At 48.1% G+C, this 115,343-nt stretch carries 100 protein-coding genes and 1 pseudogene (2 of these 101 cut by a window edge); 54 read left to right on the forward strand and 47 right to left on the reverse strand.

Going from position 1 to position 115,343, the window contains the following annotated elements; genetic code table 11:
- Positions 1 to 2,403, forward strand: the 3' portion of a protein-coding gene (locus ACO6V5_RS12250) for a hypothetical protein (protein ID WP_422408809.1). 753 nt of this gene lie to the left of the window's left edge; only the last 2,403 of its 3,156 coding nucleotides appear in the window; its start codon lies off the left edge, out of view; the stop codon is at positions 2,401 to 2,403.
- A gap of 49 nt (positions 2,404 to 2,452) precedes the next feature.
- Here ACO6V5_RS12250 and ACO6V5_RS12255 read toward each other — a convergent pair whose 3' ends face one another.
- Positions 2,453 to 3,175, reverse strand: a complete 723-nt coding sequence (locus ACO6V5_RS12255) for an SDR family oxidoreductase (protein ID WP_422132775.1) — start codon at positions 3,173 to 3,175, stop codon at positions 2,453 to 2,455.
- Between the two features lie 316 nt (positions 3,176 to 3,491).
- On the opposite strand from ACO6V5_RS12255, the gene ACO6V5_RS12260 reads away from it, so the two are divergent.
- Positions 3,492 to 4,121: a glutathione S-transferase gene (locus ACO6V5_RS12260; protein ID WP_422408807.1), complete on the forward strand. Its 630-nt coding sequence runs from the start codon at positions 3,492 to 3,494 to the stop codon at positions 4,119 to 4,121.
- A gap of 161 nt (positions 4,122 to 4,282) precedes the next feature.
- Here ACO6V5_RS12260 and dnaK read toward each other — a convergent pair whose 3' ends face one another.
- Positions 4,283 to 6,238, reverse strand: a complete 1,956-nt coding sequence (gene dnaK, locus ACO6V5_RS12265; RefSeq protein WP_422132773.1) for a molecular chaperone DnaK — start codon at positions 6,236 to 6,238, stop codon at positions 4,283 to 4,285.
- A 615-nt stretch (positions 6,239 to 6,853) separates the two neighbouring features.
- On the opposite strand from dnaK, the gene rsxA reads away from it, so the two are divergent.
- The 7 genes from rsxA to nth are packed head-to-tail and all read left to right on the forward strand — an operon-like array spanning position 6,854 to position 13,843.
- Entirely contained in the window at positions 6,854 to 7,438 is a 585-nt protein-coding gene (gene rsxA, locus ACO6V5_RS12270; RefSeq protein WP_034834307.1) for an electron transport complex subunit RsxA, read from the forward strand.
- A gap of 19 nt (positions 7,439 to 7,457) precedes the next feature.
- Positions 7,458 to 8,042 (forward strand): electron transport complex subunit RsxB, encoded by a 585-nt coding sequence (gene rsxB, locus ACO6V5_RS12275; protein ID WP_422408805.1) that lies wholly within the window; start codon positions 7,458 to 7,460, stop codon positions 8,040 to 8,042.
- Positions 8,039 to 10,549, forward strand: a complete 2,511-nt coding sequence (gene rsxC / locus ACO6V5_RS12280; RefSeq protein WP_422408803.1) for an electron transport complex subunit RsxC — start codon at positions 8,039 to 8,041, stop codon at positions 10,547 to 10,549. The genes rsxB and rsxC overlap by 4 nt, the downstream gene beginning before the upstream one ends.
- 30 nt (positions 10,550 to 10,579) lie before the next feature.
- The gene (gene rsxD / locus ACO6V5_RS12285) at positions 10,580 to 11,653 is read left to right on the forward strand and encodes an electron transport complex subunit RsxD (protein ID WP_422132770.1); all 1,074 of its coding nucleotides are present in this window, start codon (positions 10,580 to 10,582) and stop codon (positions 11,651 to 11,653) included.
- Between the two features lie 14 nt (positions 11,654 to 11,667).
- The gene (gene rsxG / locus ACO6V5_RS12290; protein WP_422137369.1) at positions 11,668 to 12,456 is read left to right on the forward strand and encodes an electron transport complex subunit RsxG; all 789 of its coding nucleotides are present in this window, start codon (positions 11,668 to 11,670) and stop codon (positions 12,454 to 12,456) included.
- A complete protein-coding gene (locus ACO6V5_RS12295; RefSeq protein ID WP_422132768.1) occupies positions 12,453 to 13,211 on the forward strand; it encodes an electron transport complex subunit E in 759 nt (252 codons plus the stop codon). The genes rsxG and ACO6V5_RS12295 overlap by 4 nt, the downstream gene beginning before the upstream one ends.
- Positions 13,211 to 13,843: an endonuclease III gene (nth, locus tag ACO6V5_RS12300; protein WP_422137368.1), complete on the forward strand. Its 633-nt coding sequence runs from the start codon at positions 13,211 to 13,213 to the stop codon at positions 13,841 to 13,843. The genes ACO6V5_RS12295 and nth overlap by 1 nt, the downstream gene beginning before the upstream one ends.
- 109 nt (positions 13,844 to 13,952) lie before the next feature.
- Here nth and ACO6V5_RS12305 read toward each other — a convergent pair whose 3' ends face one another.
- Together ACO6V5_RS12305 and ACO6V5_RS12310 are read right to left on the reverse strand one after the other, a co-directional pair.
- Positions 13,953 to 15,032 (reverse strand): substrate-binding domain-containing protein, encoded by a 1,080-nt coding sequence (locus ACO6V5_RS12305; protein WP_422137367.1) that lies wholly within the window; start codon positions 15,030 to 15,032, stop codon positions 13,953 to 13,955.
- A gap of 80 nt (positions 15,033 to 15,112) precedes the next feature.
- Positions 15,113 to 16,498 carry a hypothetical protein gene (locus ACO6V5_RS12310; protein ID WP_422408799.1) on the reverse strand — a complete coding sequence of 462 codons (1,386 nt, stop codon included), beginning with the start codon at positions 16,496 to 16,498 and terminating at the stop codon, positions 15,113 to 15,115.
- A gap of 341 nt (positions 16,499 to 16,839) precedes the next feature.
- Between ACO6V5_RS12310 and ACO6V5_RS12315 the strand changes: the two genes are divergently transcribed.
- The 4 genes from ACO6V5_RS12315 to plsB all read left to right on the forward strand — a co-directional run bounded on the left by ACO6V5_RS12315 (position 16,840) and on the right by plsB (position 22,707).
- Positions 16,840 to 18,297: a hypothetical protein gene (locus tag ACO6V5_RS12315; protein WP_422408798.1), complete on the forward strand. Its 1,458-nt coding sequence runs from the start codon at positions 16,840 to 16,842 to the stop codon at positions 18,295 to 18,297.
- Between the two features lie 160 nt (positions 18,298 to 18,457).
- On the forward strand, positions 18,458 to 19,588 hold the full coding sequence (gene dapE, locus ACO6V5_RS12320) for a succinyl-diaminopimelate desuccinylase (protein ID WP_422132763.1): 1,131 nt from the start codon (positions 18,458 to 18,460) through the stop codon (positions 19,586 to 19,588).
- A 32-nt stretch (positions 19,589 to 19,620) separates the two neighbouring features.
- Positions 19,621 to 20,007: a hypothetical protein gene (locus tag ACO6V5_RS12325; protein WP_422132762.1), complete on the forward strand. Its 387-nt coding sequence runs from the start codon at positions 19,621 to 19,623 to the stop codon at positions 20,005 to 20,007.
- A 219-nt stretch (positions 20,008 to 20,226) separates the two neighbouring features.
- A complete protein-coding gene (plsB, locus tag ACO6V5_RS12330) occupies positions 20,227 to 22,707 on the forward strand; it encodes a glycerol-3-phosphate 1-O-acyltransferase PlsB (RefSeq protein ID WP_422132761.1) in 2,481 nt (826 codons plus the stop codon).
- An 81-nt stretch (positions 22,708 to 22,788) separates the two neighbouring features.
- Here plsB and ACO6V5_RS12335 read toward each other — a convergent pair whose 3' ends face one another.
- The 5 genes from ACO6V5_RS12335 to adk form a co-directional block, all read right to left on the reverse strand.
- Positions 22,789 to 23,574: a class I SAM-dependent methyltransferase gene (locus tag ACO6V5_RS12335; RefSeq protein WP_422137363.1), complete on the reverse strand. Its 786-nt coding sequence runs from the start codon at positions 23,572 to 23,574 to the stop codon at positions 22,789 to 22,791.
- A 199-nt stretch (positions 23,575 to 23,773) separates the two neighbouring features.
- Positions 23,774 to 24,433, reverse strand: coding sequence for a peroxiredoxin (locus tag ACO6V5_RS12340; RefSeq protein WP_422132759.1), 660 nt, complete (start codon positions 24,431 to 24,433; stop codon positions 23,774 to 23,776).
- Positions 24,434 to 24,652: 219 nt separating this feature from the next.
- The gene (locus ACO6V5_RS12345) at positions 24,653 to 25,468 is read right to left on the reverse strand and encodes an undecaprenyl-diphosphate phosphatase (protein ID WP_422408793.1); all 816 of its coding nucleotides are present in this window, start codon (positions 25,466 to 25,468) and stop codon (positions 24,653 to 24,655) included.
- 113 nt (positions 25,469 to 25,581) lie between these two features.
- The gene (tsaB, locus tag ACO6V5_RS12350; RefSeq protein ID WP_422408791.1) at positions 25,582 to 26,253 is read right to left on the reverse strand and encodes a tRNA (adenosine(37)-N6)-threonylcarbamoyltransferase complex dimerization subunit type 1 TsaB; all 672 of its coding nucleotides are present in this window, start codon (positions 26,251 to 26,253) and stop codon (positions 25,582 to 25,584) included.
- Between the two features lie 151 nt (positions 26,254 to 26,404).
- Positions 26,405 to 27,055, reverse strand: coding sequence for an adenylate kinase (gene adk, locus ACO6V5_RS12355; protein WP_422132756.1), 651 nt, complete (start codon positions 27,053 to 27,055; stop codon positions 26,405 to 26,407).
- Between the two features lie 224 nt (positions 27,056 to 27,279).
- On the opposite strand from adk, the gene ACO6V5_RS12360 reads away from it, so the two are divergent.
- Positions 27,280 to 27,795 carry a hypothetical protein gene (locus tag ACO6V5_RS12360; RefSeq protein ID WP_422408789.1) on the forward strand — a complete coding sequence of 172 codons (516 nt, stop codon included), beginning with the start codon at positions 27,280 to 27,282 and terminating at the stop codon, positions 27,793 to 27,795.
- Positions 27,796 to 27,799: 4 nt separating this feature from the next.
- Here the strand turns inward: ACO6V5_RS12360 and ACO6V5_RS12365 are convergent, their stop codons facing one another.
- Positions 27,800 to 28,183 (reverse strand): gamma-butyrobetaine hydroxylase-like domain-containing protein, encoded by a 384-nt coding sequence (locus ACO6V5_RS12365; RefSeq protein ID WP_422408787.1) that lies wholly within the window; start codon positions 28,181 to 28,183, stop codon positions 27,800 to 27,802.
- Positions 28,184 to 28,392: 209 nt separating this feature from the next.
- Here ACO6V5_RS12365 and ACO6V5_RS12370 point away from each other — a divergent pair, with 209 nt between their 5' ends.
- From ACO6V5_RS12370 to ACO6V5_RS12385, 4 genes are all read left to right on the forward strand, one after another.
- Positions 28,393 to 29,772 (forward strand): TatD family hydrolase, encoded by a 1,380-nt coding sequence (locus ACO6V5_RS12370; protein ID WP_422408785.1) that lies wholly within the window; start codon positions 28,393 to 28,395, stop codon positions 29,770 to 29,772.
- Positions 29,773 to 30,118: 346 nt separating this feature from the next.
- The gene (locus ACO6V5_RS12375; RefSeq protein ID WP_422132752.1) at positions 30,119 to 30,664 is read left to right on the forward strand and encodes a hypothetical protein; all 546 of its coding nucleotides are present in this window, start codon (positions 30,119 to 30,121) and stop codon (positions 30,662 to 30,664) included.
- 452 nt (positions 30,665 to 31,116) lie between these two features.
- Positions 31,117 to 31,455 (forward strand): hypothetical protein, encoded by a 339-nt coding sequence (locus ACO6V5_RS12380; RefSeq protein ID WP_422408783.1) that lies wholly within the window; start codon positions 31,117 to 31,119, stop codon positions 31,453 to 31,455.
- 325 nt (positions 31,456 to 31,780) lie between these two features.
- Positions 31,781 to 32,935: an LPS O-antigen chain length determinant protein WzzB gene (locus ACO6V5_RS12385; RefSeq protein ID WP_422137355.1), complete on the forward strand. Its 1,155-nt coding sequence runs from the start codon at positions 31,781 to 31,783 to the stop codon at positions 32,933 to 32,935.
- Between the two features lie 4 nt (positions 32,936 to 32,939).
- On the opposite strand, the gene hslU is transcribed toward ACO6V5_RS12385, so the two are convergent.
- The 8 genes from hslU to ACO6V5_RS12425 all read right to left on the reverse strand — a co-directional run bounded on the left by hslU (position 32,940) and on the right by ACO6V5_RS12425 (position 41,454).
- A complete protein-coding gene (hslU, locus tag ACO6V5_RS12390) occupies positions 32,940 to 34,280 on the reverse strand; it encodes an HslU--HslV peptidase ATPase subunit (RefSeq protein WP_422132749.1) in 1,341 nt (446 codons plus the stop codon).
- A gap of 97 nt (positions 34,281 to 34,377) precedes the next feature.
- Complete coding sequence (hslV, locus tag ACO6V5_RS12395) at positions 34,378 to 34,926, reverse strand: ATP-dependent protease subunit HslV (protein WP_257255452.1); 549 nt, start codon at positions 34,924 to 34,926, stop codon at positions 34,378 to 34,380.
- Positions 34,927 to 35,337: 411 nt separating this feature from the next.
- Positions 35,338 to 37,440 carry a S9 family peptidase gene (locus ACO6V5_RS12400; protein WP_422414107.1) on the reverse strand — a complete coding sequence of 701 codons (2,103 nt, stop codon included), beginning with the start codon at positions 37,438 to 37,440 and terminating at the stop codon, positions 35,338 to 35,340.
- 71 nt (positions 37,441 to 37,511) lie between these two features.
- Positions 37,512 to 38,111 (reverse strand): SPOR domain-containing protein, encoded by a 600-nt coding sequence (locus tag ACO6V5_RS12405; RefSeq protein ID WP_422442254.1) that lies wholly within the window; start codon positions 38,109 to 38,111, stop codon positions 37,512 to 37,514.
- A gap of 163 nt (positions 38,112 to 38,274) precedes the next feature.
- Positions 38,275 to 38,532, reverse strand: a complete 258-nt coding sequence (locus tag ACO6V5_RS12410; protein ID WP_422412084.1) for a hypothetical protein — start codon at positions 38,530 to 38,532, stop codon at positions 38,275 to 38,277.
- A gap of 98 nt (positions 38,533 to 38,630) precedes the next feature.
- A complete protein-coding gene (locus tag ACO6V5_RS12415) occupies positions 38,631 to 39,761 on the reverse strand; it encodes a hypothetical protein (protein WP_422412086.1) in 1,131 nt (376 codons plus the stop codon).
- Between the two features lie 342 nt (positions 39,762 to 40,103).
- On the reverse strand, positions 40,104 to 41,168 hold the full coding sequence (locus ACO6V5_RS12420) for a hypothetical protein (protein WP_422137348.1): 1,065 nt from the start codon (positions 41,166 to 41,168) through the stop codon (positions 40,104 to 40,106).
- Between the two features lie 22 nt (positions 41,169 to 41,190).
- Positions 41,191 to 41,454, reverse strand: coding sequence for a hypothetical protein (locus ACO6V5_RS12425; protein WP_422132743.1), 264 nt, complete (start codon positions 41,452 to 41,454; stop codon positions 41,191 to 41,193).
- 225 nt (positions 41,455 to 41,679) lie between these two features.
- Between ACO6V5_RS12425 and ACO6V5_RS12430 the strand changes: the two are divergent.
- Positions 41,680 to 42,135, forward strand: a pseudogene (locus ACO6V5_RS12430) (trypsin-like serine protease); the annotation flags it as partial.
- A gap of 191 nt (positions 42,136 to 42,326) precedes the next feature.
- Here the strand turns inward: ACO6V5_RS12430 and ACO6V5_RS12435 are convergent.
- Positions 42,327 to 42,728 carry a hypothetical protein gene (locus ACO6V5_RS12435; RefSeq protein ID WP_422412108.1) on the reverse strand — a complete coding sequence of 134 codons (402 nt, stop codon included), beginning with the start codon at positions 42,726 to 42,728 and terminating at the stop codon, positions 42,327 to 42,329.
- Between ACO6V5_RS12435 and leuS the strand changes: the two genes are divergently transcribed.
- Complete coding sequence (gene leuS / locus ACO6V5_RS12440) at positions 42,717 to 45,314, forward strand: leucine--tRNA ligase (RefSeq protein ID WP_422137078.1); 2,598 nt, start codon at positions 42,717 to 42,719, stop codon at positions 45,312 to 45,314. The genes ACO6V5_RS12435 and leuS overlap by 12 nt on opposite strands.
- 66 nt (positions 45,315 to 45,380) lie before the next feature.
- Here leuS and ACO6V5_RS12445 read toward each other — a convergent pair whose 3' ends face one another.
- Entirely contained in the window at positions 45,381 to 45,797 is a 417-nt protein-coding gene (locus ACO6V5_RS12445; protein ID WP_422132742.1) for a response regulator, read from the reverse strand.
- A 148-nt stretch (positions 45,798 to 45,945) separates the two neighbouring features.
- On the opposite strand from ACO6V5_RS12445, the gene trxC reads away from it, so the two are divergent.
- Together trxC and ACO6V5_RS12455 are read left to right on the forward strand one after the other, a co-directional pair.
- Positions 45,946 to 46,386, forward strand: a complete 441-nt coding sequence (trxC, locus tag ACO6V5_RS12450; protein ID WP_422132741.1) for a thioredoxin TrxC — start codon at positions 45,946 to 45,948, stop codon at positions 46,384 to 46,386.
- 84 nt (positions 46,387 to 46,470) lie between these two features.
- On the forward strand, positions 46,471 to 48,309 hold the full coding sequence (locus ACO6V5_RS12455) for a hypothetical protein (RefSeq protein ID WP_422412089.1): 1,839 nt from the start codon (positions 46,471 to 46,473) through the stop codon (positions 48,307 to 48,309).
- Between the two features lie 109 nt (positions 48,310 to 48,418).
- On the opposite strand, the gene ACO6V5_RS12460 is transcribed toward ACO6V5_RS12455, so the two are convergent.
- Positions 48,419 to 49,030, reverse strand: a complete 612-nt coding sequence (locus ACO6V5_RS12460) for a YceI family protein (protein WP_422442251.1) — start codon at positions 49,028 to 49,030, stop codon at positions 48,419 to 48,421.
- Between the two features lie 543 nt (positions 49,031 to 49,573).
- On the opposite strand from ACO6V5_RS12460, the gene ACO6V5_RS12465 reads away from it, so the two are divergent.
- Complete coding sequence (locus tag ACO6V5_RS12465) at positions 49,574 to 49,795, forward strand: hypothetical protein (protein WP_422442249.1); 222 nt, start codon at positions 49,574 to 49,576, stop codon at positions 49,793 to 49,795.
- Between the two features lie 67 nt (positions 49,796 to 49,862).
- Here ACO6V5_RS12465 and ACO6V5_RS12470 read toward each other — a convergent pair whose 3' ends face one another.
- From ACO6V5_RS12470 to ACO6V5_RS12480, 3 genes are all read right to left on the reverse strand, one after another.
- On the reverse strand, positions 49,863 to 52,334 hold the full coding sequence (locus ACO6V5_RS12470; protein WP_422412095.1) for an F-box/WD repeat-containing protein: 2,472 nt from the start codon (positions 52,332 to 52,334) through the stop codon (positions 49,863 to 49,865).
- A gap of 355 nt (positions 52,335 to 52,689) precedes the next feature.
- Positions 52,690 to 54,048, reverse strand: coding sequence for an ankyrin repeat domain-containing protein (locus tag ACO6V5_RS12475; protein WP_422412097.1), 1,359 nt, complete (start codon positions 54,046 to 54,048; stop codon positions 52,690 to 52,692).
- The gene (locus ACO6V5_RS12480; protein WP_422412099.1) at positions 54,026 to 54,274 is read right to left on the reverse strand and encodes a hypothetical protein; all 249 of its coding nucleotides are present in this window, start codon (positions 54,272 to 54,274) and stop codon (positions 54,026 to 54,028) included. Before ACO6V5_RS12480 ends, ACO6V5_RS12475 begins: the two co-directional genes overlap by 23 nt.
- A 272-nt stretch (positions 54,275 to 54,546) precedes the next feature.
- On the opposite strand from ACO6V5_RS12480, the gene ACO6V5_RS12485 reads away from it, so the two are divergent.
- Positions 54,547 to 55,413, forward strand: coding sequence for a hypothetical protein (locus ACO6V5_RS12485; protein ID WP_422137343.1), 867 nt, complete (start codon positions 54,547 to 54,549; stop codon positions 55,411 to 55,413).
- 188 nt (positions 55,414 to 55,601) lie between these two features.
- On the opposite strand, the gene ACO6V5_RS12490 is transcribed toward ACO6V5_RS12485, so the two are convergent.
- Positions 55,602 to 56,312: a DNA-3-methyladenine glycosylase I gene (locus ACO6V5_RS12490; protein WP_422132734.1), complete on the reverse strand. Its 711-nt coding sequence runs from the start codon at positions 56,310 to 56,312 to the stop codon at positions 55,602 to 55,604.
- A gap of 151 nt (positions 56,313 to 56,463) precedes the next feature.
- Between ACO6V5_RS12490 and ACO6V5_RS12495 the strand changes: the two genes are divergently transcribed.
- The 5 genes from ACO6V5_RS12495 (at position 56,464) to ACO6V5_RS12515 (ending at position 61,874) form a co-directional block, all read left to right on the forward strand.
- Positions 56,464 to 57,633 (forward strand): pyridoxal-phosphate-dependent aminotransferase family protein, encoded by a 1,170-nt coding sequence (locus ACO6V5_RS12495; RefSeq protein ID WP_422132733.1) that lies wholly within the window; start codon positions 56,464 to 56,466, stop codon positions 57,631 to 57,633.
- A gap of 126 nt (positions 57,634 to 57,759) precedes the next feature.
- A complete protein-coding gene (locus ACO6V5_RS12500; RefSeq protein ID WP_422132732.1) occupies positions 57,760 to 57,969 on the forward strand; it encodes a hypothetical protein in 210 nt (69 codons plus the stop codon).
- A gap of 418 nt (positions 57,970 to 58,387) precedes the next feature.
- Positions 58,388 to 58,804, forward strand: a complete 417-nt coding sequence (locus ACO6V5_RS12505) for a hypothetical protein (RefSeq protein WP_422132731.1) — start codon at positions 58,388 to 58,390, stop codon at positions 58,802 to 58,804.
- A gap of 169 nt (positions 58,805 to 58,973) precedes the next feature.
- Entirely contained in the window at positions 58,974 to 60,299 is a 1,326-nt protein-coding gene (locus tag ACO6V5_RS12510; protein ID WP_422412103.1) for an ADP-ribosylglycohydrolase family protein, read from the forward strand.
- Positions 60,300 to 60,845: 546 nt separating this feature from the next.
- Entirely contained in the window at positions 60,846 to 61,874 is a 1,029-nt protein-coding gene (locus ACO6V5_RS12515; protein ID WP_422132729.1) for a hypothetical protein, read from the forward strand.
- 124 nt (positions 61,875 to 61,998) lie between these two features.
- Here ACO6V5_RS12515 and ACO6V5_RS12520 read toward each other — a convergent pair whose 3' ends face one another.
- Together ACO6V5_RS12520 and ACO6V5_RS12525 are read right to left on the reverse strand one after the other, a co-directional pair.
- Positions 61,999 to 62,772: a ferredoxin--NADP reductase gene (locus ACO6V5_RS12520; protein WP_317142846.1), complete on the reverse strand. Its 774-nt coding sequence runs from the start codon at positions 62,770 to 62,772 to the stop codon at positions 61,999 to 62,001.
- Between the two features lie 60 nt (positions 62,773 to 62,832).
- A complete protein-coding gene (locus ACO6V5_RS12525; protein ID WP_422132728.1) occupies positions 62,833 to 63,084 on the reverse strand; it encodes a hypothetical protein in 252 nt (83 codons plus the stop codon).
- A 396-nt stretch (positions 63,085 to 63,480) separates the two neighbouring features.
- Between ACO6V5_RS12525 and ACO6V5_RS12530 the strand changes: the two genes are divergently transcribed.
- From ACO6V5_RS12530 to ACO6V5_RS12540, 3 genes are read left to right on the forward strand one after another with little or no spacing between them, the layout of a single operon-like run.
- Positions 63,481 to 63,861: an IS607 family transposase gene (locus ACO6V5_RS12530; RefSeq protein WP_422442247.1), complete on the forward strand. Its 381-nt coding sequence runs from the start codon at positions 63,481 to 63,483 to the stop codon at positions 63,859 to 63,861.
- A 55-nt stretch (positions 63,862 to 63,916) separates the two neighbouring features.
- Positions 63,917 to 64,594, forward strand: a complete 678-nt coding sequence (locus tag ACO6V5_RS12535) for a hypothetical protein (protein ID WP_422492115.1) — start codon at positions 63,917 to 63,919, stop codon at positions 64,592 to 64,594.
- Positions 64,572 to 65,054, forward strand: a complete 483-nt coding sequence (locus ACO6V5_RS12540; RefSeq protein WP_422442244.1) for a zinc ribbon domain-containing protein — start codon at positions 64,572 to 64,574, stop codon at positions 65,052 to 65,054. The genes ACO6V5_RS12535 and ACO6V5_RS12540 overlap by 23 nt, the downstream gene beginning before the upstream one ends.
- A 55-nt stretch (positions 65,055 to 65,109) precedes the next feature.
- On the opposite strand, the gene ACO6V5_RS12545 is transcribed toward ACO6V5_RS12540, so the two are convergent.
- Positions 65,110 to 66,405 carry an ankyrin repeat domain-containing protein gene (locus tag ACO6V5_RS12545; protein WP_422412331.1) on the reverse strand — a complete coding sequence of 432 codons (1,296 nt, stop codon included), beginning with the start codon at positions 66,403 to 66,405 and terminating at the stop codon, positions 65,110 to 65,112.
- A 290-nt stretch (positions 66,406 to 66,695) separates the two neighbouring features.
- On the opposite strand from ACO6V5_RS12545, the gene ACO6V5_RS12550 reads away from it, so the two are divergent.
- From ACO6V5_RS12550 to ACO6V5_RS12575, 6 genes are all read left to right on the forward strand, one after another.
- Complete coding sequence (locus ACO6V5_RS12550) at positions 66,696 to 67,586, forward strand: LysR family transcriptional regulator (RefSeq protein ID WP_422412333.1); 891 nt, start codon at positions 66,696 to 66,698, stop codon at positions 67,584 to 67,586.
- A gap of 95 nt (positions 67,587 to 67,681) precedes the next feature.
- Positions 67,682 to 68,554 carry an aspartoacylase gene (locus ACO6V5_RS12555; protein WP_422412335.1) on the forward strand — a complete coding sequence of 291 codons (873 nt, stop codon included), beginning with the start codon at positions 67,682 to 67,684 and terminating at the stop codon, positions 68,552 to 68,554.
- Between the two features lie 184 nt (positions 68,555 to 68,738).
- Positions 68,739 to 69,302, forward strand: a complete 564-nt coding sequence (locus ACO6V5_RS12560) for a hypothetical protein (RefSeq protein ID WP_422132722.1) — start codon at positions 68,739 to 68,741, stop codon at positions 69,300 to 69,302.
- Positions 69,299 to 70,345, forward strand: a complete 1,047-nt coding sequence (gene holA, locus ACO6V5_RS12565) for a DNA polymerase III subunit delta (protein WP_422132721.1) — start codon at positions 69,299 to 69,301, stop codon at positions 70,343 to 70,345. The genes ACO6V5_RS12560 and holA overlap by 4 nt, the downstream gene beginning before the upstream one ends.
- A gap of 253 nt (positions 70,346 to 70,598) precedes the next feature.
- The gene (locus ACO6V5_RS12570) at positions 70,599 to 71,480 is read left to right on the forward strand and encodes a hypothetical protein (protein WP_422132720.1); all 882 of its coding nucleotides are present in this window, start codon (positions 70,599 to 70,601) and stop codon (positions 71,478 to 71,480) included.
- Between the two features lie 171 nt (positions 71,481 to 71,651).
- Positions 71,652 to 73,031: a sodium-dependent transporter gene (locus tag ACO6V5_RS12575; RefSeq protein WP_422132719.1), complete on the forward strand. Its 1,380-nt coding sequence runs from the start codon at positions 71,652 to 71,654 to the stop codon at positions 73,029 to 73,031.
- Between the two features lie 82 nt (positions 73,032 to 73,113).
- On the opposite strand, the gene ACO6V5_RS12580 is transcribed toward ACO6V5_RS12575, so the two are convergent.
- Entirely contained in the window at positions 73,114 to 74,931 is a 1,818-nt protein-coding gene (locus ACO6V5_RS12580; RefSeq protein ID WP_422137334.1) for a hypothetical protein, read from the reverse strand.
- Positions 74,932 to 75,285: 354 nt separating this feature from the next.
- On the opposite strand from ACO6V5_RS12580, the gene ACO6V5_RS12585 reads away from it, so the two are divergent.
- Positions 75,286 to 75,519 carry an AbrB/MazE/SpoVT family DNA-binding domain-containing protein gene (locus ACO6V5_RS12585; protein WP_422412338.1) on the forward strand — a complete coding sequence of 78 codons (234 nt, stop codon included), beginning with the start codon at positions 75,286 to 75,288 and terminating at the stop codon, positions 75,517 to 75,519.
- On the forward strand, positions 75,467 to 75,673 hold the full coding sequence (locus ACO6V5_RS12590) for a type II toxin-antitoxin system PemK/MazF family toxin (protein WP_422412340.1): 207 nt from the start codon (positions 75,467 to 75,469) through the stop codon (positions 75,671 to 75,673). The genes ACO6V5_RS12585 and ACO6V5_RS12590 overlap by 53 nt, the downstream gene beginning before the upstream one ends.
- Positions 75,674 to 75,789: 116 nt before the next feature.
- Here the strand turns inward: ACO6V5_RS12590 and ilvD are convergent, their stop codons facing one another.
- The 7 genes from ilvD to eat form a co-directional block, all read right to left on the reverse strand.
- Positions 75,790 to 77,631, reverse strand: a complete 1,842-nt coding sequence (ilvD, locus tag ACO6V5_RS12595; protein ID WP_422412342.1) for a dihydroxy-acid dehydratase — start codon at positions 77,629 to 77,631, stop codon at positions 75,790 to 75,792.
- Positions 77,632 to 77,785: 154 nt separating this feature from the next.
- Positions 77,786 to 78,496 carry a DUF3581 family protein gene (locus ACO6V5_RS12600; RefSeq protein ID WP_422132714.1) on the reverse strand — a complete coding sequence of 237 codons (711 nt, stop codon included), beginning with the start codon at positions 78,494 to 78,496 and terminating at the stop codon, positions 77,786 to 77,788.
- A gap of 287 nt (positions 78,497 to 78,783) precedes the next feature.
- The gene (locus tag ACO6V5_RS12605) at positions 78,784 to 79,482 is read right to left on the reverse strand and encodes a glutamine amidotransferase-related protein (protein WP_422132713.1); all 699 of its coding nucleotides are present in this window, start codon (positions 79,480 to 79,482) and stop codon (positions 78,784 to 78,786) included.
- A complete protein-coding gene (locus ACO6V5_RS12610; protein WP_422412345.1) occupies positions 79,479 to 80,648 on the reverse strand; it encodes an iron-containing alcohol dehydrogenase in 1,170 nt (389 codons plus the stop codon). The genes ACO6V5_RS12605 and ACO6V5_RS12610 overlap by 4 nt, the downstream gene beginning before the upstream one ends.
- Positions 80,649 to 80,670: 22 nt before the next feature.
- Positions 80,671 to 82,059 (reverse strand): aldehyde dehydrogenase family protein, encoded by a 1,389-nt coding sequence (locus ACO6V5_RS12615; RefSeq protein ID WP_422412347.1) that lies wholly within the window; start codon positions 82,057 to 82,059, stop codon positions 80,671 to 80,673.
- Positions 82,060 to 82,082: 23 nt separating this feature from the next.
- A complete protein-coding gene (locus ACO6V5_RS12620; RefSeq protein WP_422137327.1) occupies positions 82,083 to 83,456 on the reverse strand; it encodes a glutamine synthetase family protein in 1,374 nt (457 codons plus the stop codon).
- Positions 83,457 to 83,522: 66 nt separating this feature from the next.
- A complete protein-coding gene (gene eat / locus ACO6V5_RS12625; RefSeq protein WP_422132709.1) occupies positions 83,523 to 84,968 on the reverse strand; it encodes an ethanolamine permease in 1,446 nt (481 codons plus the stop codon).
- A 276-nt stretch (positions 84,969 to 85,244) separates the two neighbouring features.
- On the opposite strand from eat, the gene phrB reads away from it, so the two are divergent.
- The 4 genes from phrB (at position 85,245) to ACO6V5_RS12645 (ending at position 91,458) form a co-directional block, all read left to right on the forward strand.
- Positions 85,245 to 86,663, forward strand: a complete 1,419-nt coding sequence (phrB, locus tag ACO6V5_RS12630; protein ID WP_422412349.1) for a deoxyribodipyrimidine photo-lyase — start codon at positions 85,245 to 85,247, stop codon at positions 86,661 to 86,663.
- A gap of 661 nt (positions 86,664 to 87,324) precedes the next feature.
- The gene (locus ACO6V5_RS12635; RefSeq protein WP_422413428.1) at positions 87,325 to 88,299 is read left to right on the forward strand and encodes a YbgA family protein; all 975 of its coding nucleotides are present in this window, start codon (positions 87,325 to 87,327) and stop codon (positions 88,297 to 88,299) included.
- Between the two features lie 105 nt (positions 88,300 to 88,404).
- Positions 88,405 to 88,602, forward strand: coding sequence for a hypothetical protein (locus ACO6V5_RS12640; RefSeq protein WP_422442240.1), 198 nt, complete (start codon positions 88,405 to 88,407; stop codon positions 88,600 to 88,602).
- A gap of 258 nt (positions 88,603 to 88,860) precedes the next feature.
- Positions 88,861 to 91,458 carry an ATP-binding cassette domain-containing protein gene (locus ACO6V5_RS12645; protein WP_422413430.1) on the forward strand — a complete coding sequence of 866 codons (2,598 nt, stop codon included), beginning with the start codon at positions 88,861 to 88,863 and terminating at the stop codon, positions 91,456 to 91,458.
- 6 nt (positions 91,459 to 91,464) lie between these two features.
- On the opposite strand, the gene ACO6V5_RS12650 is transcribed toward ACO6V5_RS12645, so the two are convergent.
- The 3 genes from ACO6V5_RS12650 to ACO6V5_RS12660 form a co-directional block, all read right to left on the reverse strand.
- On the reverse strand, positions 91,465 to 92,445 hold the full coding sequence (locus ACO6V5_RS12650) for a class I SAM-dependent methyltransferase (RefSeq protein ID WP_422413432.1): 981 nt from the start codon (positions 92,443 to 92,445) through the stop codon (positions 91,465 to 91,467).
- A gap of 87 nt (positions 92,446 to 92,532) precedes the next feature.
- Complete coding sequence (locus ACO6V5_RS12655; RefSeq protein WP_422132703.1) at positions 92,533 to 92,658, reverse strand: hypothetical protein; 126 nt, start codon at positions 92,656 to 92,658, stop codon at positions 92,533 to 92,535.
- A gap of 171 nt (positions 92,659 to 92,829) precedes the next feature.
- Positions 92,830 to 93,060: a hypothetical protein gene (locus tag ACO6V5_RS12660; protein ID WP_422132702.1), complete on the reverse strand. Its 231-nt coding sequence runs from the start codon at positions 93,058 to 93,060 to the stop codon at positions 92,830 to 92,832.
- Between the two features lie 26 nt (positions 93,061 to 93,086).
- Between ACO6V5_RS12660 and argS the strand changes: the two genes are divergently transcribed.
- The gene (gene argS / locus ACO6V5_RS12665; protein WP_422413435.1) at positions 93,087 to 94,829 is read left to right on the forward strand and encodes an arginine--tRNA ligase; all 1,743 of its coding nucleotides are present in this window, start codon (positions 93,087 to 93,089) and stop codon (positions 94,827 to 94,829) included.
- A gap of 48 nt (positions 94,830 to 94,877) precedes the next feature.
- Here the strand turns inward: argS and ACO6V5_RS12670 are convergent, their stop codons facing one another.
- Positions 94,878 to 96,470 carry an FMN-binding glutamate synthase family protein gene (locus ACO6V5_RS12670; RefSeq protein ID WP_422132700.1) on the reverse strand — a complete coding sequence of 531 codons (1,593 nt, stop codon included), beginning with the start codon at positions 96,468 to 96,470 and terminating at the stop codon, positions 94,878 to 94,880.
- Positions 96,471 to 96,656: 186 nt separating this feature from the next.
- Between ACO6V5_RS12670 and ACO6V5_RS12675 the strand changes: the two genes are divergently transcribed.
- On the forward strand, positions 96,657 to 97,145 hold the full coding sequence (locus tag ACO6V5_RS12675; RefSeq protein WP_422132699.1) for a DUF29 domain-containing protein: 489 nt from the start codon (positions 96,657 to 96,659) through the stop codon (positions 97,143 to 97,145).
- Between the two features lie 31 nt (positions 97,146 to 97,176).
- Here the strand turns inward: ACO6V5_RS12675 and dtd are convergent, their stop codons facing one another.
- Both dtd and pip read right to left on the reverse strand, forming a co-directional pair.
- Positions 97,177 to 97,614 (reverse strand): D-aminoacyl-tRNA deacylase, encoded by a 438-nt coding sequence (gene dtd, locus ACO6V5_RS12680; protein WP_422132698.1) that lies wholly within the window; start codon positions 97,612 to 97,614, stop codon positions 97,177 to 97,179.
- A 249-nt stretch (positions 97,615 to 97,863) separates the two neighbouring features.
- Entirely contained in the window at positions 97,864 to 98,817 is a 954-nt protein-coding gene (pip, locus tag ACO6V5_RS12685; RefSeq protein WP_422413674.1) for a prolyl aminopeptidase, read from the reverse strand.
- Between the two features lie 267 nt (positions 98,818 to 99,084).
- Here pip and ACO6V5_RS12690 point away from each other — a divergent pair, with 267 nt between their 5' ends.
- The gene (locus tag ACO6V5_RS12690) at positions 99,085 to 100,785 is read left to right on the forward strand and encodes a CAP domain-containing protein (RefSeq protein ID WP_422413672.1); all 1,701 of its coding nucleotides are present in this window, start codon (positions 99,085 to 99,087) and stop codon (positions 100,783 to 100,785) included.
- A gap of 35 nt (positions 100,786 to 100,820) precedes the next feature.
- Here ACO6V5_RS12690 and typA read toward each other — a convergent pair whose 3' ends face one another.
- Complete coding sequence (typA, locus tag ACO6V5_RS12695) at positions 100,821 to 102,635, reverse strand: translational GTPase TypA (protein ID WP_422132695.1); 1,815 nt, start codon at positions 102,633 to 102,635, stop codon at positions 100,821 to 100,823.
- A gap of 22 nt (positions 102,636 to 102,657) precedes the next feature.
- On the reverse strand, positions 102,658 to 103,308 hold the full coding sequence (locus tag ACO6V5_RS12700) for a hypothetical protein (protein ID WP_422413670.1): 651 nt from the start codon (positions 103,306 to 103,308) through the stop codon (positions 102,658 to 102,660).
- A gap of 229 nt (positions 103,309 to 103,537) precedes the next feature.
- Here ACO6V5_RS12700 and msbA point away from each other — a divergent pair, with 229 nt between their 5' ends.
- The 3 genes from msbA (at position 103,538) to ACO6V5_RS12715 (ending at position 108,495) form a co-directional block, all read left to right on the forward strand.
- A complete protein-coding gene (gene msbA / locus ACO6V5_RS12705; RefSeq protein ID WP_422413668.1) occupies positions 103,538 to 105,379 on the forward strand; it encodes a lipid A export permease/ATP-binding protein MsbA in 1,842 nt (613 codons plus the stop codon).
- 123 nt (positions 105,380 to 105,502) lie between these two features.
- Positions 105,503 to 106,945: a bifunctional D-glycero-beta-D-manno-heptose-7-phosphate kinase/D-glycero-beta-D-manno-heptose 1-phosphate adenylyltransferase HldE gene (hldE, locus tag ACO6V5_RS12710; protein WP_422132692.1), complete on the forward strand. Its 1,443-nt coding sequence runs from the start codon at positions 105,503 to 105,505 to the stop codon at positions 106,943 to 106,945.
- A 158-nt stretch (positions 106,946 to 107,103) separates the two neighbouring features.
- On the forward strand, positions 107,104 to 108,495 hold the full coding sequence (locus ACO6V5_RS12715) for a hypothetical protein (RefSeq protein ID WP_422413356.1): 1,392 nt from the start codon (positions 107,104 to 107,106) through the stop codon (positions 108,493 to 108,495).
- A 33-nt stretch (positions 108,496 to 108,528) separates the two neighbouring features.
- On the opposite strand, the gene ACO6V5_RS12720 is transcribed toward ACO6V5_RS12715, so the two are convergent.
- Together ACO6V5_RS12720 and ACO6V5_RS12725 are read right to left on the reverse strand one after the other, a co-directional pair.
- Positions 108,529 to 109,338, reverse strand: a complete 810-nt coding sequence (locus ACO6V5_RS12720; RefSeq protein WP_422413358.1) for an aldo/keto reductase — start codon at positions 109,336 to 109,338, stop codon at positions 108,529 to 108,531.
- Positions 109,331 to 110,545, reverse strand: a complete 1,215-nt coding sequence (locus tag ACO6V5_RS12725) for an FAD-dependent oxidoreductase (protein WP_422413360.1) — start codon at positions 110,543 to 110,545, stop codon at positions 109,331 to 109,333. Before ACO6V5_RS12725 ends, ACO6V5_RS12720 begins: the two co-directional genes overlap by 8 nt.
- A 199-nt stretch (positions 110,546 to 110,744) precedes the next feature.
- Here ACO6V5_RS12725 and pxpB point away from each other — a divergent pair, with 199 nt between their 5' ends.
- The 4 genes from pxpB to ACO6V5_RS12745 are packed head-to-tail and all read left to right on the forward strand — an operon-like array spanning position 110,745 to position 113,890.
- The gene (pxpB, locus tag ACO6V5_RS12730; RefSeq protein ID WP_422132688.1) at positions 110,745 to 111,446 is read left to right on the forward strand and encodes a 5-oxoprolinase subunit PxpB; all 702 of its coding nucleotides are present in this window, start codon (positions 110,745 to 110,747) and stop codon (positions 111,444 to 111,446) included.
- Entirely contained in the window at positions 111,443 to 112,429 is a 987-nt protein-coding gene (locus ACO6V5_RS12735) for a biotin-dependent carboxyltransferase family protein (RefSeq protein WP_422413362.1), read from the forward strand. The genes pxpB and ACO6V5_RS12735 overlap by 4 nt, the downstream gene beginning before the upstream one ends.
- Complete coding sequence (locus ACO6V5_RS12740) at positions 112,419 to 113,198, forward strand: LamB/YcsF family protein (RefSeq protein ID WP_422132686.1); 780 nt, start codon at positions 112,419 to 112,421, stop codon at positions 113,196 to 113,198. Before ACO6V5_RS12735 ends, ACO6V5_RS12740 begins: the two co-directional genes overlap by 11 nt.
- On the forward strand, positions 113,198 to 113,890 hold the full coding sequence (locus ACO6V5_RS12745) for a hypothetical protein (protein ID WP_422137309.1): 693 nt from the start codon (positions 113,198 to 113,200) through the stop codon (positions 113,888 to 113,890). Before ACO6V5_RS12740 ends, ACO6V5_RS12745 begins: the two co-directional genes overlap by 1 nt.
- A gap of 42 nt (positions 113,891 to 113,932) precedes the next feature.
- Here the strand turns inward: ACO6V5_RS12745 and ACO6V5_RS12750 are convergent, their stop codons facing one another.
- Positions 113,933 to 115,343, reverse strand: partial view of a hypothetical protein gene (locus tag ACO6V5_RS12750; RefSeq protein ID WP_422413365.1) — the 3' end only. Its footprint extends 2,021 nt past the window's final position; the window shows 1,411 of its 3,432 coding nt (coding positions 2,022–3,432); the start codon falls outside the window, past its right edge — the gene reads right to left on this strand; it ends in the stop codon at positions 113,933 to 113,935.

Raw genomic sequence — 115,343 nt, forward strand, 5'->3', positions numbered from 1 at the left:
AACCCTCAAACGTCGCAGGATTTCTGCCAGACAATCACCACTGCAATGGCTTCAGAGGCTTTTATTTTCCAGCTTTGTTTGCTGGAAGTTAATGCCCAAAGGCATGAAAAACTGATCCTGGAAGCACTGGAAAAGCTGGACGAGAGGGGGCGGGAGCGCATGCTGGCATGTGCTTTTATATTAGGCCAGTGGGAACTGTTTAAGCGCTTGCTGTCGGGCTCATCAGCCGCAATTCTAAGCCAGACGTTTGCTAACGGCAGTAACATTCTACACCTTATGGCGACAGCCATTCCGAGCTTAAAATCTGGCCTCAGCATACGCAGCTATCGCTGTCTGAATACTTATACTCCCCGCTATGACAAGTTGTTTCAATATCTGCCCGCGGAGACTCTGGCCAACCAACGGGACAACAAGGGCGCAACTCCGCTGTTGCTTTTGTACCGTCATCAATGCCCGCAATTAGCGTCGGCGGCCATGTCCGGAGCGGAAGACCGTCAGCTGGCCAGAGCCCGCCGCAGCGCTCTGATCAAGCTAACCCATTCAGGTCATCTCATTGATTGTATGCAGGATCATTTAGACGGAAAATTCCCTTTGAATGTCAACTGGTTTTTTGAGTTCCTTCTGCTTCACAGATACCTGCCAGCATCCACCAATAGAGCAATCAGCTTACGCTCTACTGAGTATTCATTGTACGAACAGCTAATAGACAAACCCCGGCCCCATGCAAGAGAGTTACTTCAGTCAGTTATCAACTATTTTGAACTTCACCCTGACACTTTAAGGGATGAGCAGCAAACACTGGAACTGATAAAGTTAATACACCGGATCGGATTGCCGGTTGAATATTCTGCGCAGGTGCTCCGGTTTACCACTGGGGACATGCAAAAAAAACTCCTTGGGCACCTGTCGGCAACAGCTGATGATCGCAACTCACTGTTTATTGAACGACGCTACGATGTATCTTATGACGGGAAACCTTATTACTATCCATGGCATCTGATTGGCCTTGGTGTGGGTGGTGGGTGTGCACTTGATCCAGACATGTTTTACAGCGAACGTTTCTGCCATGAGGTCGCTGAATTTGGCAGAAAACATCCAAAGGAGTCTGTTCCGGAAATTTCCGGGCTTTGGGAAGCAGAGTTATTAATCAACAGCGGGTATATTGAAACTTACGGTCGCAGTCTGGCTTTTCCTTCTGCAGAGGTACCTCAGGGGTATCGCCGTTTCAAGTTCCTGAAACAACAACCTGGCTCCACAGAAGGCTGGCATGATTTTGTCCGCGAGCAGCCGCAACTGGATTTTTTTCGAACCCATAAGGATAAGCTTGGCCTCGAAAGCGCACTGCTGAAACCAAGAGGCATTTATCGTCTGTCCAATGCCCTGAATAAGTTCAAAGCCTGTGGATTACGTGAAGAAACCCTGGCAATCATTGCCCTGGAGCCCGATGGTTCGGCACTGCTACAGGTCTTTGATGATGAAAAAGATACCCACCTGTATCACCACTATCCTTATGAAGCTGGAAGAGTGGACGGCCTCTCAGTGCAGGCATCCTTTGATGGTCTCAGGCTGTTTGCCAGGGACGCGGGTCGTCTCTGGCAACACAATTTTCAGGCACCGGATACATTAAGCTCATTTCATAATGCTGCTGATGAAAGATGCTGGACCCCCACACCCTTTTTTGGAAACCAGTGTGTTCCCGGCACTCTGGGAGAGTGGAATGCCCAGGATTACCCAAACATAGCACCTGCCCCGGTGGGGATGAGGGACTGGGCTGATATCCGCTCATTTGCAGAGCAAACCTTCTCCAGCTTTGGTATGAAAAAAATCTATTGTGTAACTGATTGTGAGAGACAGGGCGAATTGCGGATTACTGAGCTTGGAAAAGCGTTTTATGGGCTGGTGATCAACTGGCTAAGAGCGCGCCATGACACCGACAATCTGGATTACAAAAACAGCGTGCAGATGAAGCAATTGCAGGGAGAACTGGTGACGATTGCCGCTGATCTGTTTGGTAGTGCATACAAAATGAGCACCGGAGCCATGAAAGCAAGGATATCTCAGGAATTCCCGGCAGAATCGCTGCGCCGGGCTGCACTTGAGTGTGGTTACTGGTGTGACCCGAAGCTCCGCTATGTAAAAGATATCAAATCAGGCCGTTTTCCCGTTGAGCTTTACCCAGATCATCCGAATCAAAGCTTTGACCGTGAACGATTGAACCCCGACAATGAAAACTTTACCGATCGGGGATTTATTCGCTCATCCGGGGCCAAAGGACCCAATTTAGGTATTGACACCGGCACCCTGCCATTGCCCCATCTGGACAGTTTGTTCTGGTTTGCTTTATATACAGGGTGGCGCCTGCAGGAACCATCCCGAGGGAGTGCTTCAAGACAATCACCCTGATAATGGCATTTTGTTGCGAGAGCAGATCAATAAACCGATCCTCTGAGTCTTAAGGCTGCTGACGTGTAGCAGAAACCACAATTTCACGCACACAGACATTTTGAGGCTGGCTGTAAACAAAGTTCACGCAGCTGGCGATGTCTTCTGGATGAATAACGCCACCCATGCTGTCTTTCCAGCTTTCATAACCTTCCCTGATATCACTGGACGTGGTGTGACTCAGCAGCTCGGTCTCTACTGCACCGGGAGCAAGGGTAATCACCCTTACATTGTCGTCTGCAACTTCTTCACGCAGGGTTTCTGACAAGCCATGAACCGCAAATTTGGTGCCACAGTAGGCCATATGATTAGGAAAGCCTTTGATACCAGCAATGGAACTCAGGTTAATAATGGTGCCACCCCTGCGCTTTTTCATTTTGCCAATAACAGCTCCAATACCATTAAGAACACCGTTCACGTTAACGCGGATCATTTGATCCCACTCGGCTGGATCTTGTTCATTCGCATTACCCAGCAACATCACACCTGCATTATTGACCAGACAATCAGTCTCACCGTAAACAGATTCCGCTTCATCCACTGCGGCATAAAAAGCTTCGCGATCAGTCACATCGACTTTTCTGCACAGCGTGTTGGGCAGGCCCAGAGCTTCCAGCTTTTCAATTCTTCTTGCCAGCAGTAACAGTGCATGGCCCTGGGCACTGAATTGACGGGCAATGGCTTCACCAATACCGGAACTGGCACCTGTAATTACTACCAATGGTTTTGTCATGGGAGGAATTCCTGTTAATACCAATCGAACTTAAATCGTACCTGGCATGAGTTCGTAACCAATCAGAATTGAGCGATACTCTACCTTCAGACTCACCTCTTGCAGAAATACCTTTTGGTTTGGACATCAATGAGTTTTTATTATCTACAGGGCTACCTGGATGCCCTGCAGCGAATATCAATGCCTGAAAAATGTTATGTGAGATCAAAACTTGTAAAAGAGTTTCAATTCCTGGCAAGAACTCCTGTATTATTTTTGTGCCTTGTCCGCCGCCTGAAGAATAGTTTCAGATGACTTAACCTGCCCGGGAACCTCCGTGAACCATAGCAATACACCCATTCTTTATTCTTTTCGTCGATGCCCTTACGCCATGCGTGCCAGACTGGCTCTGACTTACGCAGGTATTACCCTTGAGCACAGAGAGATATTACTGAAAAACAAACCTCAGGCGATGCTTAGTGTCTCACCAAAAGGCACTGTTCCTGTTTTGGTACTTCCTGAAGGCAGAGTCATTGATGAAAGTCTGGATATCATGCTCTGGGCACTGGCTGTCAATGATCCTGAAAACTGGTTACCTGAGAATCCTGATGACAGAGCTGAAATCGTGGCACTGATCCGCAAAAGTGATGTCGAGTTTAAGCCACGACTGGATCGCTATAAGTATGCCGATCGACACCCTGAGCATCCCATAGAATTTTACCGTACTCAGGGTGAAGAGTTTATAGCGCTTCTGGACAACAAACTCAGCAGTCAGAACGGATTAATGTCCGATAAAGTCACCCTGGCGGATATGGCAATTGCTCCTTTTATACGACAGTTTGCCCATGTAGACAGAAACTGGTTCTTTTCGACGCCTTACCGGGGAGTGCAACAATGGCTGAAGCGCTTTCTTGAATCCGGGCTGTTTTTGCAAATCATGGGCAAACACCCTTTATGGGAAAATTAACACTCAGAAATCTCCCTTCGAAATCAGAGACCATGGCAAAACTCCAACAACTCGTTCCCACGCCAGGACCCAAAGGGCCTGAAAGCATGGGAACCAGAGTTTTGCAACAGCCTCAATTGGCGGTGATTTACGCCGGATTTGCTAATTATCTGGTTAGTGACTTACAACTCGTCTTTATCCTCGGATGTATCAGTGGCCCGGGCAGCTATAGACTGAAAGGCGTCGCTGAGTTCCTGATATTTTTCCTCTAACTGTTCTGCAGTGGCTTCCGCATTGTCATCAAGCCAGGCAATGGCATCCTGAACGTTATTATCAAGAAGGCTCTTGTCTTCATCAGAGAGTTTACTTACCCAGCCGTTACTGTCATCCGTCAATTGGGCGCGTTGCGAATAAACAATTGATTCCAACTTGTTACGGGCCTCAACTCTTTTTTGTGTCTGCTGATCCTGCTCCGCGAATTTCTCGGCATCCTGAACCATTTTTTCAATTTCCTCTTCGCTCAGTCGGCCAGTATCTTTGTTAATAACGATATTGTTACTGCCACTGGATTTTTCCTCGGCCTTAACCGTCAATATGCTGTTCTCGTCCACAGAGAAAGTCACATCTATTTGAGGAGTGCCCCTGGGAGCAGGTGGAATACCGGTAAGATCAAACTTACCCAACAGGTGATTGTCCTTCGTCATAGGACGCTCCCCCTCGTAGACCTGGATAGTCACTGTGGTCTGGCTATCGCTGGCAGTGCTGAATATCTGGTGTTTCTTGGTGGGGATTACCGTATTGCGGGTCAGTATTTTTGCGAAAACCCCGCCTACTGTCTCAATCCCCAGGGAAAGTGGGATGACATCAAGCAGAAGTATGTCGCTGGTTGACTTATCCCCACTGAGCACCGCTCCCTGAACAGCAGCACCATAGGCGACGGCCTCATCCGGATTGATACTATGATTTAAAACTTTACCTTCAAAGAAATTGCTTAGCAGCTCCCGAACTTTAGGGATTCGGGTGGAGCCACCAACCAGAATAATCTCGTGGATATCCCCGCGCTCAAGTCCGGCATCTTCCAAAGCCTTCTTCACGGAAGTCAGTGTTTTTCGGAACAGGTCAATATTGATCTCTTCAAATTTCGCTCTGGACAGTGGCTCGCTGAAGTCCTTTTCATCTGCCAGTGACTCAACTTCAATCCGGGCCTGATGGGACGCTGACAAAGTGCGCTTGGCCTTCTCCACCTCACGGCGTAATTTTTGCTGAGCGCGTTTGTTATGGGTCAGATCAAGACCGTATTTACGTTTGGCAATTTTACTGAAGTGATTAACCAGTCGCTGGTCAAAGTCCTCCCCCCCAAGGTGAGTGTCGCCAGCAGTAGCCAGTACCTCAAACACACCGCCATCAATCGTCAGTATTGATACATCAAAAGTGCCACCACCAAGGTCAAATACCAGTATGTTTTCTTCACCCTTGAGCCTTGCATCCAAACCATAAGCCAGTGCCGCTGCCGTCGGTTCATTGATGATTCGCTCCACAGTCAACCCTGCTATTGTGCCAGCATCCTTGGTAGCCTGGCGCTGGGCGTCATTGAAATACGCAGGCACTGTGACAACCGCATGGGTGACCTTCTGCCCAAGATATTCTTCCGCAGTTGTTTTCATTTTGCTCAGGACCATCGCACTTAGCTCTTCCGGAGTAAATGAAAAATGTTCCTGCTGGGTCGTCATTTCCACCTTGGGCTGACCATTGACATTGACGACACTGAAAGGGAAGTGCTTAATATCTGCCTGCAATTGCGGGTCATCATAACTTCGACCAATAATGCGCTTGACATCAAACACCGTAAGCTCCGGATTTCTGGAAGCCTGGTTCTTCGCAGCGTCTCCAACAAGACGCTCATTTTCCGGCGTCCATGCGATAAACGATGGCGTTATTCTATTTCCCTGATCATTGGCGATGATTTCCGTTCGCCCATTGCGACGAATACCCACACAGGAGTAGGTGGTCCCCAGATCAATACCGATAATAACTCCTTTCTCTTCGCTAGCCTCTGATTGGGCAGAGGCAAAGATTATCAGAGCGCGAAATAGCATAGCCTTAATAAATGACTTTTGAATTAAACCCCACTCCAGCATGATCAGCACCTTTATTAACGGATTTGAAGTTAACAGTTACCCCAGGCAATCAATGGCAGAGCGCTTGCTAATACAAACGCACATCCTAAAAACGCTAATCTGAACTCTATGCCTTCGTCAGAAGAGGAAGGATTGGCAAGCGCAGGCCCCCTTAGACCTCTCATAGTTTCCAAGAGTCGAACGGGAATTACGCTTGAGCATAAAATTCAGTTGCGCAAGTCAAACTTTACACTCAACGTTTTTCAGTCAACTTGCGCTAAAAAGTGAACTGTTTTATCGAATTGACCGGAAAGCTAGGCCATTATTTCTGGATTTTCAACCAATCCACTTACTTTCCAAACAGTCTCTCGAACTGGGTGACTTGGGAAATTTCCACGATGCATCAATGTTCCAATCCCGCTATAATCCCGCAGTTTTCAACATGAAATGTGGTCAGGCGGTGGTGTGAACCGTTTTATATTTATTTCTTTTAGATCTTAAAGTGCATTTAACTGCATTTTTTGGACATATATAATGAGCGGCCGCATTCGGGTATTGACGATGCTGACACCTGGATAAGTCACTCCATGGTCAGCCTGCCCCCAGAACACTCTCGGTAGAGTCAAAATGGAACAGATGAGCGAACTGGTACTGATTATGATCAGTGCCATCCTGGTCAACAACTTTGTACTGGTTCAGTTTCTGGGCCTCTGTCCGTTTATGGGTGTCTCCAACAAGCTGGAGTCAGCCATGGGTATGTCTCTGGCCACCACGTTTGTTCTCACTCTGGCCTCTATCTGCAGCTATCTCACTTATCAGTACCTATTGATTCCCCTGGGTCTGGAATTTCTTAAAACCATTGCTTTCATCCTTGTCATCGCAGTAGTGGTTCAGTTTACCGAGATGGTGGTCAGAAAAGTCAGCCCTCTGCTGCATCGTGTCCTTGGCGTATTCCTGCCTCTGATCACCAGTAACTGTGCTGTTTTGGGTGTGGCTCTGCTGAACAGCAATCGATTAAACAGCTCACTGGTTGATTCTGCGACCTACGGCTTCGGCGCTGCTGCCGGTTTCTCGCTGGTGCTGGTTTTGTTCTCTGCCATGCGTGAACGAATTGCTGCTGCCGATGTCCCAACTCCTTTCAGGGGAGCGGCCATCGGAATGATCAGTGCTGGCCTGATGTCACTGGCCTTTATGGGTTTCACCGGCCTGATCAAACTGTAAGGGAGAGCTGTCAAGGTTTATGGAAATCGTCATTTTCGCCATTATCGCCCTTCTTGCCCTGGCGCTCGTTTTTGGCGCCATACTGGGTTTTGCCAGCGTTCGCTTCAAGGTGGAAGGCAACCCTATTATCGACCAGGTGAATGAACTACTGCCCCAGACCCAGTGCGGTCAATGTGGTTTTCCGGGCTGTCGTCCCTATGCAGAAGCAATTGTCAGCGGTGAATCCATTAATCGTTGCCCTCCCGGTGGTCAGTCCACTATCAATGCACTGGCTGATCTTCTGGATGTAGAGCCAGAGCCACTGGACGAAGAGCACGGCGCCGAAAAACCACCCATGGTCGCTTATATCCGGGAAGATGAGTGTATCGGTTGCACCAAATGTCTACAGGCTTGCCCGGTTGATGCCATTCTCGGCGCTGCCAAGCAGATGCATACGGTCATGAAAGATGAATGCACCGGCTGTGATCTCTGTGTTGAGCCCTGTCCTGTTGATTGCATAGACATGGTAACCATCGAAACAACCACTCGTACCTGGAGCTGGAACCTGCCCTCCAGAGCAGAACCCGGCCTGATAGCCACTGACATGAGAGGGCAAGCCCTATGAATCTGCCTCTCAGGGACATTACTGAATCCGGGCACTTGTCCAGAGGCAAAGTTTGGCCTCTGACGGGTGGTGTTCATCCTGAAGAAAACAAGCACCAGTCCAACCGCACGCCAATCAGGCCGACTCCCATGCCGGAGAAGTTGATTCTGCCATTGTCACAGCACGCGGGATCTCCTGCCCAACCCATTGTTTCTGTTGGCGACACCGTATTGAAGGGACAGATGATTGCCAAAGCGACCGGCTTTGTCAGTGTGCCCGTTCACGCACCTACCTCAGGCACTGTAACTGCAATAAGTTCGCAAGCTATTCCCCATCCCTCCGGGATGCACGACGAGTGCATTACATTGGTTCCGGATGGAAAAGATCAATGGTGTGAGCTAAAGCCCGTCAACGATTATACTACTGTTGAGCCAGCCACCCTGGTTGAACTTATCCGCCAGTCAGGTATTGCGGGTATGGGCGGAGCAGGCTTCCCAACCGCAGTCAAGCTATCGCCAAGGAGCCCGGTACACACCCTGATCCTGAATGGCTCGGAATGTGAGCCGTATATCACGGCTGATGACATGCTGATGAGAGAACGTGCCGACAGCATTATTGCCGGCGCAGAGATTTTGCAACACCTTCTCAATGCCGAATGCTGCCTGATCGGCATTGAAGACAACAAGCCAGAAGCGATTGAAGCTGTTAAAAAAGCCGTTGCTCTGTGCGACAACGGTCACAGGATGAAAGTGGTCGTCTTCCCAACCAAATACCCTTCCGGTGGTGAAAAGCAGCTGATTCAAATACTGACAGGTCTTGAGATACCCTCCGGGAAACTGCCTTCTGATTTGGGTATTGCTGTTCAGAATATCGGCACGACGGTGGCTGTCTACGAGGCTGTCCAGCATGGAAAGCCCCTGATTTCCAGAATCACCACCATGACCGGCAAAGCCCTCTCAAGCCCGGGTAATCTCGAAGTTCTTCTGGGCACACCCGCCAGACACCTTCTCTCCTGTGCAGGTATCAATGATCAGGAGCTGGAAACATTGATTATGGGTGGCCCTATGATGGGTTTCACGCTCAATGAGCAGGATGTCCCTGTCACCAAAACCAGCAACTGCCTGATTGCCGGAACCCGGGAAGAATTCCCTCCGGCTATGCCCGCTCAGGCCTGTATTCGCTGTGGTATGTGCGCAGAAGCCTGTCCTTCCTCTTTGCTGCCTCAACAGCTTTACTGGCATGCGAAATCAGAAAATCATGAGCAGCTGAAGCATCATAACCTGTTTGACTGTATCGAATGCGGTGCCTGCTCCTATGTTTGCCCGAGCAGTATTCCACTGGTTCAATATTACCGCGCCTCAAAAGGTGAAATTCGGGCTCAGGAAGCCAGACATGCCAAAGCAGAGCGCTCTAAAGTTCGCTACGAAAATCGCCAGGCCCGTCTGGAAAAAGAGCAGGCTGAAAAAGAAGCCAGGCGTAAGGCTAATGCTGAACGCGCTGCCAGGTTAAAAGCTGAGAAGGCGGCTTCAGGCAATAAAGTTTCATCAGCAGCCCCGGACCCTGTCCAGGCCGCCATTGAAAGGGCCAAAGCCAAAAAAGCAGCCACTGGCACAGCTACCAGCAAGTCGGCAAAAGCGACACTGTCAGGAGATCAGAAAGAGCTCAGGATCCAATTGTCTCTGGCCAACGCCCAGCTGAAGAAAACCCGCAGAGCTCTGATTCAGGCTCAAGAGAAAGCAGAAGGCGACGTTGACAAGCTAAGTGCTGACGTCAGTATGCTGGAGAACCAGGTGGCAAAACTGCAGAAAGATTTTGATGCTGCAGCCGTTTCAGAGCCTTCAGCTATAAAACAGCCTTCAGCTATAAGACAGTCTTCAGCTATAAAACAGCCGCCGAAAACTGAAAAAGCCCTTGATGAAGAAGCCGCCAAAAAGCTGAAAATAGAATCCGCTATGGCTAAAGCGGCCTTGAAAAAAGCAGAAAGAGCTTTGGCCACAGCACTCGAAGAAGGTAGCTCTGAAACAGAAGCCCTCGAGGACACTGTAGAAGAGTGCCGCCAGAAAGCAGAGCGTCTGGCCAAAGAATGTGCTAACGCCGATCTAGAAAAGCCTGCAAAACCCGCAGCGGATGACAAAAAACTGAAAGTTGAGCGTGCAATGGCCAAAGCAGCTTTGAAGAAGGCTGAGCGCGAAATGGCTAAAGCCCGGGAATCGGGCTCCATTGACACAGTACCCCTTCAGGAAAAAATAGACGAATGTCGGCAAAAGCTTGAACAGCTGGAATCTGGAAAAGCATCCGTTGCTGATAGCGAACCGGAGACGACCAGACCATCATCCCCGGCAAAAGTAGAAGCCAGCGACGACCTTAAGAAATTGAAAATTGAGAACGCCATGGCCAGAGCCGCTCTCAAGAAAGCCCAAAGGGCACTGGATAACGCCGAAGGCGATACTCATGCCCTGGAAGCTGCGCTGATGGAAGCACAAGCCAAAGCAGCTGAAGCTGAAAATGCTCTGACCGCAGCAGGTTAAATCTCATTTAATAAACAGTCGGAATTTACGATGACCCTGGTAAGGCAGACATCCCCCCATGCTCGCAGCCCGAACAGCACGCAGCAGGTAATGAAATGGGTCCTACTGGCAGCAATGCCGGGTCTGGCCATGCAGACAGTCTTTTTTGGCTGGGGAACGCTGATCAATCTCGTCTGGTGCGTATTCATTGCACTGGGCTCGGAAGCCTTGGTGCTGAAAATACGACAACGCCCTATCGGCTTTTATCTCTCTGATGGTTCTGCGATTGTCACTGCCGTGCTGCTGGCCCTGGCACTGCCACCTCTGTCTCCATGGTGGCTAACCCTGATAGGGACCTCCTTCGCTATTATCATTGGCAAGCAGCTCTATGGGGGGTTGGGCAACAATCCATTTAACCCGGCCATGTTAGGCTATGTGCTGCTACTGATCTCTTTCCCTCAGGAAATGACACAGTGGTTACCTCCACTGGGTTCAGCAACAGGCGCAGAGGGTCAGGCTGCAGTGAAAAGTTTCAGCGATGCGCTTTTCACCATTTTTCCATTGTTCGGCCAACCCGTTAATGTTGATGCCATCAGTATGGCAACGCCGCTGGATATCGTTCGGGAGAATACATCTCTGACCATGAAAGAACTCTGGTCAGAGAATACAGCCTTGCAATATTTTGCTGGCAGAGGCTGGCTCTGGATCAACCTTGCTTATCTGTTGGGTGGCCTTTTCCTGCTCTACAAAAAAGTTTTCACCTGGCACGCACCAGTGGGAATGCTGGCAGCCCTGCTGGTGATGTCTACCCTGTTCTGGGGTGGCACCGGATCTGGCAGCCACGGCTCACCACTGTTCCATTTATTCAGTGGTGCCACTATGCTCGGCGCCTTTTTCATCATTACCGATCCCGTCAGCAGTGCTACCAGTAACAAGGGCAGGCTGATCTTTGGCGCTGGCATAGGAATTCTTGTTTACGTTATCCGAGTCTGGGGCGGGTATCCTGACGGTGTCGCCTTCGCCACACTGTTAATGAATATGGCTGCACCCATGATTGATTATTACACCCAGCCCAGAACCTATGGTCATAAGAAGCCCAACAAGGGTTTGCCTAAGCAGCCCTGAGTGAATAATGCGAAATGAGTGACTCACGAATACCTGTAGATAAAGAAAGTCAAAATGAGCCAGAGGCGTCTTCTCAACAGAAGACACCTTCTGGCGGTCTGACCAGTAGCATCGTCCACAACAGTCTGACACTGGGTCTGTTCGCCATTCTGACCGTAGGCCTTATCGCTGCGACTTTTGTTTTGACAGAGAAGAAGATTCATGCCCAGGTTCGTGCCTTTGAAGCCAGGGCTCTGAAAGAAATTCTTCCGGGTAAGACACACGACAACAACATTCTGGATGCCCGAATTACCATCCCGGCCAATGATTTGCTGGCAACCTCTACCGAAAAGTATGGCTACGTAGCTTTCAGGAATAACAAGCCTGTGGCAGTTATTCTCCCCGCCGTAGCCCCCGACGGCTATGCCGGAAAAATCGATCTGCTGGTGGGTATTTATACCGACGGAACCCTGGCTGGTGTCAGAGCTACCCAACATAAGGAAACACCCGGACTCGGTGATAAAATAGACACCAAAGTGTCTGACTGGATTTTGCAGTTCCAGGGTAAATCGCTGCTGGACCCTGCCCCTGAAGATTGGGGTGTCAAGAAAGATGGCGGCCAGTTTGACCAGTTCACCGGAGCTACTATAACCCCCAGGGCTGTTGTCGGTTCCGTTTATCGAACCCTGAACTATTTTGACGCTCACAGGCAAGCACTCTTTAAAGAGGGCGAGGCAGCCATGAACGGAGAAACTACTCTAAGCGAAGAGACTGACTTGAAGGGAGAGACAGCCTTGCGCGAAGAAAGAGGTGCAGAAAAATGACCAATGACGTTGCTACTGATTCAGCGCTGCAGAAAAAATCATTATTTGCCGATCAATCTGCCGCCAAGATTGCCTGGGACGGACTCTGGAAAAATAACCCGGCCCTGGTCCAACTGCTGGGTCTTTGCCCCTTGCTGGGTGTATCCAACACTGTAGTTAACGCTCTGGGACTGGGAGTTGCGACCATGCTGGTTGTCATGGGCTCAAACATCGTTGTTTCCCTGATTCGACATCAGGTGACTGACGCAATTCGCCTCCCCGTTTTTGTTATGGTCATCGCCTCCTTTACCACCTGCATAGAGCTTTTGATGCAGGCCTACACCTATGAACTGTACAGGATTCTGGGTATCTTCATTCCCCTGATTGTCACCAACTGCATTATTTTGGGCCGTGCAGATGCCTATGCCTCCAGGCAACCCGTGATTCCTGCCGCTTTTGATGGGTTTATGATGGGAGCAGGCTTTGCTGCCATTCTGGTTCTGCTGGGAGCGCTTCGGGAACTGATCGGTCAGGGAACACTATTCTCAAGTATGGACCTGCTGCTGGGCCCTGTCGCACAAAACTGGACAATTGTCGTTTTTCAGGACTACAAACAGTTTCTGTTCGCCATTCTTCCTCCCGGAGCCTTCGTATTCATGGGCTTTCTTATCGCCATCAAGAATGTCATCGACAAAAAGCTGGAAGAAACCAGAAAGGCTCAGGAACCGTTATCAGAAGTGGGCAGTAAACGTGTTCGAGTAACTGGGAATATCTAATGAATAAGGAAAAAAGGACCCGAATTTTTACCCGGTTACGGGACCAGAACCCTAACCCGACCACAGAACTCAATTACTCCTCATCCTTTGAGCTTTTGATCGCCGTGATTCTTTCAGCTCAGGCAACGGATGTTGGCGTTAATAAAGCAACGGATAAATTATTCCCGGTGGCTAATACACCCCGGGCCATTTTAGATCTGGGTCTTGAAGGTCTGAAGGAGTACATCAAAACCATTGGCCTGTTCAATGCCAAAGCCGAGAATGTCATCAAGACCTGTAGAATGCTGCTCGAACACCATGGCGGCGAAGTCCCAGATACCCGCGAAGCCCTCGAAGCACTCCCCGGTGTGGGTAGAAAAACCGCAAACGTTGTATTAAACACTGCTTTCAGGCAACCTGCCATGGCTGTAGATACTCATATATTCAGGGTTTCCAACCGCACCGGAATCGCTCCGGGCAAGAATGTTCTGGAAGTGGAAAAAAAACTGGTCAGACTGGTTCCCAAAGACTTTCTTCTGGACGCTCACCACTGGCTCATTCTTCATGGTCGCTACGTCTGCAAGGCCAGAAAACCTCAGTGCGGCAGCTGCATTATTGAAGATTTGTGTGAATTCAAGAAAAAGACTTCCTGACCTATTAGTACCTGACCAGGCACCGAGACTCCGTCCGTCCTGAGCTTGTCGAAGAATAATGGCAACACATTTCGACAAGCTCCGGACGAACCTTATGGAGTATAGCGCTTTAGAAACCGCAGTGACCTCTGTTAATCCAGGCGGCAACAGCTGCGGAAGTAACAGCAGACAGAATACCAGCATAAGGAATCGCTGAAAAATAACTGACAGCGGACGAAGTGTTAGCCGGATCGCAAACCTCTTTATAACTTGCAGGGTAGTAACCATGAGTTCCAATATAGGCTTGAGTGGTAGGTGACAGCATAAACGCTGCAAAGGTTTCAGCTGCTTTGATGCTGGTAGAACCCTCTATTATTACCATTTCCTGCCTGAGACGATGAAAATCATTGTCTTTTAACAGGGACACCTCGTCATCTTTGGGATAATTGTGCCTAACATGATGTGAATCCCTGGAGTGATCATCTTCTTCATGAAACACTAATGAGGCCGGGAGCAGAGCAAATAGCTCTGTTTTGTTTATGTTGTTGTTCCAGACATCATGGGTACTGTTTTCGATCTTGATTCTCCTCATTTCATTCAGGGGATAGTACAACCCCGCAGCCTCAAGCAGATCCTCCGCCCTCTTGCCGTAGGGAGAATCCTTAGGATCCGGTATATAGACTGTCTCATTGCGATGCTTGGAGATAAAGTCACCCAACTCCTTCAGTGTTATAGTCTCTTTTCCATGACCGTGACCATGATCTTCGGTCTGGTTACCCATCTTGTGCAAGAACGCAAGCCGACCAAACGCATAGGTTTTCCGTGACTTCGGTTTGGCTTTTTCTAGCCGCACCAGCGTAGCCGGGTGGGTTTCATCTGCACTGAGAAAGACGTCGAAGGGCTCGTCATTAATAATACGATCAAACAAATCATCACTTGCGCCTTTCACCAGCGTAAGCTCAATGTCCGGATGGAGTTTATTAAAGGTTTTTCTCAACTCAACAGCTGTCGGGTAAAAGTTGGATGCAACCGCAATTTTCAGCGTGTCTGATAAAACAACGGGACTGAGGAATATCAGAGCCAGAATAAAACATGCGGATCGATAGACTTTTTTAAAAAAACCATGTCGTGTATTAGACCTGAGAGACTGCCAATACTCTTTGAAACTCCATTTCGGGCAGCTGAATAAAGTCGGCATTAACGTAGTCATAACAACTCTGTGTTTACTGGTAGATAGGGCAAGAAAGTATAGACGGTATTTATGCGATGTATTTTTTTATCGGTTTAGTCTCACTCGTCATTTGGACATTGGTAAGGTCCGCACATGCTGACGTACATGAAATTAAAGGTATCAATCACCTGTTGTATAGTCATTTCAATGATGCCGGTCCTGGCAGGGCTTCTCTCTGCTGTAGGCTTCGATCTTGCAATATTTAAAGGAATGACGCCCTGCCCTGCAGCTAATGCCTTCGGAAAAGTTTGATTAAGAATAACGGTAATCAGAGACTCTGTCAGGCCTAAAGCGAAACCATAGTCAGGGGAACTGGGATTACTCGCCATGTATTCATATATTACTTTATTTTCTGAAGAAGCAGGTTGAATATGTCTATTAATGGTAAGGAGACTTTCAACCGCACCAGAACGACCATGAGGGTCACGAATATAAACAATCTCTTTTTCTTTGTCATAACCGATCAGACTATAGGCGTGCCGGGGTTCGATTCCCTCGAATGGCCTTAGCTTCAAGGGGGCTGACAACGCTGAGGAAATAAAAAAAGTTGCTGCTTTTTCATCATCCACAAAAAAGTTGAGTAGCATCTTTAACCGAGCCTGAGATTCAAACTCCGGGTTGATGTGCCCGGAAAGTGAATTCATGAGTACCTCATTGGCTATTGATGGGAGTACTTTGACCAGCTCAGAATATTGATGATACTCGAATCGCGCCCGATCATTTCGTCCCCGTACGTTATAATATTTTTTCGACAGATGCGCATAAGCGGCTTCCAGCATCGCCAGCCAGATACCGCCATCGCGTGTTTCGGCAAAGTGTGAGTAACGCTCAACTTCTCTGAATTGAATCACTTCGCCTTTAGCAATCCCGGGAAAAACAATTTCAAACGTCTGTTCATCGAAGGGATAAAAGTAATTGAATGCGAGTCTTTTTCCCGTTTCTGAGCTGGCTATTGAGGCCAGCCAAGCGATCAGAATACAATCTGGAAAATACCCCTGCAGGAGATTATCCGGAGTAATACTCGTCAGACCTTGAGGAAAAAGTCGTCTGTAGCCGTCGGCAAACGGTTGCCGTTCGGGTTTTGCAAGCCAGACATCCCAGAAGCTGTTGTCCTGCTCGTGGTGATACTTTGCGACTCGCCCCGACAGTTCAGCCAATTCAATGCTTTCTCTGCTTAATGAGGCAGTGACAGGGTTTTGCCATGACTCGAAATTAACAAGATAAAGTCTGATGGTCTGGTAAAGGTCTTTGTTCAGATAGGGTGCATGGTAGCCCTCAATCAGCTCATCGTAGGAGAGCAGGCCATCAAAGTCTTTATCAAGGGCACCTGCCAGCTCAGGGAAGTAGCGGTAGGCCGACGGATAGCCGGGTGAAAATACCCCGCCAAAAACCTGGACAGAAAAAAATAGCAAACTCGTCAGTAATAAAGGGTGTAAGCGGTCCATAGTACTTTTTCTCCAAAAAAACCTTAATCAGCTCGTCAGGTATTGCGATACAACCCTCTATTAATTAGATGACAGAAGGCTCCGAAGAGTTCCTGTATATGGGTTAGTGAAATGGACACTATTGTTAGCAGAATCGCCGTGTGCCTGCTCAGAATCAGCTTGTTTATTCTGCGCTAAAGCGCACCGGATCTGAATTTAAGGCCATAAGGTTCCTGCAACAATTGAAAGAGAAAACAGTGCTGACTCTTCTTTTTGACTCTTCTTTTTGACTGTCTGGAACTAGTTGCACTTTCTGTTGTCCAAATAGATACCGACAATTAAATTTAGAGAGGTAACTTACTATGCAACCATTAAAATCCCCATCATCACTGCCACCAGACAGCTCAATCAGGCAGGAGCAATCTGTCCAGTCAACAGACACCTCAGGAAGGGCTGATAACGGAAGGGCAGTAAACAGCTGGTTTGGCGCTATCTATAACGGTTTCTTCCGCGCTATTGGCTACGGAGAAACCGGTACAGACACTGCTTCAGCTCTTTCCGACAGGACAATCGCTGCTTCTGTCTCCGGCAGCTCTGCACACACAGGCTCCATTCAGGCAGCCGATCCACAACCAGTCACTCCAATGGAACTCACAGAGGTTTTACCTGCTCTGGCAGAGGCCGTAAGTGCAAAAGATGCCGCCCGGGTTAAATCACTGCTGGCATCACTGAAACTGACATCCCCGAATCAAGCTGCGCAAGTAGCCGAGGATAACCTTAAAACCATTTTGCAGGATTATTTTCCATCTGCTCGTAAAATACCCCAAAATGATTACATAAAGCTGAAAAAGCTTATCGACTGTTTGCTGGCCAACTGTGGCAAGGGTGGTTATGCACTGGCGAATTCAGCTCTGAACCTTTTTGTCGTCCGGGGAGATTTTCCACATGCCCAGTCTGTTAAAGATAAACATCAGGCAATTCTGGAAGCAGATCATCTTCAGGTAGCCCTCGATAAGGATGTCCAGAATTACGCGCCATACGTTAAACATACCGACGACTCTTACCCACGCTTCCTCCATAGCCACAGCAAAGCGCTACTGGCCCTGGTGGATCAGCAAGATCATCAAACCATGGAGATTGCCAGGAAAACGTTCGCTGACGGGCTGGAAAAATGTTTGAGAGACACCCAATGGGTGCGAGGCTTGCCCCCACAAGATTTTACTGAGATAGAGAGGTGTTTTTGGGAATTTTACAAATTCGGCATCAAGGATGAGGAGCTGGCCTACTCCTTCCTGAATCTCTTCTTTATCAGGGGTGATTACGAGTCGGCAAAGAAAGTTGCATCGGACGGTATCCGCATTAACGACGAGGACCTTTGCAAAGCCCTCAGGGATCATTTTCACCAAGGCTCTGTCAAGCAACTGTTTGAGCTGGCAAATCCCGGGGCTGCTGGCCAAAAGAGAACTAAAGAAACCGTTCTGGATATTTTGCAACAAGCTCTGGTCGATGTTGATCGCATGCCACCTCATGAGATTGTAAATTTCGAGAGTTTTATCCGGTCTTATATCTGCCTGCTTTCTAAACCGGTCGAAGGCAGATTGTTCTTGCTCAACCCGCTCATTGATTTTTGTGTTCGTGGGGAAAAAATTGAACTGGCACAACGGCTGAAAAGAATTTTTAAGGGGTGTTACCTTGAGCCAAAGGCTTTCGAGAATGCCTGTGAAAAACTGAAGCAGTCTGCAACCGATGAATTAGAGAAATCAGAGACGCTAAAAGCGTTATCGGATCTGACCGAGCCCGCCAAGATCAAGACCGATTAAGCCTTCGGTCTTGATCTTGGGCTGAGTGAATTTCTTCAAGGTCCTGGACAGAAAACCCTGGCATTCTGAAGACTTTATTGGCTCGGCTGGCAAGTACATCACGTGGTACAATCACTTTTCAAAGTGAAAAACTGTAAACCATAGAACAGATAAACTGCACATGACCCCTACGATTGAACTTGCCATAGATCTGATTCAGCGTCCCTCAGTCACTCCCGAAGATGAGGGCTGCCAGGACCTGATGATCAGCCGTCTGGAACCCCTGGGCTTCAAAGTAGAGAAACTGCGGTTTGGTGAAGTGGAAAACATCTGGCTTCGCAGGGGAGACTCTGCGCCGGTTCTGGCATTTGCCGGTCATACCGACGTTGTACCCACAGGCCCTGTAGAAAAGTGGGATAACCCTCCTTTTTCTCCTTTTGTCGATGAAAACGGTATGTTGCAGGGCCGCGGCGCGGCAGATATGAAAGGCAGTCTGGCTGCCATGGTGACAGCTTGCGAAACCTTTCTGGCCGCGAACCCTGACCATAAAGGCTCCATTGCTTTCCTGATCACCAGCGATGAAGAAGGTCCGGCACGGCATGGAACCGTTAAAGTCATTGAGCACCTGGAAGCCCGTCACGAAAAGATAGACTGGTGCATCGTAGGCGAGCCATCCAGTACTCATCAGGTAGGCGATATCATCAAGAATGGACGCCGGGGCTCTATGCACGGCCACTTGCTGATTCATGGGATTCAGGGGCACGTCGCCTATCCGCATCTGGCCAGAAATCCGGTTCATGAAGTGGCACTGGCTTTATCAGAGTTGACCGGCGAAGAGTGGGATCAGGGCAATGAGTTCTTCCCACCCACCAGCTTCCAGATCTGGCATATTCATGCCGGAGAAGGTGCCAGCAATGTGATTCCCGGAAACTGCGAAGTCAACTTTAACTTCCGTTTCTCCCCTGAAGTCACTGACAAAGCGCTGCAGGAAAGAGTGCTGGCCATTCTGGATCGACATAACCTTGAATACGATATTGAATGGCATATCAGCGGCCAGCCATTCCTTACCCGCCCTGGTGCGCTGGTCAATGCAGCCCTGGCATCCATCAAGGCTGAAACCGGCATAGATTCAGAGCTGTCGACCTCTGGTGGCACCTCCGATGGCCGGTTTATAGCGCCAACCGGTGCCCAGGTGGTTGAGCTGGGTCCGGTCAACAAAACCATCCATAAAGTGAATGAATGTATCAAAGCCAGCGACCTTGATGATCTGGGCCGGATTTATCAGGGCATCCTGAAGCGACTGTTGACCTAAATTCATCCTCTACTCTCAGACATACAGACCCTATGAACAAGGTTGAAGATCTAGAAATTTATGTCAAAGACCTGAGCCTGGAGATGATCCGGAAATGGCTCACGGTTAATTTTGATAGCGTTGAAGTTCTTAGTAGCGGCAAGAAAGTCCACGACTTTCTGCTGCACAGCGAGAAAGACTCAGCGCCGGTGATGATTGTTGAGTGTGCGGTTGGCAAAGCCTGGACCAGCATCTGGTTCAAAGCCAATAAAACCCCCTGGAGTGATGATATGGCCTGCGCCAGAAGCCTGAACCAGTTTGCCAGGTGCCGGGTGAGGGCCAATGCAGCCCCCTGGTCAGACGGTGAAGATATGGATGAATGGTGGCAGATGACGGAAACAGGCGAAGAAAGCACAGTCTCCTGGCCTAATGCTCTTTGAAAACTTATTGCTGCCAGAGAAGCTATTAAGCGCTTCTGGCTTTTCCCCATTGCTTTTGCTCGCCAGGAAAGAACAAAACCCTTACTGGCGTGCCTTCACTCCGGGAACCTGTTTTCAATCCGGGAAATAGTCACTTTCCTCTTTGCGCCACGGCCTCTATTCAAGCTAGAATCCACCGACAGCCATTCACCCTCTTGATTTCAGGCCGCGACCAATTCCATGCACAAACCCAATACTCTCAGTCGCTTTTTGTTTCATAGCTTGAGAAAGCTGTTATTCATCTGGGTTAGAACAACGGTTCATAACAACACTGCACAAAGCCTTGGGATTCAGCCAGACAAGCCTGTCTGCTACGTACTTCGTAACCGCTCCCTGTCCGATCTGATGGTAGTTGAGCAGGAGTGTCGAAAAGCCGGTCTGCCACGACCCTATGCGTTTATTCACAGTGGTCACAAGAACGGTGATCAGGCCTATTTTTATCTGACTCAGCAGCGAGGCGTTCTGCTTCAAAGAGAGCATCCGGAAACGGCAGATACACTGGCAAATCTTCTCAGGGAAACCGAGGAGCATCCTGACCGCGACGTTCAGCTGGTTCCTGTCAGTATTTTCTGGGGACGGGCCCCGGATAAAGAGCAGTCCGCCCTGAAGCTCCTTTTTGACTGGAACTTCAGCCTGGGAGGACGGTTCAGGAAGTTTATGGCCATTCTGCTCCATGGCAGACAGACCATGGTTCACTTTAATCCAGCCATGTCCCTGAGAGAAATGGTGGATGAAGGCCAGGAACACTGCCGCACTCTCCGAAAGGTGGGTCGTATTCTCAGGGTGCACTTTCGTCAGCTCAGAGAGTCTGTCATTGGTCCTGATCTCTCTCACCGAAGAATACTGGTCAATGGCCTGATCCATACACCACAGATTCGCAAAGCCATAGAAGCTGAAGCCGCTGCCCGGGAAATCACCCTGATCGAGGCCGAGAACAAGGCTCGACAATACGCCAATGAAATCGCCTCTGACTACTCTTATCCGGTCCTCAGGTTTCTGGACATTGTCTTGACCTGGTTCTGGAACAAGCTCTACGACGGCCTGTCGATCAATAACATCGAACCGATCAAAGCACTTTCCCAGAAGTACAGCGTTGTTTACGTACCCTGTCACCGCAGCCATATTGACTATCTGTTGCTTTCCTATGCTCTTTACAATGAAGGACTGACACCTCCCCATATTGCTGCCGGTATCAACCTGAATATGCCTGTCGTTGGAACCATTCTCCGTAAAGGCGGCGCTTTCTTTATGAGAAGAACCTTCAGAGGCAACCCTCTCTACAGTGCAGTCTTTCATGAATACATGCATACCCTGTCCAGTCGTGGATTCCCCATTGAATATTTTGTTGAGGGTGGCCGCTCCAGAACCGGTCGAACCCTGAACCCGAAAACCGGCATGCTCTCTATCAGTCTGAGAAGCTACCTGAGAGATAACCGACGACCCATATTGTTTGTGCCGGTTTATATCGGTTATGAGAAGTTACTGGAAGTCAGCACTTACATGAGTGAGCTGCGGGGCAAGAGCAAGAAAAAAGAGTCCCCTCTTGACGTTGTGCGCACACTGGCAGCCCTGAGGGATCAGTTTGGCAAAGCCTGGATTAACTTTGGTAACCCGGTCAGCATGGGTGAATTCCTGGATAAGGAAGTACCTCAATGGCAGCAGGATCAGTCTGAAGACTTTAAACAACAGTGGCTAAAGAAAGCTACCAACACACTTGCTTTCAAAATTGCCAGTGGGATTAACTCAGCGGCAGTCATCAACCCGATCAATCTGATTGCCATGGCCCTGCTTTCATCGCCACGTCATGCTCTGGGTGAACAGGAGCTGGTTCTGCTGATTGAGACTTATCAGCAACTCCTCAGGAAATCTCCCTACAGCCAAAAAACAGTTATTACTGATATGGATGGCTATAGCGTTATCCGCTATGCCGAGAAGCTGGATGTACTCAATAAATTCACTGATTCTCTGGGAGATGTTTACAGTCTTGACGAAAAAACGGCGGTAATGATGACTTATTACCGGAATAACGTACTGCATATGTTTGCCGTACCTTCCCTGCTCAGCTGTCTGTTTATCAACAACAATGCCATGACACAAAGAGAAATTCTCCGAGTCTGTTCCATTTTATACCCTTATCTTCAATCCGAGCTCTTTCTCAGATGGAGTAAAAGAGGATTTCTGAAAGTGGTCAACCAGTGGCTGGAAACATTGGCAAGTGAAGGGCTTATCATCAGTGACCATGACGGCTATTACCGCCGACCTGATTACAGCTCAGTGCAGTTTGTCACCCTGACGGTGCTTTCCCGTGCCATTGCCCAGACCCTTGAGCGCTTCTTCATGGTCATCAGCCTGCTGATCAGTAATGACAGCGGCAATATCGAACAGGAAACCCTGGAAAACCAGAGTCGTGTTCTGGCTCAGAGACTGTCCATTATCCACGGGTTGAATGCCCCTGAGTTCTTTGACAAGGCGCTGTTCAAAAACTTTATCGAGCAGTTAAGACTCAATAACGTCGTGGAGATCACCCGGACTAACAAGCTCAACTACGGCGATGAAGTCAAAATGGTCGCGGACGAAGCCTTTAAGGTCCTGACCAGCGAAGTCCGTCATAGCATACTGCAAACCACCAAAACCCAACCTGCTCCTGTCGAAGAGCATTAACTCGCTTTCGGTTCGGGAACCCTCTTTCATCGTCGGATGATTGGATGATGAAAGAGGGAACCGCTAGTCCTGAACCTTTCACTAAAATGCTTTAAGAGCGTGGATATCATACCTGCATGCCTTTCCTTCCAGTTTGTAGGTAGGTGAGGTATTGCCCAACTCCGGTGATAACCGGGGTCTTTTAATCACCACCCGGTATTGGGCCAGTTTCAGGGCAGGCTCAAGCAACTCATCGGCATCGGGATCACCTGATAATAGTGCCTGAAAGATTTTCATTTCCTTTTTGACCTCTGCAGACCTCTCTTTATGCGGAAACATGGGATCGAGATAAACGACATCAAACTGTTTTCCAAGGGACAGACTCGACGCCATAGCATGACGACTGTCTTCTTTGATCAGCTGCATACGTCCGGCAATCTCTGAGACCTCCGGATCTGCTATCGCTCTTCTGATGCCGTCTTCCAACAAAGCGGCGATGACGGGAGAGCGCTCAATGACCGTCACCTTGCAGCCAAGAGAGGCCAGCACGAAGGCATCTCGACCAAGCCCACCTGTGGCATCCAGAACATGAGGTTTGACACCTTTATTCAAACCCACAGCTTTGGCTATGTCCTGACCTTTCCCGCCGCCGAACTTTCTTCTGTGGCCTGCCTTGCCGCCCACAAAATCAACACTGATGGGTTTTTCTTTTCCACAAGCCCGTGTCAGAGAAAGGCGATCATCTTCGAAACCCAGAATAAGTTGATTTTCCCGGCAGCCAGCCGGATTCTCAATGTAAGTGGCTCCATCCATGGAACTCAGCAGCGCCTCAAGATAGGCTTGCTTATCAGGATCCGGATGAATTTGTACTACGACAGAACTGGCCATTCACCTATTGCTCACAACGCGTTTAGTTAGATCGGATTTTATCACCGGAGAGCTGTTTGAAAACCTCGAATCATTTCTAAAGGGGGCCTCCCGGGCTGGTTCCAGACCGCTATTCTGTAACTGTGCACCATAAAAAAACAGCAGACATTTGGCCTGCTGTTTCTGTTAATAGAGGAAGTTTCAGATATTAGTTCGAGCATTAATCAGGCTGAGCAACCACCCTCAGGTAAGGCTTCAGAGTCTTCCAACCCTGCGGGAATTTCTTTTTAGCTTCTTCCTCTGAAACCGCAGGTGGAATAATCACATCCTCACCAGGCTGCCAGTTCACTGGAGTAGCCACAGTGCATCGGCTGGTCAGCTGAATAGAATCCAGAGAACGAAGGATCTCGTCAAAATTCCTGCCGGTGGTCATTGGATAGGTCATCATCAATTTGACCTGTTTGTCAGGGCCGATGATAAATACGGTTCTGACCGTAGCATTGGTGGCAGCTGTTCTCCCTTCTGAGCTATCACCTGCGTCAGCAGGCAGCATGTTATACAGCTTCGCTACGTTGAGGTCCGTGTCACCAATCATGGGGTACAGGGGCAGGTGCCCCTGAGTTTCCTCAATGTCTCTGGCCCAGCGTTCATGATCATCTACAGGGTCCACACTCAAACCAATGAGCTTACAGTTGCGTCGTTCGAACTCTGGTTGCAGCCGGGCCATATAGCCAAGCTCTGTCGTACAGACAGGTGTAAAGTCTTTCGGATGGGAGAATAAAATAGCCCAGGAATCACCTATCCAGTCATGAAACCGAATAGAGCCTTGGGTGGTTTGAGCTGTGAAATCAGGGGCAACGTCATTAATTCTCAGAGTCATGTCAATTCCTCGGGGATCTACCTCGGGTCAAAAGCCAGTATCTCAGTACTATCTATGAAAAACTGTTCTCATTAAGATCAGTCTGAAACAGATAGAGTCTTACCCGACCCGTCCCGAATTACAACCTATGAGAAGTAAAGCCTGTTTATGCAAATGATCAACCGGAATTTACAGTTTGAAGATGAAATTACCCATCCGGACAGGATGGGTAGCGATGCTTTAAGTGTTTACCTGGAACACCATCACAGCGATCAGTAATGCGCCGAGAATAAAGCGATAGATCACAAAAGGCATTAATCCGATTCGATTAATAAACGACAGAAAGAAGTATATGCAAACCCAGGCACTGAAGCCTGCCAACAGGGCACCAGAGAAGAGTACGCTCCAGTCCACCGGCTCTGTCGCTTTAACAAGGTCCAGTGTCAGAAGCAGCCCTGCTCCGAGTATGACCGGAATAGAAAGCAAAAACGAAAAGCGGGCTGCTGCCTCCCGGGTCAAACCGAGCATAAGGCCAGCGGTCATGGTTATGCCTGAGCGAGAGGTGCCCGGAATCAAGGCGATAGCCTGGGCAAAACCAATTAACATGGCCTGACGAAAGTTTAACTTTTCGATAGGTTGTATTTTTTTCCCCTTGTAATCTGCCCAACCGAGAAGCGCACCAAATATCATGGTTGTCCCCGCAATGACGGCAATACTGCGCATAGCCTCGTCCAGGCCCAAGGACTTCAGGACAAAACCAAACACAACCGCTGGCAAGGTAGCAAAAATCAGGTACCAACCCAGACGACTGTTGACCGATGAGCCTTTACCCATCAGAGAGCCCAGCCAATCCTGAGTAATTCTGATCAAGTCTTTACGAAAATATCCTACAACCGCGATCAATGTGCCAATATGAACCGCCACATCAAATGCCAGACCCTGATCCTTCCAGCCCAACAATTGCGCAGGCAATATCAAATGAGCAGAACTGGAAATCGGCAGAAACTCTGTCAGGCCCTGAAGCAGAGCAAGAATGATTACCTGAAGGCTATCCACGATAGCTTCCCTCCCCTGATGGATAATATCAGCCCATGCCGACTTCTGTGTCATCTCACAAAGGAAGAAAGCACTTCCCATCAGGCTTTAATTGTTAAAGGAGAAAACGAGTTTTATCGTTCACTTTTCTTGAGAGCCACTTTATCTCTGAGATAGACTGGCCTGGCTTCTTCAGCAGGGACACTGAGTCCTTCGCTGAAATCAGCCGCAGCCAGAATGGCGATATCTGCCGCCCTGGGATATGCCTCGGGAAAACATTTCACCACTTTTGCTGCCAGCTGGTCTTCGAACTGCCAACCCGTCCCCATACCCAGCCAATTCTGTTTGCCATCGGGCAGGACAACTTTTTCGGGGGTGATAACGCGCTCTTCAATCACTGGCTGCATCAGCCCATTCTCTTCCTTGAAAGCTCCCCAATAAACCTCACCCATACGGGCATCAATAGCAGCCAGTACGGCATTTGACTGATGCACTCTGAAGCCTTCCTGCGCCAGTGCTCTAAGAGTTGACACAGCAACAACCGGCTTATCGATGGCAAATGCCAGCCCCTGCACCATGGCAGCCGCTATTCTGAGACCTGTGAAAGCACCTGGCCCGCAACCAAAAGCCAAAGCGTCCAGATCAGACAGGCTGACTGCCTGTTTTTTCAGTAGATTGTCGACCATTCCCAAAAGCTCACGGCTGTGCCTTCTGGGTAATAACTCAAAATGTTCAACAATCTCGCCATCCAGATTCAGTGCCACTGAACAGGCTTCTGTAGCGCTATCTAGAGCCAGAATTTTCATCAGCGTATCTCTAGTAGGGGTAACTCATGCGGCTAACGGTGTATTATATCGTTGCCAGCTCATGAGAAAGTCTCCTGAAAACGTAAAAAAAGGACGAACAGTCGTCCTTTTTTTACGATCAGCATCATGAGATGCCAGACAGCAGAGCTTATCAGGCAGCCCCAGGCTTCAGGGCACTGATCACTTTAGCCTTGATATCATCAACACTGCCTACACCCTCTACACGGCTATAACGGGTCTGGCCTTCAATAGACTTATAGAAACTGACCAGAGGGGCCGTCTGGTCATGGTAAACGCCCAGACGCTTGCGAACGGTCTCTTCGGTATCGTCATCACGCTGAATCAGGTCTTCACCCGTCACATCATCTTTACCTTCAACCTTCGGTGGGTTATAGACAACGTGATAGGTTCGGCCACTGTCGGGGTGAACACGTCTTCCTGCCATGCGTTGAACAATCTCTTCATCTTCAACGGCAATTTCGATCACATGGTCAATGTCGACGCCGGCATCACGAAGTGCTTCAGCCTGGGGAATGGTTCTGGGAAAGCCATCAAACAGGAATCCATTGGCACAGTCATCCCTGGCAATACGTTCTTTAACCAGCTCAATGATGATTTCATCTGAAACCAGGGCGCCGGAATCCATAACCGCTTTGACTTTAAGGCCCAGCTCGGTACCGTCCTTGATCGCTGCGCGCAGCATATCGCCGGTAGAGATCTGGGGGATACCAAACTCTTCCATGATGAACTGGGCTTGCGTACCTTTACCGGCACCCGGGGCACCCAACAGAATCACTCTCATGAACAGGCTCCTGTCTGACAAGACCCAGTGTTTGAGCATTGCCACGACGATTTTAAAAGGCACAAAGGATATACACAGAGCCACTGGGTTACAAGTTGATACAGGAAAATTCTAACCTCCATGCACCCATCATCAGGGTAAACGAGGTTAACTCACAACGATGAAATTTCTTAATCCCTTGGCCGATAAAGTCTCCAGAACACCCATTCCAGAGAGAAGCAGATATGAGATGGCCATACAATGCAAAAGTACTATCCATAAAGGTACTATCCATAATGGTTGTGTCCCTGATGGCTATGACCCTGCCGGTCACATCTATGGCACTTCCTGACGCTAAAATCATGGGGCATCGCTGGCTACTCTCCGCTATAAAAAGTAACCGCCCCCCTTCTGGCTATCTTGATCTCAACAACTGCAGTATTAGCAAGAACATTGGCGACCTGCCTGCTGACAAGCGCACTTACAGAGTTTCATTTGCCGAAAATTTTTCCTACGATCCCGAAGATGGCAGCATCTCAACCATCATGAACAGGCTTTACCAACAGACCCTTAACCTGGGCGGAACCCCTGTTCTTATCAGTAGACCTGCCACCGTTATCCTGACCAGCAGGCCTCAGAGAGAATCGGTCACTTACCAGATCGTCGTCTCTCACAATGAGAGAACCCTGATGCAGCTCTATGAATGCCCCTGGAGTACAGCAGTCTATTTGTGGAAACCCAGAGGGACACTGTTCAACTAACGATTTAACTGATCATCAGTTTGACAACATCAGCATCGGGCTCCCGGCTTTCACCCGCCTGGTGCAGCTTCTCCAGATAGGCCTCCCAGTACACTTCCTGGTTGACACAAAGATCGTAGAGATAGCCCCAGTCGTAAATGCCACTGTCATGGCCATCACTAAAGTGAATTTTAATCGCATAGTGGCCAACCCTTTCTATATTGGTGACCTGAACCTGCTTTTTTCCGGTTTGCAGTACTGGAGTACCATGCCCCCTAACCTCGGCAGAAGGGCTGTGGACACGAAGCATCTCACTGCTGAGCTGATAAGACTCATCGCCGCCGTATTTCAACTCCAGTCGTTGGGATTGCCTGTGAAAGTTCAAAGCTTCGGGGATTTTTTGCTGCATGCTTCAAAGTCTCTACTGCATCGTTAAATGACTGGCTCAACGCAGTTTACATCAGAGTGCTGTTTTCTTGTTAGTTATGCTTACGTCAATGTTGTGAACTTTCAATCTGAGAACCACTCTGATTTATTGGAGGACATCGCTGTTGAATGCCCTTCAACCCGATATCCTTGTAATCAAGGAGAATACTCATTTAATTGAAGGAGCTTAGTATGATTAACTCAAATAACACTACCGGCGCTGTCGGAGGTTCAAACCCAATCACGTCACAACCTGTTCAACCTCAACCGCAAGAGGCTGGAGAAGGTGCTTGTTTCGGTAGGACTGCCAGTACTGCTTTTAGCAGCAAAGGTACGCAATGGGCCGCAGACGAAGCGGATCTGAAAGTCTGGCAAGAAGGCCGTTCAAAGCCACGGAAAATGAAAAAAAAGAAGAAAGGCTCAGGTTCTGCTGACAAGCCTTCTTCAGGCGTTTTTCCCGTTGCATTCCGATACCTTGGCAACCCGAACTACCCTGCCGTTCAGGGTCAGCAGGTCATGGATAAGGGCCCGGAGTCCCGATATTGCCAGCGCTCAAGCGAGGCCGCAGCATCACCTGATGCGCCTGCCAGGGATGATGAAGCTTCTGGTTTCCAGTTAGCTGCCCGGCCAGAGTCGGGCAAGGTAAATCTGACTCGCCCGAGGTTCGGCAGGCCTCAATACACGACGCCACTTGTTGATATTGGAGCCAATCTCGTTAAAGACTGCTTTGACTTGCCCCAGGTTCTTGCAGAAGCCTCCCGGGCAGGGGTTGGTAGCATCATGATAACGGGCACTTCCATTTCTGCGTCGAAAAAGGCTCAGAAACTGGTGGATCAATGGTCGGAGCCATCGGCGAAAGCTGCTGAAGCTTGTGGATTTTCAGATTCCTCCCCATGCTCTTTGTACTATACAGTGGGGTGCCATCCACACGATGCCAAGAATTTCCACCGAGAAGGTGGCATACGGGAAATGAGAAAAATACTTAAACAGGGGGATCGTCACTGCATTGCGGTGGGTGAGTGTGGATTGGATTACGATCGCGAATGGTCGTTTCCTGATGTGCAACGAACCGTGTTCAGGAAACAATTGGAGCTGGCTGCAGAGCTGAAAAAACCACTGTTTTTGCATGAGCGACTTGCCCATGATGACTTCATCGGCATTCTGAAAGATCACATAAATCAGTTGCCTTCACCAGCCATGGCTTGCGTTCACTGCTTCACGGGTAACAGTGAGCAACTGCAGGCCTATCTTGATCTGGGCTGTTCCATCGGAATTACCGGTTATATCGGCGACAAACGTAACGAAGATCTGGTTAAGGCACTGCGCTCTGTTGGTTGGGAGACTCTGCGTGAGCGCCTGATGGTTGAGACCGATGCACCGTTTTTAGAGCCTTATCTGGTCATGCCAGAGCGGTTAGAAAATCGTCGGGGTGGCAGAAGAAGAAATGATAATGAACCGGCTAATCTGCCCTATGTGGTCCACGCGCTGAGCCAGGTGCTTGGCGTGGATGGCGAAGAGATTGCCGCTGCAACCACCGACAATGCCAGACGTATATTCTCCCTCGGTAACTGACGCAGTACTGTTATCCCACCTGCAATGAATCGGATTATTGACACCCTCCCCGCCGTAAAGAGGGTGTCGCAGATGGCAGCATCTCAACCGGCATGAACAGTCGTTGAGATTGTTTCAGAGCCTCGGGGATTTTTTGCTGCATGCTGAAAGTCTCTGCTGCAGTTAAATGACCGACTAAACGCGGTTTACAACAGAGTCCTTTTTTCTTGTTAGTTACGCTTACAACAATGTTATGAACTTTCAGTCTGAAACCCGTTCTAACCCATCGTAGGACATCAATATTGAATGCCCTTCAAACCAAAATCCTTGCAATCAAGGAATACTTATTTAATTCGAGGAACATAATATGAACGTAAATAATGGTAACATTAGCGGCGCTACCGGGTATTCACCCGCGCCACAAGCTCCGGAAAACACACCAGAAGGTACTTGTTTTGGGAGGAGTGTTATCGTCATTAATAAACATGACAATTTTGGTAACAGTGCGTCAATCTTAGAAGGAGGCGAAATAAAAGTCACCTTTAGCGTGGATGATATGATCACTTCAGCCGAATTAAGTGCCGATGACACCCGGGCGGTGGTTAACACTCGTGATGGAGTGGCGAGCACCTACGTTAAGTCTGCTGATAGCTTCTGGTTCTTACAGGATCATATCACTCCAGACAACTTAAGTGCCGATGGCAACCGGGCGGTGATTAACAATCGCGATGGAGTGGCGAAAATCTACGTTAAGGATGCTGAAGGAGTATGGTTCTTACAGGATTCGATCGCTCCAGCCGACTTAAGGGACGATGGCACCCGAGCGGAGATCACCACTGATGGAGTGGCGAAAACCTACGCTAAGGATGATGATGGGTTATGGTTCTTACAAGACACTTCTATGGAGAGGTGATCAACTACGCTTCTTCAGTGCGGTGACTGCCATCAGTGCACTGCAAGTAGCGACAAAACGTTGAAAATCACTGAACTAAGAAGGGATTGTTCGATGGCCTCCGGCTGAGTCGGAGGCGTATTTTGTCCATAATGGCTGTGACCCTGCAGACGGCAGCATATCGACCATGATGCAGCTCTTTGGAGCCTTTCGGACTAAAGCCTGCATAGCGAGGATTCATTCAGAGCTTCGGGGGTTATTTGCTGCATACTCAAAATCTCTACTTCAGCAAAATGACAGGCTCAACGCGGTTTATCAGGGTCCTGTTTTCTTGTTAGTCACGCTGCCATCCATGTTATGAACTTTCACTCTGAAACCCGGTCTAACCTATCATAGGACATCAGTATTGAATGTCCTTCAAACCAAAGCCCTTGCAATCAAGGATGATACTTATTTAATTAGAGGAACTTAATATGCATAACGTAAATAATAACACCACTACCGGCGCTTTTGGGTTTTCAGAGTCAACCTCACAACAAGCTCCGCAAAACGCACAACAAGGTGCTTTCGGCCCAAGGCCTGTTATCGGTACTGGCATTTATGACAACAGCGTGACGATCTATTGTCCGCGAGCCGATGGATCAGAGGAAGCAAAAGCTACCATTTACCTTAAGGATCGGGTCGTTGCAGCTGCAGCGAAAACCGGTGATAGCAACCACCCGTGGTTTGACTTAAGTGGCCCCCGGGTAAAAGTTGCCACTGCCGATTGGTGGAGAATCTACTTTTTGAGAGACGATGGGACTTGGAGATAGCCGCGACCAACTCTGCTACTTTCAGTGCCGGTGAATGCCATCTATGCACTGCAAGCAGCGACAAAACGTTGAAAATCACTGAACCAAGAAGGGATTGTTCAATGGCCTCCGGCTGAGTCGGAGGCGTATTAACTGACGCCCTCAAAAGGCTTTTTTGCACTCAAAGACGCGAGCCAAAACCAGGTTTCAGCTGATCTCGCTTTACCAACAATAGCCTCTGGAAGACCGGCATAAAATCACAGGAGACATTAACCCTTTTATTCTGGATAATGTTGCAGCACTAAATTTACAACGAATAAATACGCTCAAGGATTTTATCCCAGGTATGAATAACCTACAGACCCCAAATCAGTTATACCATGACCCTTATCCTGACGATGAAATTGACCTTTTTGAACTTGCAGAGAAACTGTTTGCCCAGAAATGGCTGATTATAGTGATTACCACGCTGGCAACAGCCATTGCTGTGATTGCTGCCTTTAAGCTTCCTGTAAGCTACACGACCGAGGCTGTCTTAAATGAATCTTCCCCGGCAAATATTGCGGCTTGGAACAGTAACGTTTTCCTGATTGCCTCAAATGGTGAAAGCAAGGACTCCGAGCATCTGACCACTGAAGAAGCCTATCAGCTGTACCTGAAGTATTTAACCAGCCCTGCCGCAAGACGTTACGCATTCCAGAAGTCGTCTCTTGCAAACACTGCTTCCGATAATAGCTCAACGCCTGATCAAAAAATGCTCGCAGCACAATACAAAGCATTTTCTGATAACTTAGCTATCACAACGGGCAAGAATGATAATCGGACGAACATTCGATACAGCTCTTCAAACCCTGAAGAATCAGCATCGATCATTAATGAAGTTCTTTTGCCCTATGCTCAGGAACGGTTCGTAAAGAATATGCATGAGAACTTTCATGCACAGGTTGAAATAACGAAAAAGCAGATAAAAAGTCATATTGATCGTCTGGAATCAAACTTCATCTCTTATAACAGACTGCGCCTGACAGAATTGAAGGAAGCCTTAGCCCAGGCTCAAGCCGCCGGAATTACGGAACTCCAGACCAGTCAAGTGAATGCAACCATTATTGATGGAGCTACTTACTTACTGGGTGAAAAGCTTCTGAAGTCAGGGGTTGATGCGGTCAGTAGCAGAATTGAGAAGTATCGCTTTTACAGCAGGCCCAATGCAGAAGATAGCGCAGAAAAACCCTACATCAGAGGTGTATCCAGTCGTGTTTACCAGCTCGAACAATTAGAAAAACTGGACCCGGACTTTTCTACCATGATTCCTGCCAAAATAGAGCAACCTGCGATCGTGCCAGTTTCACCTTCTAAACCCAATAAAAAGCTTATCGTCGTTTTAGGAGCTATGTTAGGGCTGATGGCTGGCGTCTTTCTTGCCCTGATCAGGATAGCGCTGAAAAACAGAGAAGAGAAAAAGCGAGCTGCCGACCACAACTCTCTGAGCATGGTCGGCTAGAATATCAGAGAATATAGCGACTCAGGTCTTCGTCCTGAACCAGCTCGCCCAGATGCTCGTTAACATAAGCGGCATCGATCAGCAGCGGTGATTCGCTGTGTTTCAGGGAGAGGTCTGCTGCACTGTAGGAGATCTCTTCCAGCAAACGCTCAATCACGGTGTGCAGACGACGGGCACCGATATTTTCGGTGTTCTCGTTGACTGTCCAGGCCACTTCCGCAATACGGGCAATACCATCTTCAGCAAAAGAAATATTGAGTTCTTCTGTTTTCATCAGCGCCTGATATTGCCTCGTCAGGGAAGCATTAGGCTCAGTCAGAATACGAACAAAGTCTTTAGTGGTAAGTGCCTTCAACTCAACACGAATAGGCAGACGACCCTGCAGCTCTGGAATGAGATCAGATGGCTTGGCGAGGTGAAATGCACCGGAAGCCATGAACAGAATGTGATCCGTTTTGATCATGCCGTACTTGGTGGAAACGGTGCAGCCTTCGATCAGTGGCAACAAGTCCCGCTGAACACCTTCACGGGAAACATCCGCGTTGGAGCCGGAAGAACGCCTGGCCACCTTATCAATTTCATCGATGAAGACAATGCCATTCTGTTCAACAGACTCAATCGCTCTGGTTTTCAGTTCGTCTTCATTGACCAGTTTTGCAGCTTCTTCGTCCTGAACCAGTTTCAGAGCGTCCTTGACTTTCAGCTTGCGTTTTTTCTGCTTGCCGGCATTCAGATTCGAGAACATATTCTGCAGTTGGCTGGTCATTTCCTCCATGCCGGGAGGTGCCATTATTTCCACACCCATGGCCGCTTCGCGAACATCGATCTCGATCTCTTTCTCATCCAGCTGGCCTTCACGCAGCTTTTTGCGAAACACCTGACGGGTTGAATTATCCTGAGGCTTTTCGGACTCTTCCGAGAAGGAACGGGGAGGCGGCAGCAGGGCGTCGAGTATCCGCTCTTCTGTGGCATCAAGAGCACGATCTTTTACTCTCTCAACTTCCTGCTCACGCAGCATTTTTATAGCCGCATCCATCAGATCTCTGATGATGGATTCTACGTCACGGCCAACATAACCCACTTCTGTAAACTTGGTTGCCTCAACCTTGATAAAAGGGGCATTAGCCAGTTTGGCCAGACGACGAGCGACTTCAGTCTTACCAACACCGGTAGGACCAATCATCAGAATATTCTTGGGGGTAATTTCATTTCGCAGCTCTTCATCCAGCTGCATGCGACGCCAGCGATTGCGAAGAGCAATGGCTACAGCACGCTTGGCATCATCCTGGCCAATAATATGTTTATTCAGTTCGTGAACGATTTCACGAGGGGTCATATTTGACATGTCACAGACTCTGTTAACGAAAGATCAGTAAATTCACCATTTAAACGCTGTCAGCGAGAAGCCGGATTGTAACCGATTTCTGCTTTCGGCCTTCTGGTCAGGACTGCTCAATCTTGATTTCTTCGATAACCCGGTTCTGGTTGGTATAGACGCAGACATCTGCGGCTATTTCCAGACTTTTCTCAACGATATCTTTCGCACCCAGGTCAGTATTCTGGTAGAGCGCTTTGGCAGCAGACTGAGCAAAGAATCCACCCGAGCCAATGGCCAGAATGCCATCGTCAGTGACCATAACGTCACCATTGCCGGTAATGACCAGAGATGCTTTGGCGTCTGCCACAATCAACATGGCCTCCAGACGCTGCAATGTTCTGTCGGTACGCCATTCTTTCGCCAGTTCAACGGCTGCTTTTTCCAGACGCCCATGATGCTTTTCCAACTGGGCTTCAAAACGTTCGAAAAGAGTAAATGCGTCTGCTGTACCACCTGCAAAGCCTGCTATAACCTTGCCTTTGAACAGGCGACGCACCTTATGGGCATTGCCCTTGATGACGGCATTACCCAGTGAAACCTGACCATCACCCCCTACGACCACACTATCGTTTCGACGAACGGACAGAATGGTGGTGCCGCGATACTGTTCCAAGGTGGGCTCCTTTTAGCATTTTGCTTGATTCGTCGATTAATATTGGGGGCGAGACAGAATTATCAAGGGGGCGGCAGGGAAAAACTTTCCATACCGCATAACGCGCTCCTGACCAGTGGGTTATCCGCCTGATTTTTCGCATTAGAAAATTTCGAAATTAACCCCATGGTAACACTTAATAGTGTTTCCGCGCCTGACAGTCCGTTAAGTACTCAGCCATACGGAATCGAATATTTCTGGCTTATTGGGCAGGTGCTCTGCAAGGCGCAACGACGGGAACATAGCAAGCTATGTGAACAGAGTTGCAACGCATCACGACTGCATGGATGCAGGAGCTAGAGCAACGCAGGAGCAGTTGCCGCGAGTGCCTGAACAATAAGTCAGAAAATATGATTTCGTATGGTTGAGTACTTACATCCTATCAAAACATTTCAGGATAAAGGCGTAATCAAATGCAATCTCCTCTATCCATTCGTAACGCTTGCTGGCACCGGCATGACCCGCATGCATTTTCATATTGAGGATCAGGGGGTTATCGTCGGTTTTCAAGGCTCTTAGTTTGGCTACCATTTTGGTGGGTTCCCAATAAGTGACCTGTTCATCGGATATCCCCGAGTTGTAAAGCGTAGGCGGATAGTCCTTTGCTTCTATGTTGTCATAGGGCGAATAACCTGAGATGTAATCAAAGTCTTCTTTGCTGGTGATCGGGTTACCCCACTCTTCCCATTCTGGCGCAGTCAGGGGCAAAGACGCATCACTGATGGTATTGATCACATCGACAAAAGCCACATCGGCAACAACACAACCAAACAGGTCGGGTCTCATATTGGTCACGGCTGCCATCAGCAGACCGCCCGCACTGCCACCATTGATAGCAATATTACCCCGGGCCGTATAGCCACGACGAACCAGGTACTCACAGCAATCAATGAAATCATTAAAGGTATTCATTTTGTGCTGCATTTTGCCATTGAGATACCAGCTATACCCCTTGTCATCCCCGCCCCTGACATGTGCAATGGCATAGACAAAGCCGCGATCAATCAAACTGAATTTAGGCGAAGAAAAACCTGCCGGCATTCCATAGCCATAAGAACCATAGGCATACACCATGGCCTTGTTACTTCCATCCAGCTTCGTTCCTTTTTTGCAGATAATGGTCAGTGGCACCTGTTCACCATCTCGAGCCATGGCAAACTCTCTCTTCACTTCATAAAGCGCGGCATTAAAGTTGGGAACATCCTTGCGATAAACCTCTGTCAAAGCACCATTTTCCAGATTCAACTCAAACACCGTGTTTGGCGATACAGGTGAATCGTAGTCTAACCTGACAACGGTTGCCTGATGATCCCAGTCACCATAAAAATCCAGACAATAAGCCTCATCCGGCATTGAGATGATTGAGAGAGTTCCGGAATCCATATCCATCACAGCCACTTCATCCAGTACTGTCTGGTTATTCTTGCGCTCAACGATCAGAAAGTGGCTATAGAAATGGATACCGCCCAGGCACAGGTTCTTCTGCTCAGGCAGAAACTCCTGCCAGTTTTCCTGGGGCCACTTTTCCTGAGCAATCGTCATTTCAGAAGCTGCCGGACACTTCATAACTTTGAAGTCGTTGGCTCCATCCTGATTGGTCAGAATGTAGAAGTCGCCCCTGTAATGTTCCAGAGAGAAAGAGACATCGTTCTCGCCCACAGCAAACTTTTCAAACTGATCTGAATCCCGTCCAGCCAAATACACGACATGCGTCGAACCACTATCCAGATGAATCATGAAATACTCACGATCATTGGTTCGTGATAATGACAAAAACATGCTGTCGTATTCTTCAGGCTTGGAAAAGATTAACTCTTTTTCAGCAACACCTTTATGGATATGGACTTTGTATACATCACGACCACGACCTGACTCATCCCGCTCAACAATGTACAGATGCTCATTGCCGTGCCAGAGAAAAGACCCGGTACTGTTTGCAAACTCCCAATCCAGATCCTGTCCTGTCTCCAGATCTCGAACCCGAATAGTCCTCTCCATTGAACCGGTCAGATTGAAGCTGTAGGCAAAATGAGTCTGCTTAAGGTTGGTGCCTGAAGCACCGAAGATATAAAGCTCTTTACATTCTGCTTCCCTGTTTATGTCAAAGTAGACTTCTTCAGGCGCTTCTCTTGAGCCCTGCTTGCGACAGAGAATCGAATAATCCTTGCCTTTTTCTTCTCTTGAGTAATAGAAAAAACCACCTTCTTTGACCGGCCAGGATTCATCGTCTTCCCTGATACGGGAAAGAACTTCACCGTAGAGAGTTTCTTCAACATCCTTGTAGCCTTTCATAAACTCATCTTTGTAGGCGTTTTCAGACTGGATGTATTCAAGAACCGCCGGATTATCAAAATCCAGATCACCGGCAATAAACTTCTGCCAGTTTTTATCTCTCAGCCAGTGGTAGTCATCAACCCTGCTGGTACCATGTTGAACGATCTCGTGGGCTATTTTTTGGGCTACCGGTGCTTTCATACTTATCACCTGATTCATTTTTCTTCGCTTATGGCACTTTATCATTCGGGAGTATAAGTGGGTGAATCCAGCTATTTCATTCTCAACAACAGACCATCAATCTTGAAATCAGCCAGCACCTGCTTTGCCTGATCAATACTTTCTGATGTATCAAAAGGCCCCAGCTGCACCCTGTGCCACGACTCCCCTGCACCCACGGTTACCTTGACGACCCTGGGTTCCTGACCTGCCAAAAGCAACTGCGCCCTCAGACGATCGGCGTCTTTGGCACTTCGAAATGAACCAGCCTGCAACAAATACTTCACACCGGGCTTAGTAGCTCTTTTCGCTTCAGGCACGGATTTGGAGCCAGTTTTTTCACTGACACTGACTGCAGGTGGCGACTGGCGTTCAATCGGTTCAGGCAGAATCACTTCCTGCTCGGGCAGCACGGTATAAAAATCGAAGACCGGCTCCGGGCGTTCCTTACCCGACTGAGCCGTTTCAGCTGTCTCCATAGGAGCATTAACGGAAACAGGAGCCGGTGTCAGCTTGATCAGGAAAGCCACAAAAAAGCCTGCCGCAAAACCGGTTACCAGCCACATCCAGCCTGGCAGTTTCGACTGTTGATTGGATTTCTTTTTCGAAGCGGCCTTGCTGGCGCCTCTTCTTGTTGGAGTACGGGTGCTCATATGCCTGATGCAAAATCTGTTTCAAGAGAAAAAACAAGAAACTCATCGTCACTCATGAACCGGATTTTTGCACAATATCCTTTTTAACAAGACGACTTTAACGAACAGGATCATATTACCACGGTTCCCCATAGTTACCACGAAGTCACGACACCTTGTGACTTTACATCCGGTCCTGGTGGCCAATCCCGAGCTGAAAAAGGGCCATCTCAGACCGGTGATTACATTCCGCCGGAAATCCATGCACTGTACTGTCGCAGAAATGCACTTCATGAACCTCTTTGGTTTCAATCAGTTGTTGTCTTCTATTTCCATCTCCCCAGATTTCTATACGACTGCCTTCCAATTGCCTGGAATGCTCCAAATAGACAGTGCTTTTTGAAGATTGATTGGTTTTGTGTAACTTCAGGTTTTTCAGCATAACCATGTCACCACTGACATGAACACAAGGAATACAAATCAGATAACTCTGGTTTTCCACGCATTGTTTATTTGTTTCTATGACTTAGACGACCACATTTATTCTGTATTTCCTTCTATGTGAGCGGTTGGATACCTTCTCTGAAGGCATTCTGGAACAAAATATTCACTTAACTTGTCCTCCTTATCAGTTTTTTTTGGAAAATAACTGATTTTATCATTGATACACCAAGGAACATTAGAATGAAATATGCCGGTCATTTGTCGGTCAGAAGCGTTATTTTTATAGGTAATGATCGCGTGAACCTCACCATAACGACGTTTTACCCATAATGGGACCTGGATCTCATCAAAAGCGGGGTCATGGGATGCGGATGGTTCAGTTTTTATATTTTCAAAACTCAATTTGGCAGCGAACATTCCATAATCTTCATAAACGATAAAAATCCCCGGGGTAACTCCAGATTGCCAAGACTGTGAATGTTTAACAGGGTAGGTAAAGTTCGAATACGACACAATACGACTGTTTTCATGCAAAATCAGTGTGCATTCTGATGGGAATCCATGCACAGTACTGTCGCTGAATTGCACTTTAAAAACCTCCCTGGTTGCAACCACTGGATGCTCTTTATTCCCATCATTCCAGATTTCAATCTGGCTGACTTCCAGTTTTTTGGAGTGCTCCACATAAATAGGGCTTTCAATAGACTCACCCGTTTTGTGTAACCTGAGGTTCTTCAGCGTAACCTCGTCACTCTTGGCATGGATAAAGTGATTAAGATTACCGTAAAAATTAGCAAAGCTGCCACCGGCATCCAGTTCAAACCCATCGAGATACAGCAATTGGGTGTCTGAAGCCCGAATAAACTCATCAACACCGTTGGAAAATATTGTCCCCGCTAATGACACAGTTGGATACTTGCCATCAGTGGCAATACCAACAATACCCACATTGACAGCTCTGCCTGACACGGTAATCGGATCATACAGAGCAAAATCACTGGCTACAATATGCAGAGTATTTCGGGATTTCAGATTACCCCTCAGACTTCTGACCGGATTGTCATGGAAAACAACATTAGTAAAAACACCCGGAAATGCTTTTAAAACCTCTTCACAACGAGCCTGAACATCAGCTCTGGGGTGAGTGCAACAATATCCGGCATTTATCCACAAAGCGGACAATATTATTGGAAATCGGTATAACCAGATCTGCAATACTGAAAACATATCTATTTCCGTTAAAAATAGTTAGCATTAGCAAAAGCTGAATCATGTAAGTACCTGGCCAGTTGGTTTCGCATATTCTGGCGAGTGGATTTTTTCATCCTTCAAGGCGCAATGACGGGCGCGTAGCCGTAGCTACGCAACCAGAGTTGGAACGCAGAAGGGTGGAAAAAGCCGCCGTCCAGAATATGTGAAACCAACTGGTTAGGTACTTATAATGGTCAAACAATTCAAAAATTCAATTCAGAAACATTCCGTCAGGTGAACCACCCTCAGGCAAATAAGTCAAATGCTAAGGCGACAAACAGACTTAAATGAAAAATCACAATAAGAGCAGGCATTATCTTAGAGTTCTCGCTCGCTAATATTTAATAGTTTATCTAATGATATTCGCAACTCTATTAATTCTTTATTCCCTTTTATAGAAGCTGATGGATACTTTCTATGAAGGCATTTTGGAACAAAATCTTCTTTTAAAAATGCCTCATATTGAGGTGTTTTCAGGATAGGTATGGCTGCAGCATCTCCCTTCCAATGAACATCAGTAAGAAACATGAGAGTATTTGCCCGGTCAAACGTGTTATTTTTATAGGTAACGCTCGCGTGAACCTGATCAGGACCATTTACCCATAAAGGAACCTGAACCCAGTCAAGATCGGGATCATGATATGAGGGCGGATCGGTTCTTATATTTTCGAAACTCAAATTGGCACTGAATTTTTCAGGATCTTTATAAACGATAGAAATTCCCGGGTAAGCAAACACATACGAAAAACGTTCTTGTTTAATGGGTAAGGCAACATTTAAATACGACACCTGATAACTGTTTTCATGCAAAATCAGTGTGCATTCTGATGGGTAGCCATGCACCGTACTGTCACTCAAGTACACTTCATCAACCTTTCTGGTTTCAAGCAATGGTGGTTCTCTGTACCCATCTGTCCAGATTTCTAAATGGCTGACTTCCAGTATTTTGGAGTGCTCCACATAGATAGCGCTATCAATAGATTCATCAGCTTTGTGTAACTTGAGATTCTTCAGTGTAACTCTATCATTACTGGCATGAATAAAATGGTTAAGATTGCCGTAAAAATTAGCAAAGCTGCCACCGGCATCCAGTTCAAACCCATCGAGATACAATAACCTGAAGTCTGAAACTCGAATGAACGCATCAACGCCATGGGATAACATTGGTCCTGTCAATGACAATGTTGGATATTTGCCATCAGTGGCAACACCAATAATCCCCACATTGACGAAATAACCTGATACGGTAATCGGAGCATCCAGGGCATAATCACTGGTTACAATATGCAGAGTATTTCGGGTTTTCAGAATGCCCCTCAGACTCACAGCCGGATCGTCATGAAAAACAAAACGAGTAAAAATACCCGGATTTGCTTTTAACACCTCTTCACAACGAGCCTGAACTTCAGCTCTGGGGTGAGTACAAGAGTATCCAGAATCTATCCACAAAGCAGCCAATATTACCGGGAATCCGGATAACCAGATCTTCAATACTGAAAACATATCTACTTCCATCAATAATGGTTAATAAGAGCAAGACCTGAGTCAGCTGTAATGTTAGTAGCTCCAGAAATGTCCAGTTGTCAGCCGCTGTGTATGCAACACCCACATAAGTCGCATCAGGATAACGCGCTTTTATCTTATGAACTTCCAATGAAAAACGCTTCATGAACGTTTGCTTGCCACACTCAGGTGCTGCTGCGCAATAAAGATAGCAATTGCAGAACAAGCAAAATATGCTAATTTCGTAAGCAACTTTCATAGATTCAGGAGAGCTGAATCCGTGCATGCAAACAAAAACGCAATCTTAACTCTGTTTTTTTACACCTTTATATTCAAAGATGTTTTTGCCGCATCATTGGATAGAGTTGAACGATATGTGCCATCATCAGTAGTGCCCATTGACACATATCCATGGATTGCCTTCTCATCCTCCCCCTCATCATTATGTACAGCAGTACTAATATCTGACATTCATCTGTTGACTGCAGCCCATTGTGTAAGTTCATTAAGCGAAAATGATAGTCTACGACTTTTTTTCTTTAATAAAGCTCATGCTCCAGTTAGAGAGGCTGTTAGATATATCAAGCACCCTGATTACAGACATCCGAACACAATACACGACATTGCAATCATTGAACTGGAGGATTCAGTGAACATAGCACCTCCAAAAATGCAATTAAATGCAACATGCCCTGATCTCCGGGAAGTTGCGCCCCATCCAATGGCTGCTGGTTATGCAGGTAAAAAAATATTACGATCAGCTTCTTTATATTGGCCCTTTAAATGTCGAACCGACGTCTATCGACTTTGGTATAGGGGTACATCGCAGAATGGCGACTCAGGAGGACCTTTGTTTTATTTTCGGAACAACGAGACTTATGTATTAGGAATACATCATTCTTCTGTCAACATCTCGTTTTTAGCGGGTGCAATCTTTCAGAATAAAGTATCTCTGTCTTTCAATCATGAATTCATCAGTGACTCAATTGCGTTAGAAGAAGTGTATCAGGCGCATTCTGGCACCTGGTTTATTTCTGGTCATTCACTTATTTTAGAAAACTGGAGTAAGTTAGCTACATCCAGTACACCCACTTCATCCAATATATCTACTTCAACCGATACATCTACTTCACCCAATACATCCAGTTCATCCAATACATCGACCAGGTCCACCTCAAATACTTCATCCAGTACATCATCAAACTCACATTTTGTTGCCCTGCCTGCTCTGTTGTACATTGTTCTACAAGCCCCATAACAAAAAATTCCAGAAGCGCTACCCCCGCTGCCCTCACTCATGTATGCTTCGCAGGTTATACTGAACACCCGTGTTCTTCTCCGCTCTGCAATTAAAAATTTGTACATTTTGCAAATTTTTAATTGCAGAGTTTGAAACCCTTTAAATCCAGATTCTCGCAAAGAGCCATGATGGAAGAGCATTACCAGCCGCACAAGATTGAGACAGAAGCCCAGAAATACTGGGAAGAGAATGACAGTTTTGCTGTCAGTGAAGAGGCCGGCAAGGAAAAGTACTATTGTCTGTCCATGTTCCCTTACCCCAGCGGCCGACTGCATATGGGCCACGTTCGCAACTACACCATTGGCGACGTGGTATCCCGTTATCAACGTATGCAGGGTAAAAACGTCCTGCAACCCATGGGTTGGGACGCCTTCGGCCTACCGGCAGAAAACGCCGCTATCAAACACAAAACCGCTCCAGCCCCATGGACTTACGAAAACATTGACTACATGAAAGGTCAGCTCAAGCGTCTTGGCTTCGGTTATGACTGGAACCGTGAGCTGGCCACCTGCAAACCGGACTACTACAAGTGGGAACAGTGGTTCTTCACCCAACTGTACGAAAAGGGTCTGGTCTACAAGAAAATGTCTTCTGTGAACTGGTGCCCCAACGACGCCACCGTACTGGCCAACGAACAGGTAGAAGATGGCCGTTGCTGGCGTTGCGACACTCTGGTGGAGCGTAAAGAGCTGCCCCAGTGGTTTGTGAAAATCACGGCTTACGCTGACGAACTGCTGGCTGATCTGGATCAGCTGGAAGACTGGCCTGATCAGGTTAAAGCCATGCAGCGCAACTGGATTGGTCGCTCCGAAGGTGTTCAGATGACCTTCAAAGTGGCCAATCCCGTTGCCGGATCACCGGAAGCATTCCAGATCTACACCACACGCCCGGACACGCTGATGGGTGTGACTTACGTGGGCGTTGCTGCAGAGCATCCTATTGCCAAAGCTGCGGCTGCTAATAATCCGAAACTGGCCGCTTTCATTGCAGAATGTAAGTCCAACGGTGTCACCGAGGCAGAAATGGCCACCATGGAAAAAGTGGGTGTCGATACCGGTATTCGAGCCATTCACCCAATGACGGGTAAAGAAGTACCTGTCTGGGCTGCCAACTTTGTATTGATGGATTACGGCACCGGCGCTGTTATGGCGGTACCCGGTCATGATCAGCGTGACTACGAATTTGCTACCCGCTTTGAACTGGCTATCGAACAAGTCATCGAGCCCGCAAACGGCGAAGAGTGTGACCTGTCCAAAGAAGCGTTCACTGAAAAAGGCAAGCTGATCAACTCCGGGGAATTTGACGGCCTGACTTCTCAGGAAGCATTCAATGCAATTGCCGACAAGCTGATTGCTTTGGGCCAAGGTGAAAAGCAGGTTAACTACCGTCTGCGTGACTGGGGAGTCAGTCGTCAGCGTTACTGGGGAGCTCCGATTCCCATGTGTTATCTGGAAGATGGCACTGAAGTCACAGTCCCTTTGGAAGATCTTCCGGTTCTGCTGCCTGAAAATGTTGAGATGGATGGTGTTCACTCACCCATCAAGGCCGATCCTGAGTGGGCTAAAACCACCCATAACGGCCAGACAGCAACCCGTGAAACCGATACCTTCGATACGTTCATGGAGTCCAGCTGGTACTACGCTCGTTATTGCTCTCCTAAGACTGACGAACAAATGCTGGACCCGGCGGCTGCCAACTACTGGCTGCCTGTCGATCAATACATTGGTGGTATTGAACATGCCGTTATGCATCTGCTTTACTCCCGTTTTTTCCACAAACTGCTTCGTGATGCCGGCCTGGTTGACAGTGACGAACCCTTCAAAAAGCTGCTCTGTCAGGGCATGGTTCTGGCTGATACCTTTTACAAGCTGGACGATAAGGGCCTGAAGCACTGGATTGCACCAAACGAAGTAGACTTTGAACTGGACGACAAAGGTCGATTGATCAAAGCCACCCTGAAGGAAACCGGTGAAACCGTTGAGCATGCGGGCATGAGCAAAATGTCCAAATCCAAAAACAACGGTATTGATCCACAGGAACTGATCGATAAGTACGGTGCCGACACTATCCGTCTGTACACCATGTTTGCTGCACCTCCCGAGCAGACCCTGGAATGGTCCGAAAGCGCTGTTGAAGGCGCTCACCGCTTCCTGCGTCGTTTCTGGAAACAGGTTTCTGAACATCTGGCTTCCGGAGATGTACCTGCTTTGGACAGCAAGGCTTTGAGCAAGGAACAGAAAGACCTGCGTCGTAAAACTCACGAAACTATCAAAAAGGTTTCCGATGATTGCGAACGTCGTCTGACTTTTAACACCGCTATTGCTGCCATCATGGAATTGAACAACGCGATTGCCCGGTTCCGGGACAACAGTGATCAGGCTCGTGCCGTTCTTCGTGAAGCCCTGGAGGCCTCCACTCTGATGTTGGCACCTATTGCTCCTCACGCTATGCACAGCGTCTGGAATGCCCTGGGTCATGCAGAGCCTGTGGTTCAGGCTGGCTGGCCTGCGGTGGATGAGTCTGCCCTGGAGAAAGACGCCATCACCATGGTGGTTCAGGTCAACGGCAAAGTTCGTGCAAAGTTGGAAGTTCCAGCCGACATGGATAAAAGTGCGATTGAAAAGCTGGCGCTTGAGCAGGAAAATGTAACCAAGTTTACTGAAGGAAAGACTGTTCGCAAGGTGATTGTAGTACCCGGCAAACTGGTTAATATCGTTGCCAATTGATCGGTTAACGCCAGCCCCCTGTCAAAAAGGCCAGCATTTTTGCTGGCCTTTTTCCTGAGACGTCATTCAGCCGAGATAATCGACCAGGGTTTGAAATAAATAATCACGCTCAATAGGCTTGGTTAAGTAGTCGTCCATGCCTCTGGATAAGGCTTTATTTTTTAACTCGTCAATAGCATGAGCACTGAGACCAATAATAGTATGCTCTTCTATTCCGGCCTCCTGTTCAAACTCCCGGATTGCTTCGGTGGCAGTGTAACCATCCATGACGGGCATTTCACAGTCCATCAGAATCAGGTCCCAGCTCTCCGGATCACTCTTGCAGTATTCCAGAGCTTCCTGACCGTTTTCTGCGAAAACCGGCTCAATATTGACTTTCTTGAGTAACTTCTTCAGCACCAGTTGATTGGCGGGATTATCTTCAGCCACCAGCACTTTCTTGTTCTCCAGCACACCGGACTCAACGATTTGGTAAACGTCCATGATTTAACCTTCTTATAACAATTGCCCTACTTTCAGATTAGCGGTTAACCCAGAGTTTGCATTAATGCATCTGGTCTTATGCTCTATTAACGAGTCATAATCCCCCACATATATCACGTAAAATTCTTCATTTGTCCCAGGTAATGATATGTCTCAGCCCTTGCAAATCGCCTGCCCCAAATGCAGCACTCCCAACCGGGTCCCTAAAGAGCGCCTGGAAGACGGGGGCTCTTGCGGTAAATGCAGGAACAAACTCTTTTACGGCAAACCCGTAGAACTCAATTCCGGTAATTTCAAACGTTTTCTGGCCCAGACCGATATACCGGTTGTGGTGGATTTCTGGGCTCCCTGGTGCGGTCCCTGTAAAGCCATGGCTCCAGCCTTTTCCGAAGCAGCCCGTGAACTCGAACCCAACATAAGACTGGCAAAACTCGATACTCAAAAGCACCAGCAAATTGCAGCGCAATTGAACATCCGCTCTATCCCAACCCTGATTGTGTTCAAATGCGGGAAAGAAATTGGCCGTATATCCGGTGCCCTGCCCGCCAATCAGCTGAAGAAGTGGATTAAAAATGCGGCCAAAAGCTAATAAAAACCAGAGGCAATAATAAATAGAACAACTAATGCTCTACTATTCTTAAGGAACGGATAGAAAACGGCATACAGGGACAGTATGAGCTTGATCGACAAAACCTCAGGTCAGGGTCCAAAATGGATACAGCCTGAGCAGACCAATCGGGTTTCCAAGGATGGCAAAGTCAAGGCGTTGAGTGATGTCGTCAGCAAGATGCTCTCTCCTGGAGATCAGGTGACTCCTGAAAAAAAGTCCATCTATAAACGGGGCGTCCGGGTTATACCTCCAACGCCTAAAGAAATGTACAAGACATCGTCCCAGCCGCGCAGACAGGCACCGTCGGCGACCGATCTTAAGCCGCAGAAACAACCCTCTGTTGAGCAGAAGACCCGACTCAGACCCAGAAGCCAGGTGCTGACTGAAAGACCCCAGGAAGCTAAATCAGTTGCCAGTCGATCCATTAGCAAGCCTGCGACACCTCCAACGAACACATTGCTTCAGACTGCCGCTATGCAAAAAGCGACCAGCAATCTACTGGACCATCACCTGGCCAAAATATCATGGGCAACGGACAAGCAGGCAGAGTACCGGGAACTGATTGCAACCTTCAAACCCGGCTCCTGTGCTGAGGGAGATGATGCGTTCTCTGACGTACAGGAAGCCCTGAGGGGCGCAGCCCAAAAACTGGGAATCCCGGAACTCGCAGACGATCCCGCTGCGATAAAAGACTTGCAGAAGCATTTTTATCGGCGTCTGGAAACAAAGGGTAAAGAACTTCTGAAGCAAGCTCCCCCGGAAAGAACCGTTAAAAAAGTGCCTCCAAAACCACCAGTCCGCACCAGCTCACTGCCCGATAGTGTAGCTCCGACTGCAAAAAGCAAAGAGCCAGCGAGCATTCAGAAAACGCCTGTCACACCATCAGAGAAGGTTGAGACAGAGCCAGCCGCTCCTATCACTGAAATTTCTCTTCCGGCCAGACGCCGGAGAAAAAGACAAGCGGCACTGGATGCACCGGCAAAATATATGTCCAAAAGTCTCGCTCAGCGCAAGGACACCCCCTGGAAAGAGCAGATGCCGAAATTTTTCACCCGATATCTGAGAGCCATGGCTCTGACGGGGGCATCCGAAAAAGGGGGTGTCGATAAAAAATGGTTCAAGCATGAAGTACCAGGTTCCTCAATCCTCAGTAACAAAAGCAGTGCTTCGGATACCCAGAAAGGACTCAGGAACAGACTGGAAGACATTGCTTTCCAAAAAGGTGAAAGCCTTACCGGCTTCTATCGTTTCTTTGACCAACATCAGCTCGGCAGAAATGTGAGAATGGCGGCAGTCAGTCAGATGATGTTACCCCTGTCCGAGCACGGCCATCTTGACCCCATGAGTCTGCAGGACCTTGAGCCCAACTCGGGTAAAGAAGTATCCCAATGGCTGAATCAACAACTGGACACTATATCCCAGCAGGAATACCAGAATTACACGACGCTGCTGAATGACCTCAAGAACAGGACAGAAGGTAAATACAAAGTACGCCTGGATGACACGCCTTTCGGTAAAGTGCCTCTGGAAAGCATTACCGAGAAAACCCATGGTACAGGTGTTTTCAAGGTAGCACGGGTGAACAGTTTTCAATACACCCTCGATCATTGCACACCCTGGCTAAAATCCGCTCACCCCGTCACCGAAAAATTTGCCGAATTGCGCCTGAAGAACACCAAAAAAGATGATGATCAAAATTTAACAGCCGGAGGAAATAAGGGTCAAAATTTAACAGCCGGTCAGCTCGAAGAGCTGAACAACCAAGCAAAAGGACTGTTAAGCGAAATGAGCCAGATAAACATGAACAAGGTCCCAAAGAGTGTTCAGGACATCATGGATACAGAAAAGAAAAGTCTGGAAAATATTGTCACCAAATATAAAGAGCTGTCCAAGCAAAATTAGTGCAGCCAGGAGGTATATTCCATACCACTTGGCTGCACTCGATGGTTGGCCACCATCAAGCAAGAACAGAGAACTAATCCCGCCATCCTGCTTTCCAGGTAGATCTATTTTATTTGCTGAATACTAATGAAAAATTGACAGGAACGGTCTCAGAAATCGGGATCTGTCCCACAGTTTTAGCCAGTTCTGTCAGATTTTTAGCCGGAATACCAAATTGAGAAGCTCGAATGATAACCGGCTCTGTGCTGGCCACCGACAATAGATTTCCGCACTTTACCACATTGACTGGAAATTCCAGCTCTTGTGTTTGGCCATAAAGGGTTACTTTTGCCGGCACAGTTAGCTGCTTAACCACTGTCTCAGGGGCTAATAATGAGTTGGAAATTTGTGCAGAAACCTTAGCACTGGGAAATAAATCCGATTGGAAAAACAGCTTATTCAAGCGCTCATTTCTAATTCCAATGCCAGTGTCAATGCCAGAGATTGGAATATCCAGAGTTAACAGACCGGCTTCATTAATACTGCCCGTTAGAGAGGATATTGAAGCCGACTCAATAACGTACTCTAACTTCACCGTAGCAAATGACACTCTTGATATATCCCGGTTTAGTTCGTATTGCGCCGCTTTACTGAGTCCGCAAGCAGTTAACACTAATAGAAATAAAAGGATTTTTTTCATCTTTTTTCCCTTGGAATTAATCGGGGCAGGTTGAAACCTCATGGCTTCATTCCTCCAACGTAGAGGTATTTACTGGGCGTTTCTGCCAGTTAAGCACTCAATCCAATCAAAAATCAAACCAGACGCACTAACCTCAATGGCACACCGTCTGAAAATGGCAATAATTTTTGATCATAAGTGGCTATTCCAAGATAGTCTGTGACACTCCCTGCCTTGTCAGGCGAGGCTTCTGACTTCACAGGCTACAGCCAGCCTATAGCGACTGGACTTACACAGAAGCCTCCATCAGCAGTAACCGGGTGCCCCTCGGTTATTTATTGGTCTTTTGTTTGATTTGCCGCAGCCTTAACGGGTCACTCAGGTATGGGCTCGTCTGGTTCTTCAAGGGCGGTTGGGCAGTTGTCTCTGCCTTAATTTTTTGTTAACAGTGCTTGGTTTTCGTCACCGTGAGTCTCTGCATAGAGACAGACCGATGGAAAATACAACCAACTACGTACAAATACTCAACCGGAACGCTCTGCGTTCCCGTCTTATATCCCCGCCCGATTGAGGGTGTCGCAAAACTCTCTCCAGCCTGGGAACGAGTTGACTCCCGTCATTCCCGGCTTCATTCTCGTCATTCCCGGCTTCATTCTCGTCATTCCCGGCTTCATTCTCGTCATTCCCGCGAAGGCGGGAATCCACAATGACTCACCACCAGAACCATACTGCCCGGTGTCCCCCTGGCCTTGTCATCCCCGAGAAGGCAGAGATCCACCGTTGGCGATGGATTCCCGCCTTCGCGGGAATGACGACTTCAGAGCGTGAGAACGAGCTGTTGAAGTTTTACAACACCCTCGATTGGGCGAGGGTTTACGACGATTTTGCTAACCGTTCACCTGCGAGCCTTTTTACTTGGAGGCGGCGACAATAACGATGACGCTGCAGCACGTTTACCTTTCGAGGGGGATGTTGGCGCTGCCTCCACCCCGCAGAGGCGCCAGACTTTAATCCGCTTCCCCCTGCTGCTAACAGTGACGAGATGGCTGCCGTTGGCGCTGAATTCTGATGATTTGAGTGAGTATTGATGGCGGATGAGAGTTTTACGTGACCATTTGCCATCTTTGCCACAGCCAAGGATCTGGGCATCGCCTGAAAAGTCGCTGATGACAACATGGGTGCCATCGTGGTTGAACTGACCTGAACAGACCCCGCCCTCTGGCTCAATATTGGCGCCTGGCAGCCACTGCCCATCGCTACAGAAAGAGTGGATTAAGGCTTTACAATTGTTTTTGGGCTCTGATGTGTCGTTGCTCGATAGTGTCAAAATATGGCGACTATCAGCACTGAACAGGGCAGAATTGATTTTATCTTCATGCATAATGGCCATTTGCTCTGCCCAGCTCCTGTGGTCTGTATCAAACCCGTAAATTTTCACCGAGTGATCATCACTGCTGGTTATTATCAGCAGACTATTGGGACTAAAGCTGGCAGAGCTGACACACCCTGTATGGTTGATCACCGCATTTTTCTGCCAGCTGTTGTCGTTATCAAAACTGAAGACCGTACCAGTATGATCGAGACTGGCCGTCACTGCATGACAGCTGTCGGGGCTGAAGGTGGCTGAGCAGATCCTGTCGGAGTGGGTAATGTCGGCTTTTTCTGTCCAGCAACCATCAGGGTTAACGCTGTAAATCGTTGCTGTTTGTCCAAACTTACCAGTCTGATTAGTCCAGACAGTGATGATATGCTTGCTATCCGGGCTAAACTCGGCTGAGATGACTTTGTTTTTGTGTTGCAAGGTGGTTATCGGCAACCATTTGCCGTTAGCTGCACGCCTATGGATTTTGGCGGTATGGTCTTCACTGGCGGTCACTAGAAGGCAGCTATCAGGGCTGAAGTTTGCTGAACAAACATCCCCCTCATGGACAATCGTCGCTGTTAATGCCCAGCGGCCATCCTGGTCTACTGAACTGATGTACACATTTTTATCGCCGCTGATCGTCACCGCATGCCGACTGTCGGGGCTGAAGCTGGCTGATCTGATCTTTTTTTTATGGATAATGCAAAGTTGCTCTGCCCAGCGGTTATCCATAGAACGGCTGGTGATTTTTACCGTACATTGGGTACAGAAGCTCAGTATATGGCGATTATCTGCGCTACAGATGACCTGCCTGACCCTGCCTACGTGGGGAATGTGGATCTGCTGGCAGTCACTGTTCTTCGCCGCCAGAGCATGAATTTTTGCTCTGCCATCGGCGCCATAACAATCGGTCACCAGGTAGCAGGCGTCGTGGCTGAGTATGGCTGTTTCGACTGAATAGGACTTACACTGAATGTCTGCTACCAAATTCGGCTGCAAAACCGGACTGTCAATCATAAATTGACTCACCCGGTAAAACAGGAGTTGAGGGAACAATGGTATCTTTTCCGGGCTCCGGGCCTCAGAGTTGTCTGTCACCTCCCTGTCTGACTGGCGACAGAGATGATTCACCAGCATTTTATCCCGGGTAAACTGCATCAACCAGGCTCTGACTTGAGGTTCACTGAAATTTTTGGCGATCTGTATGAATATCTGCTGTTGTGATGGCGCGAACTGTTTGAACCATACCCTGCTGCTGGCGATGTTCCTGGCACTCAGAACCGAAGCAGCTATTTCCCTTAAACGCAGACAGCTTTCTTCCATCGCTACTGCATCTCTGTGGGATAAATAACCCAAGATCCGGGATATAACCTCCTCTGGCAGAGCCAGTAATGGAAAGAAGTCCTGATCAGGAACAATGGCAACAGGAGTGCTGGTAACGTTTTCTACCGGATCATTGGTCATGGCAACTGGAGTCGAAGAGCCATGAGCCTTGCCAACAAGATGGGTATCCGGGCTTAAAGGCTTCTGTGGCGTCGCGTAAGAGTGATCCAGGATATGTCCAGGTTTGAGCTCAGGCGCTGGCGTTACATCTTCCGATGTTGAGGGCTGCTGTTTTTCAGGGTGGGCGGCGCTCTCCGGGAGTAATGTTTTATTGTCAACACTGTCAACGGAGGTAGAGCTAATTGTGACAGGAGAATTGTCAGTGCTTGCTGAGTTAGTCTGAGCATCCGGTATAGGAGAAAACAGAGACTTAATATCTGAGACAGGGCGTGCGTGGAACCGTGAGATGCCGTCCTGCGTATGAATGTAACAGGTGTCAGCATTGGAAAAGAAGGCAGAAACCTTTCTGACAGCCTTAACGGATTTGCCAGCAAAGAAGTAATAGCTGTCGTCTTCACGGGCCTGTAACAAAATAACTGGCTTTCTGGACTCATTGCCATAAAACCTCAATTCGAAAGCTGCACCGACAGTATTCTTCGATAGGTTGCGAATGCCCTGCATACTCTTATTCCTTTAAGCTGGTTATTTATCCAGGAGCCTGACCGACATAGCGCCCCCGAAGCGAGACGGGCGCTATACCTGGTCAAGCTCATATGGGCTTTGACTGACTTACAAAGAAAAAGTTCATGGGAACAACTGAGATGGCGAATGTTCATAAGCTGGTGCCAAAAACGGCAGGTGGTTATTCTGTCCATGTAAACAGGTCTTGGTACATCACCTGGTTCTGAATGTTTCCAGAGAGCACCTATCCCCCACCTGATTCGTTGGGGCTATTGTGCCGGAGTTCAATAAGAAGAACGTAAACAACACTCAAGCACTTTCAGTAAAAAGCGCTTTTTTGTGCTTTCTCTGCTGGCTATAACCCACGCTTCTTCAGCTCTGTCTCTATCAGCTCCCTGATTTCACCACGACATGCCTCAGGGGCTAAGGCTTCTGAAGATGTTTCAATATCAGCACCTTCTTCAAGAAGACGTTTAACGATTTCAATATGCCCGGCTTTGATCGCAATCTGTATCGGGGTTTCGCCCTCATTCGTTTTGTGATTTATTTGGACATCAGGTCTGACGAGTAACTTTTCCACTATTTCGGCGTGACCATAATGACAGGCACAGTGTAATGGTATTGCACCATCTTGTCTGGGTAGATTGGTACGAATGCCCGGCTGATCTAACAACTTATCCACGACATTTGTATAATTCTGGAGTGCAGCCCAAGTCAGGGCAGTCTGGCCAAAATCATCTTGCTGATTGAAAAAGTCTGGATCTATGTCTGCGACCTCCGTGGCTTTAACCATCACTGTTTCAGCCACTTCACTGGTTCCACATTTAACAGCCAGTAGCAACTGATTGAAATTATGAGGGTTACGATGATTTATGGGTAAAAGCCCGGATTCCGGAATTTCCGCTAACAGGATTTCAAGACGCTTGTACCCTGAGTTGCTGCTGGCTGATGAAAGGTTTGTGAATTCCTTGATGGCAAATACGGTATCCGTTGACTCGTCTGGAATAGCTATGCCTGATGAAAAGATTTGACTGGTGTTTAAAGAGTCGGCCAGGCAGCCAGCGGCAAAGGCGAACAAGTCCCGTTCCTTTTTAAATAACTCCTTATAGTTACGAATATTTTGATCCCTGATTTCAAATCCTTCGGGAGTCAACTTCAGAGATAGGATATGTCTGCCGGTTGCGAGGTGAAAAAGACGGCTTCCCCGGCCTTCCGGAATCGTTTCTGCGATCTCGTTTAATAATAAGCGCAACCCGGATTGGGTAAGCCCAATGGGGTACCAGGGAGTTGAATGTAAGACCGGAGTACTGCTACCAGCCGCTGAGACAATCCATTGTGCAGTCTTCTCTGTATTTTGCACAGGCACTTCTTCCTGCAACGTCGTGGTTGCCGGTGCCTGAAAAGCCAGTAACGATTCACAAAAAGGCCGCAGTTTTAATAACAAGAGCGCCTGATGATCCTGCGTGGCAGGATCGGCTTTAAACATCTGCTGGGCATCCAGAATAGCATCCGCCAGATGATCATAGTGGTTATTCCAGAATACCCAGCCCAGTGCCGGATCCTGACTGACAGTGCTCAAAAGTTCATCATATTCCTCTGCACACCCCATCTGCTCGTATAGTACGTAGCTTGAGGCAAGACCACAGCAACAGCCGTCACTGAAATCATAAAGTCTTGCCTTATCTTCACCATCAAACCGGGTTGATAGTGACATCAGATTCATGACCAATCAGGTGGAGCAAAGGCAATAATATAATTTGCGTTACCCGACTGAGCAAAGTTGTGGATTGAGTGATTGCTAAAGACAGCGTATGCAGAAAAGTTTGACCGACCGTACTTTTGACTAACCAGTGCTTAAAACGCCCTGAATCCAAGTCCTGTTGCCGAGGCATCTGATCAGATTGAACCTGATCATTCGGCAGGCGTGGTCCTGTTTTCATCGCTATTCCTGAGTCACAATAATGACCGATTTATCGGCTCTGGGTGAAGTAAATCAACAATTTACCCATTCATCAGTTGATTTTTCCGGGTTTATGGGAATACGGCGATGTATATGCATTACACAGAAGTTAGAAAGCACGATGGGTATAAATCACTGAATCAAGAGGCATAAACTGACAAGCTGCTCTCAGATACCGGAAATATGGCCGATATAAGCCACATCGCCTGCAAAACAGAGTGTTTTTTAAGGTGTGACAGACCGGAAGGAACCATGAATAAAGCAGCTGAACCCATTGAAAACGTTATGCCAGAAGAGAGCAATAGCCCTTACCCGGGTCTATCAGAAAAAATGACTCGGGCCGAGCTGAGTCAGAAACTCAAGGATGCCGTTGCCCAGAATCAGATCAAGCTGCTGGAATCTCTTTTCTGTTTCATGCTGGTCAATGAATACTCGCCCGAACAAATTAATCAGGAGTTGGATTATATTCGCGCCAATAATTCGGCCATTCAGGACTCTCTCATTCGCTGGAGTGAGGAGCCCAAAGGGAAAAAGAAGCTAAAGATTGCTGGCAAAGCCGCTTTTATTGCGGTGATGATTCATTATGGTAACGGAAGTTTTGTTCCTGCTATTAAGGCCATAGAGCGTTTCTATGCCCTGGGAGATGCCCCCCATGAATTTACCGAGGCCATTGATGAAATTCAAATAAGCTCCTGGCTGGGCCTGTTGAACCATGAACTTGAAAATCAGGTTCCGCTTAAAAACATCATACGTCAGCTTGAAGCTCTCAGGCTGAAACACATCTGGTCAAAAGATCTGGCTATGTTTGCCATTCCAGTGACCACGGCCTATTTCCGTGAACAAGCCAAAGAAAAACTCCTTGATGGTGATTTTATCGGAACTTATCGTGACCTCGAGCAGGCCCTGAGACTCCCTGAAGAAGACAAGTCAGAGACCTACCAAGCCTACGCTGATTGTATTGTCCGACAGGTAAATGACCCTCTGTTTCGTTCAAGAGCAATCAAACCCGAACTGGAAAAGCTAAGCGCCAAGATGGAATACCTGCACGAAGTAGACTTCTGGACACCGGAGCTGGACATCGGACGCTTTCATCTCAAAAATATGCTGGGTGATATTTAGCGTTCTGATTTGAGAAGTCAGAAGGACCCTGAAAAACATTATTTCTTCAGAAACTTGCCTACTGATGTATACCCGCTTAGCATGGCGGTGCCATTTTGATCTGACTTATTCTCAGGGCAGGTAGGGCAGGCTGTGGCTCCGATGGAGGACGGCCAATCGTGATACTTTGCTGACCAATAAAATTTTATTCAGTGTGCCATGTCAGCCAACGCCTGAACATGGTTATCACCGACACCAAAAGCCAATATTCTGCTAAGTTCGGCCAACGATCGACCACTGGTCTCCCTGAGCTGATTGAAGAATAACTGGATGGCTTTCTGGCTTTTCTGACTGGTCGCACTGCCTTCAATGACTTTCATAGCACGAAAATAGCCTTCAACATCCCGTGTCATCAGAAAGGTATCTTTGCCCAATGCCCTCAGGGCATAGGGGCCGGTATTGCCGCCCAGACGACTGCCATGTTTTTTCAGATAGGCCCAAAGCCCAATGATATTATCTTCAGGCCAGAGCGCGACAAACTGTGCAAAGCTACCTTCTCTCTGTCGTACATCATGGATCATCAGGGCATTTTCCCGGATGCTCCAGACCTTCTTGAGATGACGAATAATTTTAGGGTCAGTTGCTTTTCGCTCCAGCATGTCGTCAGGCATCATCAGCAACTTGTCAATATCAAAACCCCAGAATACCTCCTCAAAGTCAGGCCATTTCTGATCCACAACTCTCCAGACAAATCCACTCTGAAAAACCTTGCGGGTAAGTTCTGCAAGATAGCGGTCATCCGGAATACTTCTTAATTGGTCATTGGAAAGGGGTTTTACCAGCAAGGATTCAACGGCTGCTTCTCCCCCCTTGCGTTCACAGGCACGTTCAAAGATGACATCATAGCGTTCTGGCTTCATGGCCACTCCATATTTCTGGCAAAGGTTTGCCGAAAAGTGTATACAGTGCTCAAAAAAAATTGAACATTGATAGTTACTGATAAAATGTGTATTACATACACACCCCTTTGTCATAAACCTGACCAAAAGGTCAACAACAGCAGAACAAGACATGACCATTCAATCATTTCATCCGCCCAAACGAACACTGATGGGCCCGGGCCCTTCAGATGTATACCCTCGAATTACAGAGGCTCTGTCCCGACCCACTATCGGTCATCTTGATCCTGAGTTTGTCCGTATGATGGATGAGGTCAAGGAGCTGCTTCAGTACGCCTTCAGGACCCGCAATGCCCTGACACTGCCCATCTCCGCACCCGGCTCTGCCGGTATGGAAGCCTGTTTTGTCAACCTGATCGAACCAGGCGACAAGGTAGTGGTATGCATTAACGGCGTCTTTGGTGGCCGTATGAAAGAAAACGTCGAGCGGGCAGGTGGCGAACCCGTTATTGTTCAGGGTGAATGGGGTCGTGCTGTTGATGTGGCTGAAGTTGAAAAAACGCTTCAGGCTCACTCGGACAGCAAAATTCTGGCCTTCGTTCATGCAGAAACCTCTACCGGTGCCTGCTCTGATGCAGAAACACTCTGTCGTCTGGCCAAAGAGCATAACTGCCTTACCATCGTTGATGCGGTCACTTCACTGGGTGGATCTGAGCTGGAAGTAGATGCCTGGGGTATCGATGCTATCTACTCGGGCACACAGAAATGTCTCTCCTGTGTGCCAGGTATATCTCCGGTGAGCTTCAGCGAAAAAGCTGTGGAGAAAATTGCCAGCCGCAAGCACAAAGTCCAGAGCTGGTTCCTGGACATGAATCTGATCATGGGATACTGGGGTAAGGGGGCCAAAAGGGCTTATCACCATACTGCGCCTGTCAACGCCATGTATGCCCTCCACGAAGCTCTGGTTATTTTGCAGGAAGAAGGTATCGAAAACGCCTGGCGCCGCCACAAGCTTCATCATCAGGCCCTGGCAACCGGTCTTGAAGCCATGGGGTTGGAACTGGTTGTTCCTGAAAATGAACGTCTGAGCCAGCTGAATGCGGTCAGGATTCCTGATGGTATCGACGACGCCCGGGTGAGAAGTGAACTCTTATCAAAGTACAACCTGGAAATTGGTGCAGGCCTTGGTGATCTGGCTGGAAAGGTCTGGCGGATAGGGCTGATGGGCTGCAGCGCCGACCAGACCCATGTTCTGTGCTGTCTGGGTGCCCTGCAGGCGGTTCTGGGTTCTGATGAAAACGGAGCGGCCGCTGCACTGGCATTTTATCGCTCACAGAACTAATGCCCTGGGTCTCCTTCATCCGTTGAGGGAGGCCTGAATTTTGTTAAGAGAATTCTCAACAGTACACCGAGCCTGGAAGAATCATTCTGCTAATATCGAAGAAACAGATTCGTTGGGGTAAGAAGTATGTTCAAGCTGCTGGCAATTATTTTACTGACTCTGGTTGCGATCGTCGGCCTCGCACGGAATTTTGAAATGCTCGTTGGACCGGATTATGCCTATGTGAAAGCGGACTATCCCCGCTTTGCCGATAAAGCCTGGTTTGACTTTGAATTCGGTAAAAGAGCCGGACTCGAAGGCGTATACGATGATGTTAAAGAAAAAATAAAGCAGTAATCCTGCGGCATAAATCTATTTGCTGACAGACGGTACTCCAGTTGCGGGCTGCTCGCCTGCCAATGGATTCTAAGTCTGATACCAGCTGATACGGACGGACTCGCTCTATCATACGGCCAGACTGCCAGCGTCGGTGCTGCTTGTCTGAAAAGCAGCTCGGGGACACCCGCTTGTGCGTTTAATGTATCTTCACCAGGTCTTGCAAATATGATTTGTATAAAAGACTGATATTTTTTCCTCCGCATGGAAGCATGAGTATTATGTCGTAGTGTTATCCAACAGACGAGTTATTAATCCAATGATTGCCAGGAAAAAACTGTATGTATTGTTATTTATCGTACTTGGCAATATATCTTTTTCAGAAGCTTCAATATTGAAGTTACATGACAAGATGCTTGTAGACTCCCGGAGATCAGGAATGACACAGCTGGATTTTTGTCAGAACATTAGCAAAGCTTCAGGTTTGATTAAACTCATGGCACACCTAAGATTTTTTCATTCTATATTATTAAGTCGTCGCCAGCCCAATCCCATAACACCAAAAGAATTATTTTTTCGAATTTCACAAAGAACAGCTCCAACTGAAATGAGTATGGAAATGCAAATTGATATGGCAATTCAAGTTACTGAAATAGCTCACGGTTTTAGTCTCGACTATGCTTTTTCCGAATTTGATGCAATGACTACAAGTGATATAGAAAATGAAGTGAGAACAATACTTATTAAAATACGAACAATAATGAGTGGATACGAACCCTTTTTTAGACGGTGTGAAGAATTAAATTTATCCAAAGAACTACAAGATACAATCGCGCTAATCGACGAGTCGGTTTAAAAACATCCGCACCTCAGCTACCCACCCTGAAGAAAAGGGCTTATAAAGCCTTTGTTGACCAGCCGTTGCTGTCCTCTATGTTTTTACATTGCCTACTGGCTTCCGGGTGGCAAGACTTAAAACAACCGCTATTATTCCCTTACCAGAATTAATATAAGGAATGTATCTAATGACTAACCTGGGACGAGCTGATCCAGAATGTTGGTATAAATCAGTTAATCTTCAATTTTTCATTGCTCAGTGCATGTGCTTTGCAGTCTTTTTCCTGCTCATAATGCCTGCATTTGCTGCTACGCCGACCAATGCAGAGCTGGCATTGCTTGGCACTGCCCTGGGGGATTGCAAGGGGACCGTTCGTTACGGCTATGGAGCTGGGAGGCGTGAGCTATTTACGGATGACACTCACAAAGCGGCTGCGATTTACAAGTTCTTTTTGGATTATTACCGAAGCTCTGATCGCCCTAAAAAACAGCATCAAAAAAAAGGTAAAGGTGCACAGTTTGATGCTGTCAGGCTGGCTAAATGCCAGTGTTTTTTTGCATTTCCCAAAGAGCAGCGTTTTCATTTAAATATGGAAGATTCGATGGATGTGGTGTTAAGCGAATACGGTGCTTTTCACTCTCGGTTGTTAAAAACTTTCTTTCAGGGATTCAGAAATGGCACTCTGACAACCAGGGATCAGGTTCTCGACCTTTCCGGTCAGAGTTTTCGTACAAGATCAGGGAAAGCAGAAGGCTCCTCTGGTAATGGCGGCTGTATGGGAATTGCTACGATTGTGGCTATCCTTGATCATGATCCCTATATCAGTGACGAGGATTTTGTCAGCCGCGTTCGACAAACGGTTCAGGTCAGTCATAACCATGAGCAGGCCATGCAGGCTGCTGTCGCTATCGCCCTTGCAGCGAGGGTCATGATTGAAAATCGTGATTCAAGAACTGCGAACAGAGATCTGGCCGAAATCACCTTACAACGCATTTATAGACAGGTAACTGACCCGGAAGTTTTGAAATGCCTGAGGATTATTGAGCAACAAATCCTGCAAAACACGCATGCTCGCAAGCTTGATCATGGGGAGGTTATGGCTGAGTTAAATCTCCTTCTGCCTTCCAGCTCTGGTGCAGAGAGATCCCGAAAAAAGACTGGTGACACAAAGCTTCGAGGAACCTGGGCCCCCAGTTCTGCAGCGGCCGTCCTGTATTTTCTTTTTACCGGTGACAGATCCCAGAATTCATTGCTGCAGCAGGTAGCAAAATTTACCATAGACCAGGATACGATTGGGGCAATGTTAATGGCACTCAGTGCTCTGCGGGAAGGTGGTTTCAGACGAAGCGAGTTTGGTGCAGGGCAGGAGCTGAAACTGTTACAGGAGTTGCTTGACCATTTGCCGGAGTGGGTTGCAATAAACCCCAATGCCTTGGATTATCTGGTCGATGATGATGAGGATGAAGGTGAGGCAGGTGCGAGTAATTGTGCCTGTCGGAGCCAGTCAATGTGAATTAAGAATATTGAGCTAATCGATGAATCAATTAAGTACTTCAGTGCATAAAAACAAAGGCTTATCAGCTTCAATCGCCGTACCTCTATAGCTGGCTATATCTCTCACCCCTTCGCTCCAGAGTCTCAGAGGAAACGGGTTGAGACAGGGAAAAAAGTGTCGAAAAACCGCTAATTACAGAGAGTAAATAAGCATTTTGAGCCACTTGTTAATATCACATCAGCATTTTTCGACGGCCTCTGAAGCAAGCAAACAAGTCAATGACTGTTATATTTTTACTCAGCAATTAAGTACTCAACCATACGAAATCATATTTTCTGACTTATTGTTCAGGCACTCTAACTGCGTTGCAACTCTGGTCACATAGCTTGCTATGTACCCGTCGTTGCGCCTTGCAGAGCACCTGCCCAATAAGCCAGAAATATTCGATTCCGTATGGCTGAGTACTTAACGTTAGAATTACTAACTAAAAAGATATTTTTGGAACTTTATAAGACTTAAGAAATCAAACATATTGATAATTTTTTACGATATAAAGTAGACAATATGACTCCACCTCATCCAGATGATCCATTGTACAGAAGTTGGTATTTTGACAAGAAAAACCCTATTCATAAAGGAAATACTGTAAAGTTAAGAATGCGATCTTTTCGATCAATGAAAAGAGCATCCCCTTATCCTCTGAAATTCAAATATATACCTATTCCTGATAAAGCCCAAAGGTCAAAGACTTTAAGACTGGAAAGAGGAAGAAATTTAGTCACACAGAAATTTATAGAAGTACTTTCAGTAGTGAAAGTTAACTGGGCCAGGGCAGTAAAGCTACTGAAAAGTGGTGGAGATCCTTTTGCATATAAAGGGACTGGCTTCACTCCAAATATATTATTTAAGCTTATTGTTGATATTACCAATACTCCAAAAATCGAAGCAAAACACCTTTTAGAGTCAAAAGAACGGGAAGAGTTCATTGCATTACTTCTGGAGAGAGATGAGATTGAATCTGCCCTAATGGAGTTTGACTCGTCACCCTTTCAAAACACACCATTTACCGCAGCCATTGCAGCCAGAGATATAAAGTTATCAAAAGCCCTATTCAATCATCTAACGAAAACAAACCATGAGTTATTAATCACACCAAATCAAAAGACATTAGAAAGGCAATTTGGAAACAATACACCTCTGGTACTGGCCATTAAAACTAACAATGAAGAACTGGCTTTGGATTTAGTACCTTTTTATACCGATGAGTTATTGCGTAAGCGTGTAACCTGGGCAAACAACAACACTCTTGAATTGGCTCATTTAGCGAGATTCAATCATTTACTTCCAATAATGGTGGCAATAGCTCAAGGTCTTACTACAGATGAAGCAACAAAGCTTCAATCATTATATGATGGATGTCCACGTGGGAGTGATATATGGCATGATTTATATGAAACAGATATGTTTCTTAATGACGAAGGAGAATTCATTGAAGATAGAGAAAGAGTCTCAAATCCTGATATTTATCATACCTCAAAATATATTCGAACCAGTGTAATTCCCCTACCCCAAAATCGGTGTTCCCTCCATTAATACATAATAACTGATAGCAGATCGAGAACAGGCTATCGCAAAAGTAGCCTGTAAAACTGACCCAGCTTAACGCTCTATTGGTCAAGCAAAAGACTTTCACAACAGCCGCCTTTTCAGAAAGGAATTACTTCTCAACAAAAGCCCTTTCAATAACATAGTGCCCAGGATTTCCACCACGGGCTTCCTTAAAGCCACGCTCATCCAGAATACGACACAGATCTTTCAACATGGCAGGGCTGCCGCACAGCATGAAGCGATCATTTTCCAGATCGGGCTCAGGAAGATTCAGGTCGGCAAACAGCTTGCCACTTTCCATCAAGTCCGTCAGGCGCCCCTGGTTGCGGAAAGGTTCCCGGGTAACCGTTGGGTAATACTTCAACTGTTTTTTAACCATCTCACCAAAGTATTCATTTTCTGGCAGTTCATTTTCAATCCGGTCCTGATAAGCCAATTCAGAAACATAGCGAACGCCGTGAGTCAGAATTACATTGTCGAACTGCTCATAAATTTCAAAATCCTTGATAATGCTCATAAAAGGAGCCAGACCCGTTCCTGTGCTGAGTAGGTAGAGATTCTTTCCGGGCAGCAGATGGTCGGCTACCAGAGTCCCCACAGGCTTGGTGCCCACCAGAATGTCATCTCCCACTTCCAGCTTCTGCAGGTGTTGGGTCAGGGGGCCATCCTGTACCTTGATGGAAAAAAACTCCATCTCTTCTTCATAGTTGGCGCTGGCAATGCTATAGGCTCTCAGCAGAGGTTTGTTATCGATTTCCAGACCGATCATGGTGAAATGGCCGTTCTTGAACCTCAATCCCTGGTTGCGTGTAGTGGTGAAACTGAACAGGGTATCATTCCAGTGATGAACACTGGTCACTGTCTCCCGGATAAGATTACTCATAGTAGGTGTCACTCCTGATGGTCGATTTTTCTTTCTGACACTTTGCTGTACCCTGAAAAGTTACTTATCTTTGTAATAATTCAAAAGGCGGTCAGCTCCCTCGCGATCTTTTCCTGTGACTCGAGCATCCCTGTCAATGAGTTTTCGCAGCGATTCGATGTCCCGAGCTTTGAGAGCGTATTTAAGAAAGCTCCCACCCCGAGAATCTACCGGTGCATTAACATCACCGAAGCCATTGATAGCGGACGGGAGTAACAATTTAATATCTACCGCTCTTTTGGACAGATATCTGATTTTTTTTGAAAGCGTCATTAGCCGAAAGTTCATTTATTCGTACTATTTTTTCTTCCGGGATATCTTAGTCAGGGGTAGGATATTTGTGAAACAGATAATTCTTATAAGATTATTCGATTAAATCGATTACCCCATGAAACTGACTCTCCAACAACTGGAGATTTTCCCGGAGGTTGCCCGCCAGCAGTGCACTGAAAGAACTGTAACAAAAATTCAATACTCAGCGCTTTGATCGCATTGGCAAAAGACTTCAGCTGAATGATCCCGATAAGATTACTCAAGGTTGTTATCACTCCTGATGATCGATGGTTCTGCCTGACACTTTGCTGCATCATGAACAGTCAAATAAAATTGCAACAATCGCAAAATCAATTACGCCAGACACAAGATAAATCGTCAAAAGGTGAATTTATCTTGTGGGGTTCAACTACAAAGCTAGCCAAGATTGAAGGCGTAACCAGCCAAACTATGAGGCGCAAGATCGAAAGCGGTCACTACGAAAAAGTGAAGCAAACCAGTGGTGGTCACTTCCGCATATTCATTAACCAGCAGAGGAAGATATGCTATACAAGAGTGAGTTCTGGAAAGCAAAAATCCAGCATTGACACGCAAAAGCGTATCTTACTCAAAGAGCACCCTGATGCAGAATTTATCAGCGACATTGCCAGTGCTTTCAACTTTAAGCGAAAAGGACTGCAAACCATTCTGGAATCAGCGGTGTGCGGAAATCCAACCCATATTGTGGTTGCCACAAAAGATCGCCTTGCCCGATCAGGGTTTGGACTCATCAAATGACTTGTTGAATTATCGGGAGGACACATCGAGGTTTTGGATGACCCGGATAACGCCAGTGAGTCATTCTACACCCAAGAACTTATCGGTTTCATTACCTCATTCTGCAATAGCCACTACGGGAAGCGATCTGCTAAAAGACGCAAAGGACGCAAAGGTAGTAGCATCAAAAAAGATCAGGTTTTACCCAGAGAATGAGCAAGCCTATCACGATGCCCTGATACTCTATCGGAGGTCGTACAACCTTGCTGTTGAGCGTTTCCGCAACGATGACTATAAAGATGCCAGCGGAAAATTCATCAACATGCGACCCGCCATTAAAGCTCAAGTGAAGCAAGAGCAAAAAGAAAGTGGCAGGGCTTATAACTCGATTGTTTCTGATAATGGAACACTGGCGGCAGCGACCACATTCAAAGCGGTCTGCAAGCACAACAAGAAGCTCAAGGGAGCTAAAGAGGGCTTTGCAGAAATCAGTTTCAAAAGCCGCAAAGGTAGCAGGCACTCATTCTCTATTGACCGTTTGCCAAAGGGATTAAATCCCTGCATACAGGCTCTTGGCAAGATTCACCTGACAGAAGATGTGCCAGCAGAAGCGATTGGCAAGTCTTGTGTCGTAACCTACGACAAAGGTCGCTGGTTCATTCAGGTTCAACAACATATTGAGCTAAATCCCGAAATCCAAGGGAAGGTTAGATGCGTTGGAGTTGACCCCGGTGAACACGCGGAAGGGCGTTAAGTTCCCCGACATGCCCCAGTGGGCAAGAGATCGGATTATTCATTTCAACAGGGAAATTGACCGGCTGAAATGCAAAAAGGATGACATTGTTCTTGATCTGCATAACCGGCTGGCGTTCGAGTTGGTGTCGAACTACGACGTTGTATTTTTGCCAACCTTTGAGACAAGAGGTATGGTCACACGCAAAGATAAGAAGGTTCGCACCATTCGCCGTAACACCTGCCGCCAGATGCTTGACCTCAATCACTACCAATTCAAAAAGCGGCTTAAGTGGTACGCAAAAAAGTATGGAAAGCATGTAGTTGATTGCAACGAAGCCTATACATCCAAGACTCAATCATGGAACGGGACCATTGACGAAAAATTAGGTTCTTCCAAAATTATTAAGGGTGAGGGCTTCACCGTTGATCGTGATATCAACGGTGCCAGAAATGTCTTTCTTAAGTGTTTGACAAGGTAGCTTGAACCTTATCCATAACAGCGAGTGTTGCGCTCGTTGCGGTTTTAATCAAGAGTTACTTATCCTTATGATCATTCAAAATCGAGTCAACTTTGTCCCGGTTGCTGTCTGTGACTTGAGCTCCTCTGTCAATGAGTTGTTGCAATGCTTCCTTGTCCTTGGCAATGAGTGCATATTCAAGAAGGTTGCGACCCGGGTCGTAACCTGAATGACCTGCCGGTGCATTAATATCAGCAAAACCATTGATAGCAGACGAGAGTAACACTTTAATAATTTCCACCCTGTCAGATGAATTTCTTACATAATTGACTCCGTCAAAAGCTGTGTACCCTTGTCCGGTACTAAGCTCAACTTTTGCCCCCGCATTGATCAGCATCCTGACCAGGCCTAAATGGTTTTTCGTTTTAGGGTAATCTTGATGTAAACCAAATACCATTGCGTAGTGAAGGGCGGTACGTCCATCGCGAGCAGTTGCATTTACATCGGCTCCGTTTTTAATCAGAGTTTCAAGTGCCAACTCATGGCCGGCATCAACAGCTATGTGAATTGCCCTGTGACCGTCGTTATCTGGAATATCGAAACGGACTCCATGCTCCATCAAAAGGGCAAACAAATCAGGACATTCAGGCTTTTCGGCAGCCAGATGCAGAGGTGTTCGGCCACACTCGTCGCGGATGTTCACACCAGCATTGAAGTCCAGTAATGTTCTCACCGTCTCCAGATTATGATTGCTGACTGCGTAGTGTAGTGCTGTTTTGCCCTTTGAGTCCTGAACGTCAATATCTTCGCCAATGTCAAGTTCTTCGGCGACATCAATACCTTCGTCAGGGTCAATATCTTCGTCGATGTCAGGATCCTCGGCCAGTAATCTGGCTATATTTTGATCGCCCTTTATCGCTGCAATGTGGAGGGCTGACATCTTCGCTTCCTGCCATGAGTGTTTCGAGCCCGGGCCTTCATGCTCCATAAGTTCCAGGGCGTGGTCTATCTGGCCAGATACTACGGCATGGGCCACCGATGAAAATTCTAATTCCGGAAGACGGTGATCCTGACAGATAGGGCATATTTTCCGGGAATCAAGACTCTGCTGGTTTTCTTCAAATTCCCTGTGGCAGGAACCATGAAAAAGATGGAGTTTGGGGTTGGTGGACTTAAAAAAATTGTATGTTACGTGTGCAACAACGACGTTGTGAGAGCCAAAAACACCCTTAAAGCAAATGCCACATTCTTGAGAAAAATTACCTTCAGTCAAATTGTTGATTTTTCTTGTACTGTCATCACAGAAACTTCTCGATTCCAGAATCAATTGTTTCAAATTTGCCATTGAGAAGGTGTGTGAACTTATATCCATTAGTCAGTCCCTTATTGTGTTTTTAGATCAATGTCGAACCATCATATCAACTGATAGCAGACATTCTTTGGTCGACAACTAGTCGCTCCAAGTGCTGGCACCTGAGCTATCTGAGTGATTGTTTCTTACCCGGAGCGTAAAAAATCCATCACAATCGAACGTTTGAGAGAAAAGTTGGCCAAAAGTTCAATTATTCATACTATTTTTTCTTCCGGAATAGACCAGTCAGGGGTAGGATATTGGCAAAACAGATAATTCTTATAAGATTATTCGATTAAATCGATTAGCTCATGAAACTGACTCTCCGACAACTGGAGGTTTTTCTGGAGGTTGCCCGCCAGCAGAACCTTAGCCGCGCCGCCGAAGCTCTGGTCATGTCCCAGTCTGCCGCCAGCAGTGCACTGAAAGAACTGGAACAAAAGTTCAATACTCAGCTCTTTGATCGCATTGGCAAAAGAATTCAGCTGAATGACCTCGGCCAGCAGATTCGACCGGACGCCGAAGCCCTTCTGGAAAAGGCCCGGCAGCTTGAGCAGAAACTCTTCAGCAAAGCTCTGACAGGACAGATCCGGGTCGGCGCTACTTTGACCATAGGCAATTATCTGGCCGTTAACATCGTAGCCCGAATGATGAGAGACAAACCGGGTACCCATATTGATCTGCAGGTGGCCAATACCGCCAATATTACCGAGAAGGTTCTTAACTTTGATCTGGATATCGGACTGATCGAAGGAGAGTTACACCACCATGACCTGAATGTCATTCCCTGGTGTGATGATGAACTGGTTGCCTTCTGCGCACCGGGCCATGACCTCGAACACAAAACCCAACTGACAGACCAGGATCTTTTGAGTGCTGACTGGATTCTCCGCGAAGCCGGTTCGGGTACCCGTCAGGCGTTTGATCGAGCTATGCACGGCATTCTGCCCAACCTGAATGTGGTTATTGAGTTGCAACACACTGAAGCCATCAAGCGGGCTGTCGAGGCCGGTCTCGGGATTGGCTGCCTGTCGAGAATTACACTTCAGGATGCTTTCAAAAGGGGCAGTCTGATACCTTTGTTAATCCCTGACAGAGATTTGAGCCGACAATTCTATTTCATCATGCACCGACAAAAGTACATCAGTCAGGGAACCAGGGAATTAATTGAACTCTGCCGTAGCTGGACCGCCAGTCCTTGAGAACATAAGAGGTCTGTGGGCTCTTAACTTCTCAGGAAGTTGTACAAACCTGAAGCCGGGTTTAGTCTTTTAGCCAGTGCAACAAAGGTCTGATTATGATTAAAAGAATCACTATCGTGGGCGGAACCCATGGCAACGAGTTGATTGGGCCTAACCTGATCAGGAAGTTGGAACAGGACGGTAGTTTCAAACAGAGCGTCATTCCAGTAGATTATCTGCTGGCCAATGTTGAAGCTTATAAAGCAGTCAGACGATTTATGGATGCCGATCTGAATCGTTCCTTTACGGATGACATTCTCAACGGCGATGATGATTCGGTCTATGAACACCGCCGAGCCCGGAAAATCAATCAACTGCTCGGCCCCAAAGCCAATAATGACCGTTTTATCATCGATCTGCACAGTACCACCAGCAACATGGGAATGACGCTGATTATCAAAGATCAGGCCGCTTTCAACCTCAAAGCAGCATCCTATGTGCAACAACAGATGCCGGAAGTAAAAATCATTCTGAGTGACCGTGATAACCAATTCAGCCGAACGCTGAATAGCCTTTCCGACTACGCAGTGACCATTGAAGTCGGCCCTATTCCCAACGGCGTTTTGCGACACGATCAGTTTTCAGACACTGAATCAGTGATCCAACATCTGGTCGACTTCACCCAAATGCCAGAAAACGAACGGGACAATATCCGGCCCGCAAGCACCGAAGTTTATACCGTCAGGGATCGTTTTTTTTATCCCAGAGACGACGACGGACAAATATCTGCCATGGTTCACAGTGCTCTGCAGGACAGGGATTTTGAGGAGCTGAAGCCAGGCATGCCGATGTTTCAGAATATGGATGGCACAGTGACTCCCTATCAGGGTGAACCCGGATACCCCATCTTTATCAATGAAGCTGCGTACTATTACGAGAACACGGCTTTTGTCATGACAACCCGGAAAACGGTTGTTCCAGACGGTTAAACTCTTCAAGGCAACGATACACAGGCAGGCATTCCGATGTTAACCTTTAAGGGACGTCATGCTAGCATGCCGTCCCCTGAGATACTGTCCGACTGCTGGCACAATCTCTGGTCGCAGTTCATCAGCCTTGAGCTAAAACAGCCATGAGCTCAATAAAGAGTCCTGAGCCCGGAATGGAGAGATTATGACAAGACGCTTTCATACAGGGGCCATTCTCCCCCTGCTACTGATCACCGGTTTGCTGACAGCCTGCGGCTTTCAGCTGCGAGGCAAGGTCGATATTGCCAGTGAAATTGCCCAGCTGTCTGTCTCAGGAAGTGATCTGCCGTTTGTCAGGGAGTTAAAAAAAGCCCTGACGCTCAATGGTATTGAGATCACAGATAATGCCCACTATCACCTGCAAGTGTTGAGTCTGGAGCGTTCGACAGGCGATGAGATTCAAGCCAGTGTCGGTCAGTACGAACGCCTGCTGACCCTGAAAGCCACCTACCAGCTCAGCACTAATGATGGCCTGAAACTCTTTGACCCCATTGTGCTCTTCAACGAGCGCTACATGTTCCAGGACAAGAACCAGACCAACGCGGCCCTGAGCGAGGAAGCCATCATCTTTGATCAACTTCGTCAGGAGCTGTTGCTGACCACTGTTCGCAGAGTGGCTGCTATTTCCGGTGAAGTGCTTCGCCAGGAAGAAGTACGAGCCCGCAAAGCCCTCGAAGCCGAGCGAGAGGCGCGTGAAGCGGAACAATGAACATCAGACCCGACCAACTCGGCGCCCAACTCAAGCGACAACTCTGTGCTGTCTACATAGTCAGTGGCGATGAGCCCCTGCAGGTCTCGGAGTGCTGTGACCAAATCCGGCAAGCGGCAAGAAAGCAGGGGTTTACCGAGCGACACGTTTACCATGTCGACAATAACTTTGACTGGGGGGATTTTCTGGAAGCAGCAAACAGTCTCTCACTGTTCGCTGAAAAACAAATTCTTGAAGTCAGGATGCCCAATGGCAAGCCCGGTGATGCAGGCCGAAAAGCTTTTCAGGAATATCTGAAACATCTTTCTCCGGATAACCTGCTACTGATCATTACCGACCGGCTTGATAATGCCAGCCAAAAGGCAAAATGGTTCAAGGCCCTGGAACAGGAAGGACTGTTTATCCCGATCTGGCCTGTTGAACATGACAAGTTGCCGGGCTGGATTGCCCGACGTCTGAAAAGTCAGGGGTTTGAAGCCAGTCAGGATGCTCTTTCGCTACTTTGCGAACGCATTGAAGGAAATCTGCTGGCCGCGTCACAGGAAATTGAAAAGCTGAAGCTCCTGGCGGATGGCAAAAAGATTGAAGTGGAAACCGTCAGGGAAGCGGTTTCTGACAGTGCCCGCTATGACGTTTTCCAACTGGCTGATGCGGCCCTGAATGGTGACCCGAAGTCTGTGGTCAGAATACTCGGCGGTTTGAAAAGCGAAGGCATTGAGCCACCCATTGTGCTCTGGGCTCTGGCCCGTGACGTGCGACTGCTCAGCCACCTCAGCCGATTAAAATCCCGGGGCACACCGCCCAATCTGGCTTATGATCAGGCAGCCAAAACTCACGGCATGTCATCCTTTATTCTCAAGAAGCGTAAAAACCTGCTGGAAAAATGCATGGGTCGTCACAGTGAGCGTGCCTTTCGCCAGATGCTGATTCATACTGGCCATATTGACAAAGGTGTCAAAGGGCTTGAAAAAATCAACTGCTGGGATGAATTATTGACCCTGAGCCTTTTCCTGGCCGGTATGCCTGCTCCTCTTCAAGCCTGAATTTTATACCAATCGGTACGTTTTTAATGACATTAAACAGACAGCTGTGACCGTCAGACCTCTGGCTAAAAATAGTATTCAATCTCAGTCGGTTGACTCATTCTGCCTTTAATTAGTCGCTTATAATTTCCTATTGCACTAAATAAACCCACTTGCTAGACGCATTTGCAACAAGCGAACAACTTCTATAAAGGCTTCTATGGCAGGGCCGATGGTTCGAGAGATCCGAAACCGCGCACAGGAGTGTATGGATATGATTTTTCGAAACCTGCTGGGAGCAGCTGCTGCATTGCTGGTAGCAGGCTGTGCCTTCAACATGTCAAACCATAAAGGGGCCTATAACGAGAAATGGTCCAAAGCCAAGAACCTGACTAATGCAGGCGGCATGCTTGAACAGGTGTATGACCAGCAGTTACCTGCCGGAGCTTACAACAAGGAAGGCAAGCTGGAGGACTACAAACTGGGCAATATTTCTCACCCGGCCTATGGTGCTGCCAGCGGTGTGGTGGGAGTTAATGTCAAACCTTATGGCGCCTTTGAACGCTTTTACTGGGGATGGACGGTACCGGGTGCCAGCCATTATGATCACCACAGGTTATTTGCCTGGATGCCCATCGCCATGGCCGAGGATGAGATCGGAGCCAGGGAAACGATGGAGCTGATGCTGACCCGTTCCGCCCTGACCATCCTCAACGACATGAATTACAAGTACAAGCCGATCAAAACACCTTTCGAGCATAATGGTCTGGCTTTCAAGCAGTGGTACCTGGAACAGACCGGTGCTACCTGCTCTTTTGCCCGAATGAACTGTGTTCTGAGTCTGTATATCCCGGTTCCAACTGCTGTCGACCATGCGCCTTCATTCTCCTATTTCAGTATGGCGGGAGAGCCAGCCTGGTTTTTCTCAGCCCATGATGATAACGCTTTCCCCAGGCTGTCCATCACCCAGGGTGAAGGTTTGGAAAGCATCAGCGAGAATGTCTTTTATCAGAAGCTGAGTGCCCGTCTGCCAGGGTGGGTCTATTTCTACATGGCGCCCAAAGAGGTGGGTATCGGAGACGACAACAAAACCATCGCTTACCCCTATGTACTGGAGAAAGGCAAACCGTTGCTGTTCATTCGCCCCAACAAGTAGGTAAAAACGAAAAGCAAACCTCAAAATCACTGCTATAGTCTTTGGGATTTGCTGTTACAGCGGCGCAGTTGTCGGCCCATAAAGATCAGGCCCGCGCATCAGACAACGAGGAAGCTGTTATCAACAGGCTGTATTAAAAATAAGTCGGCGGACAAACAGTCCCTGAATGGAATGACTGATCAGAGTAAATCCACCTTGCCAGAAATCCAGGCTACACGAGGTCAGTTCAGTAGCAGACTGAGCTTTATTATTGCCGCTGCCGGCTGCGCAGTAGGTGTGGGAAACATCTGGAGCTTTCCAACCCAGACGGCACAAAATGGCGGCGCAGCCTTTGTTCTGGTTTACCTCTGTTTCTCATTCCTTCTTGCCTATCCCACACTGGTGGCCGAACTCACTATCGGCCGATACAGTCAATCCAACTCAGTGACTGCCATGACCGGTCTGGATAACAGGAACTGGGTCAAAAAACTGGGCTTGATCACCAGCATTATGGGATTGGTGACCCTGACTCTGATTTACAGTTTTTACAGCATTATCGGTGGCTGGTTTACTGGTTTCTCTCTGGCCCCGATCTTCGAATTGGGCGGCCTTCACGCGGCGGCCAGCTGGCTGACCGATTTTAATGTCTACTCAACGGCTCTGGTCACCCTGCTTTTCATGGTTCTGACCACGTTGATCGTCATCGGTGGGGTTAAAGAGGGCATAGAGCGCTGGTGTAACAGGCTGATGCCCGCCCTGTTTATTATTTTGTCTGTGCTCATTGCTTTCGCTTTAAGCCGACCCGGTGGTATAGAAGGTTTGAAAGTCTATCTGATTCCGGACTTTTCCAAACTACTGAACCAACAGCTTTTGATTTCAGCCCTGGGGCAGTCTTTCTTCTCTATGTCTCTGGGTGTGGGCTGCATGATGGTTTACGGTTCTTATCTGAGTAAAAAAGCCAACCTTCCACTCACCGCTTTCCAGGTTGCGCTGGTCGACAGCTCAGTGGCGTTCCTGGCTGGTATGCTGATCATTCCCTGTATGTTCGCTGCCATGCAGCAGGGTATCGAGATTTACACCGCTAACGGACAGCTCCACAGTGCTGACACGCTGGTTTTTAACGTACTGCCAACCTTATTTAATCAGCTGGGAATACTCGGGCAGCTGGTTGCGCTGGCTTTCTTCATGCTGCTAACGATTGCCGCGCTGACTTCATCGATTTCTCTGATAGAACCAACCGTAGCCTATATGGTTGAAAAGCTCAGTTTTCGTCGCCATTACGCCAGTTGGTGCATTACGGTGATCTCAGCCTGCCTGTCGGTTTTAATCATTTATCACATTGAGACGCTGCTGGGTCTGGCCGTTAAAGTCGCTACTCAGTATCTGCAACCTGTTTTGTGCTTCATGATTGCCATTTATGGCAGCTGGATCATGCGTCAGAACCGCCTGCTGAAGGAATTGAGTCAGGGCTTCCCTGAAATCCGGAAGAGCCTGTTCTGGAAGATCTGGCCCTGGTATATCAGGACGATTTGCCCGGGCCTGATTCTGATACTCTTCCTGAGCAATCTCTGATCTTCTTTTTAAAAATTTCCCGGAAAGCCTGCTAATAGCAACCGGGCTGAAAGAACAGGAAGAAGATTAAAAATAAACTCCGTCAAAAGCCAAAACTCTCTCTGACGGCATCGATACCCCCAGAATCATAAAGCGCATCCACTCTCTCTATGACGGCCTCGATATTCTCAGAACCACAAAACGTTTCCACTCTCGCTCTGACAGCCTCGATATTCTCAGAACCATAAAGTTCTTCCAGAGAAGAATCAAAGTTAGCATCGAACCATTCAGTGAAATCCTTCAGGTATTTTTCCCGTTTTTCCAGATATTTTATCCTCTCTTCTTCTTTTCTTCTCTCCTTCTCTTTCTCTTCGATGCTAAGCTCTTTTTCTTTATCTCTCTTTTCTGCCTTGTTTTGTATAGCTCCATGAACCTGCTCAGTGACGTTGGTATTAACAGTTGGCGGAAACATCGCCATCACAGCAGTTGACACTGCCACAACATAGTTTATTTGCATTCTGTCAAATATTGTGCCAAGGCTTAACATTGTGCACGTGAATTCACTTCTACCAATAAACGGTTTTTCTAATTGATTTGTTATGAACTTTTCTAAGGCTAGAAGAAATTTTTGAAACAATTCAGGGTTTTCATTTCCAGGGTTTTCATTTGAGGCGTTTAATACCCTTTTGAGTCTTATCTTTAATTCTAATTTTCTGAAAATCGTTACACAATGTTCAACCATGTCTTCATCCGTATCTGATTGGCTAAAACAACTCGGCATATTATCAACATGTGCGCTTACGATTTTTTTAAAGAGAAATTCAAGATTCAGGCTTGTGGCATACAAGAAACTCATGAACTGCATATTCGAGGCAACTGATTCAGGATCTTTCTCACCATATTCTTCTATAAGCATTAACATTTGTTCAGCTGATTCTACACCGTACTGATAAAGCGGTGTTAAATTTTTATTAACTTCAAAATTGAGCAGAGAGTAAGCAGCTAATAACATTGGGTCTGCTGATGCCTCAGAACTTTCAGCTTCTGGGGAACCACCCAATTGTTGCAAAATCTTAAGACGCATTTCTCCCAATAACTTAAGCCCAGAGAAGACGGAAGCAGACTCTTTAACATTTGCTTTTAAAACATCGTGATCGTTTATTGAGGCTAATGTACCTAAAAGGTCACGTTTTCCGGCATGGAGTCTCTCAATACCAGACAAGCCAGTGGCGTGAAACAGGAATGAGTCAAATAAAGCATGAGCCACCTGAGGGAGGCTTTCATTTGAATGGATGATTGTGTAGTAGCTCAACATCAAAATCGCCAGGTTCTGTTGATCTTCTGGCTTAGTCATATCGACAGGAGATTCGGTACCCATGATGTTAGTCAGAACGCCTATCATTGCATTCTGGTTACTGTCAGCCGAAATATGGAGAACTTGTTGTACTTGCTGAATCATGCTTGCAATTGTCAGGCTCTCATCGGGTGGGGTTATCGGGATATAGCTCAACATAGTGTTCAGGGTGTTGTTTTCAATTCCCGTATTCAATCCCAGGATAATGGCAGTAATTTGTGCATGATTCATTGGCGGGAGCGGAATATCCATTAAAGGCTGAGGCTGCTGCGCTCCAGCCCCGTCCGATGCTTCTGAACCCTCAGCTATTATTCCGCCTTGCTCATTTTCATAGTTCAATGCAAAGATAAGATGGGTGCTATTTGGGCTGGGTACAAAAGGAGGGATTTTCCCCGTATAAGCATTATGGTTAATTAAATCGTCCAGGAAGCCAGACCCTTTTGTAGTTTTTCCTCTGACAAATTCCTCCACCACAGGCATTGAAAAAGGACTTCCTGCCAGCAGTTTTGAACAGGGGCAAGCCATTATGATGAGGCCAAGGGAAGCAGCAGTTGGTAATCGAGCCATATAATTACCCATTGTCGTCTTTCTTGCCTAGTTTGAACACTACAGTAACGTAGTCCATCTATTGCAGCAGCGACAGATTTTCTGCACCCGCCAGACTTGACCTGATCACCCTTTTAACTCCGCTTTTAAATAGAAAAGGCGGATAACGGGCTCAACCTCATCTCTGAAAATGAAAGTCAGTAAGGATTAGTGCTTGAGCATGGGCTGGAGACCTGAAACTAAAATTCAGTTCCCTGTACGATTTCGAGCACTCGTAGTTTTAAAAGTGGCCAAATTTAAGAACGCTTGTATTAACTTGCACAGGCGCTATAGTTTATACCTGTGTATATACTTTTATTCGGAGCCAGTGGCCAGATGATCGTTCAAATTAAAAAATGGGGTAATAGCCTTGCTGTTAGAATACCTGCTAAGGCTCTTTCTATTTCAGGGTTAGGTGAAGGTTCCTGGTTGGAAGTAAATTCTTTAAAGGGTGAAATTCTCCTGAAGGAATCAAAGCCAAAGATGAAATACACCTTGGAGCAAATGTTTGATGGTTATGACGAGAACAGTTTTGAGCCTAGTCAGGAAGATAAGAGGCTGGCCCTTTGAGGTCAAAATTGATGGCGGAGATGTTTCAGGAGTTGCCCTTTGTGAACAGATCAAGTCATTGGACTACATTTCGAGAGAACTAGAATTCATAGAGAAAGCTGATCCTGATGCAGTTGAAGAAGCGATAGCCAAAATAGTGGCTATTTTCGATTAAGTCGGCACATCAATGTAAGCTCAGACTCATTGTCCTGGATTTTTTTGTTTGTTTACGACAGATAAAGTACACGACAAGCTCTATATAACATAGAGCTTGTCGTTCATGAGTCACTGTCAATCCAGGAGCGACACATCTCTGACAGCACCTTTATCGGCACTGGTCACCATAGCCGCATAGGCTTTTAATGACGCAGAAACCTTACGAGGCCGCTCTTTCAGAGGTTTCCAGGCTGCCTTGCCTTTCGCTTCCATCCGGGTACGACGCTCGGCCAGTTCTTCATCAGACAACTGTACGTCAATGGTACGATTAGGAATATCGATACGAACAATATCACCCTGCTCCACCAAACCAATATTGCCCCCCGCTGCCGCTTCTGGAGAAGCATGACCAATAGAAAGTCCGGAAGTACCACCAGAGAAACGACCATCGGTCAGGAGCGCGCACTCTTTACCCAAACCTTTGGATTTCAGGTAGCTGGTCGGATACAACATCTCCTGCATACCCGGACCACCTTTGGGACCTTCGTAGCGGACGATAACAACATCACCGGCTTCTACCCGACCTTCGAGAATATCACTGACTGCATCTTCCTGACTCTCACAGATATGTGCAGGTCCTTCAAAAACCAGAATACTCTCATCGACACCAGAGGTTTTTACTACGCAACCATCCAGAGCAATATTACCGGTCAGAACCGCGAGACCACCTTCATTGCTGTATGCATGCTCCAGTGTACGGATACAACCTGATTCACGATCATCGTCCAGCGTTGGCCAGCGAGTTTCCTGACTGAATGCCTGTGTCGTACGTATGCCGGCGGGTCCTGCCTTGAAGAATGTCAGTACCGATTCGTCACTGGTCTGTTTGATATCCCATTTAGCCAGAGCTGCGGCCATGGTTTCACTGTGAACCGTCGGGATCTCATTGTTCAACAACCCTGCCCGATCCAGTTCACCCAGGATGCCAAACACACCACCCGCACGATGGACATCTTCCATATGGTATTTCTGGATGTTAGGTGCCACCTTGCACAGCTGAGGCACCTTGCGAGAAAGGGCATCAATATCTTTCATGGTGAAATCGACACCCGCTTCCTGTGCAGCGGCCAGCAAATGCAGAATGGTATTGGTGGACCCCCCCATGGCTATATCCAGACTCATAGCATTTTCAAAGGCCTTATAGCTGGCAATAGAGCGAGGCAGAACAGACTCGTCATTCTGTTCGTAATAGCGCTTGGTAATATCGACAATCCGTCGACCGGCTTCGAGGAACAGTTGCTCACGATCGGCATGAGTGGCCAGCATGGAACCATTGCCCGGCAGGGACAGACCCAGAGCTTCCGTCAAACAGTTCATGGAGTTGGCGGTAAACATACCGGAGCAGGAGCCACAGGTTGGGCAAGCTGAACGTTCATACTCAGCAACAGTTTCATCGTCGGCATCCGAGGCGGCAATGACCATGGCATCGACCAGGTCCAGTCCATGCTGTGCCAATTTGGTTTTACCGGCCTCCATGGGACCACCGGAGACAAATATCACTGGAATATTCAGTCTCATGGCGGCATTGAGCATTCCGGGAGTAATCTTGTCGCAGTTGGAAATACAGACCAGGGCATCAGCAGTATGGGCATTTACCATGTACTCAACGGAGTCGGCAATGATGTCCCGGCTGGGCAGGGAGTAAAGCATGCCGTCATGGCCCATCGCGATACCATCATCGACGGCGATGGTATTAAACTCTTTGGCTACACCACCATGCTTTTCAATTTCTCTGGCCACCAGCTGTCCCATGTCTTTTAAATGAACATGGCCGGGAACAAACTGGGTAAAAGAGTTGGCTACGGCAATAATAGGCTTTTTGAAGTCATCATCCTTCATACCCGTGGCACGCCAAAGCGAGCGGGCTCCAGCCATATTACGACCGTGGGTCGAGGTTCTTGAACGGTATGCAGGCATGACTCTCTATCCTTTCTCTCTGATTCTTAATCCTGATGTTTGAGAAGCTCTCTGGAAACCAGGCTCTCTGATGTCTTCCATGGCGGATTCGGGATTATAACAGAATGATGGGAGCCTGATAGGCTCCCGACAGCCTCATAATGCAGAAGAATAATTAAGCTGCGTATTCTATCCGGCGACGATTATACTCCTCGACCATACTGTCGACGGCAGGCTGATCATATTCCCGCAGGTTGGCCAGAACCATGGTTTTCTTCCCTTCGCCCACAACTTTGTCACCTTCTTTGAAGACAAAGCCCAGGGTGACATTACCACGTTTGCCATTCACTTCCAGATGAGACGCTGAGGCCTCTATTACGGGGTCTTTCAGATCAATTGTGTCCAGATGTACCGACATGGTTTCGTAGATAACCAGAGGCCGCGCCACATTAATCATGACATTCTTCTCTTTCATCAGTGGCACCAGAACATGTGGGAAGTTTTCACCTGAGAACGCCACATAAGCCTTTACCAGCTTTGCAATCATGTCAGCATTGTTTGTTTGCTTGCCATCATGCTCAACCCGCAGGTATTCCTTCTCACTCTGGTCACAAATAATCTTGTCACCATTGTCGGCATCGGCAATCGACAGGGCAACGCCATCACTGACCATGCCACTGAAACTCACTTTCATATCAGGGTATAGCCCTTCAGAGCAGAGAATTTTGGCAAACAGAAGATCACCCGGAACACAAAACTTCTTGGTGTCGACATCATGCAGCGGGTTGAAGTCATTGGCGATATTCTTGGCAAAATCACTGGACTGCTGACGAGTGAATGAGAACTGGTTATTTTCCAGCTCAGTACAATATTGATCTAAAAACATAATGTTGTTCTGTTGGCCCGGTCTTTCAGATGAGTGACCAGAGCTCAATCCATTTCATATGGACTTGTATTTCCCCAGGGCAGTGAGAATCAAATATTGAAAACGGCCAGAGGGCTCGATCTATCTCTGGCGACTCACTGATATCATACGTCAAATCCGAATAAGACTACTGTTACTAAAACGTAGCCGTTTGTTTCAGCACTTCATATATTAATACAACCAATTGATTAATAAGCCATTTTAGTATCAACCCGGAAACTCAATTAAATTTCCGGGTTAGACCATGACTAGAAAAACTGCATGATCCATTGAGCTATCAGATCACTATCAGGATCGTCTTTCAACGAATCCATGCCCTTGCGCACTCTGTCCCCGGGAATCGCCTCCCGACGTGAATTCATCAAGTCCGCAGAGTAAGACTTGCTGAATTCCGGATGCCCCTGAATACTGATAAAAGAATCGCCATATTGCAGCATAAAATTGGGACAGAAATCACTGCAGGCGAGTACTTCAGCCGAAGATGGCAAACGAGTGACTTGATCCCTGTGACTGACCAGTAACTTGAAGTCCTCAACCGCAGGCTCCATCCAGCGGGTCTTTCGGGTGACGTGATTGTACGACATACCAACACCCCAGCCTTTGTCAGCCAGCGCTACTTGCCCCCCAAGACTGTTTGCCATGATTTGATGACCAAAACAAATACCCGCCAACTTGCAACGATCCTCGTACAGCCTTCTGATAAACCCTTCCAATAAAGCTATCCATGGAAAAGGATCATAAGCACTGTGACGACTGCCCGAGATAATCCAGCAATCACACTCATGGGTCGTTTCAGGAATCTCACCATCCACTACCCGGTAGGTGATCATCTGTATATCAGGTTCCTGCTTTCTCAACAGAGCCAGAAACATATCCGGATAATTGTTGTGAACCTTGCGCAGCTCGGGCGAAACATCATCACACAACAGCAAACCGACTTTCATCATAGATTTCCTCGAACCGCATTCTGGCCTATCTGCTGATATTCAGCCGCAGAAAAAGAGATTGGGTTTCCGGCTGCCGAAGGATCGGCAAACGCCATCCGCCCGACTTTATCCAGCTGGCTATCGTCGATTCCGATTTCAGCCAGTGTATGGGGGATTTCCAACTGTTCTCTGAGCCCTATCACCCAGTTGAAGAAAGCGTCAAAGCCCGGAGCAGGCAGGTCAAGGTAACGACTGAGGGCCGCCATTTTATGACCGATGGCGGCTCTGTTTGCCTTCAGAACATAGGGCATCAGAATGGCATTCAACAATCCATGATGAGCGTCGTATAAAGCCCCCAGTGGATGCGCCAGAGCGTGCATAGCACCCAAACCTTTTTGAAAAGCCGTTGCCCCCATGCTGGAGGCCACCAGCATCTGATGCCGGGCCTCAAGATCACTGCCCTGCGCCACTGCCCTGGGAAGATAGTCTTTTACCAGACGAATGCCTTCCAGTGCGATACCCTGGGCCATAGGATGATGGAAAGGCGAACAATAGGCTTCAAGATTATGGGAGAGTGCATCTATACCAGTCGCTGCGGTGAGTCCGGCAGGTAAACCACAGGTCAGTTCGGCATCAAGAAGCACGATGCCAGGAAGCATACCCGGGTGAAAAATGATCTTTTTCACCTGCTCATCCTGATGGGTGATCACGGAAGAACGCCCCACTTCCGAGCCCGTTCCGGCGGTGGTGGGCACAGCTACAACGGGCAACATTCCCTCTACATTGACTCTCAGGTAGTTATCACCCACATCTTCAAAATCCCAGATTGAACGACTCTGGCCAACCATCAGGGCAATAGCCTTACCCGCATCCAGGGCAGACCCCCCGCCAAAAGCGATCACACCATCATGGTCGCCTTCCTTACAGGCAGCGACGCCGGCTGAGACGTTCTCACCGGTTGGATTACCCTTGATTCCGGAAAACAGTCCACACCCGGTCAGAGCAGAGCTGACCTGTAGCCGGGCTTCCTGAATCATGGGCAACTGTGATAACCCCGGATCGGTAATAATGAGTGGGTTTCTCATCCCCAGTTCAATGCAGGCAGCAGGCAGATCTTTGATGCGGCCAGCGCCCGTTCGGATAGCTGTCGGGAAGTTCCAGTTAGCTGTGTACTGCTCAATGTTCATTAATGTACGTCTCCTTACTGCCTCAGCCGTGCTTGATGTGGAAAGATTTGGGTCGGGTCAGGGCATCAAAACCCAGCACCGACAGGGTGCAGCCCCGACCAGAGTTTTTAATACCTGTCCAGGCCAGAGCAGGGTCAAGATAATCACAGCGATTGACAAAGAAAGTGCCGGTTTGAACCTGACGACCCAACTCAACCGCCCGCTCAATATCCCGTGAGAAAATGGCGGCAGTCAGTCCAAATTCACTGTCGTTCATCAGGCTGAGCGCTTCTTCATCTGAAGAAACTTTTTGAATCCCTAAAACAGGACCGAAACTTTCTTCAGTCATCACCCGCATATCGTGATTTACCTGAGTCAGCAGCTGGGGTGCAAGATAGGGAGTGCCTGGCTCATCCTTGGGAAACAAGGCCGGATCGATATGAGCAACTGCACCCTGTAACACAGCTTCTTCCACCTGCCCCCTGACAAAGTCCGCAGGACTGCTTTTTACCAGAGGACCCAGAGTGGTTTCAGGATCATCGGGTCGTCCGAGGCGGTATTGCTGCACCAGAGCGACAGCCTTTTCAACAAATGCATCATAAACAGCTTCATGTACGTAGAGCCTTTCTATGCCACAGCAGGATTGACCGGAGTTAAAGAAAGCACCGTCTATCACCGTTTCTGTCGCTGCATCCAGGTCAGCATCCGCTCTGATATAAGCAGGATCTTTGCCACCAAGCTCCAGACCCATACCAATGAATCGTCCGGCAGCTGCCTTTTCTACTATCGCTCCTGCAGGAACTGAGCCAGTAAACGCCACATGCTTGATGGCATCACATTGAATCAGGTACTCGGTATTCTCATGGGACATGTGCAGATACTGAAAAAGCCCTTCAGACAGACCCGCTTGAAGAAAGGCTTCGACCATGCGCTCGGCACAGAGCGGGGTTTGAGCAGAATGTTTCAGAAGCACGGCATTACCGGCCAGCAGGGCTGGCATAATGCTGTTGATTGCGGTCAGGTAAGGATAATTCCAGGGCGCTATGACCAACACAACACCCAGAGCTTCCTTGCAGATATAACGGGTAAAGCCTTTTTTTTCAGGAATTGTGACGAGCTTCAGTGCTTCACTTGAAGCTTCAATCATGTAGCGGGCACGCTCTTCAAACCCTGCTACTTCTCCGGCAGAGTATTTGACTGGTCTACCCATCTGCCAGGTGATTTCACTGGCAATGTCGTCTTTCTGAGCGACAAAGTAATCCACAGCTTTGCTGCAGATGTTTTGTCGCTCTTCCAGAGCAGTACTTTGCCACTCAAGCTGAGCTTTCTCAGCCTTTGCCAACGCTTGATTAATGTCTAAAATATCAGACAGTGGACGTTCAGCAACCACCGAACCATCCACTGGTGAAAGGGTAATCTGTGTATTATTCATTGTTTTAAATCCGTTGGAAGTGATCAGATAATTTCGAAATAACGATCCATTTCCCAATCCGTAATATGCTTTCTGAACTCTCGTTCTTCCCACTCTCTGGAAGCAGCGTAGTGTTCGACGAAAGCGCCACCCAACATCGTTCGGGCGGCTTCGGATTGCTTGAATTTTTGGGCTGCATCCCAGAGCGTTGTGGGTAGTGCATATTCAGGTGGGTGCCCCTGGTCGTAGGCATTTCCTTTCACCTGATCCTCGGGCTCCCATTGGTGAATAATGCCCTGAAGACCGGAAGCCAAAGCGGCGGAAAGGGAAAGATAAGGGTTAGCATCTGCAGAGCCCAGCCGGTACTCCACTCTCTGTGACTTCTCTGAACCCGGAATAACACGCAATGCGGTGGTACGGTTTTCAACCCCCCAGGTCGCGTCGGTAGGTGCCCAGAAGCCGGGAATAAGTCGGGTGTAACTATTGACGGTAGGGGCCAGCATCGGCAGGAATTCAGGCATTAATCGCTGCAAACCGGCAATAAAATGCCTCTGTGTCTGACTGATGCTGTGTTTCTGGCTGGGATCAAAGAACGCCGACTGCCCATCCTTTTTGTTGAACAAAGACAAATGAATATGACCGCTCTGCCCCGGATAATCCGGTGACCACTTGGCCATAAAAGTGGCCATCAGCCCATTACGCTGCGCCAGCACTTTCATAAACGTTTTAAACAGTGCGGCTTTATCTGCGGCATTTTCAGCAGAGTCGACAGCAATGGCAGCTTCGACCACGCCAGGCCCGGTTTCTGTATGAATGCCTTCGATGGGAAAATCCATTACTTCGGCCATTTCCAGTATCTGGTGATAAAGATCGGAATGCACTGAGTTTCTTATCATCGAATAACCAAACCAGTCAGGCGTCAATGGTTTGAGGTTTCGAAAACCTTTTTCCCGAACCGATTCCGGTGTCTCCTGGAACATAAAAAATTCATATTCCAGCGCCGCACGGGCATCAAAGCCCATGTCAGCTGCTTTCTCAATGACCCTTCTCAATGTACCCCGGGGACAGAGCGCTTCTGACTGCCCCTTGAATTCGGCAATGAACAACAGCATGCCATTTTCAAATGGGATCTCCCGGCAGGAATGGGGCAGGATTCGTACGGGAGCATCAGGGTATCCGGTATGCCAGCCTGTATATTTTACATTGTCATAAAGCTGGTCTTTACTGTCCCAGCCGAGGATTACATCACAAAAGGCAAAGCCGCTTTCCAGAGCTGAAAAAAACTTGGCCTTGCTCATGTATTTGCCGAGCATGATTCCATCGTTATCGAAAAGACCGACCTTAACGTGAGAGAGTCCCCTCTCTTCAACAATTTTTTTAGCATCTTCAATGGTTTTGACATCTCTGGGGTTGTGCATATTTGATACTCGTTTTTCTTAGGCTTTTCAGGTGTCAGGCACCAGAAAGGTGCCCAAACAATCAGCTCAGCTCAGCTCAGACTCAGCTTCGGCAATGGCTTCGAATTCTTCTTCTGGCGCTTTAGCCACCAGGTGCTGTCGGCTGTATAAACCGAAATAAGCCACCATGACGGCATAGAAAGCCGCAGACCAGAAAGCGGCTTCGCTGCTCACCAGAAAGGTAGAGAGAAAGGCAACAATAGCCAGACCAAAAGCAATGCCTGACGTTATGATGCCACCCGGCGTTTTATAAGGACGTTCCAGCTCTGGCTCTTTAACTCGCAGGATAATATGAGACAGCGTCATCATGGCGTAGGAGAGGGTGGCACCAAAAACGGCCATAGTGATCATCAGATCACCTTCTCCGGTCAATGACAGCAGGAAACCAATGATTCCAGGAATGACCAGGGCCATTGTGGGCACTTTTCGCTCACCGGTTTTTGATAAAAAGCGAGGTAAATAGCCGGCTCTGGACAAGGCGAATACCTGTCGGGAATAAGCGTAAATGATAGAAAAGAAGGACGCGATCAGACCGGCAAGTCCAACAAAGTTTACAAAGGTCGCCATGTAAGAGTCTTTACCATAGACTTCTTGCAGAGCCCCTACCAGTGGAGCAGCATGATCCTTCATGTATTCGGCGCCCACTGCGCCGGGGGCCAGAACCAGTACCAGCCCTCCAAACAACAACAGAACGACCATGGCGGTGATAATCCCTCTGGGCATATCCTTCTTGGGATCGCTGGCTTCTTCAGCCGCCAGGGGAACACCCTCTACCGCCAAAAACAGCCACATGGCAAATGGGATGGCAGCCCAGATACCGACATAACCTTCGGGCAGGAAAGTTGAAGCGCCGGTAGCTTCTGCATTCACGGCGATATCAAACAGGTTGTCGACGTTGAAGACAGGAATCATTCCCAGGATAAACACTACTATGGCTAAACATGCCAGGCCGGTAATCACCATCATGATTTTCAGAGCTTCTCCGGCCCCCAAAAGGTGCAAACCAATAAAGGCAGCATAGAAGGCACCGTAAACCAGGGGTCCGTCCCAACCAAAAAGTTCATTCACATACCCGCCTATAAACACGGCTATCGCTGCAGGCGCGATCGCATATTCAAGAAGTATGGCGGTGCCTGTCAGATACCCTCCCCAGGGACCCATTGCCCGACGGGCGTAGGAGTAGCCGCCACCAGCAGTAGGTAATGAAGAAGACAGCTCAGCCAATGACAACACCATAAAGGTATACATAATAGCCATGACAAGGGTGGCCAGGAGCATGCCACCAAAACCGCCCTGTTCCAGCCCGAAATTCCAACCGGCAAAATCTCCGGAAATCACATAAGAAACCCCGAGTCCAGCCAGAACCAGCCAGCCCGCTGCTCCTTTCTTAAGTTGTCTCTGCTTCAGATAATCATCAGAAACCTGCTCATATTCAACAGAACGGGTTGTTGGAAACGAACTCGTATCGAGCATGTGTAGTACCTTTTTTTAAAGCCATCCTGTTAGCTCATCTATGCTATTAACTCCCCTGATAGCATAGTGAGAAAGTTAAAATATTGTTTAGCAACTATTAAGCCAGAGTTCTTAACGTTTCCCCGGGATGATCCACTTCCTTTTAAAGTCCGTAACAGAGTTATAACTTAAAAATATAACTGAAGGTGCTATTCACACTATGAAAATCCAGCTCAGTCAGAGAGAGTATTTATTTGCCTATTTCGGAGGTGGGCTGGATTTCCAGCCTACATATCTATGAGTCGAACACTGGTCTGGTTCAGAGGCGATCTGAGAGTGAGAGACAACCCTGCTCTATACCACTGCGCAGACAAAAATGAAGTTATAGCTGTTTATTGCCTGTGCCCGGATCAGTGGCAGGAGCACAATGACAGCCCGAACAAGCTCTGGTTCTGGATGCAGAATCTCAAACAACTGGAGCAGTCTCTCAACAGACTCAACATTCCATTGGTCGTCATCCAGTCTCTCAGGTTTGAGCACTGTGCCCAACAACTGTTGCAGATGGCCCGGAAGCTACAGTGCGATGGCATAAGCTTTAATAACGAACATGGGCTCAATGAAGAAAACAGGGACAAGGCTGTAGAGCAAACATTTATCGGGCAGCAGCTAGAGTGCCAGCGCTTTTCTGACCAGACCCTGATCCCTCCCGGTCAACTGTTGAATGGCAGCGGTGATTATTTCAAAGTCTTCACGCCCTTTAAAAAGGCTCTCTATCGAACCCTTAACCTGCATCAGATTCAGCCACTGCCTGCGCCTGAAAAGCAAAAGCCCTTGAAGTTGCCTGAAGTTGAGACCTTCGACTATCAAAATCTGTTTAAGCCCGTAGAAGGCTTGCAAAAACTCTGGCCCGCTGGTGAGGAGGAAGCAGCAAACCGGCTCAAAGCATTTATTGAGTCTCACGGTGAAGGTTATAAAAAGTTCCGGGATTTTCCGGGTATTGATGCCACCAGCACCCTCTCACCCTACCTGGTTTCAGGAACAGTCTCCCTCAAACAGTGTTTTTATGCTGCCCTTCAAGCCAACAACGGAGAAATGGACTCAGGAAGTGATGGCCTGCAATGCTGGATGAGTGAGTTAATCTGGCGGGAGTTTTACAAACATATTTTGCATGGATTCCCCAGACTCTCCAGAGGCAGAGCATTCATCACGGACACTGAACATCTGCCCTGGAATGATGATAAACAGGCATTCAATGCCTGGTGCAAAGGTGAGACCGGCTTTCCATTAGTCGATGCAGCCATGAAGCAATTGGTGAATACCGGCTGGATGCACAACCGCCTCAGAATGATCACGGCCATGTTCCTGACCAAAAATCTGATGATTGACTGGCGCCTCGGGGAAACCTTCTTTATGCAGCATCTGATTGATGGTGATCTGTCTGCCAACAACGGTGGCTGGCAGTGGTCTGCCAGCACAGGCACCGATGCGGCCCCCTATTTCAGAATGTTTAACCCTGTCAGTCAGTCCGAGAAATTTGATTCACAAGGTCATTTTATTCGCCACTGGCTACCCCAGCTGGACAAACTCAGTAGTAAGGAGATTCACGCCCCCTGGCAAAAAAATACTCATGAGATTAACTACCCGGCACCGATTGTTGACCTCAAAGCATCCAGAGCAAAAGTACTCTCTGCTTTCAAGGCGCTGAAGCAGTCATAAACAAAATCGGAAGAGCCTGTCTCGCCCCTGAGCCTTCGGAAATGAATTTCAGTGGACGAGGCAGTTTTTTTTGTTGGATTTGTGCGAATGGTTGACCTGTCTGAGCAACCCTTCAGGTCGATTTTGCATCGTAAATCACGCTGTTTATAACGCCTCTGAATTTGCGGGTTATGACGGTCGCCTACTAGACTGGGTGATTATGGTCTTTTGAAGATAATCATGTCTGATGTTAAAACTGCTTCATCCATATTGCCTCTCTGGAAACGTTGCCTGATTGCCCTTGCAGTGATGTTGGTAGCAAGTTTTTTAATCGGTTTATTGTTTCGTAGTATATTCGGTTTTTCTCTGCCCGATTATGTGTCTGGGGCAGTCGGAGGTTTCTCAGCGATATTGATATGGGAGTTTCTCAAGTGAGTGCAACTTGGGCCTTTGTTGTTATCGGTCTTTGTTATTATCAGTGCCGAATCGTTGGACTTATACGTACGCAGTAGTATGTTAGCCTTCCGTGCTGTCGTTTATTCGGACCTGGCAGGAAGCTTACAAAAGATAAAGATGGCCGCTCTTTCCGGAGCCCGGGTCGAACCTTGGTCCGACAGGCTCCCGGGGGTTTGCCTTAAAATAAGTGACATTGAAAGCAAAGGGATAAGAAAGGAAGAGTTAAATGGCTATCGTCTCGATTCCAGAACCTGAAAAAGACATCAAACTCGGCATCAGCGCCTGCCTGATGGGTCAGAAAGTCCGATACGATGGTGGGCACAAACGCTCTTCATTCTGCATGAATACCCTGAGCCAATACTTCCACTTCGAGCCAGTCTGCCCCGAAGTGGCCATCGGACTCGGCACCCCCAGAGAGCCAATTCGTCTGGTTGGGGATATCCAAAAGGTTCGGGTTGTGGGTACAGACCATCCGGATGTCGACGTTACCGATCAGCTAACGGATTATGGCTACAAGAAAGCCAAAGAATTAACCGATATCAGTGGCTACATCCTGATGCAAAAATCCCCCAGCTGCGGTATGGAAAGGGTCAAGGTCTACCATGAAAACGGCTGCCCTTCCGGCGTCAGTTCAGCCGGTGCCTACGCCAAGGCCCTGATGGCAGCACAACCCTTACTGCCGGTAGAGGAAGAAGGCCGACTCCATGATCCCGTTTTAAGGGAAAATTTCTTCACCCGGGTCTATGCCTATCACCGCTGGCACAACGAAGTGCTGAACAACCCCAGTCATGCCGCTGTGGTTCATTTCCACTCTGCCCACAAATATATGATCATGGCTCACAACCCCAGTGACTATACAGCCCTGGGAAAACTGGTTGCCAAAGGTGGCAAACTGGAACTGGAATCTTTGCTGGCACAATACTTCGAAGAATTCATGAACACCCTGAAAAAAAGGGCTAACCGCAAGTCCCACACCAATACCATGTTGCACATTCTGGGGTATGTGAAAAAAACCGTGGATACCAAAGAGCGAAACCAGTTTCTCAAACTGGTCGAAGAGTACCGTCAGGGTATATTGCCATTAGTGGTTCCAATGACCATGCTACGCCATTTCATTGAAAATCATGGTAACGATTACATTCGGGAACAAACCTATCTAAACCCTCATCCTGATCAATTAGGACTCAGGAATCAGATCTGAATTCTGACGCTCCACACTAAGCGCCGGACACAAGTGTCTGGTGCTGAGCTACAAACTGTGAAACAGAACCTTCTTGAGCGGTCAAGAACCCTCGCCTGATAGAGGGTGTCGCAAAACTCTCTCCAGCGTGAGAACGAGTTTACTCTCGTCATTCACGGCTTCATTCTCGTCATTCCCGCGAAGGCGGGAATCCACACTGACTCACCACCAGAACCATACTGCCCGGTGCCCCCCTTGGCCTTGTCATCCCCGAAAAGGCAGAGACCCAATGTTGGCCCTGGATTCCCGCCTTCGCGGGAATGACGACTTCAGAGCGTGAGAACGAGCTGTTGAAGTTTTGCGACACCCTCAATAGCGCTGACAGTCACAAAGAAAGCGGAATCACTATTCGGATACTTCGCATCTTGCACGCCACACAGCAGTAGCCTCCTTCCAGATAAGCACTTCAAACTACTTCACTGATTATCAGAAAAGAAGGAACTTTTCCGCCCCCCCATACTCTAATATCTAGTCCACTGAAGTGACACACAAAGAAGAATTAAGAAGTAAAAGGAGTTTTGAGTGCGATTTTTTGTATTGGGATTCATTCTGTTATTAATGAATGAAATGGCTTTCTGTTCAGAATTATTACAACCCTCTTATCCTGATCTGGTATCTCACCAGCCTCATCAGATATTGCATAATTCTCAGTGGCTGGTAATGCCTGTCCTGAGCGGTATTGCAGGTGGCATAGCTGCGAGCAATTCGCCTGACCAAACCCCTTATACCGTGAGTGCAGGCGTTATTTCCGGTGTCGCACTATCTGGCCTGGATTTACTTTACAATCACGTCAATACATCTGCCTCCTATTATATGAGTGCCGGTGTCATGGGAGCCGCTACCATGAGCAATACTCCCATGCCCAGCTCTATTAATTACCTTTGTGGTTTTGTCGGTGGCGCACTGATTGCTTCAGGCCAGTTTAACTTTCTTGAAAAGTACCTCAGCGCACCCGCAAAGGGAGCCATCAACGGCGCCATCCTGGGAGGAATGCCGGGAGCGGCTGCAGGAGCGGCTCTCGGTGCAGTCGATGAAGTGATGGCAGCCTGTAATCTTACGGGCACCGAGCCCTTATCCACAACATTATCCGCTGTCACTCAGCTAAAAGTAATGACGCCCTTTTTCTCATCGGCTCTGGGCCGACTGCCACTGATTGACAGCTCGTACAGCTCTGCGGTGTCTCAACTCAATGTTCCTTATTTAATGGAAAGTGCTGGCACTGTCTGGAGTGGAACCTGCCTGTTTACCTCACTTTCAGAAGACGAGCGCTCCCTTTCTTATCTGTGTATCACTCTGAAACCCTCCAGTCGGGAGAATGACAAATCCAATTTGGAAGTCGTTTCTGAAATGGATCAGATCCTGAATGAAATTATGGATCACCAGACCATCCAGAGACTCTCACACATGCAGGCTCTTGCTATAGCAGGCTCTCAACTGATGAGCTCCAGACTGACCAAAATGCGCTCTTCCCGGGCCCAGTCTCTTCATACAAGTCTGTCAAACTTTAATCCAAGGTTCGGTCTAAAACCTGAAGAGGCTTTATCCGGTTATGTTGAAGCCGGTCTGTCAGTGGGCTATTTCTGCCTGCCATACGTAGGACACTGGTTGATGGATTCGGTGATAGAAAGCTACTACAGAATTCTGATGACGCAAGCTGCAGAAGATGAACTGGAGAGTCTCTTTTTCGATGACCAGAATTTTATAAGACTGAATCTGGATAAAAATCTCGACACCCTGATTGCCGGAATGGATGTCAGTATCCACAACATCGTCAATGCCGGTAGCTCACTGAAGCGTTCGCTGGCCCGCGCTTATATCGGTGGTTTTTATGACCTTTCTTTTATTGTCAAAAGCGGCGCTGCCGATATGCTGGTGTTCATGGATATCTATAGCAAAATGACTGAGTCCGTAACCCTGAGCCTTAACCAGGGAGCCCTGGATCTGGAAACCAAAAGGCATTCCCTGAGCACTAAACTCGACTTGTTGAAAAAAGACTTCAACACCAATGCACGAACCATTGGCAACGGTGCCAAAAAGGATTTTATGGTCGAAAAGTATTCTGAGCTGCTGCTGGCAGTTCGTGAAACAGAAGCCAGCCAGTCTAAAGCAGGGCTGATTTCGGGCAGCTGGAGCATAGCAAAAGGCCTTGTCGACTTCGTCGCCAAAAGCCTTTTTATTGTCAAAAAGATGAGCACTGGGGAAGTTGCATACGACGATTATCAGGCCCTTCTTTTCGCCTCTGACAGTGTTTCCGACGCCTTCTCGTGGCACGCTAATAACGTCGAAAACCTGCTCAGCTTCGATAAAGCACTATATAGCATTTACTCACTGGGAGCAGAAATAAACGATCCCCCGGCGGAACTTTGGAAACAGCCTGACTATCGGGCAAAAAAAGGGGATGAGGTCGCCATTCGTCTGGACGCCTTCTCCATGGGACATCCTGAAGGAGTGCTGATGACCGATCAGGCATTGACCATTCCCAAGGGCTATTATGCGGTTTCCGGTGCTTCTGGCAGCGGCAAGAGCAGCCTGCTTTCAAAGATCAGAAGAGAAGCCGGCAACGGTATCTGGGCAACGGGTAATGTGACCTACACCACTGCCAATGGCGAGTTGCCTGAAGTCTTCCATGCCGAACAGTTAACCTACATTCCTCCGAACACAACCCTGAGAGAACTCGTCACGTTAAGATTGGAAACCGACTCAAACGACCCGCATCCTCAAAAGCCAGAACACAGAGGCGACCTGACAGATAGAGAGTTAATCAACATGTTGCAGGAGATCGATTTCTACCCTGAAGATCAATGGCACCTTCTGGAAGAACAGCTTCGCGACGAACGCAACTGGAAAGATCAGCTCAGTGGTGGCCAGATTAAAAAACTGGCGCTGCTCTCGGTAATTAACCGGCGCCCCGAAGTAGCCATACTGGACGAAATTTTCGCCGGGATGGATCAGGCATCGGTGCAACGGGCACAGGAAATGTTAAAAAAATACCTGCCTGACAGCCTGCTGCTGATCGTCGACCACAATGCAGCCCATAATAACCACGATGGATTTTTTACGGGCAGAATCCACCTTGAAGACAGCCAGGTCAATCTCTGGGAAATGGAAAGTGAACAGTAATGTTCTTTATTTATAAGCAACAATGACCATATCGTATTTTGGAATCGGAATGTCCTCACCTGTCTTTACATCCTTAAGCCACACTTTTCCACGAATCCGGTGCTCTAAAATCCATTCATTATCAAAAAACTTAGCTACATGAACTTTAAAACCAACGTCGTTCAGCATAAAGATAAGTTTGCGGGGATGAATGAATCCGTAATGTTCTTTAATTTCTGCATGCCAGTCTTCCGTATAGTCCTTTCTGAACATGTAATCATAAGCTGATGCCATATCCGTCTCGACGGATTCATAATCTTCGGTACTCTCATACGAACCAATTGGCACATGCCGGCTATGTTGCCAGAAGCCGAGTGCAAATTCAGCGAAACAATGTCGGTCCTTTACATCAGATTTTGCGTGATAAAAACGAACTTGCCTCGTATCATCTTCAGGTCGGGCAAAATCTTTGATAATGATTCTCCCCCCTTTCTTAAGCGTCTGATAGGCAAGCTCTAAAGCATTTTTAACAGCGTCGAGAGAATCTTCGTTGTAGGAATAGATCTCATGAAGGACCGCAGCCATTATCACTGCGTCAGCATTCATGCCATAAGGTTTATTGCCACTGCCCTGCTCAAAATGAAGATTTTCTATTGCGCTGTATCGACTTTGGGCATGGGCTATCATCGGAGGCTGAATATCGATCCCCTGAACCATTAATCCGGGATTTTCCCTGGCAATGGCTGCGGCCACAGCACCAGTGCCAGATCCTACATCAATAATAAATGCCCCGTCGTATAATGGCAGATGGGGTAACAGCCGGGACAGTTTGTGTTGTAAAGCAGCATCCATCTGATTGGTGTAAAGGTCGAAATTACGATGCTCGGCAGCCGCCCCCATTAAACTGGATTCATATTGTCCGGTTAAAAAATTAACTGCCGAAACATTAACTAAAGGTGCTAATGCCAGCCATAGAGTCAGGGCAAAGCAGAAAGTCCTCAAAAACATCGCAAGCTCTCACTGATCTGAAGAATATTCAAGTGTCTGAATTCAAATCCTTATGTTTAGTCGCTTTTTGGAAAAAAGACAGTTATTTTATTTTCCCATTGATGGCGATAAATCCGGTTTATCAGCCTCTGCAGCAGCCGGGGTAGACAAATCAGCCAGCTGACCATGGTGATACCCGACTTCACATTTCTCGACAGTGGCAACATTTCTCATGATTGAAGAAGACTGCTATTGTCTCAAAGCCGTTTTATTCGCTATTATTTCCCGCTATGAAATCACTCTCATCAGCCACTTCATCTGCCTCTCAGGCGGCAAGTCCTGAAAGGCTTCAGTCAGCATCTGATATTGCCCTCTGTTGCGGCAACTTTCCGGGCTGCCTGACATTCACATTGCGACGATGCCAAGGCTGAAAGGTTGCTTTTCAGTCACCATCACTTTCGACATCCTGCTTTTTTGCAGAACAAGGCTGCCGCTGACCGGAAAGGTCAACAGGCGCTCTATTAGAGACGCCCAAGCGATAGAAAAATATTTTGAAAAACCATCAACAATGAGACGCAGACAGTGCAAAATATTTTTCCCGATGAGCAGCCAAGAGAGAAAAAAATCATCGCACACAAGTTTCAGACCAAGGAATTTTTTCCATGAATATTCTTAAACTGCTTGAAGACAGAGTCATCAAAGCACTGATCGCCGCCGGAGCCCCAGAAGACACCCCTCCGATGGTTCGTCAGAGCGCACGGGCCAACTTTGGTGACTATCAGTGCAATGCGGTGATGGCAGCAGCCAAGAAAATGGGACTCAAACCTCGAGATCTGGCCCAAAAAGTAGAAGAAAACCTGGATCTGGAAGGCATTGCTGAAAAAACGGAAATTGCCGGACCCGGCTTCATTAATATCTATCTCAAGCCAGAATGGCTCGCTGCCAGACTGAAGGAAGCAGTAAAAGACGATCGTTCCGGTGTAGCCTCTGTCGACAGCCCGGAAACTGTGATTGTCGATTACTCCGCGCCTAATGTTGCTAAAGAAATGCACATTGGCCACATTCGCTCCACCATCATTGGTGATGCCACCGCTCGAACCCTGGAATTTCTGGGCCACAAGGTCATTCGCCAGAACCACCTGGGAGACTGGGGGACTCAGTTCGGTATGCTGATTGCTCACCTCGAAGAACTGGAGCAAGACAGTCAGGAAGCTCAGGCTATGGAGCTTTCAAATCTGGAAGCCTTCTACAAGGCGGCTAAAAAACGTTTTGACGATGACGAAGTGTTCGCCACAAAAGCCCGTGAATATGTTGTCGAATTACAATCTGGCGATGAGCACTGCCTGAAACTCTGGAAAAAACTGGTTGATATCACTCTGTCTCACAACCAGGAAGTCTACGAGCGATTGAATGTTTCCCTGACGCCATCCGATGTTATGGGTGAGAGCGCCTACAATGACAGCCTGCCTGCCATTATCAATGCACTGGACAGCAGAGGCCTGTTGAGTGAAGACCAGGGGGCAAAAGTGGTCTTTCTGGATGAATTCAAGAACAAAGACGGCGACCCGATGGGTGTCATCGTTGAAAAGTCTGGCGGCGGCTTTCTCTATTCTACAACCGATCTGGCGGCCCTGCGGCACCGGACTCACGCCTTGAACGCCGACCGTGTTCTTTACTATGTTGATGCTCGTCAGGGACAACACTTTGACCAGATCTTCACCATTGCCCGCAAGGCCGGCTTTGTCAATGAAGATACCCGCACAGAACATCATGCATTCGGTATGATGCTGGGCAAGGATGGCAAACCGTTCAAAACCCGTGCCGGTACTACCATCAAACTGGTAGATCTGCTGGACGAAGCTGAAGAGCGTGCAGCCAGACTGATTGCCAGCAAAGCCTCTGATCTCAACGAAGAACAAAAGTTCAAGGTTATCAAAGCCGTTGCCATGGGCTCGGTAAAATACGCTGACCTGTCCAAAAACCGCACCAGCGACTACGTTTTCGACTGGGACACCATGCTGGCCTTCGAAGGCAACACTGCGCCTTACCTGCTCTACGCCTATACCCGTATTAAAAGCATCTTCCGCAGGGCCGGAGTTTCTGAAACCGACCTCACCGGTAACATCCTGGTTGAAGAGCCTTCCGAGAGAGACCTGGCTCTGAAGCTCAACCAATTCAGCGAAACCATTGAGCAGGCTGCCCGTGAAGGAACGCCTCACGTACTTTGCGGCTACCTCTACGACTTGTCTGGTGCATTCATGAGCTTCTATGAAAACTGCCCGGTTAACAAAGAAGGCGTCAGCGAACCCGTTAAAAGCAGCCGCCTGCAATTCTGTGCCCTGACTGCCCATATCCTCAAGAAAGGCCTTGACCTGCTGGGCATTGAAACCGTTGAACAGATGTAATCCTGTTTAACCCGGAAAATGCCGACTTTAATGTCGGCGCTTTCTATTTCAGGCAATCAGCCCGGGGAAAAACTCATCAGCCGAAGCCTGGGCCCAGTGGTTGCTGTAGCCAACCATATCATCGCGATTCAACAGGCATCCTGTTTCCAGAACCGGGTATATGGTTGCGTAAGAAGCTTCTGTCTGATCGGCGAGACGTCGGAAGATATGCCTCGCATTCAACTGTTCCGGGCTTTCCAGCCCCATTGCTCCAACAATATCGAGAAAACTGGCCACCGTCACATGGTGATAATTTGCTACCCGGATCTGTTTTTCAGCGATGTTGACGGCACTGCCTCTGACCGGGTCCTGAGTGGTCACTCCGGTCGGGCATTGATTGGTGTTGCACTTCAATGCCTGAATACATCCCACAGCAAACATCATGGCTCTGGCTGAGTTACACAGGTCAGCACCCAAAGCAATCTTTGTCACCATATCAAAACCCGAGGCTACCTTGCCGCTGGCAATGATCTTTACTTTCTCTCTCAGACCTGCACCCGTCAGGCAGTTGTTCACAAAGACCAGGGCTTCATTCAACGGCATTCCCAGCCGATCAGTATACTCCACCGGGGCTGCACCTGTGCCTCCCTCTGCGCCATCAACCGTAATAAAATCCGGTGCCAAACCGGTTTCCAGCATGGCTTTACAGATCCCCATAAACTCCACTTTGTTGCCCAGACAGAGCTTAAAGCCTACTGGCTTACTGGCAATACCCCTGAGATGATCAATAAATAAAATCAGCTCTTTAGGCGTTGAAAAAGCCGAATGCGCGGGAGGAGAAATGACGGCCTCTCCCTCAGGAACACCTCTGGCTTCAGCAATTTCTTTTGAGACTTTAACGGCGGGTAGCACGCCACCATGGGACGGTTTGGCTCCCTGGGATAATTTGACCTCAACCATCTTCACGGCTTCATGCTTTACTTTTTCAGCAAAACCTTTTTCGTCGAAGCCACCTTCTTGTGTACGACAACCAAAGTAACCTGTGCCGATCTGCCAGACCAGATCCCCTCCTTCTGCCAGATGGTGTCGGCTTAACCCGCCTTCTCCCGTATTGTGAGCAAAGTCTCCCCTGCGTGCGCCCGCATTCATTGCTCTAATGGCATTGGCACTCAGGGCGCCAAAGCTCATGCCGGAAATATTCAGCCTTGACGCCAGATAAGGTTGTGAGCAGGAATGTTCACCGATCAGTATTCTTCCATGGCTGGCATCCACCTCTTTGGGGGTCAGGGAATGATTGGCCCGATGGTAGCCGCAATCGGTCAATTCAAACTGGGTGCCAAAAGGTTGGGTATCAGAAACGCCCTTGGCTCTTGAATACACCATATTTCGGATTTCACGATTAAAAGGTTTGCCGCTCTGATTTGACTCGATAAAGTATTGATGAATCTCGGGACTGATAAACTCCAGCGCGTAGCGCATATGGCCAATGACAGGATAATTTTTCAAAACGTTATGATTGGTGCAGGTCAGATCAAAAATCCCGACCAGAGTGTAAGGCACCAGAAAAACAAACAGCCAAAGTATCCCGGGCCAGAAAAACGACAGAAGCAAGGTGATCAGCATTCCGCCAACGGCAACCCAGAAAAACAGTTTACGAGCCATTTCTCCACCTTTTTCAGCGAGAAAATCCAGATAGCTGGATCTGATGCTCTTGAGTCTTGATGATAAAACGGTCTTTGGCAATGCTCCTTCTTTTGTCCCCCTCCGCAAAGGCATCTAAACCTTGGGAGTTCATTTTGATTCCCTTCTGTTTTTTGCCTACAGTGGTAAGGCAAATGGAGGTATTTTATGGAAAATCTTTACGAAACCGATTACACCCAATGGCTTGGCCAGCAACGGGAACTTCTGGCCCAGGGGCAATTTGATCAGCTTGACGTCCCTAATCTTTTGGAGGCGATAGATATACAGATGGGCAATATTGCCGACGAGTTAGGTTCCCACTTGATCATATTGCTAGTGCATCTTCTCAAATACGACTATCAGAAACAGGTACTGAAAGACCCTTGGGTTAAAGATAAAGTGATCCATACCTGGATGCCAAGTATCAATAATTCAAGAACACAAATTGGACGCCACATACAGAAAAATCCCTGCCTGCAACCCAAAGTTAATGACCTGCTGGCCGAGGTTTATCCGCATGCCAAAAAAGATGCCATCAAACAAATGAACCATTACATTCGCACTGAGGCCAGTCGCCTGAACAAAGACAGCTTCCCCGAACAATGCCCATGGACTTTCGAGCAAATCACCGATGACGACTGGCTGCCGGGAGATTAACCCTTCTGGCGTTTTTCCATCGAATAATACTTCAGACTTCGAGATTGAAAGTAACCGGCCCATCATTCAACAAAGAGACTTTCATGTCGGCACCAAAACGACCCGTTGCGACATCGTGATGAAGAGTTTGGGCACGCTCGACAAAATAATCATACAGCTGTTCACCATGTTCAGGAGAAGCCCCGGAACTGAAGCTGGGACGGAGTCCTTTGCGTGTGTCGGCGACAAGCGTGAACTGTGAGACCACCAGCAACCCACCTCCAGTGTCTTTCAAACCCAGATTCATTTTTCCATCCTGATCACTGAAAACCCTGTATTTGAGCACTTTATCCAGTAACTTATCCGCTTTTGCCTGATCATCGTCCTTTTCTATGCCCAGCAATAGCAAAAGACCTTCTGCAATCTGGCCTACGGTTTCACCGTTCACTTTTACATTGGCAAACTGAACTCGCTGGATTAATCCACGCATGGGTTATCCTACTCCGGAAGTCTGTATAAAAGGTCGCCCAGGCTAGGAGCCTGACCGAGAATAGCGCCCGTAGCGAGGACGGCAGAAAATTGAGGATGAAAATTCGGTTTTGTGAGGAGAATAGCGAGCTATTTGACGAACAAAAGCGGATTTTCAGACCAATTTGCTGCCGCCGCAGTAGGGCAGTCTATTCTCGGTCAGGCTCCTAGTGCCAGGGCTGGGAAGAAAATCACTGGAACCCATGTGAAATTAACCGAATTTTTCCGCCAACTTATCGGTGGCAATTACCAGTGCATCGACAATACCTGGCTCGGAGGACGAATGACCTGCCTCCCTGATCACCTGAAGCTCTGCTTCTGTCCAGTGATCAGCTAACACCTGAGCGTTATCCAAAGGGCAGATCATATCGTATCGACCATGGACAATAATGCCCGGAATCTGGTCAATGTATTTCATGTCACGAATAATCTGATGAGGTTCAATAAAGCTGTCATTCATGAAGTAATGAGCTTCAAGCCGGGATATGGCTTTTGCGTTATGTGGTTCGCTGCAAAATTCTTCAGCATCAGGACAGGGCTTCAATGTGCTGATCCTCCCTTCCCATAATGCCCAGTGCTTGGCGGCATTCATCTGTGCCAGCTCATCATCACCGGTCAGGCGATTGTAATAAGCTTCCAGCATATTACCTCGCTCACTTTCCGGAATAATTTCTTCAAAGTGCTTCCAGTGATCCGGAAACACTCTGCCGGCTCCCTGCTTGGTGTAGAGCCAGTCAAAGTCCTTCTGTCGGGACAGAAAAATCCCCCTGAGCACCATGGCCATAACCCTTTTAGGGTGAGCCTGAGCGTAGAGCAGAGAGAGGGTTGAGCCCCAGGAGCCGCCAAAAAGAAGCCATTTTTCAATACCCAAATGTTGTCGAATCTGCTCCATATCAGCAATCAGATTCTGGGTGGTATTCCCTTCCAGCTCAGCATGGGGCAGCGACCGACCACAGCCTCGCTGATCAAAAAGGATGATTCTATATTTCTCGGGATCAAAGAATCGCCGCGATTTTTCTGAAGTACCCACCCCGGGCCCGCCGTGGACAAACAACACGGGAATACCATCTGGACTCCCGCACTCTTCCACATAAAGTTGATGAACGGTATCTACAGCCAGTTTGAAAACAGAGTATGGCTTTATAGCCGGGTAAAGCGTGCGCATGTTCCTTCCTTCAGAAGTCACTGAATCAAGCGAAGTCAGTCAGCTGAGCAAACAGAGCATCTGATCCACCTCTTGTCTCTGGGACACTGCCGAAAACTTAAATCAGACAGGCTCCCAGCACTCTACAATACTCTTAAAAACCAAGGTTTTCCAAGCATTGTCACGGCTTCTGAGGAACTTTTACGCCTCTTGGCTATCTAAGTTTCATAGCTGATATGAAAGGCAGGGAGTGCCTATGTATAACGTTGAAACAGCGAGCAGTAGTCGATGAACAAGCCATTTTTTCACAGGTCCATTAATCCATTGATCATAGCTTTGGCGTTCTCCACCGCCATGGGTTTTTGCCATGCTGCAGTGGTGGAGCCCTTCCCGGTGGATAATTCTGAGGAGCTGAACAGACACCTCTCAAGCCACAATTATCAAATGCCTGAAAAGTGTAACAAAAATGCAGATCAGGGAAGTTGCTGGGCCCGCTCCATCATGAGCCTTCTCAGTGAACAGGAACTCAGCCAACTCTACAGGCAGTCGGCAGAGTACCTTAACTACCCGGACGATCAGCCAATTAATGCGGCTGCCCTGCATCTCTATCTTGAAAGTCACAGCACGGTCATACCTGAAGGTGCGACACCGGGTATGCCTATCAACCATCTGAACACTCAACTGGCCATTCTTCTGAAGAAAAGAATACTGACAATAACGCCGTTGGCGGATGGATCGATTGCTATTCAATTCTTCTCAGGCTTTGAAGATGGCAGCTATGAAATCGAGGAAAACATCATTTCATTGTCAGAAGAGCCTGAAACTCTTTTCTCAGCCTTAATCACAGCAGATATAAGCCTTTTCCTGACCCCCGGCGTTAATGACACTCCTGGTCATGTGCAGCCCATTGTCTTCAATCTGCAACCCCATCAGACACCCGGGGCAGCTCTTGCTGAAGACTCGCTGAATGCAATGATCAACCGACCTGCCAGAACACTTGAGATCTTCGCTGGTAGCAGCGGTGATATACCACCTTACTTTTTCTCTGCGCTCCAATTTGGCGTCAGAAATGTCCGCCACCAACCCAGTTGGGAGGAGATGGAGCGCGAAATAAAAGAGGCCAGAAAAAGAAAATTCGCCAGAGAAAAAATGAAACAAGATGTCGAGCATTACAGAAACGAAGCCGCAAGCGAATATCGAAAAGGAGCCATGACTCGTTTTTGTGCAAGCTGTGCAAAAGGTGCCTTCAAACTGGGTATTCTTGGTGCTGCCTCTGCAGTCATTTACCAGAAATGGGAAACCATTAACGCTTATTCACAAGACTTCTGGAAAGAAGTTATTGCTCCTAACCTGCCAATGATGGCCCGTCTCGATGGCACAGGGGTGATAGGAAACTCTAAAGATCTGCCTGAGGAACTGGTTGGCTACGTTGATACAATTCCGGAGAAAAGTCGTGAAGCCTGGAAATATCTCACTTTCAAAGTGGACAGCTACCTGAGATCACGTTGGTCTGACTCTCGCTGGACTCATTCTCATTGGTACAACGAGGTCCTGGACCAACCCACCCAGGGCTTTGCAAATCAGGTGCTAACCGCTGTCAATGCTATACGCTCTAAACCGCAGGTCTGTGGCAATACCGTCATGCGTGCAGTCGGACGTTTGCGCTGGAACTACTCTCTTGAAGCAGCGGCCTTCAGACACGCAACGGATATGGCCAATAAAAATTTTATGAGCCATGTAGGTTCAGGTGGCAGTGAAATCAATCAACGAATTGAAGCACAGGGTTATCGCTGGTCAGCTCTTGCCGAAAACGTTGCCGTAGGCCAACACAACCTGGACGCTGTGTTAAAAACCTGGATGAACAGTCCGGGGCATTGTAAAAATATCATGTCGCCTGATGTCACCGAGATGGGAGTCAGCTTTGTAGAGAATCCCTCCGGCCGATCCAGAAAATACTGGGCCCAGGTTTTTGCTTCACCAAAATACTGACCGGGGCGCTGCCCCCGGTCAGAACAGCCACTCAATTATTTACTGCGGCTGGCGCGCTTGCGCTCATGCTCCTTCAGGAATTTCTTGCGCAGACGGATATTGTCAGGTGTAACTTCCACCAGCTCGTCATCGTCGATAAATTCCAGGGCCTGTTCCAGGCTATGTCGGATAGGCGGTGTCAGTTGAATGTTTTCGTCAGAGCCGGAAGCACGAACGTTCGTCAGCTGTTTACCCTTGGTCGGGTTAACCACCAGGTCATTGTCACGATTATGCAGACCAATGATCTGACCTTCATAAACGTCAACGTTCGGGTTCAGGAACAAACGACCACGATCCTGTAAGTTCCAGAGCGCATAGCCCAGCACCTTACCATTCACCATAGAAACCAGAACACCGTTCTTGCGGTGAGTCACTTCGCCATCTTTCACGTCACCGTAGTGATCAAAGACATTGGTCAGAATACCGCTACCAGAAGTCATGGTCAGAAACTGGGAACGAAAACCGATCAGACCACGGGCAGGCATGATGAACTCCAGGCGAATACGGCCCTTGCCGTCTGGTACCATGTTGGTCAGTTCTGCCTTACGGTGTCCCATCTCTTCCATCAGAGAGCCCTGATGTTCTTCCTCAACATCCACAACAACCTGTTCGTAAGGCTCCTGCAAAACGCCGTCAATCTCCTTGATGACAACCTCTGGACGGGAAACCCCCAGCTCAAAACCTTCACGGCGCATGGTTTCGATCAGAACCGACAGATGCAGTTCACCACGACCAGACACCTTGAACTTGTCAGCATCATCACCCTGCTCAACACGCAGCGCTACGTTATGCAGCAGTTCGCGATCCAGACGCTCTTTGATATTACGGGAGGTCACATACTTGCCATCCTGACCTGCAAAAGGAGAATCATTGACCTGGAAGGTCATGCTCACGGTTGGCTCATCCACCGTCAGTGCTGGCAGCGCTTCAACGTGATTTGGATCACACAGGGTGTCTGATATGTTCAGCTTGTCGATACCCGTTACACAAACGATATCGCCAGCACGAGCCTCTTCCACGTCTACACGTTCCAGACCCAGGTGCCCCATAACCTTGAGGATCTTGGCATTGCGCTCATTGCCATCGGCACCAATCAAGCGAATCGGAGTTGAGGGCTTGAGAACACCACGGGTGATACGACCAATACCGATAACTCCCAGAAAGCTGCTGTAGTCCAGGGCAGATATCTGCATCTGGAAAGGCGCATCGACATCCACCTTGGGAGAAGGGACATTATTGACGATCATTTCAAACAGTGGCGTCATATCTTGTGCCATGTTTTCAGGATCATCACCGGCAATACCATTCAGTGCAGAAGCGTAAATAACCGGAAAATCCAGCTGCTCTTCGGTAGCACCGAGACGATCAAACAGATCAAAGACTTCATCCATGACCCAGTCCGGACGAGCACCAGGACGGTCAATCTTGTTGATAACAACGATAGGGCGCAGACCCTGCTCAAAAGCTTTCTGGGTGACAAAGCGGGTCTGAGGCATAGGACCGTCAACCGCATCCACCAGCAGCAGAACCGAATCCACCATGGACATAACACGTTCCACCTCACCACCGAAGTCGGCGTGTCCGGGTGTGTCCACAATATTAATGTGGTAGTCCTGCCAGTTGATGGCGGTGTTCTTGGCCAGGATGGTAATGCCCCGCTCCTTCTCCTGGTCATTGGAATCCATGATCCGTTCGGCACCCTGATCTTTTCGACCCAGAGTTCCGGACTGCTGAAGCAGCTTGTCAACCAGGGTGGTTTTACCATGGTCAACGTGTGCGATGATGGCAATATTGCGTAACTTTTCTATCACTGTCTTTCTCTCTTAAAATCTTTCAGGTGTGCTTCATTACAGCTTCGACCTTGTCCACATCCAAATCCGCCAGCCTGGCGTAGGTGGAACAAAATGTCTGGTCCTTAATCAGATACTGAACATCCTGCTCATAACGAGCCAGATGATGTAAATTCCTCAGCCTTAACGCTTCTTTCAGAGGACTCCGGCTAAAGCGCATATCGGCAATGTCTATCAGCCCAAGAGCACCGTCGGGCAACTTGAGAATATTACCCATGTGCAGGGAGCGAAAATAGACGCCCTGTTTATGCAGCTGCGCAATATATCGGGCTAACTGCTCGGCCAGAACTCTGGTTCCATCTTCATCCAGAGCAGGGAAAACCTGCCTGAGGGTCCGACCCGGCAATGGCCGATAATGGACAGCTGTTTTTTTATATCTTCCAAGACGGTAGCAGCTAATAATGTCAACCGTTTGAATGCCACGGGTCACGAGTTCCGAGGCATTTCTGGCGAACCGGACAGAATATGGCTTAAACCACGCCGAGCTGATAGTGCTTTTAACCCGAAACAGTTTCAGAAAAGTCTTATCTTTCAGTTTCAGAACCTTGTCGCCAAAATGGTCCTGCTCTATCACCTCAGCCCCTTCGATCAGGGCCTGATAAGCCGTGGAAGATAATCGCTGCATACCACTCATGTCTGTTGAGTACTCATTATTTCCACAATAAAAAAAGCGGCCAATCATACCCTAGCACGAAACATTCATAAAGCCGCTTTGATCCGGGTAAAGGAGGGCAACGCAAGGTAGAGCTTTACCAAGAACGTCATTTTACGGTAAAAATCATGGTTTTAGAGGCTCTATCCATTGAGCCCACAGCCAGATTCATCCAGAATAGGCCCCTCATTTTTAACTGATTACAGTGGCCATGTCGGAACACGCCAAGTCGGGAAGCCTGCAGATTTACCTGCGCCTTCTCAGCTATGTAAAGCCCTACTCGGGCTTTTTTGCCCTCAGTATACTGGGCTATGTCATGTTTGCGCTCAGCCAGCCAGCTTTTGCCCGTTTGCTGGAATATTTTGTTGAAGCGCTCGAAGGCAGCTTTGCCACTATTGACAGAGACCTTGGGAGTTTTCTTCCCGCTTCTATCATGACTTCGGTGGCCCTGATTCCTATCGTCATGTTGTCTATTGCCATATTCAGGGGGATTGGTTCCTTTCTGGGTAACTACTTCCTGGCCAAGGTGTCCCTATCGGTTGTGCACGACCTGCGCTGCCTGATGTTTAACCGAATGATTCAGTTGCCCAATAACTACTTTGACAACAACAACTCCGGGCACCTGATTGCCAGAATCACCTACAACGTGGGTATGGTGACCTCGGCAGCAACCGATGCCGTCAAGGTTATTGTGCGGGAAGGCCTGACCGTTGTTTTCCTGTTCGGGTATCTGATCCTGACCAACTGGAAGCTTACCCTGGTATTCATCGGCGTTGCTCCCATCATTGCCCTGGTGGTCAGTGCCGCCAGCAAACGTTTCCGTAAGCTGAGTTCGAAGATTCAGACATCCATGGGGGATCTGACCCACGTCAGTTCGGAATCGATCAATGGTTATCGGGTAGTCAGAGGCTTTGGTGGTGAGAGTTATGAAACCAGCCGCTTTTTTGATGCCAGTGATCGCAATACCCGTCAGGGGCTGAAAATGGTCAAGGCTTCCGCTGTCCATACGCCCACCCTGCAATTCCTGGTTAATACAGCCCTCGCTATTCTGTTCTTCCTGGTGCTGTGGCTAAAAGGAGATGCAACCACCGCTTCTCTGGTGAGTTTTGTCACGGCTGCGGCACTGCTGCCAAAGCCTATTCGTCAGCTGAGCGAAGTAAACGCCAACATACAAAAAGGTATTGCCGCAGCAGAGAGCATTTTTGAAATGGCTGACCAGCCTTCCGAACCTGATAACGGCACCTTTGAAAAGGAAACAGTTGCAGGCAAGCTGGAGTTTCGAAACTTGTTTTTCACATATCAGAATACTGACAAACCCGCCCTGAACAATATTAACTTCACTGTTAATCCGGGTGAGACTATTGCTCTGGTGGGCCGCTCGGGATCGGGAAAAACAACACTGGTCAACCTGGTTCCCCGTTTCTACACCTATGGACAGGGTCAAATTCTTCTGGATGATACGCCCATTGATGATTACAGCCTGAAGAACCTTCGCAGTCATATCGCTCTGGTAGATCAGAATGTCACTCTGTTTAATGATACAGTGGCTCGCAACATTGCCTATGGAGACCTGCGCGACAAAGATGATTCTGACATTCACCTGGCTGCTGAAGCCGCCCATGCCAATGAATTCATCAAGAATATGGCTCAGGGCATGAACACGCTGGTTGGTGAAGATGGCGTGCTGCTCTCGGGTGGCCAGCGGCAGCGTTTGGCCATAGCCAGGGCTATTCTGAAGGACGCTCCCATTCTGATTCTTGATGAAGCCACTTCGGCCCTGGATACCGAATCCGAGCGTCATATCCAGGCGGCCCTGGATGAAGTCATGAAGAATCGAACAACGCTGGTCATTGCTCACCGACTTTCCACCATCGAGAATGCTGACCGTATCATTGTGGTGGATAAAGGCGAAATTGTAGAGAGCGGCACTCATTCCGAACTACTGGCCAGAGAAGGTCATTATGCCAAACTGCATCAGATGCAGTTCCAGGAAGAGCAGGAAGAAGCCGTAGAGGTGATACCTTTGGCTTCTTCGCAGCCATTACAACATTGAACGCTTTAAAAAAGCTGAGGTTTTACCATGATTACCCATCAAGATGATTTCGTGGTAAACCTACCGGAAACTGGGCCAACTTACTTGGCAGGCCTCCCAAGATACCGAAGCGGAAGACACTGAATGAAACTGACTCTGCCACGATTTAATGAAGCCAGGGTTCTGGTGATCGGCGATGTCATGCTGGATCGATACTGGCACGGCGGCACCTCCAGAATCTCCCCTGAAGCACCAGTACCTGTTGTTCGCGTCACCAATATAGAAGATCGCCCCGGCGGCGCTGGCAACGTAGCCCTTAACATTGCCTCTCTGGGCGCCCCGACCTGGCTGATAGCTGCTACCGGAGATGATGAAGCAGCCGACTCCCTGCAGACCCGTCTTGAAGCGGCCGGAGTCTATTGCGATTTTGCCCGGCTGAAAGATATGCCTACCATCACCAAACTCAGGGTCATCAGCCAGCATCAGCAACTCATTCGCCTGGATCAGGAAGAACCTTTCTCCGTTCTCAGCAGCGATATTCTCGAAGAAAAAGCAGCCAATTTGCTGAATAACATAGGGGCTGTCATTCTTTCTGATTACAACAAGGGTACCCTGCAGAACCACCAGCAGCTGATCAAACTGGCACGTACAAAAGGCGTTCCGGTCCTTGTTGACCCAAAAGGTACAAACTTTGAGCGTTACCGTGGTGCTACGATCATTACTCCGAACCTGCAAGAATTTGAAGCCGTTGTCGGCCGCTGCGCAGATGAGCAGGAGCTGATCACCAAAGGTCACCAGTTACTGGACGAGCTGGAGCTTGACGCCATGCTGATCACTCGCAGTGAGCACGGCATGACCCTGATTCGCAGAGACGAAAAGGAACTGCACCTGCCAGCCAGAGCCCGTGAAGTCTTTGATGTGACCGGCGCCGGAGACACCGTAATTTCCACTCTGGCCACTGCACTTGCAGCGGGGGCTGAACTGCCCAAAGCAGCCGCTCTGGCCAATATTGCAGCCGGTATTGTGGTTGCCAAGCTGGGGACTGCAACGGTCAGCATGCCAGAGCTGCGCCGTGAGGTGAACAGAGAACTGGGCGCAGAGCGTGGCGTTGTGACCCCGGATCAGCTCAAGATTGCACTGGAAGACTCCCGGGCCCATGGCGAAAAGATCGTCTTCACCAACGGCTGCTTCGACATTGTTCATGCCGGCCACGTGGGTTATCTGGAGCAAGCCCGAAAGCAGGGTGACAGGCTGGTACTGGCTATCAACAGCGATGCTTCTGTAAAAAGATTGAAAGGTGAAGGCCGCCCCATTAACTCGGAAGATCGCAGAATGGCGGTACTGGCAGGCCTTGAAGCTGTGGACTGGGTCGTATGCTTCGAAGAAGATACACCTGAAAACCTGCTCAGAATGGTTAAACCTGACGTTCTGGTAAAAGGCGGTGACTACACCATTGATGAAGTGGTCGGTGCTCCTATCGTCTACGAATACGGCGGCGAGGTGAAGGTTCTGGCGTTCCTGGATAACTGTTCGACAACAGCCATTGTTGAAAAGATCAGGAAGGACAAATCTAAAGAGTCTGCTTGATACTTTTATCACTTGATACTTTTATCATAAAACAACAGTATTGCCGCCAACTTTTCGACAGTTAGCGGCTATCTTCTTCAAAACCCAAGGCTAGCCACTCTCCAGAACTTCGCCCTCTATAATAAGTTGAAAGCACTCAAAGATTCAGGGATAGAGTAATGGGTATTATCAACGGCGGCGAAAAGATTTCTATCAGCCCGACATGGTCTGAACATGCTCAACAGAAAGTTGATAAACCCAGGGGACGCCATAAAGGCTCTTCAGTATACTCCATCGAAAATACCGTCCCTCAAAACGGGAAAGGCAAGAAACTACCGATAAAAAGCCTCTTCTCCCGCTGTGTCAGCAATTCTGATAAAGCCGCAGCGAAAGAAAAGAAAGCCACTGAGAAGAAAGCCGTCAAAGCGTTTATGGTGGCAATGGATGATGTCAAAAAAGCAGTAAACAACAAAAATGGCAGTTCTGAGTCTGTTCAGAAAGTGATTGACAAGCACGCCAAAAACAAGGGTGAATTGGAAGACCTGTTGGCTAACCTGACCAGAAAATCCGGACAAGCAGCCTTGCAACCTCATGTTCAAAAAGCATTCAAGGAGGCCGGTCTTTCTATGATGCTGTCGAAAGCAAGAGATAACGCTCAGCCACTAAAAAATACCACAGATCATGGTCAGTCTTTCAGAGATGCACTGGATAAGTGCATGGCACCGTTAAGGGCTGAGCGGCAAGAACTGAATTACTCCACTTATCCTGACTCTATTCGAGATCAGCTTAAATCTTATCCCGCACTGACTGAATGCCTGGTGGAAGAACTACCCAACTCAAAAGGATATTCTTCTCCCAACAATCGATATTCTGCTATTCAGGCCCAGACTATTCTGACCTGCCAATGCTTTGAACAGGCTCACCAAATTAAGCAAAATCTGAACAGAACTATGAAGAGTCAACAATTACCCCCTGAAACAAAAAGCAAGATCGCGAGTGCTTTAAATGAGGTTCAGGGAATTTTAGAAGCTACGCAAAAAGACCTCAAAAGCCTGCACCGTAACTACGCCATGAAAGGAGAGGGTCATTTCCTGAACACTGAATACCGAGAGAGTATCAAGGAAAGAATTCATTCAGACCCTGTTAGCAAAGATTCATTCAGTAGCAAGCAAACTTCCAGCAAGCGCCAACCGGTCAGTCAATCTATACCGGCTCAGGAAAACAGGGTTCAACCTGAAGCCAAAGCAGCTCATAAGCCACCTGGAAGAGTAGCACCCGCCATTCCTTTCGATGCTTCTCTTGCAGCCCTGAAAAAAGAGAGGCCAGAGCTGTCACGTGAAGCAGGCCTACTAGGTGATTATCTGAAGGAACTGCAGACTTTCTGCAATTCACGAGAGTTAGTTAACCTTATGGGTAAAGATTTTTCAGCTTACAGAGACGCAGGCTGGAGCTTTGACCAGTACGCATCCCTGTGTCAGCATGCAGCTGGATTCATTGCAGAAAACCGGTCACTGACACCTGCTGAAGCGATGAATGCGGCCTATGAAAACATCACAACCCCGCGCCAATAAAAACCTTTTTTCTCTAACCTGGCCGCCAGAGAATCAGCTCTCAAGAAGTCTGATGACTCTGGCGCACGACTCTGCATTACTCTTGAGGTGTAACGGATTAATAGTGCCAATCACTGCCGCCGAGGTCGCAGGATGAGAGAAAACCAACTCCATGCTTTTCTCCACCGGATCTTCACCTTCCAGACAAACATGCCCACTGGCCAGAGCTTTCTTGATCAGAATGCCCTTATCGTTCCGGAGAGCGTAATCAAGTACCGGTTTCTCAGCCTGCTCCTTCAAGTTATAAGTCACCATGGCGATATCCGACTTTTCCAGCGCCATAATGCCGCCTTCAACAGTTTTGGTAGACATGCCTGACGCCAGAATCTTGCCCTCTTTTTTTAACGCTTCCAGTACTTCCAGACAGCCATATTGCTGAATAATATTGACGTCATCACCATAGGAATGGACCAGCACCATTTCAATCCAATCAGTATTCAGCCGTTTCAGACTTCTCTCGATGCTGAAGCGAATATGTTCCGGTGTGAAATCAAAACGAGACTCACCGTTCTCAAACTCTTCTCCGACTTTACTGCAGATAACCCAGTTGTCTCTCTGACCTTTTAACAAAGACCCCAATCTTTCTTCACTGGTGCCGTAGGCTGGTGCTGTGTCCAGCAGATTAATACCCAGGGTTTGTGCCAGTTTCAGAAGCTCTCTGGCCTCGCTATCATCCGGAATCCTGAATCCGGATGGGTATTTTACGCCCTGATCCCTGCCCAGCTTTACGGTTCCGAAACCGATGGGAGAAACCCGGATATCGGTACCTGCAATGGTTCTTGTCTCAAGTCGGTAATCAGTCATGATCGACAAATGCCCCGCTCCAGAAGGGTTGGCAGATTTCAGGATGCTGAACATCCTCTGGCAAAGCAAAGCCTTCATTGCCAGAAGGCGAGAGTTGCTGCCTGTTCAGCACTTTAATGACCTCATCAGAAAGGTTGGGTGCCAGCGCCAGCTTGGTCGGCCAGGAAACAATGCCGTTTTCTATCTCATGAATGAATGCGGCATCCGGTCTCAGCAGTCTGCTCTGTCTGGGTTCGGCCCGGTTTACAAACATCGTCGCCCATTGGGCATCGTCCAGATTAACCCATGGCAATAATGCAGTCAGCTCACGCCGGGCCACCCGGATCTGTTGTTCCGGTGTGCGTTCCATCCCGTCTTCCGCAATTTCGCCCCCCAGATACCAGACCCAGCTGCCTTCACCATCCGGATGGCTGGTGACTGTTATTCTTGGAACGGGTTTAGTACCCAGACAATGCGCGAAGAGCGGCTCAGGATGACGATGCCGAACCATAACCATATGAAGCGGCCTTCTCTGCATCTCTGGCCGGGAGAGTCCCCAGAGTTTTATCAGGTCCTCTGTGCCTTCGCCCGCCGTGGTAACAAACTTGCTGGCCCTGATTTGCAGGGTTTTGCCTCCAAAGGTATGCTCGATGAAATCTATTTTTTTGCCTTCAGTGACAATACGGGTGTTTTCAGACCAGTCCACCTTGAGAATCCGATCTTCCAGACCTTTCACCAATGCATCGATGACCGTCCGGATATCCAGCACGATCTCATTGAGCTGATAGACTTTGCCCAGAAACGCTTCATGACGAAAAATATCAGGAAAATCCTCCGGTTTCTTCAACTGCTCCACCCGACCGCGCAAAGCCTTGCTGGCGAAAAACGTAGTAAGCCTGGAACCCACATCACCGGGAGACCATAGATACTGGAACTCAGAGAGTATAACGGCTCCCGACAGATCAACCTCACCTTCCCCCCTGAGAGCCTTGCGCCAGCGGTCTGGCATGCCGACAATACACTCTGCCGCCTTGGTCAGAGTGCCGGTCAAAGTGTACTTGGTCCCGCCATGAACGATCCCCTGGGATTTGATCGTCTGACCACCGCCGAGGGTAGCATTCTCCAGCAGAAGGGCTTTATAGCCTTGCTGATTGAGGGTATTGAACAGCCAGAGACCGGCAATGCCTCCGCCAATTACAACAACATCTGTTTCTATGGTCTGAGTCATATAAAGTGGATCAGAGAGTAAGACAGGGAAAATACAAAACCGGCAGTATACGCCTCATACCCGTCCGAGACCAACATCGCCTTCAGCCTCTGGATGCCAGACGTTCGCATTTGGTAGATTTACTCTCTCCGACGACTAACGCTTGATAACCCAATCCTATGTTAGAATCGGCTGCAGACTTTGAGAATATGACGATAATATGAACCATCCCTGTGAGTGCTTCCCTCTGGGTGACTCAGCTCTAATGCTGTGTTTTGGTGACCGGATCAGTCCCAAAATAAACCTGATCGTTCACACGGCGGCAAAACAAGTTCTCGAAGCGGCATCCCCTGAAATAATTGAGATAGTTCCGGCTTACACAACTTTGACCGTCTATTACGATCCCTGCCAGATTCAATCAGCAACACCTTATGAAGCTTTGAAAGAAAAAATACTCAACCTCCTGCAAACACTCAAGGTGGGTCAGACAAACGTTGGCAATCTTGTTGAAATACCAGTCTGCTACGAAAGCAGCTTTGCTCCGGACCTGGATCGTGTAGCCAAACACTGTCGCTTAAAAACTGAAAAAGTGATTGATCTTCACACTTCAGCGACTTACGACGTTTACTTTCTTGGCTTTGCTCCGGGTTTTCCCTTTCTGGGTGGAATGAATAAAAGACTATCGATACACAGACTTGAAAACCCACGTCTGTCGATACCGGCTGGCTCCGTTGGCATTGCCGGTGAGCAGACAGGTATCTACCCTCTTTCCACTCCCGGAGGCTGGCAGCTGATAGGCCACACCCCTGTTTCTCTGGTGGACTTCAGTAACGACCACCCCACCCTGCTCAAGCCCGGTGACAGAGTAAAATTCACCGCTATTTCCTCCAGAGAGCATCAGGAAATGGAGGCGCAAAGGTGAGCCTGACCGTCAAACAACCCGGAATGCTGACCAGCCTCCAGGATCTGGGCAGGTATGGCCTCCGGAACCTGGGCCTATCAACTTGTGGCGCTATGGACTCCCTGGCAGCCAGAGTCGCTAATCTGATACTGGGTAACCCTGAGAATGCCCCACTGCTGGAATTCACTTTGACAGGACCCACTCTGGAATTTCATAAGTCCACTGTAATCTGTCTTAGTGGAGGAAGTGCCGATGCCACCGTGGATACCCATCCCATCGCCAGCAACTTCGTAACCGCCGTTAAAGCAGGGCAAACACTGAAAATTGCCAGTCTCAGAACAGGCTGCCGGGGCTATCTGGCGATTAAAAACGGCTTTCAGGCTCGGGAAGTGTTGGGAAGTTGCAGTACTTATCTGAGAGCTGGTATCGGTGGCCTTGGCGGTCGGGCACTGAAAGAGAACGACCGGCTTGGCTTTAACAGCTGGGCAGCAAAGAAAAATTTCAAACCTGATATTGCTGTGGGCCACAGGTTTACACAGTATCTTGAGGATCAGAAACATGTTCAGCCTGTTCGTTATATCCGGGGTCCACAAACGTCATGGTTCTCCGGCCCAAGCCTGAATGTTTTCCAGAACCAGAGCTACTCTGTCCGCCCGGATTCTGACCGGATGGGTTATCGTCTCTGTGGTCAAAAGATCAAAAGCAGCTATCCCGGAAATCTGATCACAGAGGGGACAGCCATGGGTTCCATTCAGATCCCTCCGGATGGTCAACCCATTATTCTGATGAGTGATTGTCAGCCCACTGGCGGATATCCCAAAATCGGGAACATCATCTCTGCGGACTTGCCCAGAGTCGCCCAGCTGAAGCCATCGGACACACTGACCTTTCAGGAAGTCACTGTGGAAGAAGCACAACGGGAACTGGTAAAACAGAGAATCGGCCTGAACCGTCTGGCCATAGCGGCTGAATATTATTGGAACCGAAACCAAAATGATTACTGATAAAGCTCTGACACTGGATCTGAACTGCGACATGGGTGAAAGCTTTGGCCAGTACAGGCTGGGAAACGATACTGGAATCATGCCGTATATCAGTTCTGCCAACATTGCCTGCGGCTTTCATGGGGGTGATCCGAATATCATGGCCAACACGGTAAAACTGGCTTTGGAACACAGTGTTGCCGTCGGTGCTCATCCCGGTTTACCAGACCTTCAGGGCTTTGGTCGCAGAAACATGCACATCAGCCCCGAAGATGCCTATAACCTGACACTTTACCAGACAGGCGCATTAAGCGCTTTTGTGACGGCACAAGGCGGTCAACTTCACCATGTCAAACCTCACGGAGCTCTGTACAATATGGCCGCCCGTAACCCGGACCTTGCCAAAGCCATAGCCGAAGCGGTTTATCAATTTAATCAGGAACTGATTCTCTATGGGTTAGCCGGTAGTTGCCTTATATCTCAGGCTGAAGCCATTGGCCTGAAGACCGCCAGCGAAGTCTTTGCCGACCGCAGCTACCAGATTACTGGCCAGCTAACCCCCAGAGATCAGGACGGCGCAATGATTGAAGACCAGCAAAAGTCCCTCGACCAGATCAGAGACATGGTATTACACAAACAAGTGACGTCAGTGGATGGCCGGACAATTGCTATCCAGGCCGAGACCCTGTGCATACATGGCGATGGTCCCCGGGCTCTGGACTTTGTCCGTGGCTGTGAACGATTTCTCCGGGCACAGGGCATCACCATTCAAACGATTCAGGCGCAGTAATGAATATTTCTCCCCAGGCTTCATTGCCCTCTTCAAGATCTCTTTTTGCCACTTCCTGGAGTGGCGGCAAGGATGGTTGCTTTGCTCGATGGATTTCCAGTCAGAGTGGCGCCAAACCCGCCTGTCTGCTCACTATGCTCAGAGAAGGTGAACAGAGAACCAGTGCCCATGGACTGCACCAGGAGGTTCTTCAGACTCAGGCTGATTGTCTGGGAACCCCAATCATTTTTGGCTCTGCCGGGTTTGGAGGTTATGAACAGGGATTAAAAAAGGCACTGGCAACCGCTATCAGTGAGTATTCTGCCAGTCACCTTGCTTTTGGTGATATCGACCTGGATGCCCACAAGGATTGGTACGATCGTATTCTCAAAGATACTTCTATCCAGACCTGTTACCCACTCTGGCACTACAGCCGCAAACAGCTTCTGAAAGATATGTTCTCGGTGGGCCAGGAGGCCCTGATTGTCAGCATCAAGAATGAATCACTGGATCAAAGTTTTCTCGGACGAATACTGACACCCTCACTGGCCGATGAGATAGAAGCCAGAGGCATCTGCCCCACTGGAGAAGAAGGCGACTTTCACACACTGGTGATCAATGGTCCTGACTTTAAAGAACCCTTGTCCGTTAAAAAAGCAGATATCTGGCAGGATGACTGGGGCCACTCTGTGCTTGAGCTCTTACCTGCCTGAGGTTCAGGAGAACGCTTTCTGGCCCTCTCCAACAACGCTCTTTTATGCCGTGGAAACGTCCGGGTCAGGCACAGGTATCTCTTCGTAAGCAACCCTGTTAAATGCCCTGGAGCGTAAAATGCTGGCCATTTTGTCCAGGGCTGGATCGGGGTAACTGTCCTGAAGACGCTCCACAACGTGCATAAGTACAATGCCTGATATGGAATCAAGCTTTGGCTCTGAAGATTCAAGGGCTGCCAGGACATTAATGCGCATCATTGCCATCAGTGCACGGGCAGGGCCAGCAGCCTGACCGACCGCCAGGTTGAGTTCGTCAATCATAATGCTAGTAAGCGGTCTGGCGAGGGTCGGACTACCGGAAGCCAGCTCGGGGGAATCGTAAGGCAGCAGGGTTGACGGACCAGAATCCATAGGGGTAATCAAGTCAACCACATAAACCCAGTCTTTCTTTGTATAGCCTTCTTTTAAACGAAGAATGAGGTTGCAAAAAAAACATTTTTTTCCGTAGTAAAGTTCCTCACCAACTTTGGTCTTAAGCAGCACACATTTCTCAGGCAAGTAACCACCTGCCCGGGCAGCTTCCTCCAGCCGGTTATAGAGTCTCCCTATGATCTCACTGAATTGCTCTTTGTTAAGTACTAAAAGATCTGTATCCCTTGGCGTGACTGAGCGCTCAATAATTTCCCGGGATATTTCGCCCGGTAACAGATCGCTGCCGGTTACCCGTTTTAATGCCTGGCTCCCCCAGCGTGACTGAACCTGCGTCTGATAGGCACGGCTTCCCAGATATACCACAGGCTTATTGTTATGATTCAGCGCCTGTACTTCGCTGGCTATTTGCTCATGAAAATAAGCTCTTGTCTCGAGAGTCTCCCGAGTATCTACCCTAAAAAATGTATTCACGACAAAATTTGCCAGAGTATCAGGCTTTTTGCTGGCTTGTTTGTTAAATCGGCCATTTTTAAAATGAACTGGATTCGGTTCATTATTGCCAGTGATTTTCACTAGTGATAGCTCTTTGGAATTATCCAGATCTTTTACGCAACCTGCTATGAAAGCAATATTTTTGTTAATTTTCTTCCTGCAACTGACTGTAGCCTGCTCAAGGTTGGCAATAGTGGGAAATTCACTTTTGAGAATATCGATACGTTTACTGCTAACGGTAACAAGCCCCGTATTCAAATGCTGAAGTTGTCGTAAGCCATGGTATAAAGTAGCTTTGATTGACTCGAACAGGACAATCTTCAGACATTTGTCTTGCCCAGTAATAACTTGCTCTCTGATTTTGTTCAATTGCCTGAAAGCATCTCTGAAACAGGTTTGGATGTTTTGATTGATCTTATCAAATTGATCAATTTTCTCTTTAATCCCGGAAGCATTTGCTTTGATTTTTTCTTTCCATTTCTCTTTGGTCTCCTTAAGCGAGGACGACGGATCACTTGTTTGAATGCTT

Source organism: Endozoicomonas sp. ALD068, assembly GCF_049310145.1.
Taxonomy (GTDB): domain Bacteria; phylum Pseudomonadota; class Gammaproteobacteria; order Pseudomonadales; family Endozoicomonadaceae; genus Endozoicomonas_A.

What these genes read in the sequence shown, in the direction of transcription:
- ACO6V5_RS12255 (WP_422132775.1), bottom strand. Translation starts at nt 3,175, where the DNA reads ATGACAAAACCATTGGTAGTAATTACAGGTGCCAGTTCCGGTATTGGT.
- dnaK (WP_422132773.1), bottom strand. Translation starts at nt 6,238, where the DNA reads ATGCTGGAGTGGGGTTTAATTCAAAAGTCATTTATTAAGGCTATGCTA.
- rsxA (WP_034834307.1), top strand. Translation starts at nt 6,854, where the DNA reads ATGAGCGAACTGGTACTGATTATGATCAGTGCCATCCTGGTCAACAAC.
- rsxB (WP_422408805.1), top strand. Translation starts at nt 7,458, where the DNA reads ATGGAAATCGTCATTTTCGCCATTATCGCCCTTCTTGCCCTGGCGCTC.
- rsxC (WP_422408803.1), top strand. Translation starts at nt 8,039, where the DNA reads ATGAATCTGCCTCTCAGGGACATTACTGAATCCGGGCACTTGTCCAGA.
- rsxD (WP_422132770.1), top strand. Translation starts at nt 10,580, where the DNA reads ATGACCCTGGTAAGGCAGACATCCCCCCATGCTCGCAGCCCGAACAGC.
- rsxG (WP_422137369.1), top strand. Translation starts at nt 11,668, where the DNA reads ATGAGTGACTCACGAATACCTGTAGATAAAGAAAGTCAAAATGAGCCA.
- ACO6V5_RS12295 (WP_422132768.1), top strand. Translation starts at nt 12,453, where the DNA reads ATGACCAATGACGTTGCTACTGATTCAGCGCTGCAGAAAAAATCATTA.
- nth (WP_422137368.1), top strand. Translation starts at nt 13,211, where the DNA reads ATGAATAAGGAAAAAAGGACCCGAATTTTTACCCGGTTACGGGACCAG.
- ACO6V5_RS12305 (WP_422137367.1), bottom strand. Translation starts at nt 15,032, where the DNA reads ATGACTACGTTAATGCCGACTTTATTCAGCTGCCCGAAATGGAGTTTC.
- ACO6V5_RS12310 (WP_422408799.1), bottom strand. Translation starts at nt 16,498, where the DNA reads ATGGACCGCTTACACCCTTTATTACTGACGAGTTTGCTATTTTTTTCT.
- ACO6V5_RS12315 (WP_422408798.1), top strand. Translation starts at nt 16,840, where the DNA reads ATGCAACCATTAAAATCCCCATCATCACTGCCACCAGACAGCTCAATC.
- dapE (WP_422132763.1), top strand. Translation starts at nt 18,458, where the DNA reads ATGACCCCTACGATTGAACTTGCCATAGATCTGATTCAGCGTCCCTCA.
- ACO6V5_RS12325 (WP_422132762.1), top strand. Translation starts at nt 19,621, where the DNA reads ATGAACAAGGTTGAAGATCTAGAAATTTATGTCAAAGACCTGAGCCTG.
- plsB (WP_422132761.1), top strand. Translation starts at nt 20,227, where the DNA reads ATGCACAAACCCAATACTCTCAGTCGCTTTTTGTTTCATAGCTTGAGA.
- ACO6V5_RS12335 (WP_422137363.1), bottom strand. Translation starts at nt 23,574, where the DNA reads ATGGCCAGTTCTGTCGTAGTACAAATTCATCCGGATCCTGATAAGCAA.
- ACO6V5_RS12340 (WP_422132759.1), bottom strand. Translation starts at nt 24,433, where the DNA reads ATGACTCTGAGAATTAATGACGTTGCCCCTGATTTCACAGCTCAAACC.
- tsaB (WP_422408791.1), bottom strand. Translation starts at nt 26,253, where the DNA reads ATGAAAATTCTGGCTCTAGATAGCGCTACAGAAGCCTGTTCAGTGGCA.
- adk (WP_422132756.1), bottom strand. Translation starts at nt 27,055, where the DNA reads ATGAGAGTGATTCTGTTGGGTGCCCCGGGTGCCGGTAAAGGTACGCAA.
- ACO6V5_RS12360 (WP_422408789.1), top strand. Translation starts at nt 27,280, where the DNA reads ATGAGATGGCCATACAATGCAAAAGTACTATCCATAAAGGTACTATCC.
- ACO6V5_RS12365 (WP_422408787.1), bottom strand. Translation starts at nt 28,183, where the DNA reads ATGCAGCAAAAAATCCCCGAAGCTTTGAACTTTCACAGGCAATCCCAA.
- ACO6V5_RS12370 (WP_422408785.1), top strand. Translation starts at nt 28,393, where the DNA reads ATGATTAACTCAAATAACACTACCGGCGCTGTCGGAGGTTCAAACCCA.
- ACO6V5_RS12375 (WP_422132752.1), top strand. Translation starts at nt 30,119, where the DNA reads ATGAACGTAAATAATGGTAACATTAGCGGCGCTACCGGGTATTCACCC.
- ACO6V5_RS12380 (WP_422408783.1), top strand. Translation starts at nt 31,117, where the DNA reads ATGCATAACGTAAATAATAACACCACTACCGGCGCTTTTGGGTTTTCA.
- ACO6V5_RS12385 (WP_422137355.1), top strand. Translation starts at nt 31,781, where the DNA reads ATGAATAACCTACAGACCCCAAATCAGTTATACCATGACCCTTATCCT.
- hslU (WP_422132749.1), bottom strand. Translation starts at nt 34,280, where the DNA reads ATGTCAAATATGACCCCTCGTGAAATCGTTCACGAACTGAATAAACAT.
- ACO6V5_RS12400 (WP_422414107.1), bottom strand. Translation starts at nt 37,440, where the DNA reads ATGAAAGCACCGGTAGCCCAAAAAATAGCCCACGAGATCGTTCAACAT.
- ACO6V5_RS12405 (WP_422442254.1), bottom strand. Translation starts at nt 38,111, where the DNA reads ATGAGCACCCGTACTCCAACAAGAAGAGGCGCCAGCAAGGCCGCTTCG.
- ACO6V5_RS12410 (WP_422412084.1), bottom strand. Translation starts at nt 38,532, where the DNA reads ATGCTGAAAAACCTGAAGTTACACAAAACCAATCAATCTTCAAAAAGC.
- ACO6V5_RS12415 (WP_422412086.1), bottom strand. Translation starts at nt 39,761, where the DNA reads ATGTTTTCAGTATTGCAGATCTGGTTATACCGATTTCCAATAATATTG.
- ACO6V5_RS12425 (WP_422132743.1), bottom strand. Translation starts at nt 41,454, where the DNA reads ATGAAGCGTTTTTCATTGGAAGTTCATAAGATAAAAGCGCGTTATCCT.
- leuS (WP_422137078.1), top strand. Translation starts at nt 42,717, where the DNA reads ATGGAAGAGCATTACCAGCCGCACAAGATTGAGACAGAAGCCCAGAAA.
- ACO6V5_RS12435 (WP_422412108.1), bottom strand. Translation starts at nt 42,728, where the DNA reads ATGCTCTTCCATCATGGCTCTTTGCGAGAATCTGGATTTAAAGGGTTT.
- ACO6V5_RS12445 (WP_422132742.1), bottom strand. Translation starts at nt 45,797, where the DNA reads ATGGACGTTTACCAAATCGTTGAGTCCGGTGTGCTGGAGAACAAGAAA.
- trxC (WP_422132741.1), top strand. Translation starts at nt 45,946, where the DNA reads ATGTCTCAGCCCTTGCAAATCGCCTGCCCCAAATGCAGCACTCCCAAC.
- ACO6V5_RS12455 (WP_422412089.1), top strand. Translation starts at nt 46,471, where the DNA reads ATGAGCTTGATCGACAAAACCTCAGGTCAGGGTCCAAAATGGATACAG.
- ACO6V5_RS12460 (WP_422442251.1), bottom strand. Translation starts at nt 49,030, where the DNA reads ATGAGGTTTCAACCTGCCCCGATTAATTCCAAGGGAAAAAAGATGAAA.
- ACO6V5_RS12470 (WP_422412095.1), bottom strand. Translation starts at nt 52,334, where the DNA reads ATGCAGGGCATTCGCAACCTATCGAAGAATACTGTCGGTGCAGCTTTC.
- ACO6V5_RS12475 (WP_422412097.1), bottom strand. Translation starts at nt 54,048, where the DNA reads ATGTCACTATCAACCCGGTTTGATGGTGAAGATAAGGCAAGACTTTAT.
- ACO6V5_RS12480 (WP_422412099.1), bottom strand. Translation starts at nt 54,274, where the DNA reads ATGAAAACAGGACCACGCCTGCCGAATGATCAGGTTCAATCTGATCAG.
- ACO6V5_RS12485 (WP_422137343.1), top strand. Translation starts at nt 54,547, where the DNA reads ATGAATAAAGCAGCTGAACCCATTGAAAACGTTATGCCAGAAGAGAGC.
- ACO6V5_RS12490 (WP_422132734.1), bottom strand. Translation starts at nt 56,312, where the DNA reads ATGAAGCCAGAACGCTATGATGTCATCTTTGAACGTGCCTGTGAACGC.
- ACO6V5_RS12495 (WP_422132733.1), top strand. Translation starts at nt 56,464, where the DNA reads ATGACCATTCAATCATTTCATCCGCCCAAACGAACACTGATGGGCCCG.
- ACO6V5_RS12500 (WP_422132732.1), top strand. Translation starts at nt 57,760, where the DNA reads ATGTTCAAGCTGCTGGCAATTATTTTACTGACTCTGGTTGCGATCGTC.
- ACO6V5_RS12505 (WP_422132731.1), top strand. Translation starts at nt 58,388, where the DNA reads ATGACACAGCTGGATTTTTGTCAGAACATTAGCAAAGCTTCAGGTTTG.
- ACO6V5_RS12510 (WP_422412103.1), top strand. Translation starts at nt 58,974, where the DNA reads ATGACTAACCTGGGACGAGCTGATCCAGAATGTTGGTATAAATCAGTT.
- ACO6V5_RS12515 (WP_422132729.1), top strand. Translation starts at nt 60,846, where the DNA reads ATGACTCCACCTCATCCAGATGATCCATTGTACAGAAGTTGGTATTTT.
- ACO6V5_RS12520 (WP_317142846.1), bottom strand. Translation starts at nt 62,772, where the DNA reads ATGAGTAATCTTATCCGGGAGACAGTGACCAGTGTTCATCACTGGAAT.
- ACO6V5_RS12525 (WP_422132728.1), bottom strand. Translation starts at nt 63,084, where the DNA reads ATGACGCTTTCAAAAAAAATCAGATATCTGTCCAAAAGAGCGGTAGAT.
- ACO6V5_RS12545 (WP_422412331.1), bottom strand. Translation starts at nt 66,405, where the DNA reads ATGGATATAAGTTCACACACCTTCTCAATGGCAAATTTGAAACAATTG.
- ACO6V5_RS12550 (WP_422412333.1), top strand. Translation starts at nt 66,696, where the DNA reads ATGAAACTGACTCTCCGACAACTGGAGGTTTTTCTGGAGGTTGCCCGC.
- ACO6V5_RS12555 (WP_422412335.1), top strand. Translation starts at nt 67,682, where the DNA reads ATGATTAAAAGAATCACTATCGTGGGCGGAACCCATGGCAACGAGTTG.
- ACO6V5_RS12560 (WP_422132722.1), top strand. Translation starts at nt 68,739, where the DNA reads ATGACAAGACGCTTTCATACAGGGGCCATTCTCCCCCTGCTACTGATC.
- holA (WP_422132721.1), top strand. Translation starts at nt 69,299, where the DNA reads ATGAACATCAGACCCGACCAACTCGGCGCCCAACTCAAGCGACAACTC.
- ACO6V5_RS12570 (WP_422132720.1), top strand. Translation starts at nt 70,599, where the DNA reads ATGATTTTTCGAAACCTGCTGGGAGCAGCTGCTGCATTGCTGGTAGCA.
- ACO6V5_RS12575 (WP_422132719.1), top strand. Translation starts at nt 71,652, where the DNA reads ATGACTGATCAGAGTAAATCCACCTTGCCAGAAATCCAGGCTACACGA.
- ACO6V5_RS12580 (WP_422137334.1), bottom strand. Translation starts at nt 74,931, where the DNA reads ATGGCTCGATTACCAACTGCTGCTTCCCTTGGCCTCATCATAATGGCT.
- ACO6V5_RS12585 (WP_422412338.1), top strand. Translation starts at nt 75,286, where the DNA reads ATGATCGTTCAAATTAAAAAATGGGGTAATAGCCTTGCTGTTAGAATA.
- ACO6V5_RS12590 (WP_422412340.1), top strand. Translation starts at nt 75,467, where the DNA reads ATGACGAGAACAGTTTTGAGCCTAGTCAGGAAGATAAGAGGCTGGCCC.
- ilvD (WP_422412342.1), bottom strand. Translation starts at nt 77,631, where the DNA reads ATGCCTGCATACCGTTCAAGAACCTCGACCCACGGTCGTAATATGGCT.
- ACO6V5_RS12600 (WP_422132714.1), bottom strand. Translation starts at nt 78,496, where the DNA reads ATGTTTTTAGATCAATATTGTACTGAGCTGGAAAATAACCAGTTCTCA.
- ACO6V5_RS12605 (WP_422132713.1), bottom strand. Translation starts at nt 79,482, where the DNA reads ATGATGAAAGTCGGTTTGCTGTTGTGTGATGATGTTTCGCCCGAGCTG.
- ACO6V5_RS12610 (WP_422412345.1), bottom strand. Translation starts at nt 80,648, where the DNA reads ATGAACATTGAGCAGTACACAGCTAACTGGAACTTCCCGACAGCTATC.
- ACO6V5_RS12615 (WP_422412347.1), bottom strand. Translation starts at nt 82,059, where the DNA reads ATGAATAATACACAGATTACCCTTTCACCAGTGGATGGTTCGGTGGTT.
- ACO6V5_RS12620 (WP_422137327.1), bottom strand. Translation starts at nt 83,456, where the DNA reads ATGCACAACCCCAGAGATGTCAAAACCATTGAAGATGCTAAAAAAATT.
- eat (WP_422132709.1), bottom strand. Translation starts at nt 84,968, where the DNA reads ATGCTCGATACGAGTTCGTTTCCAACAACCCGTTCTGTTGAATATGAG.
- phrB (WP_422412349.1), top strand. Translation starts at nt 85,245, where the DNA reads ATGAGTCGAACACTGGTCTGGTTCAGAGGCGATCTGAGAGTGAGAGAC.
- ACO6V5_RS12635 (WP_422413428.1), top strand. Translation starts at nt 87,325, where the DNA reads ATGGCTATCGTCTCGATTCCAGAACCTGAAAAAGACATCAAACTCGGC.
- ACO6V5_RS12650 (WP_422413432.1), bottom strand. Translation starts at nt 92,445, where the DNA reads ATGTTTTTGAGGACTTTCTGCTTTGCCCTGACTCTATGGCTGGCATTA.
- ACO6V5_RS12655 (WP_422132703.1), bottom strand. Translation starts at nt 92,658, where the DNA reads ATGAGAAATGTTGCCACTGTCGAGAAATGTGAAGTCGGGTATCACCAT.
- argS (WP_422413435.1), top strand. Translation starts at nt 93,087, where the DNA reads ATGAATATTCTTAAACTGCTTGAAGACAGAGTCATCAAAGCACTGATC.
- ACO6V5_RS12670 (WP_422132700.1), bottom strand. Translation starts at nt 96,470, where the DNA reads ATGGCTCGTAAACTGTTTTTCTGGGTTGCCGTTGGCGGAATGCTGATC.
- ACO6V5_RS12675 (WP_422132699.1), top strand. Translation starts at nt 96,657, where the DNA reads ATGGAAAATCTTTACGAAACCGATTACACCCAATGGCTTGGCCAGCAA.
- dtd (WP_422132698.1), bottom strand. Translation starts at nt 97,614, where the DNA reads ATGCGTGGATTAATCCAGCGAGTTCAGTTTGCCAATGTAAAAGTGAAC.
- pip (WP_422413674.1), bottom strand. Translation starts at nt 98,817, where the DNA reads ATGCGCACGCTTTACCCGGCTATAAAGCCATACTCTGTTTTCAAACTG.
- ACO6V5_RS12690 (WP_422413672.1), top strand. Translation starts at nt 99,085, where the DNA reads ATGAACAAGCCATTTTTTCACAGGTCCATTAATCCATTGATCATAGCT.
- ACO6V5_RS12700 (WP_422413670.1), bottom strand. Translation starts at nt 103,308, where the DNA reads ATGAGTGGTATGCAGCGATTATCTTCCACGGCTTATCAGGCCCTGATC.
- msbA (WP_422413668.1), top strand. Translation starts at nt 103,538, where the DNA reads ATGTCGGAACACGCCAAGTCGGGAAGCCTGCAGATTTACCTGCGCCTT.
- hldE (WP_422132692.1), top strand. Translation starts at nt 105,503, where the DNA reads ATGAAACTGACTCTGCCACGATTTAATGAAGCCAGGGTTCTGGTGATC.
- ACO6V5_RS12715 (WP_422413356.1), top strand. Translation starts at nt 107,104, where the DNA reads ATGGGTATTATCAACGGCGGCGAAAAGATTTCTATCAGCCCGACATGG.
- ACO6V5_RS12720 (WP_422413358.1), bottom strand. Translation starts at nt 109,338, where the DNA reads ATGACTGATTACCGACTTGAGACAAGAACCATTGCAGGTACCGATATC.
- ACO6V5_RS12725 (WP_422413360.1), bottom strand. Translation starts at nt 110,545, where the DNA reads ATGACTCAGACCATAGAAACAGATGTTGTTGTAATTGGCGGAGGCATT.
- pxpB (WP_422132688.1), top strand. Translation starts at nt 110,745, where the DNA reads ATGAACCATCCCTGTGAGTGCTTCCCTCTGGGTGACTCAGCTCTAATG.
- ACO6V5_RS12740 (WP_422132686.1), top strand. Translation starts at nt 112,419, where the DNA reads ATGATTACTGATAAAGCTCTGACACTGGATCTGAACTGCGACATGGGT.
- ACO6V5_RS12745 (WP_422137309.1), top strand. Translation starts at nt 113,198, where the DNA reads ATGAATATTTCTCCCCAGGCTTCATTGCCCTCTTCAAGATCTCTTTTT.